This window comes from Terrabacter sp. 05T424, assembly GCF_056396225.1.
This window is the reverse complement of sequence record NZ_JBFTLB010000001.1, coordinates 792,450-906,719: the sequence shown is the minus strand read 5'-3', so window position 1 is coordinate 906,719 and position 114,270 is coordinate 792,450. Positions and strand designations below refer to the sequence as shown.

106 protein-coding genes, 2 tRNA genes and 2 pseudogenes (2 of these 110 running past the window's edge) are annotated in these 114,270 nt (G+C 71.5%); 29 read left to right on the top strand and 81 right to left on the bottom strand.

All coding sequences use genetic code 11. The features are described from left to right. A protein-coding gene (locus tag AC1DE0_RS04220; RefSeq protein ID WP_478097419.1) for an MFS transporter crosses the window boundary here: on the bottom strand, nt 1-666 show its 5' portion. The gene continues 672 nt to the left of window position 1, outside the view; only the first 666 of its 1,338 coding nucleotides appear in the window; it begins with the start codon at nt 664-666; the stop codon falls past the left edge of the window. A 71-nt stretch (nt 667-737) separates the two neighbouring features. On the opposite strand from AC1DE0_RS04220, the gene AC1DE0_RS04215 reads away from it, so the two are divergent. Then, complete coding sequence (locus AC1DE0_RS04215; protein ID WP_478097417.1) at nt 738-1,745, top strand: GlxA family transcriptional regulator; 1,008 nt, start codon at nt 738-740, stop codon at nt 1,743-1,745. An 18-nt stretch (nt 1,746-1,763) separates the two neighbouring features. On the opposite strand, the gene AC1DE0_RS04210 is transcribed toward AC1DE0_RS04215, so the two are convergent. The 12 genes from AC1DE0_RS04210 to rpsB form a co-directional block, all read right to left on the bottom strand. After that, nucleotides 1,764-2,909, bottom strand: coding sequence for a N(5)-(carboxyethyl)ornithine synthase (locus tag AC1DE0_RS04210; RefSeq protein WP_478097415.1), 1,146 nt, complete (start codon nt 2,907-2,909; stop codon nt 1,764-1,766). 184 nt (nt 2,910-3,093) lie between these two features. Next, entirely contained in the window at nt 3,094-4,293 is a 1,200-nt protein-coding gene (gene rlmN, locus AC1DE0_RS04205; RefSeq protein ID WP_478097413.1) for a dual-specificity RNA methyltransferase RlmN, read from the bottom strand. A gap of 100 nt (nt 4,294-4,393) precedes the next feature. After that, nucleotides 4,394-5,338: a phosphatidate cytidylyltransferase gene (locus AC1DE0_RS04200; RefSeq protein ID WP_478097411.1), complete on the bottom strand. Its 945-nt coding sequence runs from the start codon at nt 5,336-5,338 to the stop codon at nt 4,394-4,396. A 98-nt stretch (nt 5,339-5,436) separates the two neighbouring features. Further along, nucleotides 5,437-5,994 (bottom strand): ribosome recycling factor, encoded by a 558-nt coding sequence (frr, locus tag AC1DE0_RS04195; protein WP_478097409.1) that lies wholly within the window; start codon nt 5,992-5,994, stop codon nt 5,437-5,439. A 112-nt stretch (nt 5,995-6,106) separates the two neighbouring features. Further along, nucleotides 6,107-6,835, bottom strand: coding sequence for a UMP kinase (gene pyrH, locus AC1DE0_RS04190; RefSeq protein WP_478097407.1), 729 nt, complete (start codon nt 6,833-6,835; stop codon nt 6,107-6,109). 91 nt (nt 6,836-6,926) lie between these two features. Next, nucleotides 6,927-8,066, bottom strand: a complete 1,140-nt coding sequence (locus AC1DE0_RS04185) for an aminotransferase class V-fold PLP-dependent enzyme (protein ID WP_478097405.1) — start codon at nt 8,064-8,066, stop codon at nt 6,927-6,929. A 36-nt stretch (nt 8,067-8,102) separates the two neighbouring features. Further along, a complete protein-coding gene (locus AC1DE0_RS04180) occupies nt 8,103-10,787 on the bottom strand; it encodes a DUF4153 domain-containing protein (protein WP_478097403.1) in 2,685 nt (894 codons plus the stop codon). Next, on the bottom strand, nt 10,784-11,542 hold the full coding sequence (locus AC1DE0_RS04175) for a response regulator transcription factor (protein ID WP_478097401.1): 759 nt from the start codon (nt 11,540-11,542) through the stop codon (nt 10,784-10,786). Before AC1DE0_RS04175 ends, AC1DE0_RS04180 begins: the two co-directional genes overlap by 4 nt. A gap of 90 nt (nt 11,543-11,632) precedes the next feature. Further along, nucleotides 11,633-12,118 carry a DsrE/DsrF/DrsH-like family protein gene (locus AC1DE0_RS04170; RefSeq protein ID WP_478097399.1) on the bottom strand — a complete coding sequence of 162 codons (486 nt, stop codon included), beginning with the start codon at nt 12,116-12,118 and terminating at the stop codon, nt 11,633-11,635. 113 nt (nt 12,119-12,231) lie between these two features. After that, a complete protein-coding gene (locus tag AC1DE0_RS04165; protein ID WP_478097397.1) occupies nt 12,232-12,816 on the bottom strand; it encodes an antibiotic biosynthesis monooxygenase in 585 nt (194 codons plus the stop codon). A gap of 151 nt (nt 12,817-12,967) precedes the next feature. Continuing rightward, complete coding sequence (gene tsf, locus AC1DE0_RS04160) at nt 12,968-13,798, bottom strand: translation elongation factor Ts (protein ID WP_442291635.1); 831 nt, start codon at nt 13,796-13,798, stop codon at nt 12,968-12,970. A gap of 59 nt (nt 13,799-13,857) precedes the next feature. Continuing rightward, complete coding sequence (rpsB, locus tag AC1DE0_RS04155) at nt 13,858-14,781, bottom strand: 30S ribosomal protein S2 (protein ID WP_478097391.1); 924 nt, start codon at nt 14,779-14,781, stop codon at nt 13,858-13,860. A gap of 282 nt (nt 14,782-15,063) precedes the next feature. Here rpsB and AC1DE0_RS04150 point away from each other — a divergent pair, with 282 nt between their 5' ends. From AC1DE0_RS04150 to AC1DE0_RS04140, 3 genes are all read left to right on the top strand, one after another. Continuing rightward, nucleotides 15,064-16,992, top strand: coding sequence for a DUF6541 family protein (locus tag AC1DE0_RS04150; protein ID WP_478097389.1), 1,929 nt, complete (start codon nt 15,064-15,066; stop codon nt 16,990-16,992). A 265-nt stretch (nt 16,993-17,257) separates the two neighbouring features. After that, a complete protein-coding gene (locus AC1DE0_RS04145; protein WP_478097387.1) occupies nt 17,258-18,421 on the top strand; it encodes a pyridoxal phosphate-dependent aminotransferase in 1,164 nt (387 codons plus the stop codon). Nucleotides 18,422-18,533: 112 nt separating this feature from the next. Continuing rightward, entirely contained in the window at nt 18,534-19,091 is a 558-nt protein-coding gene (locus AC1DE0_RS04140) for a murein hydrolase activator EnvC family protein (protein ID WP_478097384.1), read from the top strand. 34 nt (nt 19,092-19,125) lie between these two features. On the opposite strand, the gene AC1DE0_RS04135 is transcribed toward AC1DE0_RS04140, so the two are convergent. From AC1DE0_RS04135 to rplS, 9 genes are all read right to left on the bottom strand, one after another. Then, the gene (locus AC1DE0_RS04135; protein ID WP_478097762.1) at nt 19,126-20,067 is read right to left on the bottom strand and encodes a tyrosine recombinase XerC; all 942 of its coding nucleotides are present in this window, start codon (nt 20,065-20,067) and stop codon (nt 19,126-19,128) included. Between the two features lie 187 nt (nt 20,068-20,254). Continuing rightward, complete coding sequence (dprA, locus tag AC1DE0_RS04130) at nt 20,255-21,358, bottom strand: DNA-processing protein DprA (protein WP_478097383.1); 1,104 nt, start codon at nt 21,356-21,358, stop codon at nt 20,255-20,257. Between the two features lie 27 nt (nt 21,359-21,385). Next, entirely contained in the window at nt 21,386-22,948 is a 1,563-nt protein-coding gene (locus AC1DE0_RS04125; RefSeq protein WP_478097382.1) for a YifB family Mg chelatase-like AAA ATPase, read from the bottom strand. Beyond that, entirely contained in the window at nt 22,948-23,313 is a 366-nt protein-coding gene (locus AC1DE0_RS04120) for a YraN family protein (protein WP_478097381.1), read from the bottom strand. Before AC1DE0_RS04120 ends, AC1DE0_RS04125 begins: the two co-directional genes overlap by 1 nt. A gap of 114 nt (nt 23,314-23,427) precedes the next feature. Beyond that, nucleotides 23,428-23,748, bottom strand: a complete 321-nt coding sequence (locus AC1DE0_RS04115; RefSeq protein ID WP_028785386.1) for a DUF2469 domain-containing protein — start codon at nt 23,746-23,748, stop codon at nt 23,428-23,430. After that, the gene (locus AC1DE0_RS04110; RefSeq protein ID WP_478097379.1) at nt 23,745-24,515 is read right to left on the bottom strand and encodes a ribonuclease HII; all 771 of its coding nucleotides are present in this window, start codon (nt 24,513-24,515) and stop codon (nt 23,745-23,747) included. The genes AC1DE0_RS04115 and AC1DE0_RS04110 overlap by 4 nt, the downstream gene beginning before the upstream one ends. A gap of 17 nt (nt 24,516-24,532) precedes the next feature. Beyond that, nucleotides 24,533-25,450 (bottom strand): signal peptidase I, encoded by a 918-nt coding sequence (gene lepB, locus AC1DE0_RS04105; protein ID WP_478097377.1) that lies wholly within the window; start codon nt 25,448-25,450, stop codon nt 24,533-24,535. Then, nucleotides 25,450-26,193, bottom strand: a complete 744-nt coding sequence (lepB, locus tag AC1DE0_RS04100) for a signal peptidase I (RefSeq protein ID WP_478097374.1) — start codon at nt 26,191-26,193, stop codon at nt 25,450-25,452. The genes lepB (AC1DE0_RS04105) and lepB (AC1DE0_RS04100) overlap by 1 nt, the downstream gene beginning before the upstream one ends. Nucleotides 26,194-26,235: 42 nt before the next feature. Next, nucleotides 26,236-26,610 carry a 50S ribosomal protein L19 gene (gene rplS, locus AC1DE0_RS04095; RefSeq protein WP_478097371.1) on the bottom strand — a complete coding sequence of 125 codons (375 nt, stop codon included), beginning with the start codon at nt 26,608-26,610 and terminating at the stop codon, nt 26,236-26,238. A 215-nt stretch (nt 26,611-26,825) separates the two neighbouring features. On the opposite strand from rplS, the gene AC1DE0_RS04090 reads away from it, so the two are divergent. Further along, nucleotides 26,826-27,584, top strand: a complete 759-nt coding sequence (locus tag AC1DE0_RS04090) for an ABC transporter permease (RefSeq protein ID WP_478097369.1) — start codon at nt 26,826-26,828, stop codon at nt 27,582-27,584. Nucleotides 27,585-27,597: 13 nt separating this feature from the next. Here the strand turns inward: AC1DE0_RS04090 and trmD are convergent, their stop codons facing one another. From trmD to ffh, 10 genes and pseudogenes are all read right to left on the bottom strand, one after another. Next, the gene (gene trmD, locus AC1DE0_RS04085) at nt 27,598-28,785 is read right to left on the bottom strand and encodes a tRNA (guanosine(37)-N1)-methyltransferase TrmD (RefSeq protein WP_478097367.1); all 1,188 of its coding nucleotides are present in this window, start codon (nt 28,783-28,785) and stop codon (nt 27,598-27,600) included. 50 nt (nt 28,786-28,835) lie between these two features. Beyond that, the gene (gene rimM, locus AC1DE0_RS04080; protein WP_478097365.1) at nt 28,836-29,366 is read right to left on the bottom strand and encodes a ribosome maturation factor RimM; all 531 of its coding nucleotides are present in this window, start codon (nt 29,364-29,366) and stop codon (nt 28,836-28,838) included. A 141-nt stretch (nt 29,367-29,507) separates the two neighbouring features. Further along, nucleotides 29,508-29,750 carry an RNA-binding protein gene (locus tag AC1DE0_RS04075; protein WP_442291651.1) on the bottom strand — a complete coding sequence of 81 codons (243 nt, stop codon included), beginning with the start codon at nt 29,748-29,750 and terminating at the stop codon, nt 29,508-29,510. Between the two features lie 2 nt (nt 29,751-29,752). Beyond that, nucleotides 29,753-29,872 (bottom strand): annotated as a pseudogene (locus tag AC1DE0_RS04070) (sunset domain-containing protein); the annotation flags it as partial. A gap of 78 nt (nt 29,873-29,950) precedes the next feature. After that, a pseudogene (gene rpsP, locus AC1DE0_RS04065) lies at nt 29,951-30,418 on the bottom strand (30S ribosomal protein S16); the annotation flags it as partial. Between the two features lie 186 nt (nt 30,419-30,604). After that, nucleotides 30,605-31,534, bottom strand: coding sequence for a GNAT family N-acetyltransferase (locus tag AC1DE0_RS04060; protein WP_478097362.1), 930 nt, complete (start codon nt 31,532-31,534; stop codon nt 30,605-30,607). Further along, nucleotides 31,524-32,612, bottom strand: coding sequence for an amidohydrolase family protein (locus AC1DE0_RS04055; RefSeq protein ID WP_478097360.1), 1,089 nt, complete (start codon nt 32,610-32,612; stop codon nt 31,524-31,526). Before AC1DE0_RS04055 ends, AC1DE0_RS04060 begins: the two co-directional genes overlap by 11 nt. A 9-nt stretch (nt 32,613-32,621) precedes the next feature. Continuing rightward, nucleotides 32,622-33,479, bottom strand: coding sequence for an alpha/beta fold hydrolase (locus AC1DE0_RS04050; protein WP_478097358.1), 858 nt, complete (start codon nt 33,477-33,479; stop codon nt 32,622-32,624). A 64-nt stretch (nt 33,480-33,543) separates the two neighbouring features. Next, nucleotides 33,544-34,518: a S1C family serine protease gene (locus tag AC1DE0_RS04045; protein WP_478097356.1), complete on the bottom strand. Its 975-nt coding sequence runs from the start codon at nt 34,516-34,518 to the stop codon at nt 33,544-33,546. Nucleotides 34,519-34,653: 135 nt separating this feature from the next. After that, nucleotides 34,654-36,288 (bottom strand): signal recognition particle protein, encoded by a 1,635-nt coding sequence (ffh, locus tag AC1DE0_RS04040; RefSeq protein ID WP_478097353.1) that lies wholly within the window; start codon nt 36,286-36,288, stop codon nt 34,654-34,656. Nucleotides 36,289-36,520: 232 nt separating this feature from the next. Here ffh and AC1DE0_RS04035 point away from each other — a divergent pair, with 232 nt between their 5' ends. After that, the gene (locus AC1DE0_RS04035) at nt 36,521-36,922 is read left to right on the top strand and encodes an NUDIX hydrolase (RefSeq protein ID WP_478097351.1); all 402 of its coding nucleotides are present in this window, start codon (nt 36,521-36,523) and stop codon (nt 36,920-36,922) included. A 74-nt stretch (nt 36,923-36,996) separates the two neighbouring features. Here the strand turns inward: AC1DE0_RS04035 and AC1DE0_RS04030 are convergent, their stop codons facing one another. The 7 genes from AC1DE0_RS04030 to smc form a co-directional block, all read right to left on the bottom strand. Beyond that, entirely contained in the window at nt 36,997-39,360 is a 2,364-nt protein-coding gene (locus AC1DE0_RS04030; RefSeq protein WP_478097348.1) for a [protein-PII] uridylyltransferase, read from the bottom strand. Nucleotides 39,361-39,454: 94 nt separating this feature from the next. Beyond that, entirely contained in the window at nt 39,455-39,793 is a 339-nt protein-coding gene (locus AC1DE0_RS04025; protein ID WP_386050044.1) for a P-II family nitrogen regulator, read from the bottom strand. Beyond that, the gene (locus AC1DE0_RS04020; RefSeq protein WP_478097345.1) at nt 39,790-41,208 is read right to left on the bottom strand and encodes an ammonium transporter; all 1,419 of its coding nucleotides are present in this window, start codon (nt 41,206-41,208) and stop codon (nt 39,790-39,792) included. The genes AC1DE0_RS04025 and AC1DE0_RS04020 overlap by 4 nt, the downstream gene beginning before the upstream one ends. Nucleotides 41,209-41,409: 201 nt before the next feature. After that, nucleotides 41,410-42,630: a signal recognition particle-docking protein FtsY gene (gene ftsY / locus AC1DE0_RS04015; protein ID WP_478097343.1), complete on the bottom strand. Its 1,221-nt coding sequence runs from the start codon at nt 42,628-42,630 to the stop codon at nt 41,410-41,412. Between the two features lie 7 nt (nt 42,631-42,637). Then, on the bottom strand, nt 42,638-44,215 hold the full coding sequence (locus AC1DE0_RS04010; protein ID WP_478097341.1) for a glycosyltransferase family 39 protein: 1,578 nt from the start codon (nt 44,213-44,215) through the stop codon (nt 42,638-42,640). A 119-nt stretch (nt 44,216-44,334) separates the two neighbouring features. Beyond that, entirely contained in the window at nt 44,335-44,520 is a 186-nt protein-coding gene (locus AC1DE0_RS04005) for a hypothetical protein (protein WP_478097339.1), read from the bottom strand. A 161-nt stretch (nt 44,521-44,681) separates the two neighbouring features. After that, entirely contained in the window at nt 44,682-48,260 is a 3,579-nt protein-coding gene (gene smc / locus AC1DE0_RS04000; RefSeq protein WP_478097337.1) for a chromosome segregation protein SMC, read from the bottom strand. Between the two features lie 244 nt (nt 48,261-48,504). On the opposite strand from smc, the gene AC1DE0_RS03995 reads away from it, so the two are divergent. Together AC1DE0_RS03995 and AC1DE0_RS03990 are read left to right on the top strand one after the other, a co-directional pair. Further along, the gene (locus AC1DE0_RS03995) at nt 48,505-49,734 is read left to right on the top strand and encodes a hypothetical protein (protein WP_478097335.1); all 1,230 of its coding nucleotides are present in this window, start codon (nt 48,505-48,507) and stop codon (nt 49,732-49,734) included. Nucleotides 49,735-49,806: 72 nt separating this feature from the next. Beyond that, nucleotides 49,807-50,454, top strand: coding sequence for an MSMEG_1061 family FMN-dependent PPOX-type flavoprotein (locus tag AC1DE0_RS03990; RefSeq protein WP_478097333.1), 648 nt, complete (start codon nt 49,807-49,809; stop codon nt 50,452-50,454). Nucleotides 50,455-50,499: 45 nt separating this feature from the next. Here AC1DE0_RS03990 and AC1DE0_RS03985 read toward each other — a convergent pair whose 3' ends face one another. After that, nucleotides 50,500-50,802, bottom strand: coding sequence for a chorismate mutase (locus tag AC1DE0_RS03985; protein ID WP_478097330.1), 303 nt, complete (start codon nt 50,800-50,802; stop codon nt 50,500-50,502). A 19-nt stretch (nt 50,803-50,821) separates the two neighbouring features. Continuing rightward, the gene (locus AC1DE0_RS03980) at nt 50,822-51,088 is read right to left on the bottom strand and encodes an acylphosphatase (protein WP_478097760.1); all 267 of its coding nucleotides are present in this window, start codon (nt 51,086-51,088) and stop codon (nt 50,822-50,824) included. A gap of 196 nt (nt 51,089-51,284) precedes the next feature. Here AC1DE0_RS03980 and AC1DE0_RS03975 point away from each other — a divergent pair, with 196 nt between their 5' ends. Beyond that, on the top strand, nt 51,285-53,276 hold the full coding sequence (locus AC1DE0_RS03975) for an acyltransferase family protein (RefSeq protein WP_478097328.1): 1,992 nt from the start codon (nt 51,285-51,287) through the stop codon (nt 53,274-53,276). Continuing rightward, nucleotides 53,273-54,190, top strand: coding sequence for an NAD(P)-dependent oxidoreductase (locus AC1DE0_RS03970; protein ID WP_478097326.1), 918 nt, complete (start codon nt 53,273-53,275; stop codon nt 54,188-54,190). Before AC1DE0_RS03975 ends, AC1DE0_RS03970 begins: the two co-directional genes overlap by 4 nt. A gap of 25 nt (nt 54,191-54,215) precedes the next feature. Here AC1DE0_RS03970 and AC1DE0_RS03965 read toward each other — a convergent pair whose 3' ends face one another. The 3 genes from AC1DE0_RS03965 to AC1DE0_RS03955 are packed head-to-tail and all read right to left on the bottom strand — an operon-like array spanning nt 54,216 to nt 58,323. Further along, entirely contained in the window at nt 54,216-55,046 is an 831-nt protein-coding gene (locus AC1DE0_RS03965; protein WP_478097324.1) for an MOSC domain-containing protein, read from the bottom strand. A 4-nt stretch (nt 55,047-55,050) separates the two neighbouring features. Beyond that, nucleotides 55,051-56,976, bottom strand: coding sequence for a M3 family metallopeptidase (locus AC1DE0_RS03960; RefSeq protein ID WP_478097322.1), 1,926 nt, complete (start codon nt 56,974-56,976; stop codon nt 55,051-55,053). Nucleotides 56,977-57,018: 42 nt separating this feature from the next. After that, nucleotides 57,019-58,323, bottom strand: a complete 1,305-nt coding sequence (locus tag AC1DE0_RS03955) for a hydroxyacid-oxoacid transhydrogenase (RefSeq protein WP_478097319.1) — start codon at nt 58,321-58,323, stop codon at nt 57,019-57,021. Between the two features lie 24 nt (nt 58,324-58,347). Between AC1DE0_RS03955 and AC1DE0_RS03950 the strand changes: the two genes are divergently transcribed. From AC1DE0_RS03950 to AC1DE0_RS03940, 3 genes are all read left to right on the top strand, one after another. After that, entirely contained in the window at nt 58,348-59,604 is a 1,257-nt protein-coding gene (locus AC1DE0_RS03950; protein ID WP_478097317.1) for an NAD(P)/FAD-dependent oxidoreductase, read from the top strand. Between the two features lie 69 nt (nt 59,605-59,673). Then, nucleotides 59,674-61,434: a sodium:solute symporter family protein gene (locus AC1DE0_RS03945; RefSeq protein WP_478097315.1), complete on the top strand. Its 1,761-nt coding sequence runs from the start codon at nt 59,674-59,676 to the stop codon at nt 61,432-61,434. 13 nt (nt 61,435-61,447) lie between these two features. Then, a complete protein-coding gene (locus AC1DE0_RS03940) occupies nt 61,448-61,777 on the top strand; it encodes a hypothetical protein (RefSeq protein WP_478097313.1) in 330 nt (109 codons plus the stop codon). 42 nt (nt 61,778-61,819) lie between these two features. Here AC1DE0_RS03940 and mutM read toward each other — a convergent pair whose 3' ends face one another. The 8 genes from mutM to AC1DE0_RS03900 all read right to left on the bottom strand — a co-directional run bounded on the left by mutM (nt 61,820) and on the right by AC1DE0_RS03900 (nt 69,510). Next, nucleotides 61,820-62,680 (bottom strand): bifunctional DNA-formamidopyrimidine glycosylase/DNA-(apurinic or apyrimidinic site) lyase, encoded by an 861-nt coding sequence (gene mutM / locus AC1DE0_RS03935; protein ID WP_478097311.1) that lies wholly within the window; start codon nt 62,678-62,680, stop codon nt 61,820-61,822. 7 nt (nt 62,681-62,687) lie between these two features. Beyond that, nucleotides 62,688-63,449: a ribonuclease III gene (gene rnc, locus AC1DE0_RS03930; RefSeq protein ID WP_478097309.1), complete on the bottom strand. Its 762-nt coding sequence runs from the start codon at nt 63,447-63,449 to the stop codon at nt 62,688-62,690. A 49-nt stretch (nt 63,450-63,498) separates the two neighbouring features. Then, nucleotides 63,499-63,693, bottom strand: coding sequence for a 50S ribosomal protein L32 (gene rpmF / locus AC1DE0_RS03925; RefSeq protein WP_045191645.1), 195 nt, complete (start codon nt 63,691-63,693; stop codon nt 63,499-63,501). Nucleotide 63,694: 1 nt separating this feature from the next. Beyond that, a complete protein-coding gene (locus AC1DE0_RS03920) occupies nt 63,695-64,270 on the bottom strand; it encodes a YceD family protein (RefSeq protein ID WP_478097306.1) in 576 nt (191 codons plus the stop codon). 89 nt (nt 64,271-64,359) lie between these two features. Further along, nucleotides 64,360-64,848 (bottom strand): pantetheine-phosphate adenylyltransferase, encoded by a 489-nt coding sequence (coaD, locus tag AC1DE0_RS03915; protein ID WP_478097304.1) that lies wholly within the window; start codon nt 64,846-64,848, stop codon nt 64,360-64,362. A gap of 37 nt (nt 64,849-64,885) precedes the next feature. Further along, nucleotides 64,886-65,467 carry a 16S rRNA (guanine(966)-N(2))-methyltransferase RsmD gene (gene rsmD, locus AC1DE0_RS03910; protein WP_478097302.1) on the bottom strand — a complete coding sequence of 194 codons (582 nt, stop codon included), beginning with the start codon at nt 65,465-65,467 and terminating at the stop codon, nt 64,886-64,888. A 1-nt stretch (nt 65,468) separates the two neighbouring features. Beyond that, complete coding sequence (locus tag AC1DE0_RS03905) at nt 65,469-67,724, bottom strand: ATP-dependent DNA helicase RecG (RefSeq protein ID WP_478097300.1); 2,256 nt, start codon at nt 67,722-67,724, stop codon at nt 65,469-65,471. Nucleotides 67,725-67,728: 4 nt separating this feature from the next. Then, nucleotides 67,729-69,510 (bottom strand): DAK2 domain-containing protein, encoded by a 1,782-nt coding sequence (locus tag AC1DE0_RS03900; protein ID WP_478097298.1) that lies wholly within the window; start codon nt 69,508-69,510, stop codon nt 67,729-67,731. A gap of 89 nt (nt 69,511-69,599) precedes the next feature. Between AC1DE0_RS03900 and AC1DE0_RS03895 the strand changes: the two genes are divergently transcribed. Then, nucleotides 69,600-70,385, top strand: a complete 786-nt coding sequence (locus tag AC1DE0_RS03895) for a fructosamine kinase family protein (RefSeq protein WP_478097296.1) — start codon at nt 69,600-69,602, stop codon at nt 70,383-70,385. A 218-nt stretch (nt 70,386-70,603) separates the two neighbouring features. Beyond that, nucleotides 70,604-70,792, top strand: a complete 189-nt coding sequence (gene rpmB, locus AC1DE0_RS03890; protein WP_020142801.1) for a 50S ribosomal protein L28 — start codon at nt 70,604-70,606, stop codon at nt 70,790-70,792. 123 nt (nt 70,793-70,915) lie between these two features. Here the strand turns inward: rpmB and thiL are convergent, their stop codons facing one another. Next, nucleotides 70,916-71,884: a thiamine-phosphate kinase gene (gene thiL / locus AC1DE0_RS03885; protein ID WP_478097758.1), complete on the bottom strand. Its 969-nt coding sequence runs from the start codon at nt 71,882-71,884 to the stop codon at nt 70,916-70,918. A gap of 214 nt (nt 71,885-72,098) precedes the next feature. On the opposite strand from thiL, the gene AC1DE0_RS03880 reads away from it, so the two are divergent. Further along, nucleotides 72,099-72,332: an Lrp/AsnC family transcriptional regulator gene (locus tag AC1DE0_RS03880; protein ID WP_030146698.1), complete on the top strand. Its 234-nt coding sequence runs from the start codon at nt 72,099-72,101 to the stop codon at nt 72,330-72,332. Nucleotides 72,333-72,394: 62 nt separating this feature from the next. Continuing rightward, nucleotides 72,395-72,790: a hypothetical protein gene (locus tag AC1DE0_RS03875; protein ID WP_478097294.1), complete on the top strand. Its 396-nt coding sequence runs from the start codon at nt 72,395-72,397 to the stop codon at nt 72,788-72,790. A gap of 142 nt (nt 72,791-72,932) precedes the next feature. Here AC1DE0_RS03875 and AC1DE0_RS03870 read toward each other — a convergent pair whose 3' ends face one another. After that, nucleotides 72,933-74,069, bottom strand: a complete 1,137-nt coding sequence (locus AC1DE0_RS03870; RefSeq protein ID WP_478097292.1) for a D-alanine--D-alanine ligase family protein — start codon at nt 74,067-74,069, stop codon at nt 72,933-72,935. 49 nt (nt 74,070-74,118) lie between these two features. On the opposite strand from AC1DE0_RS03870, the gene AC1DE0_RS03865 reads away from it, so the two are divergent. Next, nucleotides 74,119-75,204, top strand: coding sequence for a trans-sulfuration enzyme family protein (locus AC1DE0_RS03865; RefSeq protein ID WP_478097290.1), 1,086 nt, complete (start codon nt 74,119-74,121; stop codon nt 75,202-75,204). A gap of 30 nt (nt 75,205-75,234) precedes the next feature. Further along, nucleotides 75,235-75,588, top strand: coding sequence for a VOC family protein (locus AC1DE0_RS03860; RefSeq protein WP_478097288.1), 354 nt, complete (start codon nt 75,235-75,237; stop codon nt 75,586-75,588). 36 nt (nt 75,589-75,624) lie between these two features. On the opposite strand, the gene AC1DE0_RS03855 is transcribed toward AC1DE0_RS03860, so the two are convergent. The 3 genes from AC1DE0_RS03855 to AC1DE0_RS03845 all read right to left on the bottom strand — a co-directional run bounded on the left by AC1DE0_RS03855 (nt 75,625) and on the right by AC1DE0_RS03845 (nt 78,191). After that, complete coding sequence (locus AC1DE0_RS03855) at nt 75,625-76,197, bottom strand: DinB family protein (protein WP_478097286.1); 573 nt, start codon at nt 76,195-76,197, stop codon at nt 75,625-75,627. Between the two features lie 174 nt (nt 76,198-76,371). Next, entirely contained in the window at nt 76,372-77,376 is a 1,005-nt protein-coding gene (locus AC1DE0_RS03850) for an NAD(P)H-dependent glycerol-3-phosphate dehydrogenase (protein ID WP_478097284.1), read from the bottom strand. After that, nucleotides 77,373-78,191, bottom strand: a complete 819-nt coding sequence (locus AC1DE0_RS03845; protein ID WP_478097281.1) for a lysophospholipid acyltransferase family protein — start codon at nt 78,189-78,191, stop codon at nt 77,373-77,375. The genes AC1DE0_RS03850 and AC1DE0_RS03845 overlap by 4 nt, the downstream gene beginning before the upstream one ends. Nucleotides 78,192-78,305: 114 nt before the next feature. On the opposite strand from AC1DE0_RS03845, the gene cofC reads away from it, so the two are divergent. After that, nucleotides 78,306-79,187 carry a 2-phospho-L-lactate guanylyltransferase gene (gene cofC, locus AC1DE0_RS03840; protein ID WP_478097279.1) on the top strand — a complete coding sequence of 294 codons (882 nt, stop codon included), beginning with the start codon at nt 78,306-78,308 and terminating at the stop codon, nt 79,185-79,187. A 195-nt stretch (nt 79,188-79,382) separates the two neighbouring features. On the opposite strand, the gene AC1DE0_RS03835 is transcribed toward cofC, so the two are convergent. The 3 genes from AC1DE0_RS03835 to leuC all read right to left on the bottom strand — a co-directional run bounded on the left by AC1DE0_RS03835 (nt 79,383) and on the right by leuC (nt 82,501). Next, nucleotides 79,383-80,171 carry an HU family DNA-binding protein gene (locus AC1DE0_RS03835; protein ID WP_478097277.1) on the bottom strand — a complete coding sequence of 263 codons (789 nt, stop codon included), beginning with the start codon at nt 80,169-80,171 and terminating at the stop codon, nt 79,383-79,385. Nucleotides 80,172-80,458: 287 nt separating this feature from the next. Further along, complete coding sequence (leuD, locus tag AC1DE0_RS03830) at nt 80,459-81,052, bottom strand: 3-isopropylmalate dehydratase small subunit (RefSeq protein WP_478097275.1); 594 nt, start codon at nt 81,050-81,052, stop codon at nt 80,459-80,461. 3 nt (nt 81,053-81,055) lie between these two features. After that, nucleotides 81,056-82,501 (bottom strand): 3-isopropylmalate dehydratase large subunit, encoded by a 1,446-nt coding sequence (gene leuC, locus AC1DE0_RS03825; RefSeq protein WP_478097273.1) that lies wholly within the window; start codon nt 82,499-82,501, stop codon nt 81,056-81,058. 152 nt (nt 82,502-82,653) lie between these two features. Here leuC and AC1DE0_RS03820 point away from each other — a divergent pair, with 152 nt between their 5' ends. The 4 genes from AC1DE0_RS03820 to AC1DE0_RS03805 all read left to right on the top strand — a co-directional run bounded on the left by AC1DE0_RS03820 (nt 82,654) and on the right by AC1DE0_RS03805 (nt 86,567). After that, entirely contained in the window at nt 82,654-83,406 is a 753-nt protein-coding gene (locus AC1DE0_RS03820) for an IclR family transcriptional regulator (protein WP_045191628.1), read from the top strand. Nucleotides 83,407-83,596: 190 nt separating this feature from the next. After that, nucleotides 83,597-84,586: a L,D-transpeptidase family protein gene (locus AC1DE0_RS03815; RefSeq protein WP_478097270.1), complete on the top strand. Its 990-nt coding sequence runs from the start codon at nt 83,597-83,599 to the stop codon at nt 84,584-84,586. A gap of 97 nt (nt 84,587-84,683) precedes the next feature. Then, nucleotides 84,684-85,691: a glucose-6-phosphate dehydrogenase (coenzyme-F420) gene (gene fgd / locus AC1DE0_RS03810; RefSeq protein WP_478097268.1), complete on the top strand. Its 1,008-nt coding sequence runs from the start codon at nt 84,684-84,686 to the stop codon at nt 85,689-85,691. Nucleotides 85,692-85,940: 249 nt separating this feature from the next. Continuing rightward, entirely contained in the window at nt 85,941-86,567 is a 627-nt protein-coding gene (locus AC1DE0_RS03805; RefSeq protein ID WP_478097266.1) for a MerR family transcriptional regulator, read from the top strand. Between the two features lie 61 nt (nt 86,568-86,628). On the opposite strand, the gene AC1DE0_RS03800 is transcribed toward AC1DE0_RS03805, so the two are convergent. From AC1DE0_RS03800 to AC1DE0_RS03760, 9 genes are all read right to left on the bottom strand, one after another. After that, nucleotides 86,629-86,701 (bottom strand) — tRNA-Glu (locus AC1DE0_RS03800). 91 nt (nt 86,702-86,792) lie between these two features. Further along, a tRNA-Gln gene (locus tag AC1DE0_RS03795) sits at nt 86,793-86,864 on the bottom strand. Between the two features lie 57 nt (nt 86,865-86,921). Then, nucleotides 86,922-87,674 (bottom strand): HAD family hydrolase, encoded by a 753-nt coding sequence (locus AC1DE0_RS03790; protein WP_478097264.1) that lies wholly within the window; start codon nt 87,672-87,674, stop codon nt 86,922-86,924. Beyond that, complete coding sequence (locus AC1DE0_RS03785; protein ID WP_478097262.1) at nt 87,671-88,345, bottom strand: GNAT family N-acetyltransferase; 675 nt, start codon at nt 88,343-88,345, stop codon at nt 87,671-87,673. Before AC1DE0_RS03785 ends, AC1DE0_RS03790 begins: the two co-directional genes overlap by 4 nt. 4 nt (nt 88,346-88,349) lie before the next feature. Next, on the bottom strand, nt 88,350-89,789 hold the full coding sequence (gene gltX / locus AC1DE0_RS03780; RefSeq protein WP_478097756.1) for a glutamate--tRNA ligase: 1,440 nt from the start codon (nt 89,787-89,789) through the stop codon (nt 88,350-88,352). A gap of 268 nt (nt 89,790-90,057) precedes the next feature. Next, nucleotides 90,058-90,225, bottom strand: a complete 168-nt coding sequence (locus AC1DE0_RS03775) for a hypothetical protein (RefSeq protein WP_478097259.1) — start codon at nt 90,223-90,225, stop codon at nt 90,058-90,060. A 27-nt stretch (nt 90,226-90,252) separates the two neighbouring features. Further along, entirely contained in the window at nt 90,253-91,032 is a 780-nt protein-coding gene (locus AC1DE0_RS03770; RefSeq protein ID WP_478097257.1) for a fumarylacetoacetate hydrolase family protein, read from the bottom strand. A 74-nt stretch (nt 91,033-91,106) separates the two neighbouring features. Next, nucleotides 91,107-92,651: a phospholipase D family protein gene (locus AC1DE0_RS03765; RefSeq protein ID WP_478097255.1), complete on the bottom strand. Its 1,545-nt coding sequence runs from the start codon at nt 92,649-92,651 to the stop codon at nt 91,107-91,109. A gap of 36 nt (nt 92,652-92,687) precedes the next feature. Beyond that, nucleotides 92,688-94,163 (bottom strand): SagB/ThcOx family dehydrogenase, encoded by a 1,476-nt coding sequence (locus AC1DE0_RS03760; RefSeq protein ID WP_478097253.1) that lies wholly within the window; start codon nt 94,161-94,163, stop codon nt 92,688-92,690. A gap of 67 nt (nt 94,164-94,230) precedes the next feature. Between AC1DE0_RS03760 and AC1DE0_RS03755 the strand changes: the two genes are divergently transcribed. Next, the gene (locus tag AC1DE0_RS03755; RefSeq protein WP_478097251.1) at nt 94,231-95,109 is read left to right on the top strand and encodes a 3-methyladenine DNA glycosylase; all 879 of its coding nucleotides are present in this window, start codon (nt 94,231-94,233) and stop codon (nt 95,107-95,109) included. A 248-nt stretch (nt 95,110-95,357) separates the two neighbouring features. Here AC1DE0_RS03755 and AC1DE0_RS03750 read toward each other — a convergent pair whose 3' ends face one another. Further along, entirely contained in the window at nt 95,358-95,915 is a 558-nt protein-coding gene (locus AC1DE0_RS03750) for a TetR family transcriptional regulator (RefSeq protein WP_478097249.1), read from the bottom strand. Between the two features lie 126 nt (nt 95,916-96,041). Between AC1DE0_RS03750 and bioB the strand changes: the two genes are divergently transcribed. From bioB to bioD, 4 genes are read left to right on the top strand one after another with little or no spacing between them, the layout of a single operon-like run. Then, the gene (bioB, locus tag AC1DE0_RS03745) at nt 96,042-97,112 is read left to right on the top strand and encodes a biotin synthase BioB (protein WP_478097247.1); all 1,071 of its coding nucleotides are present in this window, start codon (nt 96,042-96,044) and stop codon (nt 97,110-97,112) included. Next, entirely contained in the window at nt 97,105-98,445 is a 1,341-nt protein-coding gene (bioA, locus tag AC1DE0_RS03740) for an adenosylmethionine--8-amino-7-oxononanoate transaminase (RefSeq protein WP_478097245.1), read from the top strand. The genes bioB and bioA overlap by 8 nt, the downstream gene beginning before the upstream one ends. Beyond that, nucleotides 98,442-99,746, top strand: coding sequence for an 8-amino-7-oxononanoate synthase (locus tag AC1DE0_RS03735; protein WP_478097243.1), 1,305 nt, complete (start codon nt 98,442-98,444; stop codon nt 99,744-99,746). Before bioA ends, AC1DE0_RS03735 begins: the two co-directional genes overlap by 4 nt. Next, nucleotides 99,739-100,488, top strand: a complete 750-nt coding sequence (gene bioD / locus AC1DE0_RS03730) for a dethiobiotin synthase (protein ID WP_478097241.1) — start codon at nt 99,739-99,741, stop codon at nt 100,486-100,488. The genes AC1DE0_RS03735 and bioD overlap by 8 nt, the downstream gene beginning before the upstream one ends. On the opposite strand, the gene cimA is transcribed toward bioD, so the two are convergent. From cimA to AC1DE0_RS03675, 11 genes are all read right to left on the bottom strand, one after another. Next, entirely contained in the window at nt 100,467-102,047 is a 1,581-nt protein-coding gene (gene cimA / locus AC1DE0_RS03725; protein ID WP_478097239.1) for a citramalate synthase, read from the bottom strand. The genes bioD and cimA overlap by 22 nt on opposite strands. Nucleotides 102,048-102,360: 313 nt before the next feature. Continuing rightward, complete coding sequence (locus AC1DE0_RS03720) at nt 102,361-103,104, bottom strand: gamma-glutamyl-gamma-aminobutyrate hydrolase family protein (protein ID WP_478097237.1); 744 nt, start codon at nt 103,102-103,104, stop codon at nt 102,361-102,363. Nucleotides 103,105-103,114: 10 nt separating this feature from the next. Then, entirely contained in the window at nt 103,115-103,882 is a 768-nt protein-coding gene (locus AC1DE0_RS03715) for a 3-oxoacyl-ACP reductase (RefSeq protein WP_478097235.1), read from the bottom strand. Between the two features lie 60 nt (nt 103,883-103,942). Next, a complete protein-coding gene (locus tag AC1DE0_RS03710) occupies nt 103,943-105,316 on the bottom strand; it encodes an aldehyde dehydrogenase family protein (protein WP_478097233.1) in 1,374 nt (457 codons plus the stop codon). A gap of 92 nt (nt 105,317-105,408) precedes the next feature. Further along, entirely contained in the window at nt 105,409-106,776 is a 1,368-nt protein-coding gene (locus tag AC1DE0_RS03705; protein WP_478097231.1) for a glutamine synthetase family protein, read from the bottom strand. Nucleotides 106,777-106,793: 17 nt separating this feature from the next. Beyond that, on the bottom strand, nt 106,794-107,522 hold the full coding sequence (locus AC1DE0_RS03700) for a FadR/GntR family transcriptional regulator (RefSeq protein WP_478097229.1): 729 nt from the start codon (nt 107,520-107,522) through the stop codon (nt 106,794-106,796). A 53-nt stretch (nt 107,523-107,575) separates the two neighbouring features. Next, on the bottom strand, nt 107,576-110,047 hold the full coding sequence (locus AC1DE0_RS03695) for a GcvT family protein (RefSeq protein ID WP_478097227.1): 2,472 nt from the start codon (nt 110,045-110,047) through the stop codon (nt 107,576-107,578). Then, entirely contained in the window at nt 110,047-111,009 is a 963-nt protein-coding gene (locus AC1DE0_RS03690; protein WP_478097225.1) for a phosphotransferase, read from the bottom strand. The genes AC1DE0_RS03695 and AC1DE0_RS03690 overlap by 1 nt, the downstream gene beginning before the upstream one ends. Continuing rightward, nucleotides 111,006-112,595 carry an amino acid permease gene (locus tag AC1DE0_RS03685; RefSeq protein WP_478097223.1) on the bottom strand — a complete coding sequence of 530 codons (1,590 nt, stop codon included), beginning with the start codon at nt 112,593-112,595 and terminating at the stop codon, nt 111,006-111,008. Before AC1DE0_RS03685 ends, AC1DE0_RS03690 begins: the two co-directional genes overlap by 4 nt. A 165-nt stretch (nt 112,596-112,760) precedes the next feature. Next, nucleotides 112,761-113,585: a Cof-type HAD-IIB family hydrolase gene (locus AC1DE0_RS03680; protein ID WP_478097221.1), complete on the bottom strand. Its 825-nt coding sequence runs from the start codon at nt 113,583-113,585 to the stop codon at nt 112,761-112,763. 4 nt (nt 113,586-113,589) lie between these two features. Beyond that, nucleotides 113,590-114,270, bottom strand: partial view of a branched-chain amino acid aminotransferase gene (locus AC1DE0_RS03675; RefSeq protein WP_478097219.1) — the 3' portion only. 417 nt of this gene lie beyond the right edge of the window; the window shows 681 of its 1,098 coding nt (coding positions 418-1,098); the start codon falls outside the window, past its right edge; the stop codon is at nt 113,590-113,592.

Genomic DNA, 114,270 nt, shown 5'->3' with positions numbered 1-114,270 from the left:
GGCCGGACGGGCCACGGGGGTTCCGTCGGGGGCGCCGTATGCCGTCAGGCCGAGCACGCTCGGGTGGTCGTGCAACTTCCAGAGCACGAGCGGCACGACCGTCAGGGCCGCCGCAGCCGTCGCGAGCGCGGCCGACCGCCAGCCGTGGTGCTCGGCCAGCCAGGCGAGCACCGGCAGGAAGATGAGCTGTCCGGTGGCGCCGGCCGCCGTGAGGATGCCGGTCACCAGGCCGCGGCGGCCCACGAACCACCGGCCCGTGACCGTCGCGACGAGTCCCATCGACATGGCCCCGGTGCCCATCCCCACGACGATCCCCCAGCAGAGCACGAGCTGCCACGACTGGGTCATCCAGATCGGCAGGAGCGAGCCGACGCTGACGAGCACGAGCGCCACAGCGATGACCCGCTGGATGCCGAGACGCTCCATCAGGGCTGCCGAGAACGGGGCCGCGAGGCCGAAGAGCACGAGGTTGACCGAGACCGCTCCACCGATGACGCCCATCGGCCAGCCGAACTCGTCGTGGAGCGGCGTCATGAGCACCCCGGGTGTCGACCGGAAGCCAGCGGCGCCGATGATCGTCAGGAAGGTGACGACGGCGACCCACCAGGCAGGGTGGATGCGGCGGGTCTGCGAAGGCGCGTCGACGGTGCGGTCGGTGAGAGTCACGGGGCAACTCTGCGGCATACGGGATCCGCTACGCGAGTGGCCGGACGGACATCATGTGAAAGAATCCGGCCATGACACGGACGTCGTCCTCCCGACCCCACCTCGTCGTCGTGCTCGCGCTCGACACCGTCATCGCGTTCGAGCTGGGGCTCGCCCACCGCTTCCTCGCCTCCTCTGCCCTCGACCCCGGCTGGCCGGGTGAGCCGACCGGGTCTGCGCCGCCCTACGACGTGCGCATGGTGACGGTCGACGATGGCCCCGTGCGCACCTCCGCCGGCTACCAGGCGCTACCCACCGACCCGAACACCCTTGTCGCACAGGCCGACACGATCGTCGTCCCCGGCATCAACGGCGCGATCATCCGCGACGGCGTCCTGCCCCACGCCCTCGTCCGGCTGGCCGGGACCGCGCGACCCGAGGCCCGCTGGGTCTCCATCTGCACCGGCGCCTTCGTGCTGGCCGCCCTGGGCAAGCTCGACGGCCGTGAGGCAACGACCCACTGGTGCCACGTCGACGCCTTCCGCCGGCTCTTCCCGCACGTCGAGCTGACTCCTGACGTGCTCTACGTCGACCACGGCGACGTGCTCACCTCGGCCGGCAACGCCGCCGGCATCGACCTGCTGCTGCACGTGCTGCGCTCCGACCACGGCACCGAGGCCGCCAACCGGGTGGCCCGCGGCGCCGTCGTGGCCCCGTGGCGGGCCGGCGGCCAGGCCCAGTTCATCGACCGGCCCGTGCCCGACGAGTCCGACGCCGGCACCGGGCCGACCCGGGCCTGGGCCCTCGAGCGCCTCGCGGAGCCGATCTCGCTGGCCGACCTGGCCCGGCACGCCGGGATGAGCGTGCGTACCTTCACCCGCCGCTTCCGTGACGAGACCGGTGAGACGGCCGTGACGTGGCTGACCCGGGCCCGTGTCGACCGGGCGCGCCACCTGCTCGAGACGACCGACCTGGCCGTGGATCGCGTCGCGGCCGACGCCGGCTTCGGCACGACGGCCTCGCTGCGCCAACAGCTGTCGGCGGCGGTCGGGCTCTCGCCGCTCGCCTACCGCCGCACCTACCGCGCAGAGCCAGCCTGATGCGCCGCTGCGGGTCGGTCAGGTGGCGAGTGGCAGGTGCGGGTGGGCGGACGAGCGACCTTGGAACGACAGGATCGCCGGGTTCTGGACCACGCCGTCGCGGATCTCGATGGCGCGGCGGACCGTCGGGGAGGTCTCCCAGGCCTCCGGGCCACTCATGACGGTCCCGAGGAACGGGAGGAGCGCCTCGCTGATCTCCCACGTGGCGGCGTCCCACAGGTAGCTCGGGCTGTGGTCGACGGCGTAGTAGAGCACGTGGTCGCCGACCATGAACGTGGGCTCCGTGAAGGTCGTCGGCTTTGCCCAGGAGAAGGCCATGCCCTCGTCGCACGAGACGTCGATGACGATGCTGCCCGGCACCATCCGCTTGAGGTCGTCCTCGCCCATGAAGGTGAGCGGGGCGTCGGTGTCCTGGAGCACGCAGTTGACGACGATGTCGTGACCGGCGAGGAACTCTCCCAGGGCCACCGGGCCGTCGTCGGTCACGGCGTGGCTCACCCTCGCCGTGTCGTCGGTGTCGAAGTGCACGATGTGCGCGGAGTGGATGGGCGAGGCAACGGCGGCCTTCGCACGGTGCGTGAGCACGTCGACGTCGCCGACCCCCAGCGCGTTGAGCGCGGTCACGGCCCCACGAGCGGTCGCGCCGAAACCGATGACGACCGCGCGACGGTGCGGGCCGTAGTCGCCCGTGATGCCTGCGATCTGAAATGCGTGGAGCACCGAGCAGTAGCCCGCGAGCTCGTTGTTCTTGTGGAAGACGTGGAGGCTGAAGGAGCCGTCCTTGTTCCAGTGGTTCATCGCCTCGAACGCGATCAGGGTCAGCTGCCGGTCGATGGCGACCTGGGTGAGGTCGGTGTCCTGAACGCAGTGGGGCCAGCCCCAGAGCGTCTGGCCGACCCGAAGTGACGCGATGTCGCTGAGCAGCGGTTTCGGCGCCAGGATGACGTCGCACTCGGCGACCAGGCCCTCGCGGCTGCGGAAGCCGCCGACGTAGCGTTCGAGCTGGTCGTCGGAGACGCCGTGACGCTCGCCGTAGCCGGTCTCGAGGAAGATGCGCGCACGCAGCTCGTCGGGAATGCGGTCGAAGTGCCGGGGGTGGAGCGGCAGGCGGTGCTCGTTCTCCTTGAGCGAGCGGGCCATGACTCCGAGGCTGAGCTGGTCCATGCGGCGACCTCCTGGTGGGCCGCCCCGTCCCCCGAGGTGGCTGACGCAGCCACCGGGCCCGGGTCGGGCACGACCTCGTCAGCCTACGCTCGGGCCACGGGACCGGGCGAGCGCCGCGACGAGGTGGAACCCCCCGCCACGAACCGAGGAGCAGCTCGGCCGGACGGACTGCTCTTTCGATCGGTCAGGCGGTCGACGCGGCGAGCTGGCCGCACGCTCCGTCGATGTCCTGGCCGCGCGTGTCGCGGATCGTCGTCGGGATGCCGTGGGCGCGCAGGCGCTCGACGAAGTTCTGCTCGACACCGTGCCGCGAGGCGGTCCACTTCGAGCCCGGGGTCGGGTTGAGCGGGATCGGGTTGACGTGCACCCAGCCCTGCCCGCGGGCGGCGAGCTTCTCACCGAGCAGGTCGGCGCGCCACCCGTGGTCGTTGATGTCGCGGATCAGGGCGTACTCGATCGACACGCGCCGGCCGGTCGCCTCGTAGTAGCGGTGGGCGGCGTCGAGGGCCTCGTCGACCGACCACCTGGTGTTGATCGGCACGAGCTCGTTGCGCAGCTCGTCGTCGGGCGCGTGCAGCGACAGGGCGAGCGTGACGGGGATGCCCTCGGTCGTCAGCTTGTCGATGCCCGGGACGAGGCCGACCGTCGACATCGTGATGCCACGGGCCGACATGCCCAGGCCGTCGGGCGCGGGGTCGGTGAGGCGGCGGATCGCGCCGATCGCTGCCTTGTAGTTGGCGAGCGCCTCGCCCATGCCCATGAAGACGACGTTGCTGACGCGCAGCGGGTGCTCGCGGTCCTCGTCGCCACCGCCGGCCAGCTCGCCACGGCGCAGAGCGCGGGCGGCCCAGACGACCTGCTCGACGATCTCGGCGGCCGACATGTTGCGGGTCAGTCCTGCCTGGCCGGTCGCGCAGAACGGGCAGTTCATGCCGCAGCCGGCCTGGCTCGAGATGCAGATGGTGACGCGCCTGGGATAGCGCATGAGCACCGACTCGACGATGGCGCCGTCGTGCAGCCGCCACGCGTACTTCATCGTCTGGCCGTCGTCGGCGACGCGCTGGACGATCGGGGTCAGCAGGGTCGGCAGCAGGTCGGCGGCGAGCTCGGCACGCACGCCCTTGGGCAGGTCGGTCATCTGCTCGGGGTCGTCGACGAGCCGCTCGAAGTAGTGGGTGGACAGCTGCTTGGCCCGGAAGCCCTTGTGCCCCAGCGCCTCGACGGCTTCCTTGCGCTCGGCCGGGCTGAAGTCGGCGAGGTGCCGCGGGGGCTTGCCACGGCGGGGCGCCGTGAAGGTCAGCTGCCCCGGCTCGGGTCGGGTGGTCGTCGGCTCGGGTAGCGCGGTCGGCGCGGGTGCGGACGTGGCGGCGGGGGTCTCAGTCATGGCTCCCCCATTCTCTCAGGTGGAGTCAAAACCAGCCGTATGCCGTCACGCCGGGTCGCGTCGCGCACGGCGTAGGTGGTCGGGGTGGGCTCAGGTCGGCTCAGGTGGGCTTTGCCGCGAGCAGCGTGAGAACGGCCCAGACGATGGGCGCGACGACGACCAGCGAGTCGAGCCGGTCCATGACGCCGCCGTGCCCGGGGAGGATGTTGGACATGTCCTTGATGCCGAGGTCGCGCTTGATGAGCGACTCCATGAGGTCGCCGACCGTCGCCGCGACGCCCACGCCGATGCCGAGCGCGATGCCGATCCACCAGGCGTGGCCGAGGAAGAAGTGCACCGTGAGCGAGCCGCCCACGATGCACAAGAGCACAGAACCGGCGAAGCCCTCCCACGACTTCTTCGGGCTGATCGACGGGGCCATCGGGTGCTTGCCGAAGAGGACGCCGGAGGCATAGCCGCCGACGTCGCTGCAGACGGTGGTGATGAGGAAGACGAACACTCGGCCGACGCCGTCCTCGGGCGCGAGGAGCAGCACCGCGAAGCCCACGAGGAAGCTCGGGTAGGTCGCGACGAAGATGCCACCCAGGACGTCTCGTCCGGCGCCGTCGAGGTGGCCCGTGCCGCGCCAGAGCACGACCGCGAGGCACGTGAGCGCCCACGCCACGACGAGGCCGCTCGGGCCGTGCTCGTAGGCCGCCCACAGCATGGCGGCCATGCCGAGGACCGGCGGCACGAGGGGCGCCTGCACGGCAGCGTGGCGAAGCGCGGCCCGCAGCTCCCAGATGCCCACGGCCACGGCGAGCGCGACGAGGACGACGAACGACTCCTTGCGGATGAGCAGGGTCGAGACGATGAGCACGCCGAGCCCGAGCCCGACGCCGATGGCCGCGGGCAGGTTGCGCCCGGCGCGGCTCTGCTTCTTCTCGATGACGGCCTGCGCGGGCAGCCCGGCGAACTCGTCGAGCATGGGGTCGTACGGCACCGGGTCGAGGGGCCCGTGGCCCTCGTCGACGGCCGCCTCCCCGCGGTGGGGGTCCGCGGACACCTGGTCCGCGGGCACCTGGTCCGCGGGCGCGCGGTCCACCGGGTCCGACGGGGATCCAGACGGGGAGTCAGTCGTCATCATCGGGTCGAACGTCGAGGTCACACCTCGAGCAGCTCGGTCTCCTTGGCCTTGACGAGCGCGTCGACGAGGTCGGTGTGCTTCTTCGTGAGGCCGTCGAGCTCCTTCTCGGCGCGCGAGCCGTCGTCCTCGCCGACCTCGCCGTCCTTGACGAGCTTGTCGAGGTCGGTCTTGGCCTTGCGGCGGATGTTGCGCACCGAGACCCGGGCCTCTTCGGCCTTGTGGTTGGCGAGCTTGATGTACTCGCGGCGACGCTCCTCGGTCAGCTCGGGCATGACGCAGCGGATCTGGTGGCCGTCGCTGCTCGGGTTGACGCCGAGGTCGGAGTCGCGGATGGCCTTCTCGATCTCGTGCATCGCCGACTTGTCGAACGGGATCACGAGGATCGTGCGGGGCTCGGGGTTCTGGAAGGACGCGAGCTGCTGCAGGGGCGTCGGGGCGCCGTAGTACTCGACCGTCAGCTTGTTGAACAGGCCCGGGTTGGCACGGCCGGTGCGGATGCCCGCGAAGTCCTCCTTGAGGACCTCGACGGCCTTGTCCATCTTCTCCTCGGCCTCGAACATCGTCTCTTCGATCATGGCTCTCTGGCTTCCTCGTCCCTCGGTGGCGGGGTGTACAGGGTGGTTCGTGGTGGCCGGCGGTCGTGCCGGGCGGTGCGTGGGTCTGGTGGGTCGCTGGCGGCCGTTGCGGTCAGGCGTTGGTGACCAGCGTGCCGATCCTCTCACCGAGGAGCGCGCGCGTGATGTTTCCCGCCCCCTCCATGCCGAACACGACCATGGGCAGCTTGTTCTCCATGCAGAGGCTGAACGCGGCGGCGTCGACGACCTTGAGCCCCTCGACGATCGCGTCGTTGAAGGTGACCGTGTCGAGCTTCTTCGCGTCGGGGTTGCTGCGCGGGTCGGAGTCGTAGACGCCGTCGACGCCGTTCTTGGCGATGAGCACGGCGTCGCACTTGATCTCGAGGGCCCGCTGGGCGCTCACCGTGTCGGTGGAGAAGAACGGCATACCGGCGCCGGCGCCGAAGATGACGACGCGGCCCTTCTCGAGGTGGCGGATGGCGCGGCGCGGGATGTACGGCTCGGCGACCTGCTGCATCGCGATGGCGGACTGCACGCGCGTCTCGACGCCCTCCTTCTCGAGGAAGTCCTGCAGGGCGAGGCAGTTCATGACGGTGCCGAGCATGCCCATGTAGTCGGCGCGAGTGCGGTCCATGCCGCGCTGCTGCAGCTCGGCGCCGCGGAAGAAGTTGCCGCCGCCGATGACGACGGACACCTGCACGCCGCCTCGGACGGCGTCGGCGATCTGCTTGGCGATGCCGGCGACGACGGCCGGGTCGAGGCCGATGCTGCCGCCTCCGAAGACCTCCCCCGAGAGCTTGAGCAGAACCCGGTGGAAGGGGGTCGTCTGGGCGTCGGTCATGGCTCAGGGCCTCCTCGTGGGCAGCATTCAGGCGGTCGGTCGATCTTTCCACATCCCGTCGGCATCGTCCGCATCGAGGGGCCGAAAGGACTCAGGCCGGAGCCGGCTGGCCCAGGATCCCGGGCAGTGCCGCCGCCAGCCGCCTGTAGTCGTCCTCGTCGTTGTACGGCGCTGCGGCGAGCCGCAGGTAGCCGCGGCCGTCGAAGGCGACGGGCGGCACGACGAAGCCGGCAGCGTGCAGGCGCTGCCAGAGGGCCTCGGCCGACTCGGTCGTCGTGGCCACGCCCTCGGGCAGCGCGACGAGCCGAAGGCAGGGGGCAGAAGGTATGCCGCCGAGCGGGCTCTCGGTGCCCAGCGCAGAGCGTACGTGCTCGGCACCTCGCAGCAGCAGCTCGGCGTTGCGGTCCACCTGCTCCCAGCCACCGAGCTCGACCCAGGCGGCGAGCCCGTCGGGGACGACGGCCCAGGCGGAGTGGTCGACCGTGCCCTGCAGGTCGAACCGCTCGGGAAAGGGCAGCCCGTGGCTCCACGACGTGACGAGCGGACGCATGCCCTCGCGCTGCTCCGGTGCCACCCACAGCGTGGCGGCCGCTCGGGGCGTGTAGGCCCACTTGTGCAGGTTGCCCGCCCAGAACGCCACCCCGAGCGCCTCCACGTCGAGTCCCGGAAGGGCGCCGGGCACGTGCGCCGCGTCGACGAGGACGGGCACGGGCGCGACAGCCGCTGCGACCTCGGCGACCGGGAGCAGCAGGGCGGTCGGAGAGGTGATCTGGTCGACGACCACGAGCCGGGTCCGTTCGGTCACCGACGCCGCGAACGCCGCGACGACCTTGCCCGGGTCGGCGTCGACCGGGAAGTCCGCGGCGCGCAGCGTCGCGCCACGCGCCTCGGCGGACCAGCCGGCGGTGAGGTAGCCGTGGTTGCTCACGACGACGTCGTCGCCGGGCCCGATGCCGAGTCCCTGGAGCACCACCCCGACCGCCTCGGTGACGTTGCGCACGAGGGCGGTCGAGCCGGACGGGAGACCGAGGAACGACGTTGCCTGCGCCCGCGCCTCCGCGAGCACCGTCGGCAGCTCGTCACGGAAGGCCCGCATCGGCGCTCGCTCGATGCAGGCGCGGGCCCGGTCCTGGGCCTCGCGCACCGATCGGGGCACCGCGCCGAAGGCGCCGTGGTTGAGGTGGGTCAGGTCCGGGTCGAGCTCGAACAGCTCGGCGATGTCACGACGCACCAGCCCATCCTGCCTGACCCGTCGGTGCTCGGCGCGTCAGGTCGGCGGCGCCGAGAAGAGGTCGGCGCAGGTCGTGGAGTCCTGCGGCGCCTTCCAGCCCGGCAGCGCGGCGGCCCGCTGGCGACCGAGGTTCCACGAGAGGGCGTCCTCGACCCGCGGACGCCACATCTTGCCGACGATGCAGTCCGCGACCGACGTCGGCAGCGCCCCGTTGCTGATGGTCGGGGCCGCATCCGATCCCAGCGTGCTCAGGTACGAGGCGTCGAGCTTGCCGGTCGCCACGAAGCGGTCGATGTTGTGCTGGGCCACCCACGCCTCAGGGTTGACGAGGCCGCCGACGAGGACGAAGGCCGCTGCCGCCATCAGCGCCGCCCGGGGCAGCCACCAGCCGCGGAGCCGGATGCCGGCCACGAAGACCATGACGACGAGGAGACCGAGCCAGAGCTCGAACGCGTCGACCAGCACGCGCAGGACCGTGAAGCCGTATGCCTGCTGGTAGAGGTCCATGCGGTGCAGCGCGGATCCGACGACGACGAGGGTCAGGGCGCACAGCGCACCGAGCACGCCGCGGAGCACGAGGCGCTCGCGAGCGGTCTCCCGGGGCGCCTTGCGGGCGGCGATGGCAATGGTCACGAGGGTGAGCAGCGTCGCGAACGTCAGCTGCCCGAAGCCCTGGTGCACGTAGTCGGCGTACGTGAGGCCTGTCGTGCGCTGGATGTAGTCGTGCCCGCCGAAGAGCGCTGCGGCCTGGGCCACGACGAAGGCGACGAACAGGGCGACCACGAGCCCGACAGGCACGACCCACTCGAACGTGCGCGCGACCGGACGGCCGGCGGGCAGGGCCACGCGCTGGACCCTCGGCGGGTTGAGCGCGACGTAGGCGGCGGCGAGCAGTGCCCCACCCATGACGAAGCCGACGAAGAAGCGGAAGGTCAGGCTGTCCCACGCGAGCTGGGGCACGAGAGCACTGGTCCACGACCCGAAAATCGCGTCGCCCGAGGCGAAGAGGCCGCCGAACACGACGAGGGCGACGAGCGAGATCGCGGCGGTGCGCACGATCGGCCAGACGATGCCGACCCGGCTCGTCGCGCTGATGCTCCGGCCGAGCAACGGGAGCCCACGCAAGGCGGCGAGGGGCCACGAGGCGGCTCCGGCGACCATCGAGAGCAGTCCCCTCGCGTCGGTGAGGGCCGTCGTCACGAGGAGGAGCCCGAGCAGGACCGCCAGCACCATGAGCCACTCGGTCGACCGCAGGACCGCCAGGGAGGCAAGACCGGTGCACACCACGGCCGTGGCGATGGTCCATGGCCGCAGTCTTCGCTGCGACGTGCGCCAGAGGACGGTCCCGCCCACCACGAGCACGAGGAACAGCGCAACACCCATGTCGCGGTAGGGCAGCAGCACAGCAGCCAGGACCCCCACCCCGACACAGGTGAGGAGCAGCCTCACCTGCGGGCCGACACCCTGCTCGGGCCACAGGTCGCCGAAGAGCGAGTCGAGCAGCGGCTTCGGTGGCCCGATGGGAACCCCGCCGTATGCCGTGGGTGTGGCAGGCGCGGGAACGGCGCCTCGGGGCCCGGCGGGAGATGCGCCGGCAGCAGCGGGAGTCGGGACGGGCACGGCGGCCTCCTTGGTCGTGGGCATGGTGTCGGCTGGGCTGACAGCGGTGCTGTCGGTGGCGGCATACGTGGTCGGGGCTGTCGGTTGTGGCACCGAGGGCCTTGGGGTCCTGGGAAGGACGGCGCGGATGCGGGCGCCGCGCTCCCCCGGCGGTGTCGGCAGGGCGGCGATCGAACCGCCGTGGAGATCGCACACCCAGCTCGCGATGGCGAGGCCGATGCCGGTGCCGCCCCCGGCGTCGTCGCCCGAGCCGAACCGGTCGAAGACCCGCTGCGCGTGCTCGGGAGCGATGCCAGCGCCCTCGTCGGACACGAGCAGCCACCAGCGGTCGGCGCCCTCCGGGCCGGCGCTCACGGTGACCGTGCCGCCCGAAGGGCTGTGGCGATCGGCGTTGTCGAGCAGGTTGGCGAGCACCTGGTGCAGGCGGGCGGCGTCCGCGGTGACCGTGAGCCCCTCGGGCACGTCGACGACGTGCACGGTGCCTCGGCGCGAGACCCCCGCCTCGGCGACGGCCGAGTCGACGAGCTCGCGGACGTCCACCGTCGCAAGGGCGAGCGGGACCCGTCCGCCATCGACGCGGCTGAGGTCCAGCAGGTCACCCACGAGGGCGCCCAGCCGCTCCGCCTGTGCGAGTGCGGTTCGCAGCACCGCGTCGTCGGGCCGGACCACGCCGTCGACGAGGTTCTCGAGCAGGGCCTGCTGCGCCGCGAGCGGCGTCCGCAGCTCGTGCGAGACGGTGGCGACGAGCTGGCGACGCTGCCGGTCTGCGTCGGCGAGGTCGGCAGCCATGGTGTTGAAGGCCGCCGAGAGCGTGCCCACCTCGTCGGTGGCCGTGGTCGTGACCCGCTGCGAGTAGTCGCCGGTCGCCATGCGGGACGCGGCTGCAGTCATGTCGCGCAGCGGCGAGGTCATGCCGCGGGCCAGCCACTGGGTGACGCCGAGTGCGGCGACGACGGTCACCGGGACCGTGAGCCAGACGGGCACCTCGGCGCGGTCGCCGATCTGCGAGACGAGGATCGCCGCGACGATGCTGACCGCCACGAGCAGGCCGAGCTTGACCTTGATCGAGCGGATGGCGTCGAGGGGGCGGTCGGTGTTCACGGGCCCTCGCTCGGTGTGGAGGCGTCGGCGACGGAGGGGTCGGACTCCAGGGCGTAGCCGACGCCGTGGACGGTGCGCACGCGGCCGGCGCCGATCTTGGCCCGCAAGGACTTCACGTGGCTGTCGAGGGTGCGCGTGCCACCCGCGTCGGCCCACCCCCACACCTCGCGCATGAGCTCGTCGCGACCGCGGACGGCACCGGGCTCTGCGGCGAGGGCGAGCAGCAGGTCGAACTCGAGGGGCGTCAGGTGCACGTCGCTCCCCTGCACGGTGACGCGGCGGGAACCCCGGTCGACGCCGAGGTCGCCGACCGTCAGCACGGGCGGCTGCTCGGCAGCGAGCTCGCGGGCGCGCTCGACGCGGCGCAGCAGGGCACGGATGCGCGCGACGACCTCGCGCATGCGGAACGGCTTGGTGACGTAGTCGTCGGCCCCCACGCCGAGACCGACGAGCAGGTCTGTCTCGTCGGCGCGTGCCGTGAGCATGAGCACCGGGACCGGCCGGTCGGCCTGGATGCGGCGGCAGACCTCGAGCCCGTCGAAGCCGGGCAGCATGAGGTCGAGCACCACGAGGTCGGGCGAGTGCTGGCCGTGGGCCTCGACGGCGGCGGGGCCGTCGAACGCCTGGATGACCCGAAAGCCTTCTGCGACAAGGCGATCCGTGACCGCCTGATTGATGGTCGGGTCGTCCTCGACGACCAGCAGTGTCGTCGCTGCGGGCGCGCTCGACGGGCGTGCCGTGTTCCCCTGGCTCATGCCACCGACTCTAGGAGGGTGCGCCCGGGGGGCGCGGGTGCGACGTGTGGAGATCGTGTGAAGGTCGCTCCGGCCGCTCCGCAGCCTCGCTCAGATGAAGAGCAGCTGGGCCCCCTCCGTGAGCTCGATGAAGTCCGATGCGGAGATGATGCCCTCGACGTCGTCTCGCAGGTCCGCCTCGGTCAGGTGCTGCATGTCTGCCGACATCCGGCAGGCCCACAGGTGGCCACCCGAGGCGACGATCTGGTCGAGGAACTCCGGCACCTCGGGGACGTCGAGGTCGGCGATCGCCTTCTTCATCTGCGAGGCGGCCAGGTGCGTCATCCCGGGGATGCCTCCGAGGCCCTGCGGCGAGTGCGTGGCGGTGTTGCCGAGCATCGTGAACTTCAGGTCGGCCGAGGTCTTCCGGTTGATCATGTCAAAGCCCCAGAAGGTGAAGAAGAGGTGGGTCTCGACCCCCTCACCCAACGCGGCGTTGGCGAGGATGAGTCCGGGGTAGGCCATGTCGAGGTTGCCCTTGCTGCAGATGATCGCGAGCTTGCGGCCCTGCGACTCCGGCGCGTCGAACGACGGCACCAACGGTGCGGTCTACCCCCGCGGGTATTCGCGACGCTGTGAGCGAGCAGACAACCTGCCTGTGACGTGCGAGACAAACCGCTGTCACACAAAGGAATCGGCCGTGAGACGACTCAGCCGGTCCGGAGCCAGCGAGCAAACAGCCGTGTCACGAACGGCAGGAGCACGTACGTCATCCACGGCGTGGCCACGAGCGTGGTCACGAGCACCCGCACCACCGGCGACCAGTCCCCGCTGAAGGGCATGAGCAGGAAGGTCAGGGCGAGGCTCGTCGGGAAGAAGGCGAGCCAGATGACGCTCGCCTGCTTCCACCGCGGCGGGGCGGTCGGACCCGGCGCACCGGGTTCCTCGACCGAGCGCGACGCCGGCTCGTCGAACCAGCCCTCGATGCCGGTGCGGTACTCCGTCCGGCGGTGCTCGACGAGGTCGGCGGCGGAGCGCAGCCACCGGATGCGCTCCGGCGAGCGCTCCCAGGCATCGAGGTGCGTGCGTGAGGCGAACCGGTAGAGCATGTGCCAGTCCTCGGCGCCCGAGCGCACCCAGCCCGCCCCGAGGAAGCCCTCGAAGCGCTCGGCCATCGACGTGCCGGCGTGCACCCACGCCTGCATGAGCAGCTCGTCCTGGGGGGCCACCCGTCGGGTGATGGCGACGGTCAGTGGCCCGTGGGTCACCGAGACGTCCTCGGGGGTGGTGACCATGGGCTCTCCTCTGGCTGAAGGTGTTCGCGGGCGCGGCTGTCAACCGGCCCGGACGCGACGATGCCGGCCGCCCCGACTGGGGCGACCGGCATACGTCGTCGTGCTGCGCGGTCTGCGCTGCGCCAAGGCGCGGTGGCGTGAGGTCAGTGGCTCACTGGCCGACGCGGAAGCGCGCGAAGGACTTCGCCGAGGCGCCGCCCTCCTCGAGCACCTTGGCGACCGTCTTCTTCGGCTCCTTGGCGAACGGCTGCTCGAGCAGGACGTTCTCCTTGAAGAAGCCGTTGACGCGACCCTCGATGATCTTCGGCAGGGCGGCCTCGGGCTTGCCCTCCTCCTTGGCGGTGGCCTCGGCGACGCGACGCTCGTTCTCGACCGTCTCGGCCGGGACGTCGTCACGCGTGAGGACGGTCGGGCTGAACGCCGCGATGTGCATCGCGACGTCGCGGCCCACGGCCTCGTCGCCACCCTCGAGCGCAACGAGGACACCGATCTGCGCGGGCAGGTCGGGGCTCGTCTTGTGGAGGTAGGAGACGACCTTGTCGCCCTCGAGGCGCGCCACGCGGCGGACCTCGATCTTCTCGCCGATGGTCGCGTTGGCCTCGTCGAGCAGCTCCTGGACGGTCTTGCCGTCGTCGAGCGTGCTCTTGAGGAGCGAGTCGGCGTCCGTGGCGCCGGCCGAGACGGCCTGCGCGAGGACCTGGTCGGCCAGGGCGATGAACTTCTCGCCCTTGGCCACGAAGTCGGTCTCGCAGTTGACCTCGACCAGGGTGCCGACGCCGTCGGTGGCCGACGCGGCCACGAGGCCGTTGGAGGCCGAGCGGCCCTCACGCTTCGTGACGCCCTTGAGGCCCTTGACGCGCAGGATCTCGACAGCCTTGGCGCGGTCGCCGTCGGCCTCGTCGAGCGCCTTCTTGACGTCCATCATGCCGGCGCCGGTCTGCTCGCGCAGCGCCTTGATGTCAGCGGCGGTGTAGTTCGCCATGCTCTGTATCGCTCTTTTCGTCAGATGTGGATGACTCGAAGTGGCTGGGAGAGAAGGACTCAGGCCTTCTCGGCAGCAACCTCGGCAGGGGCGTCGACGGCGATCTCGGCGGCGACCTCGGGGGCCGGCGTCTCGACCGGGGTCTCGACCCGGGCCTCGGCTGCGGCCTCGGCGGCGTCGATCTCGGCGGCACCGGCCGGAGCCTCCGTCGCGGCAGCGGCGTCGGCGTAGAGCTCGCGCTCCCACTCGGCCAGGGGCTCCTCGGCCTGCGCGTCGCCACCGGACTTGCCGGAGGAGCGCTGCACGAGACCGTCGGCGACGGCGTCGGCGATGACCCGCGTCAGCAGCGTGACGGAGCGGATCGCGTCGTCGTTGCCGGGGATCTTGTAGTCGACCTCGTCGGGGTCGCAGTTCGTGTCGAGGATCGCGATGACCGGCAGGCCGAGCTTGCGGGCCTCGTCGACCGCGAGGTGCTCCTTCTTCGTGTCGACGATCCAGACGGCCGAGGGGACCTTGGCCATCGTGCGGATGCCGCCGAGGGTCTTCTCGAGCTTGATCATCTCGCGCTTGAGGATGAGCAGCTCCTTCTTCGTGTAGCCCGAGCCGGCCACGTCGTCGAAGTTCAGCTCCTCGAGCTCCTTGAGGCGCGTGAGCCGCTTGGAGATCGTCTGGAAGTTGGTGAGCATGCCACCGAGCCAGCGGTGGTTGACGTACGGCATGCCGACGCGCGTCGCCTGCTCGGCGATGGGCTCCTGGGCCTGCTTCTTCGTGCCGACGAAGAGGATGCTGCCGCCGTGCGCGACGGTCTCCTTGACGAACTCGTAGGCGTTGTTGATGTACGTCAGCGACTGCTGCAGGTCGATGATGTAGATGCCGTTGCGCTCGGTCATGATGAAGCGCTTCATCTTGGGGTTCCAGCGACGGGTCTGGTGCCCGAAGTGGACGCCGCTCTCGAGGAGCTGGCGCATGGTGACGACGGCCATGCCGTGTTCTCCCTTGTGTCGTGTTGTCAGTTTGTGCGTGGACCGGGCCGCGGTCGGTCACGTGCGTGCACGTGCCCGCCGTACGGCATACGGCCTCACTCCTGGCGCCTGACGCACCCCGCCCCGCCGAAGGCGGGGACTGCCGTGGTGCGACCCGGTCCGGTGGACCGGCAGAAGACGCGCGAATTACGGACGCGCGTGACGAGCACACGTGACCGCCGACCATCGTACGTCCTGACCCGGGTGGTGGAGAAATCGGAGCGACAGGACACAATGGCCCGCATGGTGGACTGGCTGGTGATGATCCCGGCCTTCGTCGTCCTCTCGGCCGTGCTGCTGCTTCCGGGCTGGCTCATCGTGCGCGCCCTGGGCGCCCGCGGGCTCGAGGCGCTGGCCGTCTCACCTGCCGTGTCGACCGCCCTCATCGCCGCCTTCGCCACCGTGGCCCAGCGCGCCGGGGTCCGCTGGGGGCTGCTGCCCCTGGCGGTGGTCACCCTCGCGTCCGTGGGCGTCGCGATGCTCGGCATGCGCCTGTTCGGCCGGCACGACCCCGACCTCGGCACGGCACGACGCTTCCTCGGTCGGCCCCGACCCGATGCCGTGGTCGCCATCGCGATCGGCGTCGGGCTCGCCCTCGCGACGATCCTGCCGGCGATCGGCCGGCCCGACGAGCTCGTCGACAGCCCGGACGCCGTCTACCACCTCGACCGCATCCGCACCTTCCTCGAGACCGGCAACTTCTCGATCGTCAACCCGACCTTCTACCCCAACGGTTTCCACGCCTGGATCGCCACGAGCCTGCTGCCCGGTGTCGCCGACGTGCTGCCCGGCACCAACGTCGCCACCGTGGTGCTCGCCGCCGTCGTCTGGCCCGTCGGCTGCGTCGCCATCGTGCGCCACGCTCTCGGGACCTCCCGTCTCGTCACGTATGCCGCCGGGTTCGCCTCCGCAGCGTTCATCGCCTTTCCGACGACCCTCCTCGGGTGGGGCGTGCTCTGGCCCAACCTGATGGCGACCGCGCTGACCCCGGGCGCCCTGGCGCTCATGCTGCAGGCCGCCCGGTCGAAGCGCATCGGTCAGTGGCTCGGCTTCGCCGCCGCCCTTCCCGGCCTGGCGCTCATCCAGCCGAACGCCCTCGTGGCCCTCGTGCTCTTCGCCCTGGTCTGGTTCGTCGCCGCGCGCCTGCGGGCCGGGCTGCTGCACCACCTGTCGTGGCCGGTCGTGGCCCGCGACCTCGCCGTCGTGGCCGTCGTCGGCGTCGGCGGCCTCCTCGCGGCGCCGGTCGTCTCCGCGCGCCTCGCCTCCACCCAGTCGTACGAGTGGAACGGCCGGGTCTCCATCTGGACCGCTGTCGTCGAGGTCGTGGGCGGCCGGCTGCAGATCGCGAGCGCGCTCTGGGGCCTCGTCGTCCTGCTCGCCCTCGGCATCGGCTGGATCGTCCTTCGGGCCCGCGCCGCGATCCCCGTGGTCGCCATGTGGGTCGCGTGCGTCGCGCTCTACGTCATGGCTGCCTCGTCGACGGCCTCGTGGACGGCCCTCATCACCGGCTACTGGTACAACGACAAGGTCCGCCTGGCCGCCCTGGCCGCGGTGCCGGGAGTCGTGCTCGTCGCGGCGGCCGCGCCTGCCCTGCGCGACCTGCTGCGCCGCACACCGCGGGTGGGGGCGAGGTTCGAGGCCCGGCCCGTCGCCGCAGCAGTCGCGGCGCTGCTGGTCCTGCCGGCCCTCACCCTGGGACTCAACGCGACCACCCGCCACCGCATGCTCACCAGCTTCTTCCAGCCGGGGACGCCCGAGCGTGTCATCCTCGGCTTCGAGGGGCAGGATTCGCTGCGGCGGCTGAACGCCCTGATCCCGGCCGGACAAGGCGTCGTCGGCCGACCCGAGAACGGCTCGCCCCTCATGTGGGCCCTCTTCGGCACCAACACGCTGTACCGCTCGATCCCCATCCCGACGACGGGCGACGAGATCATCATCGGCACCGGCTTCGACAACCTAGCCAACCGCCCCGACGTGTGCGAGGCGCTGGCCCGCCACGACATCCGCTGGGCGATCGACTCGAGCCACGTCTACTGGCTCGACCGTCCAGAACGCAGCTCGGGCCTGAAGAACCTCGCCGCCAACGACGGCGTCGAGGCGGTCAAGACCGATGGCGACTACACCCTCTACCGCATCACGGCCTGCGGTCTGGGCGACCGCCCGGCTGCGTGAGCGCTCGGTTCCGAGCACACCCCACGGCATACGTGAGCCGGCGGTTTTCACCCAATTGCGGACAAGGCGTAACACTTCGCCGTCCCGAGCGATGGTGGGGGTGCAGACCCCACCGAGACCCCTGACCGGGTGGGTGCTGCCGGTTCGCGGCACGGCCCCCTCCACAGCACCCGCGAACCCACGAGTGCCCCTGCCCCTTCGGGCGGGGGCTCTCGTGTCCCCGCGGCGTCGGGCCGCCCTGCCCCGCCGTGGATACGCTCGGGCCATGGCAACGCCGCTCATCGCACGCATGCAGCCCTTCGGCACGACGATCTTCGCCGAGATGTCGGCGCTCGCGACGCAGACGGGCAGCATCAACCTCGGGCAGGGTTTCCCCGACACCGACGGACCGGCCGAGATGCTCGAGGCGGCGAAGGCAGCCATCGACGGCGGGCGCAACCAGTACCCACCAGGGCCCGGCGTGCCCGAGCTGCTCGACGCGGTGGCGGCGCACCAGCAGCGCTTCTACGGCATCTCGCTCGACCCGCGCTCGCAGGTGCTCGTGACCGCCGGCGCGACCGAGGCGATCGCCGCGGCGGTGCTGGCGCTGTGCGAGCCGGGCGACGAGGTCGTCACCTTCGAGCCGTACTACGACTCGTATGCCGCCACCATCGCCCTCGCTGGAGCGACCCGACGCACGTCCGTGCTCCGCTTCCCCGACTTCTCCGTCGACGAGGCGTCGCTGCGGACTGCCTTCTCGTCGCGCACCCGGCTCGTCCTCCTCAACACCCCACACAACCCGACCGGAAAGGTGTTCACCCGCGCGGAGCTCGAGCTGGTCGCGTCGCTGGCGCGCGAGCACGACGCGTGGGTCGTCACCGACGAGGTCTACGAGCACCTGGTCTTCGACGGCGCCGAGCACGTGCCGATGGGCACCCTGCCCGGGATGTTCGACCGCACCATCACCATCTCGTCGGGCGGCAAGACCTTCTCCGCGACGGGTTGGAAGGTCGGCTGGCTGTCGGGACCCGCGGAGGCGGTGGCCGCGGCACGCACGGTCAAGCAGTTCCTCACCTACGTCGCGTCCGGGCCCTTCCAACCGGCGGTTGCTCTGGCCCTCGGACTCGGCGACCCGGTGTATGCCGGGTTGCGCGACTCGCTCCAGGCGAAGCGCGACCTGCTGTGCTCGGCGCTCGAGGCGTCCGGTCTGAAGGTGTCTCGACCGTCCGGCACCTACTTCGTCATCGCGGACGCCGCGCCGCTCGGGGCGGTCGACGGGCTGGAGTTCGCCCGGCGCCTGCCCGAGATCGCCGGCGTGGTGGGCGTTCCGGTCTCGGTCTTCCATGACGATCAGGACGCCGCACGCACCCTGGTGCGGTTCGCGTTCTGCAAGAAGGACGACGTGCTGCTCGAGGCGAGTCGCCGTCTGGCCGCTGCCGGGAGGTCCTGACCAGCCTCCCGTCCCCGGAGCGCTGTCCACACCTGCCTGCCGGCAGAGCGGCCCGTCCACAGGCGTGGATGGCGTCGACCGATGAGCCGCGAATGCGCCCCAGCATGGGTTCATGTCGATCGGATCAGCACTGCTGGCAGCAGTGGTCGCCGCGGCGACGGTGACGGGCTCAACAGCGGCGCCGACATTGTCCGCGGCTCCCGCGCTGGCCCCCGCGTCATCTGCCCCACCTGCAGGTGCGGCGAACCTGTCACAGCCGACGGCACGGTGGGCCTGGCCCCTCGACCCGCAGCCGGCCGTCGAGCGCCGGTTCGACCCACCCGACCAGCCGTGGCTGCCCGGCCACCGTGGGGTCGACCTGGCCGCCGGCACGGGGCAGGCCGTTCACTCACCGACCGCCGGCACGGTCACGTATGCGGGGAGGCTCGCAGGCCGCGGCGTGGTCGTGGTCGCTCACGCCGGTGGTCTGCGGAGCACGTTCGAACCGGTGGACGGCTCCGTGCCCGTCGGCACATCGGTCGCTCGCGGCGACGTCGTCGGGGCCGTCACCTCCACCGCTGGTCACTGCGCGCCGGCCGTCTGCCTCCACTGGGGCGTGCTGCGCGGCGAGACGTACCTCGACCCTCTCGGCTTCATCGGCCGGGCGCGAATCGTCCTGCTGCCGCTCTGAGGCAGGTCGGCGCCTGCACGACCACACCGTCGGCTCAGGCGCGAGGGTGCGCCTGCTCGTAGCTTCGGCGCAACCGGTCGACCGACACGTGCGTGTAGATCTGCGTCGTGGCGAGGCTTGCGTGGCCGAGGATCTCCTGGACCATCCGCAGGTCGGCCCCGCCCTCGAGCAGGTGGGTGGCGGCGCTGTGCCTCAGGCCGTGCGGCCCGAGGTCGGGCGCGTCGGGCAGGTGTGAGAGCACCTCGTGGACGGCTGAGCGCACCTGGCGGGCGTCGACCCGGCGTCCCCGGCGACCGAGGAAGAGGGCCGGTCCGGAGTGCTCCCCCACCAGTCTGGAGCGGACCGCGAGCCAGGCCTCGATCGCACGACCGGCCGGGGCGCCAAACGGCACGATGCGTTCCTTGGCGCCCTTGCCCATCACGCGCACGACTCCCTGGGACAGGTCGAGGTCGTCGATGTCGAGGCCTGCGAGCTCGCCCACTCGAATGCCGCTGGCGTAGAGGAGCTCGAGGACGGCACGGTCGCGGACGTGGATCGGGTCGTCGTCGTCGGCGCGGGTCGCGGCGACGTCGAGGAGCTCGGTGGCCTCCGCCTGCCGCAGCACTCCGGGAAGGGTGGCGTGGCGCTTCGGGGCGACGAGGCGCAGTGAGGGGTCGGCGGGGATGCGTCCGGTGTGCTCCGCCCACCTGAGGAAGGTGCGCGCCGAAGCGGCGCGCCGGGCGATGGTGGCCCGGGCAGCCCCGGCATCGGCCTGGATCCCGAGCCAGGAACGCAGGTCGCCGATGCGGAGGTCGCCGATCTCGTCGATGCCCCTCCCGGCCGCGAACGTCAGCAGGTGGCGCACGTCGCCGAGGTAGGCGCGGCGCGTGTGCACGGAGCGGCCACGCTCTGCGCCGAGGTGGCGTGAGTAGGCGTGCAACAGCTCGGCGTGGCGCTCGAGCACGTCGGGCCCGGCGCCGGCCTCCCCGTTCGCCACATCGGTCACTCCCGCACCATGACAAAACCCAGCCCCCAAAGCAAGCCTCGAAGAAGCGCCCGAGCGAAAGAACGCTCCGTTCGCCATCACGCAGACGGAGCGTTCTCTCGCTCAGCAAGAGACGCAATCGAATGACACTCCGTTGCCCACCACCCGTGACGGAGCGTTCTCTCGATCCGGAAGGGTGTCAGCCGGCTTTGGGCTTGCGCTGGGGACGCTTACGCCAGGTGCCGCCGGACTGTGTCACCAGTCCGAGGTGTTCGAGCCGGCCCAGTGCTGCCCGGACGGTGAGCGATGCGTGGGCTGCCGACCTGACGATGTCGTCGAGCGGGACGGCCGAACGGTAGGGGACGGCTTCGAGCACCGCCGCGTCGACCGGTGACAGATCGTCGTCGGGGCGGACCGGCCCCCGTGCCTGCTCGGCGGCGTCGCTGCCGAGGTCGCCGACCAGGTCGATCACCTCGTCGACCGAGGTGACGAGGACCGCCCGCCCGTTGCGCAGCTCCTCATGACACCCCGCCGACATCATCGACGTGACCGGCCCGGGCACAGCTCCGACAGGACGACAGGCCGTGACCGCGTGCGTGACCGTGTTGCGCGACCCGGACCTGAGGTCTGCCTCGACGACGATGGTGCCGCGGGTGAGACCGGCGATGAGCCGGTTGCGGGCCAGGAACCTCGACTTCATGGGTGCCGAGCCGGGCGCCACCTCGGCGATGACGAGCCCGTCAGCGGCGATGCGGGAGATCAGTGCCGCGTGGCCTGAGGGGTAGGGCCGTTCGACGCCGCCCGCGAGCACCGCGATGGTCGCGCCGTCGACGGCGAGGGCCCCGCGGTGCGCGGCCCCGTCGATGCCGAAGGCCGCGCCGCTGACGACCGTCCACCCTCGACGCGCGAGCCCGCTGGCGAACTCGGTGGCGACCTGTTCGCCGTAGGTCGTCGCAGTGCGCGACCCCACCACCGCGACCGATCGCTCGACCGTCTCGGCCAGGTCGAGGCGGCCTCGCACCCAGAGGCACCAGGGCGGCACCAGGATCGTGTCGAGCCGCTCGGGCCACTCGGGGTCGCCCGGCACCACCAGGCGCGCCCCCACCTTTGCCGCGATGTCGAGGTCGCGCTCGATGTCGAGCACCGCCACCCTCGAGCGGAACCGCGCGAAGGTGCCTGCGCCTGCGCGGACCCGCTCGAACGCCTCGACGGCGCCGACCTCGGTCACCAKGGCATGGACCTCGCCGTCGGCGGGCTCGACGACCCGTGACAACGCGGCTCGCGCGTGACGGTCAGGCTCCATGACGCGTCTCCTTCGCCGAGGCTGCCTTCATGCCGCGACACCCGCTCGGTGACGCAGGGACAGTGCGACGTCGACCTCGTCGCGTCCGGGACGCTGGAGGCCCATGAGGTCGGCAACGGTCCAGGCGCAGCGGAGGGTGCGGTCGTAGCCCCGCAGGCTGAGCGCCCCGACCTCGAGCAGGTGGTCGAGGGTGTGCGTGGCCGCCCCGGGCAGCCTCCACGGGCGGGCCCGGAGCTCGGACCCGGGCACGTCGGAGTTGACCCCGCGGCTACGTTCGAGCACGTCGCGCCAGCGCTCACCCTGTGCGGCACGGGCCGACGCCACGCGCGCCGCAACGACCGCGGTCGGCTCGCCGGGGGTCCCGCCGGCCATCGTCAGGCCGGGCGGCTGGACGTGCACCTGCAGGTCGACCCGGTCGAGAAGAGGACCGCTGAGCTTGCCGAAGTAGGTTCGGCGCATCAGCGGGGTGCACGTGCAGTCGAGGCCCTTGCCCCAGGCCTTGCCGCACGGGCACGGGTTGGCGGCCAGGACGAGCTGGAACCGGGCCGGGAACGTGACCGACTCCTGCGCCCGAGCGATCGACACGAGACCGCGCTCGAGCGGCGTGCGAAGGGACTGGAGGACGCCCTTGTCGAACTCGGGTGTCTCGTCGAGGAACAGCACCCCGCGATGGGCCTGGGTGATCGCGCCCGGTCGGATGCGGCCGCTGCCGCCCCCGATCACGGCCGCCTGGGAGGCGCCGTGGTGAGGTGCGACGAACGGCGGGTGGGTGATGAGCCGGGCGTCGTGGCCGGCGCCGAGCGCGCCGAGGACGGAGTGGATCGCGGTGACCTCCATCGACTCGCCCTCGTCGAGCGCCGGCAGGAGGCCCGGCAGCCGCTCGGCCAGCATCGTCTTGCCGGCCCCCGGAGGACCGGCGAGGAGCAGGTGGTGTGCACCGGCGGCGGCGATCTCCAGGGCCAGCTTGGCCTCGGCCTGGCCGACGACCTCGCTGAGGTCACGCACCTGCTCGGGCTCGGGCGCCGCGACGAGCGGGACCGGGACCTCGTGCACCGGGCGGCCCTTGCCGAGGTTGCCGTAGCGCCGCACCAGCTCGGTGACCTCGGCCACCGGGTGCACCCGGACGCCGGTCACCAGCCGTGCCTCCCCCGCGTTGGCCACGGGAACGACCACGTGTCGTACACCTGCCAGCGCCGCCGCGTGGACGAGGGGCAACACGCCGGGAACGGGACGCACCGTGCCGTCGAGCCCGACCTCCCCGATGTGGACGACGTCGTGCGCCACCCGGGCCGGCAGCAGGTCCATCGCCGCCGCGACCGCGACGAAGATGCCGAGGTCGAAGCCGGTGCCGACCTTGCGCTCCCCCGCCGGCGACAGGTTGACGGTGACCCTGCGCTGGCTCACGGCCATCTTGTCGATGAGCGCCGCGGCGGCCTTGATGCGGTCGGAGGACTGCTTGACGGCGGAGTCGCCGAGGCCGCTGATCGCGAAGCCGGGAAGCCCGGTCGTGACGTGCGCCTCGACGTCGACGACGAAGCCGGCCACCCCGCGCAGCCCGACCGACAGGGTGCGTCCGAGCCCGGCGCCCATCAGCACACCCCACGCAGGTGCTCGAGCCTGGCAGGCCCGGCCGGAGGTCGCATGATCGAGATGACGTCGATGCGGAGGTCGAGCCCGCGCACCGTGTCGGCGTGGTCGTCACGCCACAGCCCGGCGAGCCGACGCAGCCGCCGCTGCTTGCGCCACGTCACCGCCTCGAACGGCGCGCCGAACGCCTCGCTCGTGCGCGTCTTCACCTCGCACACGACGAGGTCGCTGCCCTCGCGGGCGACGACGTCGATCTCGCCACGGACGCACCGCCAGTTGCGGTCGAGGATGGTCAGCCCGTGGGCGAGCAGGTAGCGGCAGGCAAGGCGTTCGCCGTAGTCGCCGAGAGCGCGGGTGGAGAGGTCCATGCGGACCACCCTGTCGGCGGCAGGTCGAGCGGGACAGGCGTCAGTGCGAGGCTGTGGACGACATACGTGGTCGGCGAGGGGGTGTGGACAGCGCGCGCCCGACGGCCGAGCGACTCAGCTGAAGTCGCCGTTCTCGGGCAGCTTGATGTCGGGCTTGGGCAGCTCCTCGACGTTGACGTCCTTGAACGTCACGACGCGCACGTTCTTGACGAAGCGCGCCGGCCGGTAGATGTCCCACACCCAGGCGTCGGCCATCGTGACGTCGAAGAAGACCTCGCCGCCGTCGCTGCGCACCTTCACGTCGACGGAGTTGGCGAGGTAGAACCGACGCTCGGTCTCGACGACATGGGTGAAGAGGCCGACGACGTCGCGGTACTCCTTGTAGAGCTGGAGCTCCATCTCGGTCTCGTACTTCTCGAGATCTTCCGAACTCACCTGATTGCCGTCCCTGTCTGCTCTGCCGTCATGGCCACCGGAGCGAACGTCTCCGTGACCTCATTCAACACCTCGACGTGCGTCTCGGCGTAGACGCCGGGCAGGCGCCACGAGCGCCGGTGCAGCTCGCACGGGCCGAGCCGCGCGAGCGCGTCCATGTGCTCGGGCGCGGAGTAGCCCTTGTTGAGCCCCCACCCGTATGCCGTGTGCTGCTCCCCCAGCGCCACCATGAGGGTGTCGCGCTCCACCTTGGCGAGCACGCTCGCGGCGGCGACCGACGAGCACTTCATGTCGGCCTTGACCATCGTCGTCACGGGAGGCGTGGCCGGGCCGGCCTCGTCGGCGAAGGCGAGCAGGCCCACCTCGGTGGGGGCCGTCAGCCAGTCGTGGTTGCCGTCGAGGATGACGAGGTCGGGCACGACCCCGAGCCCGTCGAGCGCCCGCAGGCCGGCCAGCCGCAGGGCCGCCATGATGCCGATCTCGTCGATCTCGTCGTTGCTCGCGTGCCCGACGGAGTGGGCCACCGCCCACCGCTGGATGCGGGGCACGAGACCATGCCGCGCCTTCTCCGTGAGCAGCTTGGAGTCCTTGACCCCGACCGGCGCCGACCGGACCGTCTCGTCGATGACGACGACCCCGACGCTGACGGGCCCGGCGAGCGCGCCGCGGCCCACCTCGTCCATGCCGGCGAGCAATCGGTGGCCTGAGCGCTGCAGGGCGCGCTCCACCCTGAGGGACGGCTTCTTCGAGGGAGCTGGAGGTGCCATGGTGGTGCCCGCGGTCGTCAGCCGGCCGCGACCTTCGTGGCCGACACGGTCGGCTTGCCGCCGGGCTTCGGGTTGATCGTCGCCTTGGTCGTGGGCTTGTTGAGAGGCCCCTTGGCAGGCTTGGCCGCCGGGACCTGGGCGAAGGTGCGCTCGGGCACCCCGAGCCAGGTGACGTGGTCGATCGGCCACACGACGAACAGTGCGCGCCCGACGACCTTGTCCATCGGCACCGAGCCAGCGGCACCGGTGCCGTCGTCGTGCCACCGGCTGTCGGAGGAGTCGGAGCGGTGGTCGCCCATGACCCAGATGCGACCTGCCGGCACGGTGATGTCGAACTTCTTGCCCTCGCTGGGGAAGTCGCCAGGCTTGATGTACGGCTCGGTGACCTCGGCGCCGTTGACCTTGAGCTTGCCGGTGTCGCCGTCGGCCTGCACGTGGTCGCCCGGGAGACCGATGACGCGCTTGATGAGGTGGTTCTCGGCGTCCTCGGGCAGCAGGCCGACGAAGACGAGGGCGTCGTGGAAGGGGCCGCCGACGTCGCTGCGCTGCTCGCCGAGGCTGCCGAGCCACGGGGTCGGCGTGCCGGGGTCCTCGAACACGACGACGTCGCCCCGCTTGAGGTCGAAGGGGCCTGGCGTCAGCTTGCTGACGATCACCCGGTCGTCCTTGACGAGGGTGTTCTCCATCGACCCGGAGGGGATGTAGAACGCCTGGAACAGCCAGGTCTTGACGACGAACGAGAGCGCCATCGCGAGGACGACGACGATGAGCAGCTCCTTGAGGCCGGCCAGGACCGACCCCACGAAGCCGCGCGGCTCGTCGTCGAGGTCATCGTCGAGGTCATCGTCGAGGTCGTCGACCTCGTCCCTCTCGTCGATGCCGTCGACAGGTCGCCCGCGCGTGGGGTCCTCGGGGCGTCCGGTGTACTGCGACATCACTCACCATTTCGTGGGACGGAGGCAATTTGTCCTTGGTCGACCGAACCGAGCCGACCGAGCGGCCAGTATCGCACCCAAACCTTGCCGATGATGTCGCTCCCGGGCACCATGCCGCCACCCGGCTCGCCGAGGTGCGCGCGGGAGTCCGCAGAGGCTCCACGGTTGTCGCCCATCATCCAGAAACGGTCAGGCGGGACGGTCACGTCGAAGGGGATGGCGCTCGGTCGAGCACCGGCCGCGAGGTAGGGCTCGGCGACGGCGACACCGTTGATCTCGAGTCGACCGTCGGTGGCGCAGCAGCGCACGTGGTCGCCCGGCAGGCCGATGATCCGCTTGACGTAGTCGGCGGGCTGGCCCTTGCCGGCCAGGCTCTCCACCGCCTCGACGAGCCTCTGGAACACGCCCCGCTGCGGGACGTCGAGGTTGAACGCCTCGGAGGCGTCGAAGACGACGATGTCGCCACGCTGAAGCTGGTCGGGAGGTGTCGTGCGGGACACCAGGAGGCGGTCGCCGACGACCAGGGTGTCCTGCATCGACTCGCTGGGGATGCCGAACGGCGTCACGAAGAACGCCCGGACGACGACGACCGCGAGGAGCAGGACCGCAGGGCCGAGCATCCAGCGGTGCCGGCGGGCAGCGGCATACGCCCTCGCCCCGCCGTTGCGCGACGAAGGCGCGGTGGCCCCCGTGTCGGGGAGCGTCCCGGAACTCGTGTCAGGGACGGCCCGCTCGGGGTCCACCGCGCCTCGCGTGGTCAGACGGACGACTGCGTCAGCAGCTCGTCAGCTCTTCGCGCCGGCCTTGGTCGGGATGCTGTCGCGCTTCTCGCGGATCTTGGCGGCCTTGCCGCGCAGACCACGCAGGTAGTACAGCTTCGCGCGACGCACGTCACCGCGGGTCATGACCTCGATCTTGTCGATGATCGGGGTGTGCAGCGGGAAGGTGCGCTCGACACCGACTCCGAAGGAGATCTTGCGGACCGTGAAGGTCTCGCCGATGCCGCCGCCGTGGCGACGGATGACGACGCCCTGGAACACCTGGACGCGCGAGCGCGTGCCCTCGATGACCTTGACGTGCACCTTGAGGGTGTCACCGGCGCGGAACTCGGGGATGTCCGAGCGCAGCGACGCGGCGTTGATCTCGTCGAACGTGTGCATGATGCTTCGCTTTCTCAGGCGCCACAGGCCACCTCGTCACAATGTGGGTGTCGCATCCGTCGGGCCGCGTGGCCGACCGTGTGGTGCTGGTGGGCCAACTCCCCCTGTGGCAGGGGCCGTCGTGTGCCGGACGCAATGAGCAAGTCTGCCAGAGCGGACGGCATACCTGAAATCGGTGAGGCGAGCGTATGCCGGCCGTGCCCTAGCGTGAGCCTGTGAGCGTCTCCCCCGGCTGGCCCGTGTACGTATGCCTCGTCGTCCTCATGCTCGTGACCGTCGTCGCCAACCGGGTCAGCGGCGTCGGCCTCGGTCGCCAGTCGGCGGTCGCCGGCGCCCGGGCCGTCGTGCAGCTCGGCCTCGTGGCGCTCGTCATCACCGCGGTCGTCGGCTCCCTCTGGTGGTCGTTCGTCGCCGTGGGCGCGATGTTCGCGACGGCGGTCGCCACGACGTCCAAGCGCGTCGGCGCGCCGGGCACGTGGCCCTGGGCGGCCGCCGCGATGGCGTGCGGCATCGTCCCGGTCGTCGGCATCGTGCTGGCCACGGGCTCGGTGCCGCTGACGGGGATCGCCGTCATCCCGGTCGCAGGCATCGTCATCGGCAACACGATGACGGTGCACACGCTCGTCGGACGCCGCTCCTTCGCGGCGCTGCGGGAGGAGCACGGGCAGTACGAGGCGTCGCTCTCGCTCGGGCTCACCTCGAGCCAGGCCATCGACGAGATCATCGCCCGTCGCGTCCCGGAGGGCATCGTGCCGAGCCTCGACCAGGTGCGCACCTCGGGCATCGTCACGCTGCCGGGCGCCTTCATCGGCGTCATGCTCGGTGGCGGCAGCGCGGTCCAGGCCGCGACGGCCCAGGTGCTCGTGCTCTTCGCGATCATGGCGACGCAGTCGATCACGGCCGGCGTCCAGGCCGCCCTGATCCGCCGGCGGCTGCTGCTGCCGGACGACCTCGGCCTCGCGCTCGTGTCGTGACGGGCCGCGTGGGTCAGCGGCGACGGCGCTTGACGAGCGTGACCGCCCCGGGGATCGACGCGGGCTGCTCGACGAGGCGGTAGCCGGCCTTCTTGTACATCCGCAGGTTGTCCGTGCTGCGCGCCCCCGTGTGGAGGGTGAACGTGCGTATGCCGTCAGGCGCGGTCGACTCGGCGTGCTCCAGCAGGCGTCGGCCGAGTCCACGGCCCTGCAGGTCGGGGACGACGCAGAGGCGACCGATGAACCAGTCGTCGGCGTCGGGTCCGGTGCGCGACGTGCGCACCGCGCCGACGAGACGGCCGCCGCTGCGGGCCACCCACGTCTGCGTGCGCTCGAGGCTCGCGCGGACGTCGTCGAGGCTCTCGTGCAGGGCCGGGATCTGGAGGGTGTCGTTGGCGACGGCCTCCTGCACCCAGCAGGCCCGCATCAGCACGGCGAGCTCGGGCACGTCGCCCGGGGTGGCGGCGATGATCTCGACGTCGCCGGCGTCGGTGCCGTGGGAGGCGTGCAGCAGGTCGGGCCGGCGTGCAGCAGTGCGGGCCAGCCGCTGTTCGTGGCGCCACGCGGCGATGGCGCCGTGGTTGCCCGACAGGAGCACCTCGGGCACCTCTCGCCCGTTCCAGGTGCGCGGCTTCGTGTAGATGGGGTACTCGAGCAGGCCGTCCTCGTGCGACTCCTCGACGAGGGACTCGGCGTTGCCGATGACACCGGGAACGAGTCGGCCGACGGCCTCGACCATGGCGAGCACGGCGACCTCGCCCCCGTTGAGCACGTAGTCCCCGAGGCTCACGACCGAGACCTCGAGGCCAAGGTCCTCGCGGGCGTAGTCGTAGACCCGCTCGTCGATGCCCTCGTAACGTCCGCAGGCGAAGGCCAGCCACGGCTCCTGGGCCAGCTCGCGCGCAAGCGCCTGGGTGAACGGTTGACCGCCCGGACCGGGGACGACGAGCCGTGGCCTGGTCGACGGGTTCCCTTGCGCGACAACGTCGTCGAGGGCCTCAGCCCAGGGCTGCGGTTTCATGACCATGCCCGCTCCCCCGCCGTAGGGGGTGTCGTCGACGGTGCGGTGCCGGTCGTGGGTGTAGGTGCGCAGGTCGTGCACACGGACGTCGAGCAGCCCGTCCTGGCGCGCCTTGCCGATGAGCGAGAGGTCGAGCGCCGCGAGGTAGTCGGGGAAGATCGAGACGACGTCGATGCGCATGGCCGGGCGCGAGAATGCCTCTGGCGCAGGTGAGTCCGGGAGCGGGCCGGTCACTCGGTGCCCTCGCGGTAGAGGTCGAAGAGCCCGGGAGGGGCGTCGACGACGACGTGGTCGTCGGCCACCGTCGGCACGATGCGCTTGACGAAGGGCACGTATGCCGTGACGCCGTCGGTGAGCGTGATGACGAGACGGTCCTGCGCCGCGCCGAGCTCGAGCCCGCTGACGGTGCCGACCTGCTCGCCCGCCGGGTCACGCACCTCGAGGCCGACGAGGTCCTCCTCGTAGTAGCCCTCGTCGTCGTCCGCCTTCGTGGCGAGCTCGGGCATCACGAGCCTGGTGCCGCGCAGCCCCTCCGCGCCCGTGCGGTCGGGGATCTCCTCGAACGTGAGGAGCCAGATGCCGCGGTGCACGCGGGTCGAGGCGATGGTGAGGGCGGTCGGCACGCCGGAGCCGGGCTCGGCCTCCGTCGCGACGACCGTGCCTGGTGCGAATCGCGTCTCGGGGTCGTCGGTGTGCAGCTGCACGGTGACCTCGCCCCGCAGTCCGTGGGGCTTGCCGATGCGGGCGAGGACGACGTTCATGGCCCGAATCCTCTCAGGTTTGGGGGTGGTCCGGGCGCGCGCCCGGGAGTCCACCGACGCATACGGGATCGGTGGAAGACGACAGTGGGGCACCCCGGTCACCCGGGATGCCCCACTGGTCTGGCGTTCTGGGGTGGTCGCTCAGCGGACGCGGTCGGTGTCGACGATGTCGACACGGACGTTGCCGTTGCCCGCGAGGGCGCCGACGACGGTGCGCAGGGCGCTCGCCGTGCGGCCGGAGCGGCCGATGACGCGGCCGAGGTCGTCGGGGTGCACCCGGACCTCGAGCAGCTCACCGCGGCGAAGCTCCTTGCGGCGCACGACGACGTCCTCGTCGTGGTCGACGATGCCCTTGACGAGGTGCTCGAGCGCCTCCTCGAGCATGCTCAGGAACCGGCCTTGACGAAGCCGGCGGCCTCGGCGTCAGCGGCGTTCTTGAACCACACCTCGGCAACGGTCTGCTCGAACCACTGGCCGTCGGGCTCGTGGAACTTCATCGAGTCCTTGTTGCCCTTGATGGTGTAGCCCTCGGGCGCGGAGCCGTCCTCGTTGGCCGGAGCGGAGTTCGCGAACTCGGCGACGGCGGCAGGCGCCTCGGCCTTGTCGGCGGCCTTGTCGGCAGCCTTGTCGGACTTGTCGTCGGCCTTGTCGTCGGCCTTCTTCTCGTCAGCCTTGGGCTCGGCCTTCTTGGCGGCCTTCTTCTTCTGCGTGGTCGCACCCTCGGAGCCGGCCTCGACCTTGCCGCCAGCGGCGGAGATGGCGGCCTCGTAGAGGTCGCGCTTCGGGGTCTTCGGGGCCTTGGTCTCGACCTTGCCCTCGTCGACGAGCTTGATGAGCGCCGCGACGGCCTCGGTGGGCTGGGCGCCCTGGCTCAGCCAGTAGTGCGCGCGCTCGATGTCGATGTCGATGAGCGACGGCTGCTCGGTGGGGTGGTACTTGCCGATCTCCTCGATGGCCCGGCCATCGCGCTTGGTGCGCGAGTCCATGACGACGACGCGGTAGAACGGTGCACGGATCTTGCCCATGCGCTTCAGACGGATCTTGACGGCCATGCTGGCGGTCTCCTCAATCAGGTAGTGAGCGCGGCGAGACCGGCTGGGATCAGACGGGGTGCCGACGCTCGGTGTGTAGGCGTCCGGTCCAGCCGAGAGGGGGCCGGACGGGTACAGCCCTCCATTCTGCCAGACGCGAGGGGGTGGTCCGCACGCGGGCGTCGGCGCCGAACTCAGGCGTGAGTGTCAGGCGTACGCGGCACGCACCGCAAGGGCGTGCCGCACGACCTCGCTGCGCGGCAGGTCGAACGCCGCCTCGAGGTGCGGGACGACGGAGGGGTCGAACCCTGCTCGGGCGAGACCCATCCGAAGCTCGGGTGCGCTCGCGCGCACCTCGACCACGCCGCCCACGGGCGACGCACGGAGGAGCTCGAACAGGACGGCCGGGCTCTCGACCATGGCCGCCGAGAACAGCGGGATGCCGAGCTCGGCGGCGACGGCGGCCCCGACGCTCGTACCGCGCGACGCGGCGTCGTAGCCGTGCGCGCTGGTGACGACGCACGCGATCCGCCGGTGCCCGTGGGTGCGGTACGGCACGGCCGGCCAGTCGGACGAGAGCATCGTGAAGCGCTCGTGGTCGCGCCAGTCGCGCCGGCCGTCGGGACCGGGCAGGTGCAGGAAGGCCCGCGAGAAGCCCTCGTGCACGAACCCCAGCGACCGCGCGAGCCCGGCCGACCGGTGGTTGGCCGGCTGGATGTTGGCCTCGATGCGGTGCAGGCCCATCCCGTGCGGCTGGTCGTCGAAGGCGATGTCGACCGTGAGCCGGAGGCCCTCGGCGAAGAGGCCGCGGCCGGCATACGGGTCGTAGGAGTCGTAGCCGATCGACGCGCTGCGGAACGAGCCGCCGACGACGTTCGCGATGTTGATGCGTCCGACGAGGCCGTGCGAGCCCTCTGGGTCGAGGGCGAGGACCATGAAGGTGCGGTAGGTCGGCGACTGGTTCTCGAGGACGACGGGGAGGTTGTTCGGGTCGGGGATCGCGAAGTCGGCGAGCCGACGCTCGGACCGTGTCACGGCATCGGCGTATGCCGCCGCGTCGGCTGGCGTGGGCGGTCGCACCTCGACGCGCTCCCCCACCGCGGTCAAGGGCGCGACGGCGTCGGGGTCAGCCGACAACGCGACCTCGCAGGACCACACCGAGCGGGTCGGCGACGGTGGTGACGTCGGCACGAGGATCGGCCGCGTACACCACGAGGTCGGCGTCCTCACCCTCGACGAGGCCCGGCCGACCCAGCCACTCGCGCGCCCCCCACGTGGCAGCGGACACGACCTCGAGGTTGCTCAGACCGGCCTTCGTCAGCTCGACCATCTCCTGGGCGACCAGGCCGTGGGGCAGGCTCCCCCCGGCGTCGGTGCCGACGTAGATGGGCACACCCGCCTCGTGCGCGGCCCCGACCGTCGCGTAGCGCCGCTCGTGGAGGTCGAGCATGTGGCGGTGGTAGCCGGGGAACTTCGCCTTCGCCGGCTCGGCGAGCGCGGGGAACTGGGCGATGTTGACGAGCGTCGGCACGATGGCGATGCCCTGCGCGGCGAAGGTGTCGATGGAGTCCTCGCGCAGGCCGGTCGCGTGCTCGATGCAGTCGATCCCGGCCGCGGCCAGGTCTCGCAGCGACTCCTCACCGAAGCAGTGGGCCGTGACGCGTACGCCTTCCTCGTGGGCGGCCGCGATGGCGTCGGCGACAGCCTGCCGCGACCAGCTGGGTGCGAGGTCACCGACGTCCCGGTCGATCCAGTCGCCGACGAGCTTGACCCAGCCGTCGCCACGGTGCGCCTCGTGGCGGATGTGGCGCACGAGCTCGTCCTCCTCGACCTCGTGGGCGAAGTTGCGGATGTAGCGCCGGGTGCGAGCGATGTGCCGACCGGCCCGGATGATCTTCGGGAGGTCGTCGCGCTCGTCGACCCAGCGGGTGTCGCCCGGTTGCCCGGCGTCGCGGATGAGCAGCGTGCCGTTGTCGCGGTCGGTGAGTGCCTGCTGCTCCGCCTCGTCGCGGGGCACCTCGCCGTGGGGACCGAGACCGACGTGGCAGTGCGCGTCGACGAGACCCGGGAGCACCCACCCGTCGAGGGTCTGCTCGTGGGTGCGGTCGCTGGGCGGTGTGAAGGTCACCCTGCCGCCGACGACCCACAGCTCGTCGACCACCTCGTCCGGCCCGACGAGCACCCGACCGCGGACGTGGAGCACCGGTGCACTCATGGCCCGACCCTAACCGGCGGGACGGGTGAGGTCCGTGAGGATGTCCGCCCAGTGCGCCATGAGCGTCGCGTGGTGGCCGGCTCCCTCGTGGACGACCAGGCGAGATGTCGGCAGGTGCGCGTGCAGCCACTGGCCGTGCTCGAGGCCGACGACCCGGTCGTGGTCGCCATACCAGAGCGTCACGGGTGCGCGCACGTCCGAGGTCTCGACGTCCCAGCCGGCGGTGAACGCGAGCGCGTCACGCGATGCCCCGCGGTAGGACGGGACGCCGGGGCGACCGGTCGCCGTCCAGGGCTCCAGCACCTCGGGCGAGACGAACCCGCCGAAGCGCTGACCGTGTCGGTCGTCTGACGGCGTGCCGGGCGCCTCCACGGAGCGGGTCGCGGCCGCGTCCTGCAGCGCCACAGCCCGCTCCAGGTCGCCGGCGAGCGCCGTGCGGACGGCCGGCTCGTCGGCGACCCCGGGGTCGAGCGCGAGCACGGGACCGATGCCGGCGACGATGCCGACCGCGCTCACGAGGTGGGGGTGCGTCGCTGCCGTCGCGATGGCGTACGGCCCTCCCCCGGACACCCCGAGCACCGCGAACGCCGCGCCGCCGAGGTCAGCCATGAGGTGGCCGGCGTCGCGGGCCACGGACGTGAGGGTCGTGGGTGCGTCGGTGGTGCCGCCGTAGCCGGGCCGGGAGAACGCGACGAGCCGCACCCTCGCGCGTCGGGCGGCACCGTCGCCGAGGGCGGCCTGGAGGCGTCCGCCGGGCGTGCCGTGGAAGAAGAGGACCGGGTGGCCGGCCGGATCACCGCCCTGCCACACATCGAGCCGGCGGCCGTCGGGCAGCCGCACCCGAGACCGGCCGTCAGTCGTGACCACGCCCCGAGCGTATGCCGTCACGCGCGTCCCGGCACCGCCGTCAGGACGCGCCGTCGCTCGGACCTCAGCCGCGCAGCAGGCGGGGAACCGCCACGACGTCCACCAGGGCGAGGCCCCGCAGCACGGTGATCTCCATCGAGCGGTCGATGGCCTCGTCGAGCAGGATGCGCTGCAGCGACTGCGCGTCGAAGGGAGGTCTGCCGTCCGCGGCCACCACGACATCACCACGCATGAGACCGGCCCGGTCTGCGGGGCTGTCCGGTACGACGTGGGCGATCCGCAGTGCGGTGCGCCGCCCCAGGCGAGCAGCGAGCTCGTCTGACACGGGCACCGGAGCGGTGACGAGTCCCAGGTAGGCGCGGCGGACGTGCCCGTCCTCGACGAGCGCCTCGATGATCCGCCGGGTCGTGGTGTTGACCGGCACCGCGAGCCCGAGCCCGACCCCGGCGACCGCCGTGTTGATCCCGACGACCCTGGCACGGGAGTCGGCGAGCGCACCACCGGAGTTGCCCGGGTTTAATGCGGCGTCGGTCTGGATGACGTCCTCCACGAGACGCGACGCCACTCCCGACCTCGTCGGCAGCGACCGCCCGAGGGCGCTGACGACCCCTGCCGTCACGCTGCCCTCGAGCCCGAGCGGGTTGCCGATGGCGACGACGACGTGCCCGACAGCCAGACGGTCGGCGTCGCCGTACTCCGGCGGGGGCGGGAGCGTGCTCTCGGCGCGGACGACGGCGAGGTCCGACAGCGGGTCTGCACCGACGACGTGCACGCGCACAGAGGTGCCGTCCGCGAAGTGCGCCGTGCCGCGTCCGACACCTTCCACGACGTGGGCGTTCGTCAGCAGCAGGCCCTCCTCGGTCAGCACCACGGCGGAACCGCCGCCCTCGACCGTGCCGCTGCGGGCCGGCCTGCTGACGCGCAGGCTGGCCACGACGGGTGCCAGCCGGCTCGCCACCGTGCTCACGGTGCGCGAGTAGGCGTCGAGAACCTCGTCGTCGCCCGGCTCCGGGGCCGGTGGCATCTCGAACGGAGGCATTGCTCCTCCCCGCGTCAACGGCTACGCGACCTGCGCGGTCGTGTTCCTGTCAGCGAGAGCGGCGGCCACGGCATTCCCTCGGACCACGGGGTTCGCCGGAGGCGAACAGCCGGTGCTCTGACATCAGGTCCGACGTCAGCCCTTGCCGAGGAACTTCTCGAAGCCCTTGGGCAGGTTGGCGGGGTCGAAGCCGGCCATCGGGTCCGCGTCGTCGGAGCCGGCGCCCTGCCCGTTCGCGCCGGGAGCGCCGAATGCACTCGCCGCGGACGACACACGGCCGGCGGCGGCCTTCTCGGCTGCCGCGCGCTCCTCGGCCGCCCGCTTGGCCGGGTTGCCGCTCTTGCTCTTCTTGCGCTGCGGCGCCTGCTTGCCGCGCTTGCCCGTGCCGGGGATCCCCGGCATGCCCGGGAGGCCGCCACCGCCGCCACGCGCCATCGACTTCATCATCTTCTGGGCCTGGCCGAAGCGCTCGAGCAGCTGGTTGACCTCGGTGACCGTGACCCCGGAACCCTTGGCGATGCGCGATCGGCGCGAGCCGTTGATCTGCTTGGGGTGGGTGCGCTCGAACGGCGTCATCGAGCGGACCATCGCCTCGACGCGGTCGAACTCGCGGTCGTCGAAGGCGTCGAGCTGGTCGCGCATGCCCTGCATGCCCGGCATCATCTTGAGCATCGACTTGAGCGAGCCCATCTTCTTGATGGCGTTCATCTGCGAGAGGAAGTCCTCGAAGGTGAAGTCCTCCTCGGCGAGGAACTTGCGGGCCATCTCGTCGGCCTCGCGCTTGTCGAACGCCTTCTCGGCCTGCTCGATGAGCGTGAGCACGTCGCCCATGTCGAGGATCCGGCTGGCCATGCGGTCGGGGTGGAAGACCTCGAAGTCGGTGACCTTCTCACCGACCGACGCGAACATGATCGGCTCGCCCGTGATCTCGGTGACCGACAGGGCCGCACCACCGCGCGCGTCGCCGTCGAGCTTGGACAGCACGACACCGGTGAAGGCGACGCCGTCGTGGAACGCCTGGGCCGTCTCGACGGCGGCCTGGCCGATCATCGCGTCGATGACGAAGAGCACCTCGTCGGGCGAGATCGCCGTGCGGATGTCGGCGGCCTGCTGCATGAGGTTCGCGTCGACGGCGAGGCGGCCGGCCGTGTCGACGATGACGACGTCGTACTGCTTGGCGCGGGCCTGCTCGATGCCCATCCGCGAGACCGACACCGGGTCACCGAAGGAGCGCGTGCCCTCGCCCGAGTCGAGCACGGCGTCGTGGCCGCCCATGTTGCCGCGCTCGGGCGCGAAGACCGGGATGCCAGCGCGCTCGCCGACGACCTCGAGCTGGGTCACGGCGTTGGGGCGCTGGAGGTCGGCCGCGACGAGGAGCGGCGTGTGGCCCTGGTCCTTGAGCCACTTGCCGAGCTTGCCGGCGAAGGTCGTCTTTCCGGAGCCCTGCAGACCGGCCAGCATGATGACGGTCGGGGGCTGCTTCGCGAAGCGGATCGTGCGCGTCTGCCCGCCGAGGATCCCGACGAGCTCGTCCTGCACGATCTTGACGACCTGCTGGGCCGGGTTGAGCGCCTGGCTGACCTCGGCGCCGAGCGCACGCTCGCGCACGCTGCCGGTGAACCGCTTGACGACGGGCAGGGCCACGTCGGCGTCGAGCAGGGCGAGGCGGATGTCGCGGATCGTCGAGTTGACGTCGGACTCCGAGAGCCGGCCCTTGCCGCGGAGGTTCTTGAACGTCGCGGTCAGGCGGTCAGACAGGGATGCAAACACCCGGCAAGGCTATCCGCTCCCGCGCACAGGTCCGAGCCGACGCCCTCCCAGACCGCGTACGTCACTGTTGCGCCCCGTGGAACAGTGACGTAGCCGCCGGAAGGCATCGCTCGCCAGGTGACTACACCGACCGCGTACGTCACTGTTGCCCCCCGTGGAACAGTGACGCACGCCGTGCCCGAGGAGCTATGCCGCCCGCCGCGGTCGCGCACCGCGGCGTTACCTTGGGCAGGTGGCAGACCTCATCGACAAGATCGCCTGGATCCACCTCGAGCAGCGGCGCCTGCTCGTGGCCCGCAACGCCGGCCGTGAACGGTTCTACCTGCCCGGCGGCAAGCGCGAGCCCGGCGAGAGCGACCTCGAGACGCTGGTGCGCGAGCTCGACGAGGAGCTCACGGTGGCCCTCGACCCGGGCACGGCGGCATACGTCGGCACCTTCGAGGCCCTTGCCGACGCCCGCACCGACGGCCTCGTGGTGCGCCTGACCTGCTACACGGCGACTCACGCCGGCGCTTTCGCCCCCTCCCGCGAGATCGACGAGATCACCTGGGTGGGCTCGACCGACGGAGACCGCGTCTCCGCCGTCGACCGGCTCGTCCTCGACCACCTGCGCGACGCCGACCTCATCGACTGACCCGCCTCTTCCCGCTCCGTTCGATGTATCTCGCGGTCGCCGGCGACCGCGAGATACATCGACCCGAGGTCGGGTCAGGTGGCGTCGCAGGTGTCGATGATCATCGCCACGGCCTGTGCAGCGCGTGCCGGCGCGAGCTGCCCACCGCCGAACTCGGTCACGTAGAACGTGTCGAGCGTCTGGCCGGCATACGTGGCGATGTGCGCGGAACGCACCGACAGCGAGGCCCGGGCCAGCGTGATGCCGATGTCCTGGAGCAGGCCGGTGCGGTCGGTCGCCCGCACCTCGATGACGGTCGCGGTGTCGGAGGCGCTGCTGATGACCATGGCGCGCGTGGAGTCGACCGACCCCGAGCCGGGACTGCGCAGCACGGCCGACCGACGCCGCTGGAGCTTGCCGAGCGGTGACCGGTCACCGCTCGCGACGCGGGTCAGGTCGCGAGAGATGACGGCCGGCAGCGGGGTCTCGCTGCCCGGGGAGTCCACCCACCACTCGTTGACCGCCAGGCCGTCGACGGTGCGCACGATGGCCGATCGCACCACGAACCCCTGGGCGGCGAGCAGCCCCGCGGTGTCGGCGAAGAGGCCGGCGCGGTCGCGGTCGATGATGTCGATGCGGTGTGCCCCGCCGAGCGAGGTCACTGTCACGTAGGGCTCCCCGGACGCGATGCGGTCGAGCGCGTCGTCGGAGAGCGCCAGGGTCTCGATCGGTTCCACGACGAGAGGTCCCTCCGTCTCTGGCTGGGCGGTGAGAGCCGTCCGGCAGGCCGCGTAGAGCCGCTGGACGAGCCCGGCTCGCCAGTCGCTCCAGGCCTTCGGTCCGGCTGCTGACGCGTCCGCCTCGGTGAGGGCGCGAAGGAGGTCGAGCGTGCTGGCGGACCCGTCGACGGCGTCCGAGAGCGCGGCGATGGTCGCCGGGTCCTCGGGGTCGCGGCGGGTCGCCAGGTCGACGAGGGTCAGGTGCTCGCGAACCAGGCGCACGACGGTGTGGCGGTCCGCCTCGCCGACGCCGATCCGCTGCAGCACCGTGTCGGCCAGCTCGGCCCCGGTCGCGGAGTGGTCCTGCGAGCCGGGCACCTTGCCGATGTCGTGGAGCACCGCGGCGAGCATGAGCAGGTCCGGGCGGGAGACGTCGCGCACCATGCCGCTCGCCGCGACGACCGTCTCGATGAGGTGCCGGTCGACCGTGTGACGGTGCACCGCGTTGCGCTGGGGCCGGCTGCGGACCGCCTTCCACTCGGGGATCCAGCGCTCGACGACACCGGCGAGGTCGAGCCCCTCCCACACCGTGACGAGCCCCGGGCCGGCGGCGAGGAGGTCGGCGAAGAGGTTGCGGGCCACCTCCGGCCACGGCTCTGGCATCGAGGGCGCTTGTGCCGCAAGGTTCTTCAGCGTGGTCGGTGACAACGGGATGCCGCTCCGGGCCGCGACCACAGCGGCACGCAGCGGGATGATCGGGTCGGACGCCAGGTCGGCGGACGGCCCGAGCACCGCCTCGCCGTCGTGCCGGTAGAGGCCGTAGCCGAGCGGCGCCAGCTGCGGCCGGCGTGGCCCGACGCGCAGCGTCCTGGCGCGCTGGGACTGCATGGCTCGGCGCAGGGTGCCGTCGACGGCATACGCGATGGTGCGCGCGGACGTCGACAGGTCGGTGAGCAGGTCGTCGGCGTCGGTGTAGCCGAGCAGGGCGGCACACGCGTCCTGGTCGTCGCGGGTCAGTCGGTCTCGTCCGCGTCCGGTGACGACGTGGATCGCGTCGCGCACGTCGAGGATGCGCTCGTACGCCTCGTCGACCTCGCCGTGCGGCCGGTCGGTGAGCCAGGCGGCCGTCAGCGCACGCAGCACCGACATGTCGCGCAGGCCACCGTGGGCCTCCTTGAGGTCGGGCTCGATGAGGTGGGCGAGGTCGCCCTGGCGGGCGTGCCGCTGGATGACCGACTCCTGCATCTCGCCGAGCCGGGTGCGGGCGTTGGCGCGCCAGTCGTGGGCGACCGTCGATCGGGCGGCGTTGACGACGTCGGCGTCGCCGGCGACGTGGGTCAGGTCGAGCAGCCCGACCGCCGCGGAGAGGTCCTCCGAGGCGACGGCTCGGCAGTCGGCCACCGTGCGGACGCTGTGGTCGAGGCGGACCCCGGCGTCCCAGATCGGGTACCAGAGCTTGTCGGCGAAGGCGCCGACCTCCTTGCCCGAGAGCCCCCGCGGGTGGTGCACGAGGACGAGGTCGTAGTCGCTGAGCGGCCCACCGTCGCCGCGGGCGAGCGAGCCGACGGCGGCGAGGGCCACGCCCTCGTGCCGCCGGCCGGCACACGCCTCACGCCACAGCTCCTGGAGCCAGCCGAGGCCGAACTCGGCGAGCGCCCGGCGCCGGGTCTGGCCGGCGCCGGGCGTCGCGAAGGTGCGGGTGCCGGCGAGGTCCAGACGTCGGGTGGTCACATCCGTCATGTCAGGTCTCGCCGTCCCTCGAGTTGCGCGTGTACGTGTCGTTTCGTGCTGGTGCCACTGCGGCTCGCCCGCGGGCGGCGGCGGCCCCGACGCCTCAGAGGGCGTCGACGCCACGCTCGCCGGTGCGGACCCGGACCACCTCGTCGACCGGGACGGACCAGATCTTGCCGTCACCGATGCGACCGGTCTGGGCCGCCTTGAGGATGACCTCGAGGACGTCGGCCGAGTCGACGTCGTCGACCAGGACCTCGAGGCGCACCTTCGGCACGAAGTCGACGGTGTACTCGGCGCCGCGGTAGACCTCGCTGTGGCCGCGCTGGCGGCCGTAGCCGCTGGCCTCGCTGATGGTCATGCCGGCCACCCCGAAGGCCTCGAGGGCCTCCTTCACCTCGTCGAGCTGGTGGGGCTTGATGATGGCGGTGATGAGCTTCATGCGTTGGCTCCTTCGACCTGCGAAGCGGTGCTGATGGCCGGACGGGTGGTGCGGCCGCCTGAGGCGGGGAAGCCACCGATCTCGTACCCGGACTCGGCGTGGACTGCCTGGTCGATGCCCTCCGACTCGGCGTCGTCGCTGATCCTCCAGCCAATGGTGACCTTGAGGGCGATCGCGATGACGTAGGTCAGGGCGAACGAGAGGACGAGCGAGATGAGCGCGATGAGGATCTGCAGGACGGTCTGCTGCCAGCCGCCACCGTAGAACAGGCCGGTCGAGGTGGCGAGCAGGCCGGCACCCACGGTGCCCCAGAGGCCGGCGACGAGGTGGACCCCGACGACGTCGAGCGAGTCGTCGTAGCCGAGCTTGTACTTGAGGCCGACGGCGAGGGCCGAGAGGCCACCGGCGACGACACCGAGGATGATCGAGCCGACGGGCGACAGGGCGCCACAGGCGGGGGTGATCGCGACGAGGCCGGCGACGACACCGGACGCGGCGCCGAGCGAGGTCGCGTGGCCGTCACGGAACTTCTCCACGACGAGCCAGCCGATGGCGGCGGCGCAGGTGGCGACGGTCGTGTTGAGCCACACGGAGGAGGCGAGACCGTCGGCGGCGAGCTCCGAGCCGGCGTTGAAGCCGAACCAGCCGAACCACAGCAGACCGGCGCCGATCATGACGAGCGGGAGGTTGTGCGGACGCATCGCGACCTTGCCGAAGCCGAGTCGCTTGCCGACGACGAGCGCGAGGGCCAGGCCGGCGGCACCGGCGTTGATGTGCACGACCGTGCCACCGGCGAAGTCGATCGGAAGGAAGTTCGCGAGCCCCTTGTCGGTGACGCCGAAGAGCTTGGCCGAGAGGCCGCCCGAAGCACCGGAGAGCAGGCCGCCGCCCCACACCATGTGGGCGATCGGGAAGTAGACGACGGTGACCCAGATGACGGCGAAGGTGATCCAGGTGCCGAACTTGACGCGGTCGGCGATGGCGCCGCTGATGAGCGCGACGGTGATGACCGCGAAGGTCAGCTGGAAGCCCGCGTAGATGTACTCGGGGATGAACACCCCGACCCCGAACGGGTCGATGAGTCGCGCCGCCCCGTCCTCGCCGGTCAGCTGGCTGAGGCCGAACAGGTGGAACGGGTTCGCGAAGATGCCGGCGATGTCGGTGCCGCCGTCCTGGAGGTTGCCGAACGACATCGAGTAGCCCCACAGCACGTAGACGATGCCGACGACGGCCAGGGCGCCGAACGACATCATCATCATGTTGAGGACGGACTTGCTCCGGGTCATGCCGCCGTAGAAGAGGGCGAGCCCGGGCGTCATCAGGAGGACCATCGAGGACGCGATGAGCATGAATGCGGTCGCGGCCTCGTTGATCACTGGTGGTTCTGCCGCGAAGGGCATCAGTGCTGGTGTCATGCGGAGAGTCTGGGGACGGGCCGTTTCACCGGCGCGCTCCGTTTGTTACAGCCGTGTCAACAAGAACGGAGCGGTGTTAGCGGCTGGTTTCCCCCCACAGCGGCGTCCACATCGTGGAACGCGCCTCCCAGGTGGTGGAGCACCCGAGCACGTATGCCGCCCGGCCGGGCCGGCGGCACAAGGGGGTGAAGGACGCCGCGGTCACATGACGATGGCGTCGACGAAGGCCTCGGGGTCGAAGGGTGCGAGGTCGTCGGGCCCCTCGCCCAGGCCGACGAGCTTGACCGGGACCCCGAGCTGGCGCTGGACGGCGACGACGATGCCGCCCTTGGCGGTGCCGTCGAGCTTGGTGAGCACGATGCCGGTGACGTCGACGGCCTCGGAGAAGACCTTGGCCTGCTGAAGTCCGTTCTGGCCCGTGGTCGCGTCGAGGACGAGGAGCACCTCGTCGATCTCGCTCTGCTTCTCGATGACGCGCTTGACCTTGCCGAGCTCGTCCATGAGGCCGACCTTGTTGTGGAGGCGTCCGGCCGTGTCGATGATGACGACGTCGACCTCCTCCTCGATGCCGGCCTTGACGGCGTCGAAGGCGACGGCGGCGGGGTCGGCGCCGTCCTTGTCGGACCGCACGGTGGCGACCCCGACTCGGGCGCCCCACGTCTCGAGCTGGTCGGCAGCTGCGGCACGGAAGGTGTCGGCGGCCCCGAGCAGCACCTCACGGTCCTCGGCGACGAGCACGCGCGCGAGCTTGCCCACGGTCGTCGTCTTGCCGGTGCCGTTGACGCCGACGACGAGGATCACGGCGGGTCGGTCACCGACGCGGCTGCTGGCGATGCGGCGGTCCATGTCGGGCTGGACGAGCGCGAGCAGGTCGTCGCGGAGCCAGCCGCGAACGGTGGCCTCGTCGGTGGTGCCGTCGACCTTGACCTTGGTGCGCAGCGAGTCGACGAGCTGTGTCGTCGCCTCGACACCGAGGTCGGAGCCGATGAGGGTGTCCTCGACCTCCTCCCAGGTCTCCTCGTCGAGCTTGCCGCGCGAGAGCAGGGCCAGCAGGCCCTGTCCGATGGAGGAGTTGGACCGGGCGAGACGGGCGCGGAGGCGCTGGAGACGTCCGCGCGCCGACTCGGGGCGCTCGATGGTCGGCTCGGGAGGTGCGGTCGGTGTGGGCGGGGCCTCCGGCGCAGGCGCCTCGGGGGCCGGGGCCGGCGCACCTGCCGCCTCGGGTGGCGCGACGGTGTCGGTCGCGTCGGTGGGTGGCCTGCGGTCGAGGTCCTCGGCAGGCAGCCCCGGCGCCGACGGGGGCGCCTCGCGCTCGACGGGGCGGCCGCGGCCCCGCACGAGGTTGACGCCGTAGGCGATCGCACCCGCGAGGATGACGACGCCGATGATGACGAAGATCAAGACAGTGTCCACGTCAGCCATCCAACCATCAGCCGACGGGAGGGTGCTCCGGCGTACGCGAACGCCCCGCTCCCCCGGCCGGCCTGACGAGCCCGCCGTGCTGCGACCAGAAGTCCCTCCACCACCACGTGGCTGCCACGACCACCAGGGGCAGGTAGGCGATCAGGTAGCGAGAGCGGCCCTGGAAGAGCAGCGTGAAGGCGGCGACGCCGACGAGCGAGGCCAGCAGGAGCAGCGAGTGCGCCGTGACCCGGCCACGTAGCCATCCCACGCCGACGAGCGTCAGCACCAGCCACCAGAGGCCCTGGGTCAGGGCGACCCGCGCGCCGAGGAGCTGTCCGTCGGGCGAGTTCCAGGACTGCACGAGCTCGAAGGGCTGGCCGTCGTGGATCGGCCGTCGCGAGAGGTCCGTGCCCTCTCCGTAGGCCCAGAACATCCCGTCACCCCAGGTGAAGTCGAGCTTGTTCACCTCGAAGAGCAGGGAACCGCCCACGCCGCGCCTCTGCAGGTCGTCGCGGATGAACCTCTGCGAGATGCGCGTCTGGACGTCGGTGGGTCGGCCGAAGGTCGCGGAGTTGACGGGCCGGTCATAGCCGCCGAAGACGAGGTTGCCGTTGGGGCCGACCTGCGTGCGCAGGCCCGACGCGACGTAGTGCCAGGACGACGCGGCCACCCCGGGCGTGCTCGGCGGAGGCTCGGCGAGCCCTTTCACGACAGGACCCGACACGAGCTGGAATGCGAGGAGCCCGACGGCGATGCCGACGAGCTGCAGTCCGGATCTACGCCCCGAGCCGCGCATGCTGCGGACGGCAGGCAGCGCCACGAACCACAGGGCGCCGGCGACCAGGACGGCCACCGGCGTGACCTTGAGGGCATAGCCCAGTGCCAGGACGGCTCCCCCGGCCGCAGCCCACGCCGCAGACGGGGCCCGCCGGTCCGACCCGTGGGACCTCACGAAGCAGTACACCGCCCACACCGTCGTCCACATGGACGGTATGTCGGTGTAGGGGACGGCCATCCAGGGGCTCAGGCCGACCAGCGCCGTGAGGAGCACGATGGCCATGAGGCCCGCCACGCGGTCGGCCATGAGCACCGTCAGCCGGTAGACGCCCAGCAGCGCGATCGCAAAGCAGACGACCTGGATGACGAGGAACGCCGTGCCGTACCCGATGCCGAGGGCCTCACCGAGCCGCTGCGCCTGGCGCGCGAGAGCGAGCAGCACGTCATTGTTGGGGTAACGCGACAGGTAGGCGACCTGTGCGGACGTGATGGCGTCGCGGGGTTGGGTCACGACGTTCTGGATGAGCTTCGAGTCCCACGTCGTGACGTAGTAGCTGGCGTAGCCGACGAAGGCTGCCACCGCTGTGCACGCTGCCGCGACGGGAAGGGCCAGGCGTCGGGCCAGCGCGTCGGAGAGGGTGGGCCCCCGGCGTCCGACCACGAGGGCCAGGACGAGCAGGCCGACGAAGGACCCGATGGCACCGAGCCGGTCGTAGGGGATCGCGGTGAACCTCGGCACCGTGATGGTCAGCAGGACCAGCCCGAGCAGCGCCCCTCCCGTCACCCGACTGGCCAGGATCCCCATCCGGGCGCTCCGCGTCGTCACCGCGGCTCTCATCGTCCCTCCAGCACTGCGTCCCACCGTTCGTACGGGCGCAGGCTAACTCCCCGAGCAGGGCGGGGCCTGGGCTTCCCGCTGGACGGACATGCGGACGCGACCCGCTGCTACGGCATACGGGCGTCGGTGCGGCGAACCACCCCAGTGGCTCGCCGACGCGCGTCGTCGGCGATCGCCTCGCCCTTGGCGGTGAGCACGTCCCGACCACCGCGGTGCGCCGGCACGGCGACGATCCCGACGACGGCCACGGCGAGCACGGTGACGACGAGCATCGAGATGACCAGGAAGAGCATGTGACAAGAGTGACGCATGAGACGCGTGTGACGCAAATAGCACAGTGTGAAGATTTGGCAACCCCAAGGAGCGGTCGCCCAGGAGCGGCACCTCACTCCGTTGCTAGGGTGCCGTGCCGTATGCCGCCGGGCTAAGCCGGGCGTGCCACGCTCAGCCGGGCTCAGGCGGGCTGGTCGGCGACGTCGCGCAGCCGCTGTGAGACGACCGTCGTCACACCGTCGCCGCGCATGCTGACCCCGTAGAGGGCGTCGGCGATCTCCATCGTCTTCTTCTGGTGCGTGATGACGATGAGCTGGGAGCTGTCGCGCAGCTCCTCGAAGAGCGTGATGAGGCGCCCGAGGTTGGCGTCGTCGAGCGCGGCCTCGACCTCGTCCATGATGTAGAAGGGCGAGGGGCGCGCCTTGAAGATCGACACGAGCAGCGCCACGGCCACGAGCGACCGCTCGCCGCCCGAGAGCAGCGAGAGCCGCTTGATCTTCTTGCCCGGCGGCCGAGCCTCGACCTCGAGGCCGGTCGTGAGCATGTTGGACGGGTCGGTGAGGACGAGGCGCCCCTCACCACCGGGGAAGAGCCGCTGGAAGACGCGTTCGAACTGCACGGCGGTGTCCTCGAACGCCTCGGCGAACACCCGCTCGACGCGCTCGTCGACCTCCTTGACGATGTCGAGCAGGTCGCGCTTGGAGCTCTTGAGGTCCTCGAGCTGCTCGGTGAGGAACTTGTGGCGCTCCTCGAGGGCCGAGAACTCCTCCAGCGCAAGGGGATTGATGCGACCGAGGGCGTTCAGCTTGCGCTCGGCCTGTCGCAGACGCTTCTCCTGCGCCTCACGCACGAACGGGATGGGCTCGGGCTGTGCCGCGTCGGGGTCTGCGTCAGGGTCGGGCACGAACGGCACGAGCTGGTGCGGCCCGAACTCCTCGACGAGGTCGGACGGCGCGATGCCGAGCTCCTCGATCGCCTTGGTCTCGAGCTGCTCGATGCGCAGGCGCTGCTGCGTGCGGGCCACCTCGTCGCGGTGCACGGTGTCGGTGAGCTCGCGCAGCTCGGCCTGCAGCACGCCGATGTCGCGCCGGACCACCGCGAGCTCGGCGTCGCGTTCGGTGCGCTCGGCCTCGCCCGCGGCGCGGGCGCGGCCGGACTCGTCGGCCGACTCGGCGAGCAGTCCGTGGGCCCAATCGGCGGCCGTGCGCACGGCGCCGGCGATGGCCGCCTCACGCTGGCGGCGGGCGCGCTTCTCGGCCAGGCGCTCGCGGGCCTGCTCCTCGTGCAGGGCGCCGCGCTCGAGCGCGTCGGCGCGGTCCTTGAGGGCGCGGGCGCGCTCCTCGCGGGTGCGCAGGGCGAGCCGCAGCTCCGTCTCGGCCGCACGCGACTCGCGGGCCACGGTCTCGAGACGGTCGCGTTCCTCGGTTGAGGGCTCGTCGGCGAAGTCGCCCTCGCCGCTCGCCGCCTCGAGCCGCTCGGTGAGCTCGGCGTGCTCGGACTGGTCGGCCTCGAGCGCCGCGGTGGCGTCGGCGATCGCCTTCTCGGTGCGCTCGACCTCGGCACGAGCCGCACGCAGCGTCTGCCCCAGGGAGCCCAGCTTCTCGGCGATCGCCGCCATGCGGGCGTCGCTCTCGTTGAGCCGCTCCAGCGCGCCTTCGACGGCGTCGGCCAGCTCGGCCCGGCTCGCCTCGGCGCCGGCCACGCGGAAGCGCGCCTCCTCGCCCTCGCGCGTGGCGCGTGCCATGGCATCCTGGGCGTCGTCGAGCGCGGCCTGCAGCTCGATGAGGCTCGGTGCGGTGTTGCTCCCGCCGCGGACGGCGCCCGGCGCGTAGACGTCGCCCACCCGGGTCACCGCGGTGACCCCCGTGTGCGTGCGGACGAGCGCGCGAGCAGTGGCGCCGTCGGGCACGAGAGCGACCCGCTCGAGCACCTGGTCCAGGGCCGGTCGCACCGAGGCTGGGCACTCCACGACGTCGCGGGCCCAACGGCAACCGCCGGGGAGGGTCGGCCAACCCGTGTGGTCGAGCGCATCGGCGGACTCGGCGACGAGCAGGCTGGCACGGCCGTGGTCGCCGTCGCGGAGAGCCTCGATCGCGGCAGCGGCAGCGTCCAGTGAGCCGACCGCGAGCGCCTCGGCAGCCCAGCCGAGGGCCGCGGCGACGGCGTTCTCGAGGCCTGCCTCGACGGTGACGAGAGAGGCGACGGAGCCGAGGATCTCGTGACCGTCGTCGGCGGCGGCGAGCAGGGCGGCCGCGCCGTCCTTGCGGCTGAGGCTGAGCCCGAGTGCCTCGACGCGAGCGGCGGCGGTGGTGCGCGCCCGCTCGGCGGCGGCCTCGGATTCCTTCCAGCGGGCCAGCTCGGCCTCGGCAGCCTCGAGGCGCGCCGCGGCCTCCTCGTAGGCGGTGTCGAGGTCTTCCTCGCCCTCTTCGTCCTGGGCCACGCCGGCCTCGAGACGCGAGAACTCGCGCTCGGCCTCGGCCGCGCGGGCCTGGGCAGCCTCGATGGTGCCGCGCAGGCGGCCCAGCTCGGCCTCGCGGGCCTCGATGCGCGACGCCTTGGCGCCGACCTGGCCACCGAGCTTGGCGAGCCCCTCACGGCGGTCGGCGGCAGCGCGAGCCTCGCGCTGTAGCCGGGTGGTCTCCTCCGCGTGTCCTCGTTCGGCGTCGGCACGTTTGGCGACGGCGTCCTCGAGGGCCGCCTGCGCCTCGGCGATCTCCTCGAGCAGGTAGAGCTCCTGCTCACGCACCTCGGCCGCCTGGGCGCGAAGCTGCTCGGGGTCGCGGCTCTGGCCCGACTCCTCGGGCTCGTCGTCCTCGCTGAGCAGGCGTACGCGCTCGGCTGCGAGGGAGCGGGTCGAGGCCATCCGCTCGACGAGGCGGCCGAGGGCGACGTACTCGTCCTGGGCCTGCACGAGCGCGGGCCGGGCCGCCTCGGCGGCCTCCTCGAGGGAGCCCAGGCGCGTGCCGAGCTCAGCGATGGCCTCCTCGACCTCGGCGCGACGCTCGATGAGGGCCGACTCGTCGGCGACCTCCTGCTCGAGCGTCGACGTGAGCTGGACGAGGTCGTCGGCGAGCAGCCGTAGCCGGGCGTCACGGGCGTCGGTCTGGATCACGGCAGCCTTGCGGGCGGTCTCGGCCTGGCGCCCGAGCGGGCCGAGCTGACGACGGATCTCACCGGTCAGGTCGTGCACGCGGGTGAGGTTGGCCTCCATCGACTCGAGCTTGCGGAGGGCGCGCTCCTTGCGCTTGCGGTGCTTGAGCACACCCGCGGCCTCCTCGATGAAGCCACGGCGCTCCTCAGGGGTCGCGCGCAGCACCGTGTCGAGCTGGCCCTGGCCGACGATGACGTGCATCTCGCGGCCGATGCCGCTGTCGGAGAGCAGCTCCTGCACGTCGAGCAGCCGGCAGGGAGTGCCGTTGATGGCGTACTCGGACCCGCCGTTGCGGAACATCGTGCGGGAGATCGTCACCTCGGTGTAGTCGATCGGCAGCGCACCGTCGGTGTTGTCGATGGTGAGCGCGACCTCGGCGCGGCCCAGCGGGGCCCGACCGGAGGTGCCGGCGAAGATGACGTCCTCCATCTTGCCGCCGCGCAGCGACTTGGCGCCCTGCTCCCCCATCACCCAGGCGAGCGCGTCGACGACGTTGCTCTTGCCGGAGCCGTTGGGGCCGACGATGCACGTGATGCCGGGCTCGAGGCGCATGTGGGTCGCCGAGGCGAAGGACTTGAAGCCCTTCAGGGTGAGGCTCTTGACGTACACGGACGTGGGGTTCCTTCGGTGTCCTTCGGCGACGATCCCGGTCAGCGTACTAGTCGCCGAGCCCGACGCCGGGGAGGCGAGCAGCGCGGTAGACGCGGCGGGTTGGTCTCGGCTCGCCATCCCGTGTCGCTGGAGGCGGACGTCCGGGCAGCGGAACTCGCCCTCCTCTCCGATACCTCGCGCGGCGGAGCGGCGATTTCGCGCACAGGGGACGAGCGATGACAATGCACGGGTGTCCAGGCACTTGATCGTCGACAGGCGCAGCGCGCAAACCCGATCCGTGCCCTGGCCCAACGCAGCGGATCTGCGCATGGTCCTGCTGGTCGTCGTGATCACCGCCGTGGTCACCTATGTCGCGTCACACGTCGTTTTCGTTCAGCTGAACGACATGGAACGCGGGGACATCCATCTGCACAACCAGGTGGTCACCGGCGAGAGTCATCGTGCCGCCGGCTACACGATCTACTACAACCTTCTGTCCTGGGTGGCAGGTGGGTCCACCAGTCCCGGGGCGGTCCGGGTCGCATCCGAGACCATCCTGGCAAGCGCGATGGCGGCAAAGGCGGCCATCACGTTGACCATCACCTGGTGGATGACCAGGTCGCTGTGGCCAAGCCTTGCGGTGACTGCATTCCTCATGGTGAGCGTTCCCGTCAACCTCACGCTGTCGCCGCAGCTCTATCTCGGTCGGCTCACCGGAACGATCTGGCACAACTCGACGACCATCGTCCTCATCCCCGTGAGCGTGCTCCTCTTCTTCTTCGCGGTCGCATTCCTGACAGCGGAAGCCCCGCGACGGGCCTACTGGGTGCTCGGGCCGTCGTTGATCGTGGTCGACGGCCTCCTCAAACCCAACTTCCTGTTGGCGCTCCTGCCCGGCCTGGCCCTGTTCACTGCCGTGCTGGTCCTCCGCCTCCGGCGAAGGACCGGCGTCTGGGCCGCGGCGCTCCCCATCCTGGGGAGGTTCCTGGTCCTGGCTCTTCCCGCTGCCGTCCTGCTGGCCGGGCAGTACGTCCTCGCCTACCAGGACGGCGGCGTCCCCTACACCAACGGCGTCAGGCCTCTGGCCACGTGGTCGCTCCTGACTGCCTCCGTGCCCGGGGGGATACCGGTCGTTCTGCTCGAGTCCTTTCTGCTGCCCGCCCTGGTGACCCTGCTGCTCTGGGGACCATCCCGCCGCTACCCCTTCCTGTTGACGGCCTGGCTCGTCACGGGTGTGGCAGCGGCCCAGTTCGCCGTCCTTGCCGAGTACACGGCGACGGGCGAGCTGCTGACCCACGGCAACTGGAGCTGGGGCGGCCACGTGGCCGCCTACGTGCTCTACATCTCGGCCGCGATCCTGTGGATCCGCCACCACACGCTGCTGCCTGGATGGGCGAAGGCGCTCGTCTACGTCGTAGCCGCAACGTATGTGGCCACGGGCGTCGTCTACCTCATGCATGTCATGCAGCCGGGCGATCCCGGCTACTACTAGGCTCGTCGGCCGCCGAGTCCGACGCCAGGGAGGCGAGCAGCATCGGACGGCGCGACCGCATACGGTTGGCGGGTGACCGAGCACACCCGTCAGGGCGACCCTCACACCGTGACCACGATCGAGCGGCTGCTCGAGGTCTACCCCGGCACCCCGGCGGCGAACTCCATCGCCAAGGAGTCGGCGACCCTGACTCCCAGCCATGTCCGCATCATTGCGGCGTCGCCCTTCGTCGTCGTCTCGACGGTCGGCGTCGGCGGCCTCGACCAGTCACCCCGGGGCGACCATCCCGGTTTCGTCGTCGTGCGCGACGAGCACACGCTCGTGGTCCCCGACCGCCGCGGCAACAACCGGCTCGACACCCTGCGCAACGTCGTCGCCGACCCGCGCGTGGGACTGCTGTTCCTCGTTCCCGGCCTCGGTGAGGAGCTGCGCGTGCGCGGCACCGCCGTCGTCTCGACCGACCCCGCCGAGCTGGGCAGGCACGAGGTCAGAGGCGCCGTCCCGGCCTCAGTTCTCGTCGTGACGGTGGAGCGCGCCTACTTCCAGTGCGCCCGCGCGATCAAGCGAAGCCGCTTGTGGGACAGCGATTCCCACGTCGATCCAAAGTCCCTGCCGACGGCGGGCGCCATGACCCGGGAGGCGGGCGGCTTCACCTCCGACGCCGAGGCTGCGGCATACGACGCGGCCCTCGACGCCCGACAGGACGCGACGCTCTACTGACGCTCGCCGGGCTGGCCGACGGGTGGACCAGCGGCGCCCGCCAGCTCACTCGTCGCCGTTGGCGATCCGCTCGTGGTGGTGGATGACCTCGGCGATGATGAAGTTCAGGAACGACTCGGCGAAGACCGGGTCGAGCCCGGCGTCCTTCGCGAGCGCCCGGAGCCGCGCGATCTGCCGCTCCTCACGCGCCGGGTCGGCCGCGGGCAGCTGGTGCTCGGCCTTGAGCTGACCGACCTGCTGGGTGCACTTGAACCGCTCGGCGAGCAGGTGCACGAGCGCAGCGTCGATGTTGTCGATGCTGCTGCGCAGCCGGGCGAGATCGGCTGGGACCTCTGGCACGTCGCTCACGCCGGCCAGCCTAGGCGGGTCACCGCTCGACGAAGCCGGAGGTTCCGTCCTTCGGAACGCCCTGCTGCACGACGACGGTCTCGACGCGGCCGGGCCGGCGCGTCGTGGACGGGTCTTCACGCAGCAGCGCCTCGAGCCGCTCGACCGCGGCGATGCTTCCCTGGGCGACGACCTCGACCCGCCCGTCCGCGGTGTTGCGGGCATGACCGACGAGCCCCAGCTCGAGTGCGCGGGCTCGCGTCCACCAGCGAAAGCCCACGCCCTGCACGCTGCCCCGCACGAACATCGTCACCCGCACCGTCTCGCCCACGCAGACACCGTATGCCGCACGGTCGGCCGCGGGGAGCCAGTGAAGGGGCGGGGCCGACCCACCGACGCGTGCAACACCCGCCGCGTGGCGCCGCAACGTCGGCCCCGTGCGTAACTATGCTCACGGCAGGCACAAAGGTGAGTCAGCTCACTGGGCCCACGGAAGGAGCGACGTGACGGCGTCGGCGAATTCTCGGGCGGCTGGCACGGGTCAGACCGCCGACACGGCCAAGGGGGCGACCCCTTCCTCAGGGCGTGCTCGACCCACCCGCATCGAGGGTCTCGACGGTCTCCGGGCCCTCGCCATCGCGGGAGTGCTCGTCTACCACCTCAACGCCTCGTGGCTGCCCGGCGGCTTCCTCGGTGTCGACGTCTTCTTCGTCGTGTCAGGCTTCCTCATCACGACGCTGCTCGTCCGCGAGCACCACCGCACCGGCCGCATCGCCCTGGGCCAGTTCTGGGTGCGGCGAGCCCGCCGGCTGCTTCCCGCGCTGCTCCTGTGCGTCCTGACGAGCGTGCTCATCGCACGCCTCGTCAGCCAGGACCTCCTCGTCGACGTGGGCCGCCAGATGGTCGGGGCGCTCACCTTCTCGACGAACTGGATCGAGGTCACGGCCGGCACCAGCTACTTCGACCAGACCGCCCCACAGCTGTTCATGAACTTCTGGTCCCTCGCCGTCGAGGAGCAGTTCTACCTCGCCTGGCCGCTCGTGACCCTGGCCCTGCTCGCGGTGTCGAGCCGCATCCGCGTCGGTGCGGCCCTCGCCATCGGCGCAGCCTCGACCGTGCTCATGGGCGTGCTCTTCACGCCGGGCACCGACGCGACGCGCGTCTACTACGGCACCGACACCCACGTCATGGGCCTGATGGCCGGAGCAGCTCTCGCCTTCGCGTGGGCCAGCCCGCAGCTGGCGATGTGGGTGGCCCCGTCCCGTTGGGGTCGCCCCGGCCGGTATGCCGTCCCGCTGGCCGGCGTCGTGCTGCTCGCCGAGATGGCCCTCCTGGACGAGCAGTCGTCCCTCACCTTCCGCGGTGGCATCGCCGTCGCGACGGTCGCCACCGCGGTGCTCGTCATGGGCGTCATCGAGAAGCGCCCCGACGGGGTCACAGCGCTGCAGCGCGTCGTGCGCCATCCCGCTGCCTCCTGGGTGGGGGCAAGGTCGTACTCAATCTACCTCTGGCACTGGCCGGTGCTCCTGCTCGTCGCCCTCGACAACCCGTCGGCGCCGGGCACCATGTCGCACCTGCTCACGCGCGTCTGGTGCGTGCTCGTCACCCTGGCGCTCGCCGACCTGACCTACCGCTTCGTCGAGGCGCCGTTCCGTTCGCTCGGCTTCCGTGGTGTCGCAAGCAGACTGCGCGAGGGGGCGACCTCCTTGACGCGGCGCGGCAAGCAGGTCGTGGCCGGCGTCGTGGCCGGCGTCGCCGTGGTCACCGCGGTCATCGTGCTCACCGCCCCCGACATGAGCGAGACCGCACGCATGCTCGCGGCCAACGAGGCCGCCGCCGACTCGGAAGAGCCCGTCGGCGCGCCGACGCCCGGCGCGACCGCGCAGCCGAGCCCGAAACCTGCCTCGGCGCCCGCGTCCACGCCGGCCCAACCTGCCGCGGGTGGGGCCACGGCCACCAACGCCTCCTTCACGATGCCTGCCGGGCCCGAGATCGACGCGTACGGCGACTCGATCATGGTGGGCAGCCTGCAGGCCCTGCGCTACTACTTCCCCGGCATCCGCATCGACGCGAAGTCCAACCGTCGGTGGTCCGACGGCCTCACCGAGGTCACCGCGCGGGGCGAGGCCAACCGGCGCGCGGTGGTGCTCGCGTTCGGCACCAACGCCGGCGTCGACGAGGACGCCGTCAACAAGGTGCTCGACGCACTCGGCCCGAAACGCATGGTCGTCCTCGTCAACGTCATGGGCCCCTTCGCCCGCATCGACACCGACAACGCGACGCTCGAGCTCGTGGCCCGGGGCCGCCCGAACGTCGTCGTCGCCGACTGGGCCGACGCGATCCGGGCCCACCCGGAACAGGTGCAGTCCGACCGGGTGCACCCGACCATCAAGGGCGCCCACCTGTTCTCGAAGACCGTGCGCCAGGCCATGGCCGACCTCTCGCAGCGCAGCACGGGCAAGAAGGTCGTGCTCGAGGAGCTCCCCATCCCGTGACCGACCGCCCGACAGCCGCGACGGCGAGCGACAGCCCCGGTGCCACCCGAGCGGGTGGCACGGCGACCGTCGGCATCGTGTCCCCCGGCGCCATGGGCAGCGCGCTCGGCCGAGCCTGGGCCGCCGCCGGCAACAGGGTCGTGGCCACCGTCAAGGGCCGCAGCGAGCGCACCCGCGGACTGGCCCACGGCCTCGAGCTGCTGGCCGACCTCGATGCAGTGGTGTCATCGAGTGACGTCGTGGTGAGCATCTGTCCGCCATCGGCGGCCGACCACGTGCTCGCGGCCGTCCTCGCCTCCACGGGACGCACCGGCTCCTCCCCTGTGATCCTGGAGGCCAACGCCCTGGCTCCCGACCTCGTCGAGACCCTCGCGTCACGGTCCACCGCCGCCGGCCTGACCCTCGTCGACGGGTCCGTCAGCGGCGGTCCCCCGTCACCCGACGGCGACACGATGCTCTACCTCTCCGGGCCGCGAGCCGACGTCGTCGCGTCGCTGCCCGCGCGCGGCCTCCGCCGGCGTGTGGTCGGGCCGGGCGTGGGCCAGGCGTCGGCGGTGAAGATGTGCACCGCCTCGGTCTACAAGGGGACGACGGCGATCTGGGCGCAGGCGCTGCAGTCGGCCGACGCACTCGGCGTGCTCGACGTCGTGCTCGACGACCTCCGTGAGGAGTTCCCGCAGCAGGTCGAGGGGGCCGGCCGTCGCATCGCGGTCGCCACGGCGAAGAGCGCCCGCTTCGTCGCCGAGATGGAGCACATCGCCCGCACCCAGGGCCGCGCCGGCACCTCGGTCGAGCTCTTCGAGGGCATGGCCGCCGTCTACCGGCGACTCGCCGGCACGTCCCTCGCAGCGCTGAGCCCGGAGGAGGCAGCCGCCGTCGCGGACCTGCGCGAGGTGCTGTCCCGCCTCACCTGACACCCGCGGCAGGGCCCACGAAGGGTCAGCCGACGACGATGGGGTCGCCGATGCGGATGGTGGCGTCGCCCGCGAGCGGCAGGACCGGCGTCAGCCGGATGCCGAACCACGTCGCGCCGTCCCACCTGCGGTGGCGGGCCAGGGTGCGGATCGGCTCCTTGGCGCTGCGCAGGTCGGTGCGGTCGATCGTCGTCATGACGCACCGGTCGCAGATCATCGTGGCCCGGAACGGCACCTCCCCGATGCGCACCGAGCGCCAGGTGTCCTCGGCGAACGGCTCGCCGCCCGACACGACGACGTTCGGCCGCCACCGGTCGTGACCCAGCGACGGAGCCGGCTGCTCGCCGCGCTCGATCGCCGTCTCCAGCAGCCAGTCGTTGAGGTGGGCCAGCGACGACTCCGACGTGACGTGCAACGGGGCGGCGTCGGACAGCGAGTTCCGGTCACCGTCCCGGCCGCCCATCTCGGGCCGCACCGGACGATGCGTCTCGTCGTCCTGCCACACGAGCCGCAGCGGGCGGCCGATCCGGTCGGACAACCACGTGTCGGCCTCGGCGCCCGCGGGGCGTGCGCGGTCCTGACCCGAGAACGACACGGCGACCGCCGTCGCGTCGCGGGGAGCCTCGACCTCGAGCGGCGGCGCGCCCGGGACAACCAGCCGTATGCCGTCGCCCGCAGGCTCGGCGCGCAGCGCGAGCAGCGCGTGCTCCTCGCGCGCCGTCACCTGGTTGCCGTCGAGGTCGACCACGGCCCAGCGCCGGTCGCCCTGCAGCCCCACCGCCTCGACGCGTGCCTCGTCGACGTCGACGCCGGCGAGCGACTTCACGGGGTAGGTCGTCAGCGCCGCGACGACCACGCGGTCACTCGGCGAGCCAGGCGGCATACGCGTCGAAGGTGTAAGGCCGACCGAGGAAGTCCTCGACGAGGTCGGCGGCGTCGCGCCGCCCACCCTGGGCGAGCACCTTGTCGCGGTAGGCGCCGGCGACCTCGGGGTCGAAGAGGTCACCGCGGTCGAACGCCGAGAACATGTCCTTGGCGATGACCAGCGACCACATGTACGTGTAGTACGCCGAGCTGTAGCCGTCGAGGTGCCCGAAGTGGCACTGCATGTGGGTGCCCGACAGGTACGGGAACACGGAGTATCGCGCCATCAGCTCGCGCAGCCGTGCCGTCAGGTCGTCGGTCTGGTTGACGTGGAAGTCGTAGGACAGCGCAGCGTAGAACATCTGCGTGCGCGCGTCGTAGCCCTTGCCGAAGTCATCTGCCCGGCGCATCGCCTCGACGAGGTCGGCAGGGATCGTCTCGCCCTGGGGGTTGCGCGCGAACGTCGAGAGCACGTCGGCGTCCCACGCCCACTCCTCGAGCATCTGGCTCGGTGCCTCGACGAAGTCCCACTCCGTCGCAACCCCGGAGAACCGCACCCAGTCCGTGCGTCCGGCCAGGACGTGGTGCACGAGGTGGCCGAACTCATGGAAGAGGGTGACGACCTCGTCGTGCTCCATCAGGCCGCGGTTGAAGTTGCACACCAGGACGCCCTCGGCGAGCTGGGTGCCGTTGACGCCGCGGGCGAGGTCGAACTGCGCCGCGTGCTTGTACTTGCCGTCGCGCGGGTGCAGGTCGAGGTGGATGCGGCCGAGGCGCTCGCCCTGGAAGGACACGTCGTAGGTCGCCACCTCCTCGTGCCAGGTGCGGGCGTCCTCGCGCGGCACGGGGGTCCAGTCGAGGCCGAAGAGGCGCCCCGTCACGTCGAGCAGCCCCTGGCGCACGGCCTCGAACGAGAAGTAGGTGCGAACGCGTTGGGCGTCGACGGCCAGCTGCTCCTTGCGGACGAGCTCCGCGTAGTAGCTGGTGTCGGCGCCGTCGATGTCGGTCGCGTCGGGCCGGTCCTGGCGCAGGCGCTCGAGGAGCACGGCCTTGTCGCGCTCGGCGCTCGCGGCCGACAGCTCGGTGATGCGGTCGATGAACTCGCCGATCGCCTTGCCGTTGCCGATCATCTTGACCTCGGCGTCGTAGTCGGCCCACGACTCGTAGCCGAGCAGCGAGGCGTGCTCGCGGCGCACCGCGAAGATGTCCTGGAGCACCCGGTCGTTGTCGGGCCAGGCGATCGTCAGGAACTCGGTGACGAGCTCGCGGCGGGCCTCGGCGTCGTGGGCGAAGGTGCGGAACGGCACGACGTCGGGATAGTCGGTCGTGACCGTGACGAGGCCGTCGTCGCCGACAGGGTGCGCCTCGACCCAGTCGGCGGGCATGCCGGCGAGCCGGTCGGGCGTGACCTTGATGCTGCGGACGTCCTCGCGGATGTTCTTGCTGAACTCCTGGCTCAGCAGGGTCGCGCGCTCGCTCAGCTCGCGCAGGCGGTCGCGGGTGGACTCGTCGCGGTCGACGCCCGACCGTCGGAAGTCGCGCAGGGTGCGCTCGAGCACCCGCGCGGCATCGGCGTCGAGTCCGCTGCCGTCGAGGCCCGCGAGCACGGCGTACAGCTCGGTGTCGAGCCCGAGGTCGGTGTCGAGCTTCTGCACCTCCTGCGCCACGGACTCGGCGCGGTCGCGCACCTGCTTGTCGGGGTGCACCTCGGAGAAGAGCGACCCGACCGAACCTGCGTTGGAGAGCGCCGTCTGCGCGTCGTTCCAGACGCGGAGCACCTCCAGGGGCTCCTTCGGCGGGGCCGCACGCAGGCCGTCGACAAGCGATCGGGCCAGCGCGAGCTGCTGCTCGCCGCGGGCGCCGACCCAGTCGAGCCAGTCGGACTCGAGGGGGAGGGGCAGGTGCGTGGGCTCGGTCGTCACAGACGGCACTGTATGCCGCCGGGAGCCGCTCGCGCCGGAAGGTCAGTCCCAGAGCTGCATGGACCGGCTGATGATGCCCGCGAGAGCGTCGGGATCGACCTCCCGAGGCGCCGTGGCGAGCAGGCGTTGCTGACGCAGCGAGCCCTCGACCAGGTCGGAGACGTCGCCCGGGCCGTAGCCGACGGCGGACAGGCCGTTCGGCATGCCGATGTCGCGCATGAGCTCGACGAGCACGCCGGGAAGCACGTCACGTGGTTCGACCGACCGGCCCGACCCGCCGACAGCAACGTCAGGGTCGAGCAGCCGCGCGGCGGCGAGGTGCCGCTCGGGGTCGGCCTCGAAGGTCCAGCGGAACGCCTCCGGCGCGGTGAGTGCGACGGCCATCCCGTGCGGCACCATCGGCTCGTCGGCCGGGTAGCCGTCAGGATGGAAGTCGCGTACGCGGCCGGCGACGGGGTACGCGTTGGCGTGCGGCACGTGGACGCCGGCGTTGCCGAACCCCAGCCCGGCGAAGGTCGCGGCGAGAGCCATGTCCCCGCGGGCTGACTCGTCGGACCCGTCACGCACAGCCCGACGGAACGCCTTGGCCAACAAGGCCATCGACCGTTCGGCCCAGAGGTCGGAGATGGGGTTGCTGCCGCAGTAGGGCACCCGCTCCGCGGGCTGCTTGCGGTCGTAGCTGGAGAAGGGTCGCGCCGTCCAGCTCTCGAGGGCGTGGCACAGGATGTCCATCCCCGCGCTCGCCGTGACGCCGGCGGGCTGGCTCGCCGTGAGCCTCGGGTCGACGACGGCGAGCGTCGGGCGCAGGCGCACGTGGCTGATGCCGGTCTTGACCTTGAGGTCGAGCACGTCGAGGACGCAGATCGTGGTGCTCTCGGCGCCTGTGCCGGTGGTCGTCGGCACGGCGACGAGCGGCGCGAGAGGACGGCTCGGCGCCCGACCCCCACCGACCGGCACGTTGACGTAGTCCATGAGCTCGCCGCCGTTGGTGAGGAGCAGGTCGACGGCCTTGGCGGTGTCGATGGCCGACCCGCCGCCGACGGCGACGAACCCGTCGAAGGGGCCGTCTGCGTGGGCCCGCTCGATCGCCGCGGCAAGGCTCGCATCGGTCGGTTCGACGTGCGCGGAGTCGTGCACCACGGCCTCGAGCCCGCTCGCGCGGATGGCGTCGGCCACGCGGTCGGGCCATCCCGTCGCGAGCACTCCCGCATCGGTGACCACGAGCACGCGGGTCGCGCCGAGCACTCCGAGGTCATGCCCGATCTCGTCGGCGGCACCGGTTCCGAACTTCAGCTGCGGGGCGCCGTAGGTGAAGACGGTCTCGGGGTGCACGGGCGACCAGGTCATGCGGCCCACCCTAGGGTGGAGCCCATGGCAGCGAGCCCCGTCCTCGTCGTCGGAGCTGGTCAGGCCGGCATCTCCCTCGTCACGGCCCTGCGCGAGCTCGGCGACGACTCCCCCGTCGTCCTCGTGGGCGACGAGCCGGAGTCCCCGTACGAGCGGCCTCCGCTGTCGAAGGGCTACCTGCGCGGCGAGCACGACCGGGCCTCGCTGCACTTCCACGACCCTGCCTGGTTCGCCGAGCTCGGTGTCGAGCTCGTGACGGGAGACGGGGTCGTCACCATCGAGCGCGACGCCTCCGGTGGCCGCGCCGTCACCGCCTCCGGCCGTCGTCTCGACTTCGCCCGGCTGGCGCTGACGACCGGGGCGACCAACCGCTCGCTCCGCATCGAGGGCGCCGACCTCGACGGAGTGCACTCGGTGCGCAGGCTGGCCGACGCCGACCGCCTTGCCGCGGAGCTCCGCAGCCACAACCGGCTCGTCGTGGTGGGTGGCGGCTTCATCGGGCTCGAGGTGGCGGCCGGGGCTCGCGCACGCGGCGCCGACGTCACCGTCGTCGAGACCGCCGACCGGCTGCTCGGGCGCGCCGCCACGACGACGCTGTCGGACTTCGTGCGCGAGGCCCATGGGCGCCGCGGAACGCGAATCCTGCTCAATGCCAATGCGATCCGACTCCTCGGCCGAAACGGCCGAATCAGTGGCGTCGCGCTGGCCGACGGGTCGACGCTCCCGGCCGACGTCGTCGTCGTCGGCATCGGCGCCGTGCCTCGCACCGACCTGGCCGACCAGCTCGGCCTCGCCGTCGACCCGTCGGGCATCGTCGTCGACGAGCACGCTCGCGCCTCCGACGGGCTCACCGTTGCTGCAGGCGACTGCGCCGTGGGCCCGAACCCCTTCAGCAGGGGGCTTTCCGGACCGACCCGGCTCGAGAGCGTGCCGCACGCGACCGACCAGGCGCGCGCGGCTGCCGCGACGCTGGCAGGCCGCCCGACGGCATACGCGACGGTGCCGTGGTTCTGGAGCGACCAGGGCGACCTGAGACTGCAGATGGCCGGGCTGCCCCACGGCGCCGACCAGGAGGTCGTGCGCGGCGACGTTGCGGCAGAACGGTTCTCGGTGCTCAGCTACCGGGACGGCCTGCTGCTGGCCGTCGAGTCGGTCGGGAGCAGCGCCGACTACCTCGCCGTGAAGAGGGCGCTCGAGAAGGGTATGACGATCGGAGCAGCCGCTGTCACGGATCTCGCTGTGCCGCTCAAGCGGCTGATCACGCCCGCGCACGACACCTGACCGCGGTGACGGGCGGGGCCAGACGGCCTGCGATAGCGTGAAATATCGCCCAACGAAGGGACTGATCGCATGCATGCAATGGCCGGAGTGCCCGCCGCGGACACCCTCATCAGCGCCAACGCCGTCGACTACCTGATCATCGCGCTCTACTTCGTCTTCGTCCTGGGCATCGGGGTGATGGCCAGACGGGCGGTCTCCGACTCGATCGACTTCTTCCTCTCGGGCCGCTCGCTGCCGGCCTGGGTCACCGGCCTCGCCTTCATCTCGGCGAACCTCGGCGCCGTCGAGATCATGGGGATGTCGGCCAACGGAGCCGAGCTCGGGATCTCGACGGTGCACTACTTCTGGGTCGGCGCCATCCCCGCCATGCTCTTCCTCGGCGTGGTGATGATGCCCTTCTACTACGGCTCGAAGGTGCGCTCGGTCCCCGAGTTCATGTTCCGGCGCTTCGGCACCGGGGCCCATCTCGTCAACGCGCTCAGCTTCGCCCTCGCGCAGCTGCTCATCGCGGGCGTCAACCTCTACCTGCTGGGCTCGATCGTGCACGCCCTGCTCGGCTGGCCACTCTGGGTGGCGCTGCTCGTCGCCGCCGCCATCGTGCTGTCCTACATCACCCTCGGCGGGCTCTCGGCGGCGATCTACAACGAAGTGCTCCAGTTCTTCGTCATCGTCGCCGCACTGCTGCCGCTCACGCTCATCGGCCTGCACCGCGTCGGCGGCTACCAGGGCCTCAAGGACAAGATCACCGAGTTCGCCTCCTCGCCCGCCGCGGCGGCGGCGAAGGTGCCGTCGGCCGAGCAGCAGCTGAACTCGTGGCCCGGCGAGGCCCTTTCGGGCTTCACCTCACCGTTCTGGTCGGTCGTCGGCATCGTCTTCGGCCTCGGCTTCGTGCTCTCGTTCGGCTACTGGACGACGAACTTCGTCGAGGTCCAGCGCGCCATGGCCTCGAACTCGATCTCGGCCGCACGCAAGACGCCGATCATCGGCTCGTTCCCGAAGATGTTCGTGCCCTTCATCGTGATCCTCCCGGGCATGATCGCCGCGGTGCTCGTCAAGGAGATCGGTGAGCTCAAGGCAGGCGGCACGCCACCGGGCGGAGCGTCCGGCGAGGGCGTGAAGTACAACGACTCGCTGCTGCTGCTGATGCGCGACGTGCTGCCCAACGGCCTGCTCGGCGTCGCCATCGCCGGCCTGCTGGCGGCGTTCATGGCCGGCATGGCGGCCAACATCTCGGCGTTCAACACCGTCTTCAGCTACGACCTGTGGCAGCGCTACATCCGCAAGGACCACAGCGACGACTACTACCTGCGCATCGGCCGCCTGGCCACCGTCCTGGCGACCGTCATCGCCATCTTCACGGCCATCGTGGCGAGCTCGTTCAGCAACGTCATGGACTACCTCCAGACGCTCTTCGGCTTCTTCAACGCACCGCTGTTCGCCACGTTCATCCTCGGCATGTTCTGGAAGCGGATGACACCGACCGCCGGCTGGGTCGGCCTCTCGGCCGGCACCCTGTCGGCCGTCCTGGTCGCCTTCCTCACGAAGGACGCCTTCGGCAGCGTCAGCCGAGGCGTCATCCCGCTCGAGGGCCAAGGGGCCGCGTTCGTGGCGGCCTCCGCCGCCTTCGTCGTCGACATCCTGCTCAGCGTCGTCGTGTCACTCGTGACCCAGCCCAAGCCGGCGTCCGAGCTGCGCGGCCTCGTCTACAGCGAGACACCCAGGAAGGACCTGGTCGACCCGATGGAGCACCGCCTGCCGTGGTTCCGGCGCACGCTCCCACTGGCTGGCATCTCGCTGGTCCTCGTCACCATCCTCAACTTCTTGTTCTGACAGGAGCAGCGACATGAGCCAGCACGAGATCGACGCCCCTGCCCCCGACGGCGCACCGAAGGGGCGGCACACCGCCGGCGCCTTCGACATCCGCAACTTCATCGGCGCCCTGCTCGGCCTCTACGGGGTGATCCTCACCCTGATGGGGCTGATCGGCGACAAAGGGCTGGACAAGACGGGCGGCATCAACGCCAACCTCTATGCCGGCATCGCCTTGCTCGTCGTCAGCGCCGCGTTCATCGCGTGGGCGCGCCTCAAGCCCATCGTCGTCCCCGACGACGTCGAGCCCGTGCAGGACGACCCGACCCGTCCTGCCCCGAAGCGCCGCCCCGGCGGTCACTGACCGTTCCACCCACCACCTCGAGGCCCGTCCCCCGCCCAGCGGTCAGGACGGGCTTCGGCGTCGAGGGCGTGGCTGGCAGACGGGGCAGGAGAAGGACGAGCGGTTCATGAAGTGCTCGCGGCGCATGGTCGTGCCGCAGCGGTCGCACGGAGTTCCCGCCCGGCCGTACGCGTGCAGTGAGCGGTCGAAGTAGCCGCTCGCCCCGTTGACGTTGACGTAGAGGGAGTCGAAGCTCGTGCCGCCCTGGCCGAGCGCCTCCGTCATGACGTCGCGCGCGTGGTCGAGCAGACGCGAGAGCGTCGGCTTCGAAAGCGTCGAGCAGATCCGCTCGCCGTGCAGCTTCGCGCGCCACAGCGCCTCGTCGGCGTAGATGTTGCCGATGCCGGAGACGAGTGACTGGTCGAGCAGCGCCCGTTTGACGGCGCTGTCGCGCTGCTTCATCCGGCGCACGACGGCGGGCTGGTCGTAGACAGCCTCGAAGGGGTCGGGAGCGATGTGCGCCACGGACTCGGGGATGCCGTCGGTCCGCAACGGCGAGAGCGCCAGCCCCCCGAACGTGCGCTGGTCGACGAAGCGCAGCTGCGGCCCGTCGTCGGCGAAGTCGAGCTGGGCATGACAGTGCTTCTCCAGGGGCGCCTCGGCCGGCTCGACGAGCATCTGGCCGCTCATGCCGAGGTGCACGATCAGCGCGTCCTCACCGTCGAGCGCGAGCCAGAGGTACTTGCCGCGCCGCGCGGCGGCAGTGACCGTCACGTCGTGCAGGCGGGCCGCGAGATCCTCGGGCCCGGCGTCGTGGCGCCGCGCCACCCGCACCCCGGTGATCCGGGCACGCATGACGTGACGTCCGACGACGTGGTCCTCGAGGCCGCGCCGCACGACCTCGACCTCGGGGAGCTCGGGCACCGGCGGCTCAGGACCCGGTCGGGCCTGCGGCCTGTGCGGCGGCCGGTGCGGTCGCCTCGGGTGACGTGCGGCGTCCGTCGAGCGTGTGCCAGGCCTGCTTGGCGGCCTTCTGCTCGGCTTCCTTCTTGGAGCGTCCGCGGCCCTCGCCCAGGACCTCCTCGCCCACGACGACGCGGGCGTGGAACTCCTTCTCGTGGTCGGGCCCCTGCTCGCCGACGCGGTACTCGGGTGACCCGAGCGCCGAACCGGCAGCCATCTCCTGCAGGCTCGTCTTCCAGTCGAGGCCGGCGCCGAGAGTGGCGGCCTCCTCGATGAGCGGGTCGAAGTGGTGGTGCACGAACCGCGCCGCGTCGTCGATGTCGGTCGAGAGGAAGACCGTCCCGATGAGGGCCTCGAGCGTGTCGGCCAGGATCGAGGCCTTGTCACGCCCGCCGGTCGCCTCCTCGCCCTTGCCCAGCATGACGTACTCGCCGAGGTGGAAGGTGCGCGCGACCTCTGCGAGGGCCCGCATGTTGACGACGGCGGCCCGCAGCTTGGCGAGCTGGCCCTCGGCGAGGTCGGGGTGCTCGCGGTAGAGCGTCTCGGTGACGACGACACCCAGCACCGAGTCGCCGAGGAACTCCAGGCGCTCGTTGTTGGGCAGCCCGCCGTTCTCGTAGGCGTACGACCGGTGCGTCAGGGCACGCAGGAGCAGCGGCTCGTCGATGTCCTGGCCGACCACCTCGTGGAGGTGGGCGATCAGAGCATCGACGGGCCGCTGCGGCGCCATCGGAACACCCCCAGACCCAAGGCCGTTCACGGGGCTGCTCACGGGGTGCTCAGGCCTGGTGCTCGGTGCGCTCGGCGACGGCGTAGTGACGGCCCTTGTACGTGCCGCACGAGGGGCACGCGATGTGCGGCTGGGCAGCCGCACCGCACTGGGGGCACGTGGTCAGCGTGGTCGGCGTTGCCTTCCAGTTCGCACGACGCGAACGGGTGTTGGAGCGCGACATCTTCCGCTTCGGGACAGCCACGTCAGTTCCTCTTCTCTTGCGGGTCGTCCGCCAGCAGTCCGCTGAGGGACGACCACCTCGGGTCGATCAGTTCATGATGATGGTCCGGGTCCTCCGCGAGGTGCATCCCACACTCGGAACACAACCCCGGGCAGTCCTGCCGGCACACCGGTTGGAACGGCAGCGTCGGCACGACAGCGTCCCGGAGCACGGGCTCGAGGTCGATGAGGTCACCGACGAGCTCGTGCACCTCGTCCTCGTCCGAGTCGGCTCCCACCTCGTGGTGGTGCGCCGCCCGGTCGGCGTAGGCGAACAGCTCCTGGAAGGCCCCGTCGACATCGAGCTCGACAGGATCCAGGCACCGCACGCAGGCGCCGGTCGCCTTGGCATCGACCGAACCCGTGACGAGAACTCCTTCGACCACGGACTCGAGTCGCACCTCGACCTGGACCGGCTGACCGGCCTTGATCGAGATGACGTCGGTTCCGAGGTCGCCGGGCAACGTCACCGAGCGCGAGAGCTCCAACATCGTGCCCGGTCGCCTGTTGAGCTCCCTGGTGTCGAGCACCAGAGGAGAACGGGGATCGGGACGGGTCATGGCTCCTGCGCACAGTAGAGGGTTCGGCCCGCGCCAAGACGGACGTGGACCGACCTCCAAGGCTACTAGAGGGGCGCCGTGCGCCCAAATCAGCCGAGTTTGTCGCGGAGGGCGGCCAGCACCACGTCTGGCACCATCCCGCTGACGTCGCCGCCGAAGCGTACGACCTCCTTGATCAGCGAGCTGGAGACGTGCTGGAGCGTGGGGTCGGCGGCGATGAAGAGCGTCTCGACCCCGGTGAGGTGGTGGTTCATGTGGGCCATGGGCAGCTCATAGGCGAAGTCGGTGCCGCCGCGGAGCCCCTTGACCATGCTGGTGGCCCCCACCTCGCGACAGACGTCGACGACGAGGGTGCCGGCCCAGGCGCTCACCCGCACGTTGGGCAGGTGGCCGAGGCTCTCTTCGATGAGCTCGGTGCGCTCCTCGACCCTGAACGTGCCCTGCTTGCCGGGGTTGTGCAGGATCGCGACGACGACCTCGTCGAAGAGCCGGCTCGCTCGCGTCACCACGTCGACGTGGCCGTTCGTGATGGGGTCGTAGGACCCGGGGCAGACACAGCGGCGCACTTCGCTCGTCACGCGCCCAACCTACCGTCGGCGTACGTCGTCGGTGACCTCACGCCACGACATCCGTGGGAGGCGGTTCGGCGAACCACACGGCCGTCTCGCCGTAGCGTTTCTCCCCCGACAGCTCCAGGCCGTCGGGCCAGGTCGGCTGCGGCGACCTCGACGAGCGCTCGACGACGACGAAGGCGTCGGGGGCGAGCCAGTGCCGCTCGACGAGGGCCTCGAGCACGGCGGCCAGGGACTCCTCCGTGACGTCGTAGGGCGGATCGAGCAGGACGAGGTCCATGCGGACGCCGCCGGGCGGACCGGCCGCCAGCGCTCTCTCGACCGTGTCGGCGAGGAGGCGCACGCCCTCGTGGCCCACGACGGCGATGTTGGCACGGATGACCTTGGCGGCTGCCTTGTGCGACTCGACGAGCAGCACGAGCCCCGCGCCACGACTGGCGGCCTCGAGTCCCAGCGCCCCGGACCCGGCGTAGAGGTCGAGCACGTTCGTGCCCTCGAGCAGGCCCCGGTGCTCGAGCCGGCTGAAGAGCGCCTCACGGACGCGGTCGGAGGTGGGCCGCGTCGAGGAGCCCGGCGGGGTCTGCAGGCGTCGGCCGCCGGCGGCGCCGCTGATGATGCGCGTCACGTCAGCCCCGCTCGAGCCATGCAGCCTGCTCGTCGTCGAGCCGCATGGCGACGGCGGCCGCCAGGGCCGGGTGGGTGCGCAGGGACGGGTCGTCGGCCACCAGCGCGAAGGCGTCCTCACGCGCGTCGGCGATGATCTGCTCGTCCTCGAGCCGGCCGAGGCGCAGGTGGCGCACGGAGCTGGCTCGTCCGCTCTGACGGGCACCGAGCACGTCGCCCTCGCGCCGCAGCAGCAGGTCGGCCCGGGCCAGCTCGAAGCCGTCGGTGGTCGCGGCGACCTGGTCGAGACGTTCCGCGGCCCGCTCGCCCGGGTCGCGTGTCATCAGCAGGCAGAGGCCCGGCACCGAGCCACGGCCGACGCGGCCGCGCAGCTGGTGCAGCTGGGAGATGCCGAAGCGGTCGGCGTCGACGACGACCATGACGGAGGCGTTGGGCACGTCGACCCCGACCTCGATGACGGTCGTCGCGACGAGGACGTCGATCTCGCCGGCCGCGAAGGCGCGCATCGTCGCGTCCTTGGCGTCGGGGTCGAGGCGCCCGTGCAGCACCCCGAGCCGCACGCCGTCGAGGGCCGAGGTGGCCTGGAGCGTGCTGAGCATCGCGTAGACGCCGGTGAGCTCGCGCTCGGGCCCGGCGGCGGGGTCACGGCCGGCGCCCTCGTCGTCGTCCCAGTCGTCCCAGCCGGCGTCCTCGTCAGAGGTGTCGGCAGCGCCACCCGCGTCGGTGGCGCCGTCGTCGTCGACGTCGCCGATGCGCGGACAGACGACGTACGCCTGGTGGCCCTTGGCGACCTCCTCGGCCACCCGCTGCCAGGTGCGGTCGACCCAGCCCGGCTTGTCGGCGTCGACGACGTGGGTCGTGATCGGCGACCGGCCCTTCGGCAGCTCGCGCAGGGTGGAGGTCTCCATGTCGCCGAAGACGGTCATCGCGACGGTGCGTGGGATCGGCGTGGCCGTCATGACGAGCACGTGCGGTGGACGCAGGCCCTTCTCGCGAAGGGCATCGCGCTGCTCGACACCGAAGCGGTGCTGCTCGTCGACGACGACGAGAGCGAGGTCGGCGAACTGGACGTGCTTCTGGATGAGGGCGTGGGTGCCGACGACGATGCCGGCCTCGCCCGACGCCGCGGCGAGCAGGGCCTTGCGACGGGCGGCGGCGCCCTGGCTGCCGGTGAGCAGCGCCACCGTCGTGCCGTGGTCGGCGCCCCCGAGCATGCCGCCGAGGGCGAGCTCGCCGAGCATCGCCGAGATCGACCGGTGGTGCTGCGCGGCGAGCACCTCGGTGGGGGCGAGCAGGGCCGCCTGGCCACCGGCGTCGATCGCCGCGAGCATCGCGCGCAGCGCCACGACCGTCTTGCCCGAGCCGACCTCACCCTGCAGGAGACGATGCATCGGCCGCTCCGACGCGAGCTCGGTGGCGAGCACCTTGCCGACCTCCTGCTGCCCGGCCGTGAGCTCGAACGGCAACCGCGCGTCGAAGGCGGCGAGCAGGCCACCCGGCCGGGGCAGGCGCGGCGTCGCGAGCTCGGCCTCTGCCGCCTTGCGCCGCTGGGCGAGGATCGTCTGCAGGACGAACGCCTCGTCGTACTTGAGGCGGTCGAGCCCCCGAGACGGTGTGTCGTCGAGCGACGGTCGGTGGACGAGCTCGAGCGCGGCGGCACGGTCGAGCAGACCGCGCGAACGGCGTACGTCCTCGGGGACGGGCTCGCGGACGCGGTCGACGGAGTCGAGCGCCTGGTGCATCAGGCGCCGCAGCTTGAGGGAGTTGAGCTTGCCGGTGGTCGAGTAGACAGGCACTCGGTGGGTCCGGTACCACTCGACGGTCGCCTCGCCCTGCTCGTCGTCGTCGAAGAGCTCGTACTCCGGGTGGGTCAGCTGGAGCCGCCGGCCGTAGGCCCCGATCTGGCCCACKAAGAGTCCGCGCACCCCCGGCAGCAGCTTCTTCTCGTGGCCGTAGGCGCTGAAGAACGTCACGTCCAGCTCGTTGCCGTGGTCGTCGCCGATGACGACGGTGAGCATCTTGCCGCGACGGTTGCGCATCGGGCGGGTCGTGGCCGTGCGGACCTCGGCGACCACGAGGACGTCCTCGCCGACGTGCAGCGACGACAGGTCGGTGAGCTGGCCCGGCCGCACGTAGCGGCGCGGTGCGAACTCGAACAGGTCGCCGACGCTCTGCAGACCCTTCGTCTTCGCGAGCTGGGCGGCGTCGGGTTTGGTGAGCAGCTTGGTGAGCGGCGAGTCCTCGGTGAGCGCGGGCACGGCCTCACTCCACCCCGAGCAGCACGGAGTAGACCGCCTGCCCGCCGTCGATGAGGGACACCTCGATGCCGTGGTGGGCCGAACGCGCCTCGCGCGTGACCGCGTCGAGCAGGCCGCCGGGGGCGTCGACGCCGGCGACCACGGTGACGAGCTCTCCCCCGCTCGCGAGCAGCCGGTGCACGACCTCGCGCGCGACGACCAGCTCGTCCGAGCCGACGATGACGACGTCGCCGTCGACGACGCCGAGCACGTCGCCCGGCTCGCACGGACCTCCGCTCGTGAGGGCCGCCCGGTTGGCCACCGTGACCGCCCCGTGGCGGGTCGCGGACGCCGCCGCCTGCATCGCCAGCACGTTGGCTGCCGCGGCCGCCGTCGGCTCGAAGACCGCGAGCGCAGCGATGCCCTGGACGGCGGTGCGCACGTGGACCAGGTGGGCCTCGAGGCCCTCGTCGGCGACTGCTCGGACCGCGGCTGCGGCGGCCAGCAGCGTGTCGCCGTCGTTGGGCAGCACGACGACGCCAGAGGCCCCCCGCACGTGCTGCTCGCGGATCGCGTCGATGAGGCCGCCCGTCGAAGCGCGACGACCGGGGCCTGAGCGCACCACGACGGCTCCGGCCTCCTCGAAGAGCCCCTCGAGCCCCTCGCCGGCGGCGCAGGCCACGATGGCGGTGCCGGTGCCCCGGCTCGTCGCGGCCTGCTCGGCGCGGGCGTGGCGAGCAGCCCGCGCCCCGAGGCCGTGGTCGTCGGTGAGGGCCGTGATGCGGACGCGGTGCGGGCGGCCGGCCTCGATGCCGGCCTCGACGGCCGCCCCGGCATCGTCGACGTGCGCGTGGACGTTCCACTCGCCGTCGCCACCCACGACGAGCACCGAGTCGCCGAGCTCGACGAGGCGGGCGCGCAGCACGTCGACGGCGGCGTCGTCGGAGTCGCGCAAGAGATACATGACCTCGAAATCCGGGACGTCGTGCGACGCGGCCTCCTCGGACGGTCGCGCCGCGCTCAGCGCCGCGCTCGGGGCATCGGGCCGTAGCCGCGTACGCCGTTCTCCGTCGCCCTCGCCGTGGGCGCGCTGACCGGCGCAGACCCGTTCGAGGCACTCGAGCAGCACGACGAGCCCGGCCCCGCCCGCGTCGACGACGCCGGCCCGGGCCAGCACCTCCAGCTGCTCGGGCGTGCGCTCCAGCGCCTCGCGCGCGGCCTCGACGGCCGCGAGGGCCACGACATGCACGCCGACGTCGCCGACGGACTGCGCCTGCGAGGTGTGCGTCGGGGCGGCCGGTCGGGTGCCCGCTCGCGATCCCGAGGTCGAGGAGGTCGAGGAGGTCGCCGCCTCGGCCATGGCTCGGGCCACCGTCAGGATCGTGCCCTCCTTCGGGTCGGTGACGGCCTGCCGGGCTCGCGCCTCGGCGTGCCGCAGCCCCTCGGCGAGCGACGCGCCGTCGATCTCGGCCGACCCCGAGCAGCCCTCGGCGAGGCCGCGTGCGAGCTGGCTGAGGATGACGCCAGAGTTGCCCCGGGCCGTCCACAGCAGGTGCTTCGCGAAGACAGCGAGCAGCTCGTCGGCCGACGACACCTCTGCGGTGGCGAGGGTGCGCTCGACCGCGCCGTCGAACGTGAGGTAGAGGTTGGTGCCGGTGTCGCCGTCGGGCACGGGGAACACGTTGAGGGCGTCGATCTCGGCGCGTCGGGCGGCGAAGAGCGAGCGGGTCAGGACGGCCCATCGACGAACGGCCACGAGGTCGAGCACGGTGAGCGGCCCGTCGGGCGGCGGCGCGTCGCCGGGCATCGGACCTCCTGCTCGTCGTGCTGGGGAATCGGGCTCGCCGATGCTCGGCAGGCTAGCGCCTCGCCCGGACGGTCGCATGCACGGCTACGTTGGGCGCTGTGTCGAGCGCGTCCAACGCCCACCACCGCAAGTCGTGGCCCGCTGCCCCGGCCGGCTTCTACGAGGTCGAGGCGGCCGGTCTTCGCTGGCTCGCGGAGGCGGAGCCCCTCGGCGGCGCCCGCGTCGTTCCCGTGAGGGGGGTAGGTGCCGACCACATCGACCTCGCCCGGCTGCACCCCGCCCGGCCCACCCTCGAGGTCGCCGAGGCGCTCGGCCGGGGCCTGGCGGTGACGCACCGGACGGGCGCGCCCGCCTTCGGGTCCCCTCCAGCCGGTTGGACCGGTGACGCGTGGATCGGGCGGCAGGCGCAGCCGAACGAGCCGACGCCGACGTGGGGGCTGTTCTACGCGGAGCAGCGGGTGCGGCCCTTCGTGCGCCGGGCGGTGGACCGTGGGCACCTCGACCCGTCAGGCGCACGTGTGGTCGAGCGGGTCTGCGACCGTCTGGCGTCCGGCCACTTCGACGACGACCGACCACCTGCACGCATCCACGGTGACCTCTGGTCCGGCAACGTCGTCTTCACGGCCGACGCGGCGGTCCTCATCGACCCGGCCGCGCACGGCGGGCACGGCCTGACCGACCTGGCGATGCTGGCCCTCTTCGGCTGCCCCGGGCTGCACCGGATCGGGGCCGCCTACGAGGAGGCGGCCGGCCTTGCGCCGGGCTGGCGCGAGCTCATCGAGCTGCACCAGCTCCACCCCCTCGCGACGCACGCGTCGTCCCACGGCTCCGCGTATGCCGTCCAGCTCGTCGACACCGCACGGACGTTCGCGTGAGGGTGAGCCGCGAACCGTCCCCTTTCTCCGGTCGCGGGCCGTCCGAAGCCCGGGTCCGTTCCGGGCGTCGCAGCCGTTTTGTCGTCCGGGCGAGTCGTCGGCTACTCTTTACCGGTTCCCCCCGTGCACTTCGGGGTGACGCGCGCCCTCGTGTGCGTCGGCCTCGATTCAGCGGTGGAGCTCAGCACTTCGTCAACATCGAATTTCAGGAGATACCCGTGGCTGCCAACTGCGACGTCTGCGGCAAGGGACCGAGCTTCGGTCACAACATCTCGCACTCGCACCGCCGCACCAAGCGCCGCTGGAACCCCAACATCCAGCGCGTTCGGACGCTGGTGGACGGTGTGACGCCGAAGCGACTCAACGTCTGCACCTCCTGCCTCAAGGCAGGCAAGGTCGTTCGCTGAACGTCCCTCACCAAACGCTGAAGGCCGGTCCCCTCGGGGGCCGGTCTTTTTCGTGCCCTCGCAACCCCGCTGGGTGGAGGTGACTTCTCGCGACCCGACGCGACGGCATACCTCGACCGCTGCTCAGGCGTCGCGGAAGTGGTCCCACCCCGTGTGGCTGACCGCCCGGCCGTCGACGAGGATCGCCGGTCGCTCGCTCTCCCCCGGCGCCCGCACGACCCCGATGGTGCGCCAACCGTCCGGCAGCACGCCGGCCGGGAACGTGGCGATCAGGGAGTGCTCCTCACCGCCCGCCAGGACGCAGTCGAGCGCCACCTCCGCACCGAGGACATCGGCCAGGGCGGCCACGTCTGTGGCGAGGGCAGCGGCGGCGACGTCGATGACGACGCCGCTCGCGCGAGCGATGCGGCCGCCGTCACGCAGCAACCCGTCGCTGAGGTCGAGCATCGAGGTCGCACCCGCAGCAGCGGCCTCGGGACCGGCCGCGAGCGGCGGCTCGGGACGCCTCTGGTGGGCGACCGCCCGGGGCATTCGGTCGGCTGCATCGGCGCGGAGCAGCCGCAGGCCGGCGTCGGCCAGGCCGAGCGACCCGCAGACAGCCAGGACGTCGCCGTCACGGGCCCCCGACCGCAGCACCGGCTCGCCGTCGAGACGGCCGAGGGCCGTGACCGAGACCATCACGACACCGGCCGGCGCCGAGGACAGGTCTCCTCCGAGCACGGCCACCCCGGCGTCCGCGCACGCCGCGGCGAGACCCGCCACGTGGTCGAGCACCCACTCGAGCGACAGCTCCGGATCGGCGACGAGGGTCACGAGGACGCCGGTCGGGTGTCCGCCCATCGCGGCGACGTCGGCGAGGTTCTGGGCGATGACCTTGTGGCCGACGTCGGCCCCCGACGACCACGCGTCGAGCCAGTCGCGCCCGAGCACGACCGTGTCGGTGGTCGCGATGGTGCGCTCCGACGTGCGCAGCACGGCAGCGTCGTCACCCGGCGCGACGAGCAGCTCGTCGGTCGCCCGGAAGTTCGGCAGGATCCTCCCGAGCAGCTCGTCCTCGTCGAGAGATCGCAGCGGCGTGCCGCCCGTCATCATCGGCCCGCGCTCTGACCGCTGCCCGTTCGGCACGGATCACACAACCTTTCGGTGGACGGCCGTTCGAGGGCCCGGTTTCCATGGGACGCGAGGCCCCATGGCAAGGTAGCGTCAGGGCACGGTCGCAGTCACACTGAGGCCTGCCGTTCAGCTCGGCCGTTCCGGCGTCGCGCCGTCGCGGCCGTCCATCGATCGACACACAGTGAGGTGACACGTGGTCCAGGCGTACATCCTGATTCAGACCGAGGTCGGCAAGGCCGCGAGCGTGGCGGAGCAGATCGCCGGCATCTCGGGCGTGACCCTCGCCGAGGACGTCACCGGCCCCTACGACGTCATCGCCCGGGTCGAGGCGTCCAACGTCGACGACCTCGGCCGGCTCGTCATCGCCAAGCTCCAGGACGTCCCGGGCATCACGCGCACGCTCACCTGCACCGTCGTGCACGTCTGAGGCTCGACCCTCTGACCAGACACCGGTTCGCGACGACGGCGGCGCTCCTGGGCGCCGCCGTCGTGCTGTCCGCCTGCACCCGCGCACCCGAGGTGGCTCTCGCCCCGCAGGGGTCCGCGCCGGTCTGCGCCTCGGCGAAGTGGCCGAGCGACGTCAGTGGACACTCCCGTGTCGCCACCCAGCCAAACGACGGCTCGGTGGCCGCATGGGGCGACCCCGCGGTCATCGCCCGCTGTGGGCTGGACCCGCTCGGCCCCACGACCGATGACTGCGTGACGGTCGACGGCGTCGACTGGGTGGTGCGCCCGCTCAGTGACGGGTCCGCGGCCACGACGTACGGGCGCGACCCCTCGATAGAGGTGCTCGCCCCCCGGGCCTACGGCGCGGTGCCACTCCTGCTCCCCGCGTTCACCGCGGTCGCCAAGACCCTCCCCGAGACCGGGCGTCACTGCAGCTGAGGGCGTATGCCGTCGGAAAGTGGGCACTCGACCTGAGCCGCCCGGCCCGCCACGAGCAGACGAGTGCTCACTTCCCGACGCGTCGGAAAGTGGGCACTCGACCAGAACGGGCCATCGAGTGCCAAGTTCCCGACGGGCTGGCTCAGCGCAGGCCGGTGCGCCGCTCGAGGGCGAGCGAGAGCAGCTCGTCGATGAGGTCGGGGTAGGCGAGACCGGAGGCCGCCCACATCCGCGGGTACATCGACGTCGGGGTGAACCCGGGCATCGTGTTGATCTCGTTGATGAGGAGGCGGCCGTCGTCGGTGTAGAAGCAGTCGACGCGCGCGAGCCCCTCGCAGCCGAGCGACTCGAAGGCCTCGGCGGCGAGGCGCTGCACCTCCTTGGAGATCTCCTCGGGCACGCCGGCGGGGCAGCTGAGGTCGACGTCGGCCTCGGCGAGGTACTTGGCCTCGAAGTCGTAGAAGGCGTGGTTGTCGTGGACCTGGATCTCGCCGACCTCCGACGTGCGCGGACCAGAGGTGCCATGGCCCTCGAGCACGGCGCACTCGATCTCGCGACCGGCGATGCCGGCCTCGACGATCACCTTGGGGTCGTGCGCACGGGCGACCTCGATGGCCGCCTCGAGGTCGGCGGGGTCGTCGACGCGGGTGATGCCCATCGACGAGCCGGCGCGTGCGGGCTTGACGAACAGCGGGTAGGCCAGACCGGCGCAGGCGTCCATCGCGGCCGCCTTGTCGGAGCGCCAGGCGCGGTCGGTGACGACGGCATACGGGCCGACCGGGAGGCCGTGGCCGGCGAAGACCACCTTCATGTAGTGCTTGTCCATGCCTGCGGCCGAGGCGAAGACGCCGGAGCCGACGTAGCGCACGTCGGAGAGGTCGAGGAAGCCCTGCAGCGTTCCGTCCTCGCCGAACGGGCCGTGCAGCAGCGGGAAGACGACGTCGACCTGGCCGAGCTCGCGCGGCGGCTGGCCCGACTCGAGCACCGTGAGCGACGTCTCGCGCGTCGACAGCGGCAGCACGACGTGGGCGGGGCTCGCCTCGACCTCGGGTGTGCGGCCCGCGGTCAGCTCGAACCGGCTGGGGTCGTCGGCCGCGAGGACCCACTGGCCGTCGCGTGAGATGCCGATCGGCACGACGTCGTACTTGCTGCGGTCGATGGCGCGCAGCACGCCGGCCGCGGTCGCGCAGGAGACGGCGTGCTCGGAGGAGCGACCCCCGAAGACGATGGCGACGCGGGGGCGGCTCTGCTGCTCGGGCTGGGGCTGGTCCGTGGTCATCAGTCGAGACTCTATCCCGACCTCCGAGGGCCGCTCGTACGCTGAACGGGTGGCCACCGAAGCGGATTCGCAGCACCTGCACGTCGACACCTTCGTCGTGGCGGCCGGACGACCCGAGCGCTCCCCCGGGTCGTCGGCGAACGTCCCGGTGGAGCTGACGTCGACGTATGCCGCTGACGGTGACGTCAACTACGCCCGCTCCGGCAACCCCACGTGGAACGCCTTCGAGGAGGCCCTCGGCGGCCTCGAGGGCGGACGCGCGCTCGTGCACGCGTCCGGAATGGGCGCCATCTCGGCTGCGCTCTCGCTGCTGCCCCACGGCGGCACCGTCGTGGCACCTGACACCACCTACAACGGCACCGGTGACCTTCTCGTCGCCCACGAGAAGAGCGGCGGAACGGTCGTCCGCGTGCACGCCACCGACACCGCCGGCTTCCTTGCCGCGCTGGAGTCGGCCGACCTGCTCTGGGTCGAGTCGCCGACGAACCCCCTCATGGACGTCACGGAGCTCGACGTCGTGCTCGGACGGGCGCGCGAGCTCGGCGTGACCAGCGTCGTCGACAACACCTTGTCGACCCCCTTGCTGTGCCGGCCGCTCTCGCTCGGTGCCGACGTCGTCGTGCACTCGGTGACGAAGTACCTCTCGGGCCACAGCGACGTCGTGCTGGGCGCCACGGTGGTGGCCGACACCGCGCGTGGGCGCTCCATCGGCGAGCGCCTGCAGCGGCACCGCACGCTGCACGGCGCGATCGCCGGTCCGCTCGAGGTGTTTCTCGCCCTGCGCGGGCTGCGCACGCTGTCGGTCCGCTTCGAGCGGGCGAGCGCCTCTGCGGCCCAGCTCGCCCGTCGTCTCGCCGACCACCCGGGCGTCGACCGCGTGCGATACCCCGGGGTCGGCGCGATCCTGTCGATCGACGTGGCCGGCGACGCCGAGGCCGCCGAGCGGGTGTGCAGCGCCACGCGGCTGTGGCTTCACTCGACGAGCCTCGGCGGCGTCGAGTCCCAGGTCGAGCGGCGGCGTCGCCACCCTTCGGAGTCCGAGCAGGTGCCGACCAACCTGCTTCGCCTCTCGGTCGGCATCGAGCACGTCGACGACCTGTGGGCCGACCTCGACCAGGCGCTGCGAACCGTCTGACTCCTGTCGCGGGCCTGCGAGGATGAGGGCATGGAACGTGTGCTCGGCATCGGCGGCCACTTCGTGCGAGCCGAGGACCCCACTGCACTGCGCGACTGGTACCGCGACTGCCTCGGGCTGGAGACCGACCCGCACGGTCTGTGGCAGCAGGATGCCGGCCCGACGGTCTTCGCGGCGTTCGAGGCCGACACCGACTACTTCGGGTCCCGTCAGCAGCAGACCATGCTGAACTTCCGCGTGCGCGACCTCGACGCGATGCTCGCCCAGCTGCGGGCCAGGGGCGCTGCGGTGGACGACGAGACGCAGGAGATGGACGGCGTGGGCCGGTTCGGCTGGGTCACCGACCCCGAGGGCACCCGCATCGAGCTCTGGCAGCCGAGCTGACGGTCGCTGGGGGTGGCCGAGGGTTGCTGCTGAGGGTTACTGCCCGACGCGTCCGTCGATGCACTCGCGCAGCAGGTCGGCGTGGCCGCAGTGCCTCGCGTACTCCTCGATCCGGTGCACCATGAGCTCACGCACGGCGATCTGGTTCCGACCGAGGCGCTCGCCGAGATCGGGGTGGGCCGCGAGCGCGGCGTCCGTCTCGGCCTGCTCTCGCGCCAGGTCGGCGTAGGCCCCGTCGACGACCGCCTGCTCGGCGACGGCGCCGTCGAAGTCGCGGTCAGTGCTGCTGTCGGTGTCGGGGTACAGCTTCGGCAGCGGTGCGTCGAGGCTGGTCCAGCCGCGCCAGTCGCGCTCGACCTCCGCGAGGTGCCGAACCAGGCCGAGCAGCGACATCGACGACGGCGGCACGGACCGTGTGGCCAGCTGTTCCGCGTCGAGCCCCTCGCACTTCATCAGGAGGGTGAGGCGGTAGTCCCTGAGGTAGTCCTGCAGGGTCGCGAGCTCGCCGTCGGGACTCGACCCGTCGCTGTTGCGGGGGTCGTCGTCGGGGTCGGTCCACATGTCGGGGTAGACGGTGGCGCTGGTCCATCGGGTGGGAGGCTCGCTCATCCCGCCATGCTGGCGCGCCCGGCTCGTCGAGGCCACCGGGTTTCCGACCGGGCGGAGTCAGGTGAGTTCGGTCCGTGCCGACACACGAAGTGCGCCGCGACGGAGCGCCTCGCGCTCACAGAGGGGCTGACGAGCGACCTTGCTGTGTCGCTCGGGACGCGGCCCACGCCCCTGTCAGTGCTTCTCGGCCTTGAGGTCGCGCGACATGAGGCGGGGCCCGACCTCGCTCGCCGAGTGACCGTCGCGGATGACGGCGACGACCTGCTCGCAGATCGGCATGACGACGTCGTGCTGCTCGGCGAGCGTCAGGATCGACTGGCAGGACTTGACGCCCTCGGTGGTCGTGCGCAGCTCGGCGGTCGCCTCGTCGACGGTCATGCCGCGTCCGAGCCGCACGCCGAAGGAGTGGTTGCGCGACAGCGGCGACATGCACGTGGCGATGAGGTCGCCGACGCCGGCGAGCCCCATGAACGTCTGCGGGTGGGCACCGAGTGCGAGCCCGAGGCGGGTCGTCTCGGCGAGTCCGCGCGTGATGATCGTGGCCTTGGTGTTGTCGCCGAAACCCATCCCCTCGGCCATCCCGGAGGCGAGGGCGACGACGTTCTTCGTCGCCCCGCAGACCTCGGCACCGACGACGTCGGTGTCGGTGTAGGGCCGGAAGTAGGGCGTCGCGCAAGCGCTCGCCACGCGCTCTGCGGCCTCCATGTCGGTGCAGGCGACGACGCCGGCCGCAGGCTGACGCCTGGCGATCTCGGGCGCGAGGTTGGGGCCTGACACGACGACGATGCGGCTCGGATCGACCTCGGCGGCCTCGGCGATGACCTGGCTCATCCGCATCGTCGTGCCGAGCTCGACGCCCTTCATGAGCGAGACCACCGGCGCCGTCGACGGGATGGCCGTGCCCCAGTCGGAGAGGTTGGAGCGCAGCGTCTGCGACGGGACTGCGAGCACGACGATGTCGGCCTGGTCGAGCGCCTTGCCGGGGTCGGTGGTGGCCCGAACGGAGGACGGCAGCGCGAGCTCGGGCAGGTAGGCCTCGTTGCGACCGCCGTTGATGGCGTCGGCCACCTCGGCACGACGCGCCCACATGTTCACGTCGCAGCCGGCGTCCGCGAGGATCGCCCCGAAGGCGGTGCCCCAGTTGCCGCTGCCCATGACGGCGACGCGGGTCGCCGTCACGGTGTCTCCTCGTCGCCGTCGCGGCCGCGCTTGTCGGTGTGGTGCTTCTTGTGGCGGCCGATCTCGTGGTGCTTCATCGGGTCGCCGATCTCGGGCACCCCGTGCTGGCGCGGGTCGAAGGGATGCTGCGGGCGCTGCTCCCCCCGGATCTCCTCGAGCAGCCCGGTGATGCGGTCCATGAGGCGGTCGGTGGCCTCGCGCAGCACCTTGGTGTCGATGGGGCGGTCGTAGAGGTCCGACAGGTCGACGGCCGGACCGGCATACATGTGCATCGTCTTGCGCGGGAACAGGGAGGGGCGGTGGCCGTAGGGCGACAGGATCTCCTGGGCGCCCCACTGCGCCACGGGAATCAGGGGGCAGCGCGTCTCCAGTGCCACCCTGGCGGCGCCCGTCTTGCCGCGCATCGGCCAGAGGTCGGGGTCGCGCGTGATGGTGCCCTCGGGGAAGATGCCGAGCGGCTTGCCCGCACGCACGCCCTCGACCGCGGCCCGGTAGGCGCCGGCTGCCGCGACAGAGTTGCGGTAGACGGGGATCTGGCCGCTCTTCTTGATCAGCCAACCGACGACGGGGATGGTGAAGAGGCTGTCCTTGCCGAGGAAGTACGCCTCTCGACCACTGTCGTACATGAAGTGCGCGAAGACGAGCGGGTCGGCGTACGAGATGTGGTTGGGCGAGACGACGAATCCGCCTTCGGCAGGAAGGTTCTCGAGGCCCTTCCAGTCGCGCTTCGTCAGGCCCATCAGGAGCGGCCGGAGCAGGAGTGCCACGAGGCGGTAGGCCCAGGGCAGCCGCCTCTTGCGTGCACCGGCAGTCACGTTGTCACGTCCTCCTCGTCGTGCGCACGCCGGTCGACGTGGCAGGGCTTCATCTTGTCCACCTCACGGCGCGGTGTCGAGCAGCGCGACGGCGAGTGGGACGATACCGCCAGCATGTCGACCTCCCCGAACGCGCACCCCGAGCCCGCCTTGCCCTCCGTGTCGCACGGCGACTGGGTGGTGGTCGTCCCCGTCAAGGACACCCGCCACGGCAAGTCCCGCCTCGCACGCGCGGTGGGCTCCGACCGGGCAGCCCTGAGCGGCGCGATCGCCCACGACACCCTTTCGGCCATCGTCGAGGCGGTGGGCGCACGACAGGTGGTGCTCGTCACCGGCGACGAGCCGTTGGCCCTTGTGTGGCAGGCGAAAGGGGTCGCCGTCGTCGACGACCCCGGCCGCGGCCTCAACGACGCCATCTCCGCAGGTATGCGGCAGGCCGGCACGGCGTCTCGGGTGGCGGTCCTGCTCGGTGACCTCCCGGCCCTCGACGCAGCGTCACTGCGCATCGCCCTCGAACGCGCCGCGCACGAGGGCGAGTCGTTCGTCCCGGACGGCGAAGGCTCCGGCACGGTCCTGCGCTGCGGCCGTGCCTTCACACCGCGTTTCGGAGCCGACAGCGCTTCCCGTCACGCCGCCGACGGCGCCGTTCGCCTCGACCTACCACTCCCCCGGCTGCGCACCGACGTCGACGACGCACGCAGCCTGGCGCAGGCACGCCGCCTCGGCCTCGGGCCCGCGACGCGGGCAGTCCTGGAGGACCGTGCTTCTGGTTGGATCAGGAGCATGCAGGCGACCGTCCACCGCTTCGACCCCGACACCCACACCGGCAGCGTGCTGCGCGACGACGGCGTGGAGCTGTCGTTCGAGGCGCCGGCGTTCGAGGCGAGCGGGCTGCGGCTGCTGCGCACCGGCCAGCGCCTCACGGTCGACGTGGTCGACGACGTCGTCGTCGCGATGCGCATCGTCGGCGTCGGAGCCGGGCAGCCCATCCGCTGACCCGCACCCTCCGGGACGGGACCCGCCGTGACGCGGTCCCGCTGGCACGCGGTCCGGCTGAGATCCGGGCCCCGGTGGGGCGCGGTCCCGCTGGGGCGCGGTCCCGCTGAGACGCGACGTGGGCCCGACCGGTGACCGGTCGGGCCCGCGTCGTCGCCTCGGGCGGCCGTCAGGGCGTGTCGACGGCCGAAGCGATCACCTGGAGGCGGTCTTGCGAGCCGTCGTCTTGCGGGCGGGCGCGGCCTTCGTCGTCGTCTTCTTGGCGGCGGCCTTGGCGGGAACCGCCTTGGTCGCGGCCTTGCGCGTGGTCGTCTTCGCGGCCGCCTTGGTGGCCGCGGCCTTCGTCGTGGCGGTCTTCGTAGCCGTGGCGCGCTTGGCGGGAGCGGCCTTCGTCGCGGCGGCCTTCGTCGTCGTCGTCCTGGCAGCAGCCTTGGCCGGTGCGGCCTTCGTGGCCGTCTTGCGGGTGGTCGTCTTCGCGGTGGCCGCCTTCGTGGCAGTGGTGGCCTTGCTGGCGGTGGCGCGCTTCGCCGGGGCCGCCTTGGTCGCGGCAGCCTTCGTCGTCGTCCGCTTCGCGGCCGCCTTGGCCGGTGCCGCCTTGGTCGCAGCCTTCTTCGTCGTCGTCTTCTTGGCCGCGGTCTTCGCCGGCGCAGCGGCCACCGACGAGCCTGCGGAGGCACGCGTGGCCGCCGACTCGGTCTTCGAGAGCTTCTTGCTGCCCGACACGACCTCCTTGAAGTTGGTGCCCGAACGGAACTTGGGGACGCGGGTCTTCTTGATGCGCACCGTCGCCCCGGTCTTGGGGTTGCGGCCGGTGCGGGCGGCCCGGTCGGCCCGCTCGAAGGTGCCGAAGCCGGTGATGCCGACCTTGCCACCCTTGGCCACCTCGCGGATGACGACGTCGAGGAAGGCCTCCAGGGCGTCGGAGGCGACCTTCTTGCTGCCGAGCTTCGTCTCGAGCGCGTCGATCAGTTCTGCCTTGTTCACGTCTTCCCCTCCAGAGGACTGTCGGTGTCAGGCGACCCGACGATGTGCGTCCGGAACAGGTCCGGCTACCTCCTGACGTTAGGACGACTCGACGTGCCGCGTCCATCACCAAATGGTGGGTTTTTCGTTGTGTCGCAAGGAGTTTGACGCCTTCTGCGGCTTCCTGGGAGCCTAGTCGCCCCATTCCGGAGAGCCATCCAGGGATCGCACAAGAAGACGGATCCCGTTGCATTGCAACGGGATCCGTCTGTCTAGCCGCCTTGGGCGACAGCCCTTCCGAGGTCGATTCACGCCGGAGTGGTCACCGGCTTGTGGCTGGGCCGTCGTGACTCGAAATCGGTGACGAGATCCTCGTGTCGCAGGGTCAGCCCGATGTCGTCGAGCCCCTCGAGGAGCCGCCAGCGGGTGTAGTCGTCGATCTCGAAGGGGGCGACGATCTCCCCGGCGCGGACGGTGCGACCCACGAGGTCGACGGTGATCTCGGCACCGGGGTTGTTCTCGAGGTACTTCCAGATGAGCTCGACGTCGTCCTGCGCGACGATGGCCGTGAGCAGCCCCTGCTTGCCGCTGTTGCCGCGGAAGATGTCGGCGAACCGCGAGCTGATGACGACGCGGAAGCCGTAGTTCATCAGCGCCCAGACCGCGTGCTCGCGGCTCGACCCCGTGCCGAAGTCGGGGCCGGCGACGAGCACCGAACCGCCGGCATACACGGGGTTGTTGAGGACGAACGACTCGTCCTTGCGCCAGGCGGCGAAGAGGCCGTCCTCGAAACCGGTGCGCGTCACGCGCTTGAGGTACTCGGCCGGGATGATCTGGTCGGTGTCGACGTTGCTGCGGCGCAGCGGCACACCGATGCCCGTGTGGGTCTCGAACTTCTCCATGGCTCAGGCCTCTCCGGTCGTCGCGGACGCGAAGGGGGCGTTCTCGCCACCCGTGGTCTGCAGGTCGGCGGGGCTCGAGAGCGTGCCGAGCACCGCAGTCGCTGCCGCCACGAGGGGGCTCACGAGGTGCGTGCGGCCACCCTTGCCCTGGCGGCCCTCGAAGTTGCGGTTGGAGGTCGAGGCGCTGCGCTCGCCGGGGGCGAGGGTGTCGGGGTTCATGCCGAGGCACATCGAGCATCCCGGCAGGCGCCACTCGGCTCCTGCGGCGGTGAAGACCTTGTCGAGGCCCTCGGACTCGGCCTGCAGGCGCACCTTGGCCGAGCCGGGCACGACGAGCATGCGGACCCCGTCGGCGACGCGGTGGCCCTGGACCACGGCCGCGGCGGCGCGGAGGTCCTCGATGCGGCCGTTCGTGCACGAGCCGACGAAGACCGTGTCGACCTTGATGTCGCGCAGCGGCGTGCCGGGCTCGAGGCCCATGTAGGCCAGCGCGTTCGCCGCGGCGACGCGGTCGCTCTCGTCGGCGAAGGACTCGGGGTCGGGCACCGACTCGGAGAGGGGCAGGCCCTGGCCCGGGTTGGTGCCCCACGTGACGAAGGGGGTCAGCTGGGCCGCGTCGAGGTCGACCTCGGCGTCGAAGACGGCGTCATCGTCGGTGCGAAGGGCCGTCCACTCAGCGACCGCGGCATCCCAGTCGGCGCCGGTGGGAGCGTGCGGGCGACCCTGGAGGTAGTCGAACGTCGTCTGGTCGGGGGCGATCATGCCGGCCCGCGCCCCTGCCTCGATCGACATGTTGCACACCGTCATCCGGGCCTCCATCGACAGGGTCTCGATGGCCTCGCCGCGGTACTCGATGACGTAGCCCTGGCCACCGCCCGTGCCGATCTTCGCGATGACGGCGAGGACGACATCCTTGGCCGTGACGCCGTCGGGCAGCGCACCGCGCACGTTGACTGCGAGAGTCTTGAACGGCTTGAGGGGCAGCGTCTGGGTGGCGAGCACGTGCTCGACCTCGGACGTGCCGATGCCGAACGCGAGCGCCCCGAAGGCTCCGTGGGTCGAGGTGTGGCTGTCGCCGCAGACGACCGTCATGCCGGGCTGCGTCAGCCCCAGCTGGGGGCCGACGACGTGGACGATGCCCTGGTCGGCGTCGCCCATGGGATAGAGGCGAACCCCGAACTCTTCGCAGTTGCGGCGCAGGGTCTCGACCTGGACCTTCGAGACGGGGTCGGTGATCGGGCCCGGCGTCGTCGGGACGTTGTGGTCCTCGGTGGCGAGCGTGAGATCCGGCTTGCGCACGGAGCGGCCGGCGAGTCGAAGGCCGTCGAAGGCCTGGGGGCTCGTGACCTCGTGGAGCAGGTGGAGGTCGATGTAGAGGAGGTCGGGCTCCCCCTCGGCGCGACGGACGACGTGTGCGTCCCAGACCTTCTCGGCCAGTGTGCCTGCCATGACTGCCTCTGACTCCCTCCGCGACGACGACTGGTGGTGCCGAGCGCGCGCGCCATCGAGGACCTGGTCGCGACATCGCTCTTCGGCAAGACTGAACCTTTTATGGGCCCAACGGATTGACGTCTCAGTGCCTGAGACGTCAATATCAGTGCATGGACAACTCTTCAGGGGTCGGTGTTCTCGACAAGGCCGCCACGGTGCTCGGCGCCCTCGAGGCGGGCCCAGCCACCCTCGCCCAGCTGGTCGGAGCCACCGGACTCGCACGTCCCACGGCGCACCGTCTGGCCGTGGCGCTCGAGCACCACCGTCTCGTCTCGCGCGACATGCAGGGTCGCTTCGTGCTCGGCCCGCGCCTCGGCGAGCTCGCCTCGGCAGCAGGCGAGGACCGCCTCCTCGCCGCGGCGGGCCCGGTGCTCGGCGCGCTGCGCGACCACACGAACGAGAGCGCGCAGCTCTTCCGCCGCCAGGGCGACCAGCGCATCTGCGTGGCCGCCGCTGAGCGGCCCGTCGGCCTGCGCGACTCGATCCCCGTCGGGGCGACGCTCTCCATGCTCGCCGGCTCGGCGGCCCAGGTGCTGCTGGCCTGGGAGGAGCCCGACCGGCTCCACCGTGGGCTGCAGGGTGCCGCCTTCACGGCCACGGCGCTGTCGGGGGTGCGCCGCCGTGGCTGGGCGCAGAGCGTTGCCGAGCGCGAGGCGGGCGTCGCCTCGGTGTCCGCCCCCGTACGCGGGCCGTCGGGTCGCGTCGTCGCCGCGGTCTCGATCTCCGGCCCGATCGAACGGCTGTCGCGCCAGCCCGGTCGGCTGCACGCGGCGACCGTGGTTGCCGGGGCGAACAAGCTGACCGAGGTGCTCCGCCGCCACCACGCGATGCAACAGCAGCAACAGCAGCAACAGAACGCCTGAGCCGGCAGACGGGCGCCACATCCTCGGCTCCATGGACGGGAGCCAGACGGGCATTGCACAACAGATCGGTCACGATCTGTCGCCCGGCCCCTTGTCGGACAACCTTTCAGGGGGTGGTCGCGTCACCCTCAGTGCAGTGCAACGACGCACGGCACGTCGCATGTCGAACCATGCTGAACAAGGGGTCACGATGCAGGCAGCCAGCTCCACGGTCCGTTCCGCAGGCGTTCTGCGCCGCGCCCTGGTGCTGACCGGCGCCCTCGCGCTCATGGCCGGCACCGCGGCCTGCACGCCGACCGCGACACCCGAGGCCGCAGCGACGAACGTCGGCCAGAGCGTGGGCTCGACACCGACCACACCCGCGCAGACGCCCGCGTCGACACCGGCCGACACGGCGACGCAGACGCCGGCTGCCACCCCCAGCTCCACGCCCTCGGCCGCACCGACCACCAAGGCGCCGAAGCCGGCACCGCAACCGGCACCGAAGCCGGCACCCTCACCGGCACCGAAGCCCGAGCCGGCCCCCGTCGTCATCCTCAAGGCGGGCGACAGCGGAACGACGGTGCGCTCACTCCAGGCCCGGCTGCGCCAGGTCGGCTGGTTCTCCGGCGATGTCAGCGACCGCTACGGCCAGAAGACCACGGAGGCCGTGCGCGGCTTCCAGGCCAAGCGCGGCTACGACGCGACCGGCGACCTCGACGAGCGCACCTGGGACAAGCTCGTGTCGATGACCCACCGGCCGACCACCGACGAGCTGGCGAACGTCAAGCCGAAGCCGGCCGAGCCGAAGGCCGGACCCAGCCCGTCCGATCTCGACGAGCGGTGCATGACCGGACGGGTCATGTGCGTCAGCAAGACCACGCGGCGCCTGACCTGGGTGATCGACGGCGTGCCGCAGTACGGCTTCGACGTGCGCTTCGGCAGCGACGAGCTGCCCACCCGCGAGGGCGTCTTCTCGGTCTACAAGAAGAAGGTCGACGTCATCTCGAACCTTTACCACACGCCGATGCCCTACTCGATGTTCTTCTCCGGGGGCCAGGCCGTGCACTACTCGTCGAACTTCGCGCGCCTCGGCTACGCGGGTGCCTCCCACGGCTGCGTCAACGTGCGCAACAAGCCGCTGCTCGTCCGGCTGTACAACGAGGTGCGGATCGGCGACAAGGTCGTCGTGCACTGGTGACCGCACCTGTCACGACCGGTGACGCACTGGTCACCGACGCGTGAGCACGCAGCCGTAGGCTGGCGAGGTCCACTCCCCCGGGCCCAGAGGAGTCAGCGTGCTCAAGGTTGGTTGGAAGGCGTCAGCGGAGCAGTTCGGGCCGCGTGACCTCGTTGCGTATGCCGCCCGGGCCGAGGAGGTCGGGCTCGACTCGGTCTTCATCTCCGACCACTTCCAGCCCTGGCGCCACCAGGGAGGGCACGCGCCGTTCGCGATGTCGTGGCTCGCGGCCGCCGGTGAGCGCACCGAGCGCATCCAGCTCGGCACATCGGTGATGACCCCGACGTTCCGCTACAACCCGGCGGTCGTGGCCCAGGCGTTCGGCACGCTCGGCGCGCTCAACCCGGGGCGCATCGTCCTCGGGATCGGCACCGGCGAGGCCCTCAACGAGGTCGCGGTCGGCGCGGCCGGCTCTCCGTGGCCCGAGTTCAAGGAACGCTTCGCCCGCCTGCGCGAGGCCGTGACCCTGATGCGCCGGCTCTGGACCGAGGAGCGGGTCGAGTTCGAGGGCGACTACTACCGCACCCACGCGGCGACGGTCTACGACCGCCCCGACCAGCCGATTCCCGTCTACGTGGCCGCGGGTGGCCCCCTCGTCGCGAGGTATGCCGGCCGGTCCGGCGACGGGTTCATCTGCACGTCCGGCAAGGGTCGTGAGCTCTACGAGGACAAGCTCCTCCCGGCTGTCGACGAGGGGCTCGCGAAGTCGGGCCGCACGCGCGACGACATCGACAAGATGATCGAGATCAAGCTGTCCTACGACCGCGACCCCGACCAGGCGCTGCACAACGTCCGGTTCTGGGCGCCGTTGTCGCTCAGCGCCGAGCAGAAGCACGGCGTCGACGACCCTGTCGAGATGGAGCGTCTAGCCGACGAGCTGTCCGACGAGCAGATCGCCAAGCGATGGATCGTCACGAGCGACCCGCAGGAGGCCGTCGACGCCGTGCGGCAGTACGTCGACTGGGGCTTCGACCACGTCGTCTTCCATGCCCCGGGCCACGACCAGGGCCGCTTCCTAGAGCAGTTCTCGGCAGACGTGCTGCCCGGGCTGCGCGAGCTCGGCTGACCTGGACCGCCGCCGCCCCACGGCGAGCCTGGCGTGCCGGCGCCGGGACCTCTCCCCGGTCGTCCCGAACGCCCTGCCCAGGCCGGTGACGACGGTCGGGGTCGCTCGCGTAGCGGTAGATCGAGTGTGCGTCGCGCCAGTACTGCACGACGGTGGGCCCTCGCGCCCCGAGGAGGGTGCGGGCCTTTCGGACAGTGAGACTACCCAAACTTGGAGAGTCATACTATCCAAAGTCAAGGAGGTTCTTCCGTGCGCATCTCGGAGTTGTCGGAACGCAGTGGCGTCACCATCCCCACCCTGAAGTACTACCTGCGCGAGGGGCTGCTGCATGCCGGCGAGCTGCACGGCGCCACGCGGGCGGAATACGACGACTCCCACCTCGAACGCGTCCGCCTCGTGCGCACGCTCGTCGACGTCGGCCGGCTCTCGATCGAGCGGGTGCGTGAGGTGGTCCGAGCCATCGACGCCCCTCCGACCGGCCGGCACGAGCTGCTGGGTGCGGCCCACGAAGCGCTGCGGCCGCACCCGCCGACGTCCACGCCGACCCCCGACGCCCTGGCTCAGGTGGCGGCCCTGGGGCTGCCCGAGTGCGAGCACTCCCCGGCGAGCCTGCAGCTCGCACACGCGCTGACCTCCGCGGCGGCCGGAGGCTGGACCATCGAACCGACGACCCTCGCGGTGTGGCTGGGCGCGATGCGCGAGGTGGCCCAGACCGACGTCGTCGCCGAGCTCGGCCAGGTGTCGGCCGGCGAGGCGCTGCGCTACGCGATCGTCGGGAACGTGCTCACCGACCCGGTGCTGCTGGCCCTGCGTCGGGTCGCGCAGGAGGACGTGAGCACAGAGCGCTTCGGCACAGGCCCGATCGGCCGGGCCTGAGATGAGGAAGACCCCGGTCCGTGCGGACCGGGGTCTTCCTCACGCTCTCTCGAGCATCACGTAGCCCCGACGGGATTCGAACCCGCGCTACCGCCTTGAGAGGGCGGCGTGCTAGGCCGCTACACAACGGGGCCGTGAGCGGTGCCGAGCGGACTCGGCACGAGAAGAAACCTTACCGTGAGGTTTGGATTTCTCCGAATCGGCTCACGTTGCCGTGAGCCGGAGCTGGGGTACCAGGACTCGAACCTAGAATGACGGAACCAGAAACCGTAGTGTTGCCAATTACACCATACCCCAAGGGGTTTCACTCCGAGCCTGCCTCGCGGCCGGTACGGGGTGAACCGAATGGGAATACTACCGGTCCGTGAGCGGTGGCCCAAATCGGCGGTCGAGGGCGGCCGTGAGGTCGTCCAGACGCACCACCGAGGCGACCTCCTCGCTGGTGCCGAGGCCCGCCCGGTCGAGCCAGACCCCACGCAGCCCGGCCGCTTGGGCTCCGAGGACGTCCCACTCGAGGCTGTCGCCCACGCAGACGACACGGGCGGGGTCGACGTCCATCAGACGGCACGCCTCCACGTAGACGCGCGGGTCTGGTTTGCCGAAGCCGAGGGTGTCGGTCGTGACGACCACGTCGAACCGGTGCGCCAGGTCGAGCACCTCCAGCTTGACCTGGGTCGGCGCGAGGGCGGAGTTGGTGAGCAGTGCGACGGGCAGGCGGAGACGGTGGGTCGCGTCGAGCAGCCCGGGCACGTCGGGGAAGAGCCGCTGTGCACCACGAAAGGCAGGGGCGTACGCGTCCTCGAACGAGCGGTGAGCGTCGGGCGGGACGTCGAGACCGAAGGCCACGGCGACCTCGGCGAGCCGCCCGGCGCGCATGGCGTCGAACGCCACGTCACCGGAGGCGTAGCGCGGGAACCACCGCTCGGGGTCGTCGTAGTAGCGCTGGGCCATGGCCCGGTGGTCGTCGACGCGGTGCGGCCAGATCGCGGCCGCGGCCTCGGTGCCAGCGACGACCATGGCTGCACGGGTGTCGACGATGGTGTCGTCGACGTCGAGCAGCACCCCCCTGACACCGTCGAGGGCGACGTCCAGCTTCGAGGCGCTCACGAGGCCCCCTCCCCCAGCCCGAACAGGGGCAGCGCCGGCGCGACGCCGTGGACGACGACGTCGTGAGGGAGCCCAGAGGCGGACCACGTCGCCGCCTCGAGCCGGAGGTGCTGGAGGGTCTCGCCCGAGTGCTCGAGGACCGAACGGTGCGTGTCGCGGTAGCCGAGGGCCCGGGACACTCCGAGCGAGCCACCGTTGCCGACAACGGCTGAGCTGATCGCGGCGAGCGCGTCGAGGTGGCCGAACGCGAGGGCCAGCACGGCGGCCCGCATCTGCTTGCCGAGCCCCCTGCCCCGCGCAGGGACGACGAGCCACGACGACGAGTCGACGGTGCGCTCGGACGTCCAGTCGGGGCCTTCCAGCCATTGCACGCCCACGACGTCGGCGCCGCGGCGCGCCACGAACGGCAGCGCCCAGTCGTCAGGCGACCACATGCCGAGCGCCCGCCAGTAGCCCTGCGCCAGGACGGCACGTCGGTTGGCCGGGCCGTCGAGGCCGGCATACCGGGTGGCGTGCGGGTTGAGCTCGACGTCTGCCGGCATGACCTGCGCCAGCACGGGCAGGTCGGCCTCGGTCATGACCCGCAGGTCGAGCTCGGCGTTGCGCAGGCGTATGCCGTGCAGCGGCCACACGCTTCCGGTGCCGTGGTCGTCCACGACGGTCTCGGCCACGCCGTCAGAGGGAGTCGCGCAGCGACCGCAGGCGGTTCAGCGTCGACGTCTTGCCGAGGATCTCCATGGATTCGAAGAGCGGCGGCGAGATGCGCTGTCCCGACACGGCGGTGCGCAACGGGCCGAACGCGAACCGCGGCTTGATGCCGAGGCCCTCGACGATCGCCGTGCGCAGCGCCTCCTCGATGGTGACGGCGTTCCAGGGGCTGCCCGTGCCGAGGACGCCCTCGCCGTGGTCGTCGATGTCACCGAGCACACGGAGAGCGGCGTCGAGCACGTTGCCGGCGTCGTCCTTGAGCTGCGCTCGGGCGTCGTCGTGGATCTCGAGCTGGTCGTCGGCGACGAAGAACGGGCCCACGAGAGCCGGCGCCTCGGTGAGCAGCGCCATGCGGGTCTGGATGAGCTCGGCGACGGCCTTGAGCCGCGCGAGCTCGCCGAGCGACTGGGTCTCACCGAGGATGCCGGCATCGACGAGGTGGGGCAGCAGCCGGCTGGCGAACTCGCCGACCTCGAGCGCACGGATGTGGACGCCGTTGAGCCACTCCAGCTTCTTGAGGTCGAAGATGGGGCCGATGGGGTTGACCTTGGCCCAGTCGAACGTGCGGCTGAAGTCATCGAACGTGAAGACTTCGACGTCGGCGCCCTCAGCGTCCTGCTGCGGCGGATAGGCAAGCAACGCAAGGAAGTTCACGAGCGCCTCGGGCAGGTAGCCCTGCTCGCGGAACCACGTGAGCCGTGCCGCGGGGTTCTTGCGCTTGGAGATCTTGGACTTGTCGGTGTTGCGCAGCAGTGGCATGTGCGCGAACTTCGGCGGCTCGAGACCCAGCCAGCGGTAGAGCAGGATGTGCTTGGGCGTCGAGCTGATCCACTCCTCGCCGCGCACGACGTGGGTGATGCCCATCTCGTGGTCGTCGACGACGACGGCCAGGTGGTAGGTGGGGAACCCGTCGGCCTTCAGGATGACCTGGTCGTCGGGGCGCGGCGCCGACACCTTGCCGCGGATGACGTCGTCGAAGACGAGCGGCACGTCGTCGGGGACGAGCATGCGCACGACGGGCGTCTCGGTGAAGCCGGGAAGGGCGGCGCGCTCGTCGCGGGTCTTGCCGACACAGAGGCGGTCGTAGCCCGTGGGCTGCTTGGTCTTCTGCTGGATCTCGCGCATCTGGTCGAGGCGCTCCTTGGAGCACCAGCAGTGGTAGGCGTGCCCGTCGGCGACGAGGCGGTCGACGTACGGGCGGTAGGTGTCGAGTCGCTCGCTCTGGCGGTAGGGCGCGAACGGGCCACCGATGTCGGGGCCCTCGTCCCAGTGGAGCCCGAGCCACGCGAGCGTGTCGTAGAGCTGGGCCTCGGAGTCCTCACGGAACCGGGCGCGGTCGGTGTCCTCGACGCGGAGGACGAACTGGCCGCCCTGCTGCCGCGTGAACGCGAGGTTGAAGAGCGACATGTATGCGGTGCCCACGTGCGGGTCGCCCGTGGGGCTCGGCGCGACTCGCGTGCGCACCGGTCCGCTGCCGTCGGACGTGCTGCGCCGGGCGTGCTCGGCCTGGCGCACCTCGACCTGCGCGTCGCCCGAGACGGACCCGGACGGGGACCCCGGGAGGGAACTGGACGGCATACCTGGTGTGTTCTCGCTCATGGTGCGAACAGCCTAGTGGCCGCCGCGAGCCGACCGGCGTGCGGCGTCGGGCGACCCGGGTCGGGGTCGCCGGCCCTCAGTGCCCGACAGCGCCGGGAGGGCCATCGACGTCGTCGTGCTTCGCGTCGTAGGTCGCGTCCTCGTCGGGCCCCTGGTCGGGCTCGCCTGCGCCGGCATGACGTCCGGCGTAGTCGCCCTGCGGCTCGTCGGTCGGGTCGGAGGCCGTCGTCTCGTCGTTGCTCATGGGCTCGACCCTAGGTGCCGCCGGCGGTCAGCGCCTGACGAAGGTGTTGGTGAGCGAGCCGATCCCGGCGATCTCGACAGTCACCTGCTGACCGGCCTCGACGAGACCGACCCCGGCCGGCGTACCGGTGAGGATGACGTCGCCGGGCAGCAGCGTGAAGGCGGCAGAGGCGTACTCGATGATCTTCGAGATGCCGTGGATCATGTCGGCGGTGGTGCCGTCCTGCTTCACGTCACCGTCGAGCGTGGTCACGATGGACAGGTCGGCCGGGTCGAGCTCGGTCTCGACCCACGGCCCGAGCGGGCAGCTCGTGTCGAAACCCTTGGCCCTGGCCCACTGTCCGTCGGTGCGCTGCCAGTCACGTGCCGTGACGTCGTTGGCGATGGTGTAGCCGTAGATGCAGTCGGCGGCGTTCTCGGCCTTGACGCCCTTGGTGATCGTCTTGATGACGACGGCGAGCTCACCCTCGTAGGAGATCTCACCGCTGCCGGCCGGCAGCACGACGGGGTCGAAGGGGCCGACGACGGAGGTGTTCGGCTTGAAGAACATCATCGGCTCGGCGGGCGCCTCGCCGCCCATCTCCTTGGCGTGGTCGGCGTAGTTCTTGCCGATGGCCACCACCTTGGAGCGCGGGATGACGGGGGCGAGGAGACGGACCTCCTCGAGCATCACCGGCGGCTGCCCGCTGGGCTGGAGCCCCACGTAGAGAGGGTCGCCCGCGAGCGGGGTGATGATCTCGCTGCCGGGGTCGCCCTGGACGATGCCGTATGCCGGGTCGTCCCCGGTCGTGAACCTCGCGATGCGCACGCACCCACCCTAGCCACAGGGCGCTCCGCGCCCGGCCGGCGTCCGGTGTCATGCGCGTTCGGTCCGGGTCAGGGTCAGAACGTGCGCCGCAGTCGCAGGTCGAGCGGCCGGCCGTCCGGGTCGTAGACGAGCCGGTAGAGCGGGTCGGCCCACAGTCGGGTGAGCCGGCTCTGGTCCGGGTCGTCGAGCGGACGCAGGCGGCCGGGTGGCCGGGCACCGCGATCGCCGGCAGCTGGCCCCTGCCGCCAGCGCTCCAGTTCATCGGCGCTCGCGGCGTACGCGTCGAAGTGGTCTTCGAGGGCCAGCTCGCCCTGGGCGCCGAGGTGCTCGCGGGCGAGCGCCTGGCGCAGGTCGCGGGCAAAGCCGTGGTGCACCACGGCTGCGGACAGCTCGGAGTCGTGCGTCCACGAGCGCCGGTTGAAGTTGTCCGAGCCGACCGTGACCCACTCGTCGTCGACGACGCAGACCTTGGCGTGCACGTACACCGGTGTGCCGGCAGGGTTCTCGATGCCGTAGACGGCGACGCGGCCGGGCGCTGCCGCCCTCAGGTCGTCGAGCAGCCGGGCGCGGCTCACGAGGTTGGGGGCGCGGCTCACGGCCCCGTCCTGGTCGGGCTGGTGCGGGAGCACGGCGACCAGCCGCAGGTCGGGCGCCCGGCGCAGGGTGTGCACGAGCAGCGCGCACACCTCGCTCGACCACAGGTACTGGTCCTCGAGGTAGATCAGGTGCCGGGCGTGGGCGAACGCCTTGGCGTAGCCACGGGCGACGCTCCTCTCCCCACGGGGCGCGAACGGGTAGCCACCCAGGCGACGGCCGTAGGTGCGCAGCAGCTGGACCGGGTGGTCGCCCGTGGGAGCCGGGTCGGGTGCCTGCTGCGGCAGGGGGCGGCGGCGCGGACGGTCACCCCGCCTGGCGTCGAGTGCGAGTCGGACGGGCGAGCGGGTCAGCGCCTGCGGGTCGTCCCAGCGCTCGCGGAAGACCGTCTCGACATCGCCCACGACCGGACCGGTCAGGGCCAGCTGGACGTCGTGCCACGGGGGCCTGGCCCCGTAGACGCGGGCCATGGACTGCGGCTGCGGGTCGCCGGCGTGGTCTGCGTCGTCGCGGCGGCTGTGGCACAGGTCGATCCCGCCGAGGAACGCGACGTCGAGCTCGGGCCGGTCGGGGTGTCGCAGGACGACGAACTTCTGGTGGTGCGAGCCGCCGAGCCGCACGCGCATGTCGAGGTGGCACTCGCCGCCGGCCGCGTTGACGTCCTCCTCGAGGTGGCGGTTCTCGTCCGCCGAGAACGCGAGCCGGTCCCAGTGGGAGCGCCAGACCAGTCCGCGCACGTCGACCCCGCGCCGCGCGGCGTCGGCGAAGACCCGGGCGACCTCGCTGCCGGGCTCACCCGTCAGCCGCTCGTCCGGGTCACCGCGCCAGTCGACGAAGAGCAGCAGGTCCCCGGCAATCATCGACGCCACGCGTCGGGTGAGTTCCGCGAAGTAGGCCTTCCCGTGGATGAGCGGGGTGACCGTGTTGCCCTCGCTCCAGGCGCGCCCGTCGGGGTGGCGCGTGTCGAGGCGCGTCCACGGGTTGCCCCGTTCGGAGGCGCTGAGATACCAGTCGGCGGCGAACACGGACCGAGCGTATGCCGCCACGCACAGCCTCGTGGGTCAGCGCGGCCAGACGATCGTGACGTCGGCCGGCGAGCCGGGCGCGCCACTGCGGCGCGTGCGGTACTCCGGCACACCGACGCACGTCCACAGCAGACCGGCGACGTCCTCGCCGAGCAGGCTCACGAGGTCGGAGTCACGGAAGGTCATCCCTGACGCGGCCGCGCCCAACGCGTACGCCATCAGGTGCAGTCGGCCCTCCACGAGTCCGGCGAGCAGCTGGGCGTCGCGGTAGTCGTGGTCGTCGAGGTCAGCCAACCGCGTGCCGCTCATGGCCACGAAGGCGGCGTCGTGTGCGAGCCCCTGCTCGAGGGCCGCACCGAAGAGCTCGTCGCGCACCACCTGCTCGTCGAGCGCCCGCACCGGGGCGTCGACCTCGGGCCATCGGGCCACACCGGTCGGCACGCCCTCGACGCCGCTCACCCCGACCCAGTGCGGGACGGCGATGCCACGCAAGGCGGCGTTCATCGCATCGTCGAGCACGTCGCGTGACAGGCTCCGGTCGGCATGGAGTCGACGGATCGAGCCCTTGCTGGCGACGACGGCGTCGATGGCCGGCCCCGGGCCTGTTGCTGCGAGGGAGACGGCGGCCCCACGCGAGATCTCCACCCCGAGCCCGGTGCGCTCCCCCGCCCGCTGGGCCGCGGTCACGAGCGGGAACTCGAGGCCGTCGGCGTCGTGGTGACCGCCGAGCGCGTCGCCGGTCGGATGGACAGCCGGCGTGCCGGGGCCGAGGGCGACGAGCGCGACCGGGAACTCCCTGGCACCGTCGGCCCCGACCAGGGCCGCGACCTCCCGGTCGGCGAACGTCGTGAAGAGGCGGGCCGGCACGCCGGCGCCGTCGGCCAGGGCGAGCAGCTGGGCCAGCATCGTGCCGGCGTCCCAGTAGATGTGACGGAAGCCCCGCTCGCGATAGCGCCATCCGGTGCGCCATGGGATGCCGGTGACGACGACCGTCGGGGCATCGCCGGCGGGGGGCGGCCCCACCGCCACGAGCGCGTGCGCCTCGGGGTCGTACCAGTAGACCCCGGGCGCCACCTCTGCGGAGAGGACGCCCGGGTCGACGCCGCGAGGCACGGCCACGTAGAGCTCCAGCGGGAAGCGCGCACCGGCCGACCCTGCCGCCCGGAAGAGCATCACGCCGCCGTCAGGCCGCTTCGTCCGACGGGTGACGCCCGACGACAGGTAGAGGAGGCGTGCCAGGCCGGCCAGGTCGAGGCGGCCCGTGGGCACGTCGGCCGTGCCGGCGAGCAGCGCGGCCGCAGGAGCGGTGGCGGCGGGCAGCTCCTGCGGAAGGAGGGTGCGCCTCAGGTCGTCGCCGTAGCCCTTGTACCAGGCGGGGCGGCGGGTGACGTCGTTCGGCACCAGGTCCTGGACGAGGCGATCGTCGTCGGGCACCTCGGTCCACTCCCGTTCGTGGGAGTAGCTCGTGAGGCGGTGGAGCAGGTGGGTGGGCCGTTCGGTGTCCGCAGCCATTGCCCCATCCTGCTCCGGACGGCTCGCGCGTGGCGGGATGTCGGGGGCGATCGCCTACCCTCGTGGGGTGCAGGTGCTGGGCGAGCAGGAATGGCGGGAGCGCACCGCGGCCCACGAGGGGCGCGTCGACGCCGCGACCGCGGCGCACCTCGAGCGCCGTCGCGACCACCAGACGCACCCCGTCGAGGACTTCCTCTTCACCTACTACTCCTACAAGCCCGCCCAGCTGCGGCGGTGGCACCCGGGCGCCGGGGTCGCCCTCGCCGGGGGCACGCGCGCGCCGCACCCCGAGTGGCGGTTCTACGTCGTCGACGGCGATCATGCGCGCGTCGACGACGACGCGTTCGTGGCCGCGCGCGGTGACACCCTGCGCTTCGTCCGCGAGCTGCTCGTGCGGACCGCGGACCGGCCGGCACGATTCGGCTGCTTCGGACTGCACGAGTGGGCCATGGTCTACCGACAGGGCCACTCCGACGTGCGGCACACGGGCTGGCCGCTGCGACTCGGCACGGAGGGCACCGACGCCGTCGTCGAGAGCCACCAGATCGCCTGCTCCCACTTCGACGCCTACCGCTTCTTCACCCCTGAAGCCGTGCCGCGCAACGCCCTGAGACCGACCCGCGCGAGCCAGACGGATCTCGAGCAGCCGGGCTGCCTGCACGCCGGCATGGACCTCTACAAGTGGGCGCACAAGCTGGTGCCGGCCGTGTCGAGCGAGCTCGTCATGGACTGCTTCGAGCTGGCCCGTGACATCAGGTCGCTGGACATGCGCGCCGCACCGTACGACCTCCGCGAGCTCGGCTACGAGCCGGTGCGCATCGAGACGTCCGAAGGCAAGGCGCAGTACGCCGCCGAGCAGCGGGCCTTCTCGGTGCGCGGGCAGGCGCTCCGGCAACGCCTCGTCGAGGCCATCGACCGGGTCATGGCCCTCGAACCGTCAGCCTGACCCACCGCCCCCCGCTCGAGTGCTCACTTCTCGACGGAGCCCACGTCGGGAACTGGGCACTCGACGGTGACCGGGTCGTGAGAGGCGCGTCCCAAGTTTTTTGGTTTCCCCACGTATCACCGCCGGGATGCGCCACTCTGATGGGTGTCGGCGAAGGTTCCACGGCACGCGCGCCGGCGATATCCACCCCACGGGGGTGGTGCTGGGCGGGGCCTGGGCCGCCCAGCACTTTCAGGTCTGTCCCCACGTCAGGGGACGGAGCCGAGGCCGCGCACGATGACGGCGAGCCCGATCTCGAACGCCTTGGCCTCCGACGTCGCGTCGGGCACCGGAAGCTCGGACTCGACCTGCGCCGCCAGCGCCCGGTTCTGTTGCGCCGCAACGGAACCCAGGATGTGGTTGACCACCAGCGCGGCGACGTCGTCGCGTTCTGAGGCGGTCGCCCCCGCCTCGTAAACCAGTCGGGCGAGGTCGCGCAGCGCTTGGGCGGCACCCGGCTCGACGGCATACGCCAGCCCGACGACGTCGGCCGCATCGGGCACCTGCACCAGCGCCTCCCGGATGGCCACCGCCAGTCCGGTCAGGGCCTCGGCGGCCGGCGGGCCGGTCGGCGGCCGCGGGATCTCGGCGAGCAGGACGTCGGCCACCTCGACGAGCAGCTCCTGCTTGTTGGCGACGTGCCAGTACAGGGCGCCGGGCGCCACTCCGAGCTCGCGCGCCAGGCGCCGCATGGACAGGTCGCCGAGGCCGTAGCGGCGGAGCAGGTTGACGGCGGCGTCGACGACCTGCTGCCTGCTGAGTGGCACGCGCTCCCCCGGTCCTCGGCGAGCGGGCCCGGCCACGGACCCGCGTTGACAACCGAGCCTAGCGACTCGGCATACTGAACACCGTTCAAGTTGAACACCGTTCAACGTCGTATGCAAGGAGCCAGCATGACCAGCCGTTTCGACGATCTCGCCGACGCCGTGCTGGCCGGCACGCCCGCCACCGCGGAGGACGCCCTCGATGCCCTGCGGGCCGGAGACGACGAGCTCCTCGATCTCGTGGCAGCGGCGGCACGCCTGCGGCGCAAGCACTTCGGCAACACGGTGAAGGTCAACTACCTCGTCAACCTCAAGTCGGGACTGTGCCCCGAGGACTGCCACTACTGTTCCCAGCGCCTCGGCTCGCAGGCCGACATCCTGAAGTACACCTGGCTCAAGGCCGACGAGGCCATCGAGCAGGCGGCCGCGGGGCTGCGCGGCGGAGCGACCCGCATCTGCATGGTCTCGAGCGGGCGGGGCCCGACCGACCGCGACGTCGACCGGGTCGCCGGCATGGTCGGCGCGCTCAAGCAGGAGCACCCCGACGTCGAGGTCTGCGCGTGCCTCGGCCTGCTCAAGGACGGCCAGGCCGAACGCCTGCGCGACGCCGGCGTCGACGCGTACAACCACAACCTCAACACGGCCGAGTCCCACCACGACGACATCGTCACGACTCACACCTACGCCGACCGCGTCGACACGGTGACCAAGGCGAAGGGTGCCGGCCTGTCGCCCTGCTCGGGCCTCATCGCCGGTCTGGGTGAGAGCGACGAGCAGCTCGTCGAGGCCCTCTTCGCCCTCCGCGCCCTCGGCTCCGACTCCATTCCGGTCAACTTCCTGATGCCGTTCGACGGGACGCCGCTCGAGGGCACGTGGGAGCTCACCCCCGGACGCTGCCTGCGCATCCTGGCGATGGCCCGCTTCGTCTGCCCCGACAAGGAGATTCGCGTCGCAGGCGGCCGCGAGATGCACCTGCGGTCGCTCCAGGGTCTCGCCCTCCACGTCGCCAACTCGATCTTCCTCGGCGACTACCTCACGTCCGAGGGGCAGGCCGCCGAGGCCGACCTCGAGCTCATCCGCGACCACGGGTTCGTCGTCCTCGGGGCCGGTGCCGACGACGAGGCGAGGCCCGCTCTCGACACACATGACCCCGCCAAGCGCCGGCGCGGTGCCGGCACCGACGTTCCCGCCAATGCCTGAGACGCTCGGCACGTCTGTTGCGGCCCGCGACCGCGGGCTCGTCTGGCACCCCTACGCCCCCCTCGACGGGCCCGAGCCGTATGCCGTGGAGCGGACCCACGGCGTGCGGCTGTCCCTCACCGCTCCCGACGGCGAGACCTTCGAGGCCATCGACGCGATGGCCTCGTGGTGGTGCACCGTGCACGGCTACCGGCACCCGGCGCTCGACGCCGCGGCCCGTGACCAGCTCGACCGCTTCAGCCACGTCATGTTCGGCGGCCTGACCCACGAGCCCGCCGTGACCCTCGCCGAGCGGCTGACCGCCGTCGCCCCCGGCCAGATGGCTCACGTCTTCTACGCCGACTCCGGCTCGGTGTCGGTCGAGGTGGCCCTCAAGCTGTCACTCCAGTACCAGGCGGCCAGGGGCAGACCCGGCCGGCAGCGCTTCCTCACGGTTCGCGGCGGCTACCACGGCGACACCTTCGCCGCCATGAGCGTGTGCGACCCGGTCGACGGCATGCATTCGGCCTTTCCCGGCGCCCTGGCCCGCCAGCTCTTCGCTCCACGGCCTCCCGCGGCTCGGCTGCTCGTGAGCGCTGACGGCGAGGAACGTTGGGAGACCGATCAGTCCGCGGTCGAGGCATGGGTCGCCGAGGTCCGGTCGCTGGCAGCCACGCATTCCGACGAGCTGGCAGCGATCATCGTCGAACCGGTGCTGCAGGGTGCAGGTGGCATGCACGTCTACCACCCGGACTGCCTGCGAGAGCTGCGCCGTGTGGCCGACGAGCACGGGCTGCTCCTCGTCGTCGACGAGATCGCCACAGGGTTCGGGCGCACCGGCCGGCTCTTCGCGTCCGAGTGGGCTGACGTCTCCCCCGACGTCATCTGCGTCGGCAAGGCACTCACCGGCGGATACCTCACTCTCGCGGCGGTGCTCACCACTCGCCACGTCGGCGAGGCGATCACTCGCTCCGACTTCAGGGCACTGCTCCACGGCCCCACCTTCATGGCCAACCCGCTGGCCTGCGCCGTGGCCAACGCGTCCCTCTCCCTCGTCGAGAACGGCTGGAAGGACGACGTCCCCCGCGTGGGACGCCTGCTGCAGGAGCACCTCCTGCCGGCTGCCGACCTGCCCGAGGTCGCCGACGTGCGCACCCTCGGTGCCGTCGGGGTCGTCCAGCTGCGCTCGCCGGTGGACGTGACGGCGGTGACCCGGGCCGCCCTGCGACGCGGCGTGTGGGTGCGGCCCTTCCGCGACCTCGTCTACACGATGCCTCCCTACGTCTGCACCGACGACGACGTCCGTGCCATCGCCGATGCCGTCGTGGGCGCGGTCTGGGAGGTCCACGGGTGAGCGACGTCTGGGAGTCGTGGCTGCGCGAGCGTGCAGCGCTGCGCGCCGAACGCGGAGTCGAGCGGTTCGACCCCGTGCTGCGGGTCGGCGGCCGCCGACCCGGCACGCACGAGGCGCTCGACCTCGCGTCCAACGACTACCTCGGTCTGGCACGCGACGACAGGGTCGTCGCCGCCGCGCACGACGCACTCGACCGTTACGGGGCGTCGGCCACGGCGAGTCGCCTCGTGACCGGCACCCTGCCCGTGCACCGCGACCTCGAGGCGGCGCTGTGCCGCCTCACCGGGCAGCCCAGCGCGCTCGCGTTCTCGACCGGGTATGCCGCCAACCTCGGCGTGCTGACCGCGATGACCGGGCGCGGGGCCGAGATCCTGCTCGATGCGCACGCGCACGCGTCGCTCCATGACGCCGCCCGGATGTCACGCGTCCCCCACGAGACGTTTGCCCACAACGACCCAGCCGACCTCGACCGCGAGCTCGCGAAGCGTCCGGGCCGCCGCGTGGTCGTCGCCGTGGAGTCGATCTACTCCGTGCTCGGCGACGCCGCGCCGCTCACCTCCATCGTCGAGGTTTGCCGGCGCCACGACGCCCTCCTGGTGGTCGACGAGGCCCATGGCATCGGCGTCGCCGGCGAGGGACGGGGGCTGGTCCACGAGCTCGGCCTCGTCGGCACCCGGGACCTCGTCGTCACGATGACGCTCTCGAAGGCCCTCGGTTCGCAGGGCGGCGCGGTGCTCGGCTCCACGACCCTGCGCAACCACCTGGTCAACACCGCGCGTCCCTTCATCTTCGACACCGGTCTCGCCCCGGCAGCCGCAGCCGCGGCCGCGGCAGCCGCCGACCTCGTCATGGAGGACCCCTCCCTCGCGGCTGCAGTGCGCGACAACGCGCGGGTCATCGCGACCGTGTGCGGCATCGACCAGGCGGCCGGCGCCGTGCAGTCGCTCCCGATGCCCTCACCGGAGGCTGCGGTGGCAGCCTGCCTCGACCTGCGAGCCCAAGGCGTGCTCGTCGGCTGCTTCCGACCGCCGAGCGTGCCGGACGGCGTGTCGCGACTCCGGGTGACCGCGAGGGCCGACCTCGCGGGTGACGACCTCCTGCAGGCCGCTCGGCTCGTCGCTCGGGTTGCGCGGCACCACGCACCGCGACCCTGGGGTGGCGGGGCCGTCGAGGGGCCACGGGCGGTGGACGCTCCCTCCACCGTCCGTGGCCTCCCGACGGTCGCGGCGGTCGAGGGCGCGCAGGACCCGGCGTCGACGTCCCCGCTCGCCCAGATCCCACCCCACGACACCGATGGCTGACCTCACGCTGCCGAGGGTCGTGGTCGTCACCGGCACCGACACCGACGTGGGCAAGACCGTCGTCACGGCCGCGGTCGTCGCCGTGCTCGTCGAGGCCGGGCTGACCGTCGCGGCCTACAAGCCCACGCAGACCGGGGTGGCGCCCGGTGGGTCCGGTGGGTCCGGTGAGCCCGGTGGGCCCGGTGACATGGGCGAGGTCGAACGGCTGACCGGCGCCCCCACCGTGGAGGGGACGAGGCTCCGAGCACCCATGGCGCCCCGCCCGGCGGCAGCCCTGGAGGGTGCTTCGCTCCCGAACCTCGCCGACCACGTCTCCACGATCAACGATCTGTCCACACGTCACGACGTGGTCGTCGTCGAGGGCGCCGGCGGCCTCCTCGTCGAGCTCACCGACGCGGGGGAGACTCTTGCCGACCTCGCCGCTGCGCTCCCCGAGTGCGCCACGGTGCTCGTGGTCCGGAGCGCGCTCGGAACCCTCAACCACACGATGCTCACCCGAGAGGCGCTGTCGCACCGGCAGATCCGGGTGCTCGGCCTCGTCATCGGCGCGTGGCCGAGCGCCCCCGACGTGATCGAGACGACGAATCGCGACTACCTCTCAGCGCTGCCCGAGGGCCTGCTCGGCGCAGTGCCGCAGGGCGCCCCGGCGCTCGCGCCGGACGTCTTCCGGGGAGAGGCCGCGACGTGGCTGCCCGGCCTGGCAGCACTGACCGCCGCGCCTCAGCGGCGCGGCACGCCCTGACGCAGCAGTCCGTGGACGATGCCGTCGGTGAGCGCGCGCCACGACGCGGCGAGGATCGAGCCGGCGACGCCGATGGTGTCCCAGGACGTCTCGCCGTCGGAGGTCTCGATGAGCACGCGGGTCACGGCGTCGGTGCCGTGCGACGCGTCGAGGATGCGCACCTTGAAGTCGATGAGCTCGATCTTCTCGATCTCGGGGTAGGCGCGGCTGAGGGCCTCACGCAGGGCGTGGTCGAGGGCGTTGACGGGTCCGTTGCCCTCGCCGGTGGCGATGAGCCGCGAGCCGTCGGCGCGGAGCTTGACGGTCGCCTCGGACGTCGCGTCGCCGTCACCTGAGGAGTCGGTGATGACGCGCCACGACTCGACCTCGAAGTAGTCGGTGCAGCCGGGGTCGAGCGCCTCGCGAAGCATCCGCTCGACCGTGGCGTCGGCGGCGTCGAAGGTCCACCCGCGCAGCTCGAGGTCCTTGACCTCGGCGAGCACCCGGGCCACGACGTCGGGCCGCTCGGACAGGTCGAGCCCGGCCTCGCGTGCCTTGAGCTCGATGCTCGCCCGGCCGGCCATGTCGGAGACGAGCGTGCGCATGCCGTTGCCGACGAGCGCCGGGTCCATGTGCTGGTAGAGGTCAGGGTCGACCTTGAGCGCGCTCGCGTGCAGGCCGGCCTTGTGCGCGAAGGCGCTCGCACCCACGTAGGGCTGCCGGCTGTAGGCGGGGACGTTGGTGACCTCGCTGATCGCGTGGGCGATGTGCATGGCACGTCGGAACGAGTCGACCTCCATGGCCTCGAGCCCGAGCTTGAACTGGAGGTTGGCGGCGACGGTCACGAGGTCGGCGTTGCCGGTGCGCTCGCCGTAGCCGTTGACGGTGCCCTGCACGTGGGTCGCGCCGGCTCGCACCGCGGCGACGGAGTTGGCGGCGGCGCAGCCGGTGTCGTTGTGGCAGTGGGCACCGATGCGGGCACCGGTGGCGCCGATGACGTCGGCCACGACCTGCTCGACCTGGTGGGGCAGCATGCCGCCGTTGGTGTCGCAGAGCACGACGACCTCGGCGCCTGCGTCGTGCGCCGTGCGCACGACCGAGAGCGCGTAGTCGCGGTCGAGGTGCCAGCCGTCGAAGAAGTGCTCGCAGTCGAGGAAGACGCGCCGACCCTGCCCGACGAGGTAGGACACGGTGTCGCGCACCATTTCGAGGTTCTCCTCGAGAGTGGTCTTCAGGGCGCGCTCGACGTGACCGGTGTGCGACTTGGCGACGAGGCACACGACCGAGGCGCCCGAGTCGACGAGGGCCTGGACGAGCGGGTCCTGCGCCGCGGCCCCGCCGGCCTTCCGGGTGGCCCCGAAGGCGGCGAGGGTCGCGCGGCGGAGATGGAGCTCCTGGCGGGCCCGGTCGAAGAACTCGGTGTCCTTCGGGTTGGCACCCGGCCAGCCACCCTCGATGAAGTCCACCCCGAGGTCGTCGAGCAGTCCGGCAATGGCCAGCTTGTCCGACACCGAGAGGTTGAGACCTTCCTGCTGGGCGCCGTCGCGCAGGGTGGTGTCGTAAACGTGCAGGGCATCCATGACCTTCATTGTCCTTGATCCAGGGGGCGGGTCGACGTGGCCGCTCGGTCCTCGGTCCCATTCAGCTCGTGCCGCTCGGCCCGGTGTGGCTCTGCAGCGGTCTCCGTGGCTCGTGGCCGGGAAACAAAAAGACCCCCCGGGGACGGGAGGTCTGCGCGACGAGAGGTGTTCTCGTCGCGCTAGCTGATAATGAGCGTGCTCGTGGCAAGCCGGGAAGCGGTCACGGGATCAGGGTGGCAGGGCCGCTCGCCCAGCGAAACCGCGGGTCCGCCATGTGGGACCACGTATGCCGTCCCGCGCGCCGGGGCGACCGTCAGCCGCGAGCGCCCTCACGCCCGGCGGCATACGTCCTCGCTGCTGCGACGAGCGCGTGGAAGAGGCGCGGGTCGTCGCCGACCTCCGGGTGCCACTGGACGGCGATCCGGAAGGCCGCGCGGGGGTCCTCCATCGCCTCGAGGGTGCCGTCGTCGGCCCAGGCCGACGGCTCGTAGCCGGGGTGGGTCAGCACCGACTGGTGGTGGTAGCTCGGCACGTCGGCGCCGTCGCCGAGGATGCCGGCCAGCCTCGTGCCCCCGACGGTGCGCACGTGGTGGTTGCCGTAGGTCGCCGGTGCCGGTGAGTGCAGGTCGTGGCCGACCCGGTCGGGCAGGTGCTGCTCGAGCACTCCCCCGGCCGCGACCGCCATCACCTGCATGCCCCGGCAGATGCCGAGCAGTGGCACGTCGAGGGCGGCGGTGGCGTGCGCAAGGGCGAGCTCGGTGGTGTCGCGGTCGGGCCGCGACGCCTGCACCGACGCATGACGCTCGTCGGCGTAGAGCTCCGGTGCCACGTCGACGCCGCCGGCGAGGATCACCCCGTCGAGCCGCGAGAGCAGCTCGTGGGCGACCCCGTCGTCGGCGTCGGGTCGCGGCGGGACGACGACCGCGATGCCGCCGGCGTCCTCGACGTGGCCGACGTAGCGGTAGGGCACCAGCGCTCCCGGCACGTCGACCCACCGGCCCCACGAGGCCCGTTCGACGTAGGCCGTGATGCCGATGACCGGCCGCGCGTCCACCACGACAGTCCCCTCAGAGCGGCGTGACGTAGGCGCCGGAGATGCCGCCGTCGACGAGGAAGGTCGAGGCCGTGATGAAGCTCGACTCGTCGGACGCGAGGAAGAGCACGGCGTTGGCCATCTCCTCGGGCTCGCCGAACCGGCCCATGGGCACGTGGACGAGCCGGCGCGCGGCGCGCTCCTCGTCCTTGGCGAAGAGCTCCTGGAGCAGCGGGGTGTTGACCGGGCCCGGGCAGAGCGCGTTGACGCGCACCCCCTCACGAGCGAACTGGACGCCGAGCTCGCGGCTCATCGACAGCACGCCGCCCTTGCTCGCGCTGTACGAGATCTGCGACGTGGCGGCGCCCATGACGGCGACGAAGGACGCCGTGTTGATGATCGAGCCCTTGCCCTGCTCGAGCATGTAGGGCAGGGCGGCCTTGCAGCACAGGTAGACCGAGGTGAGGTTGACCTCCTGCACCTTGCGCCAGGCGTCGAGGTCGGTGTCGAGGATCGAGTCGTCCTCGGGCGGGCTGATGCCGGCGTTGTTGAAGGCGATGTCGACCGAACCGTAGGTCTCCTTGGCCGTGCGGAAGAGGGCGTCGACATCCTCCTTGCTCACGACGTCGACGCGCGCGAACGTGCCGCCGACCTCGTCGGCGATGCGGGGCCCGTTGGCCTCGTCGAGGTCCCCGATGACGACCTTGGCGCCCTCCTCGGCGAACCGTCGCGCCGTGGCGAGACCGATGCCGGAGCAGCCGCCCGTGATGACCGCGACCTTGCCGTCGAGCCTGCCTGCCATGAGTCCTCTTTCCTTGCCGTTCAGCCGATTTCGGTGGTTCGAGATCGTGGTGAGCGGTCGTCAGTCGGTCGAGATGAAGACGTTCTTCACCTCGGTGAAGGCCTCGAGCGCGTCGGGTCCGAGCTCGCGGCCGATGCCGCTCTGCTTGAAGCCCCCGAACGGCGTCGAGTAGCGCACGCTGCTGTGCGAGTTGACCGAGAGGTTGCCGGCCTCGACGCCGCGCGCGACGCGCAGGCCGCGCCCGAGGTCGCGGGTCCAGATGGACCCCGAGAGGCCGTATGCCGTGTCGTTGGCCTTGGCGACCGCGTCGGCCTCGTCGTCGAACGGGAGGACGGCGACGACCGGCCCGAAGACCTCCTCCTGCCAGACGGCGTCGGTCGTCGAGCGCGGCAGGACGACGGTGGGGGCGTACCAGTGGCCGGCCCCCTCCGGCGCGGTGCCACGGAACGCGACGTCGACGTCGTCGGCCGCTCCCTCGACGTAGGCACTGACCCGGTCGTGCTGCTCGGCGCTGATGAGCGGACCCATCTCGGCGGCCTCGTCGTGGGGGTCGGTGACGACGACGCCACGCACGGCCGTCTCGAAGTGCTCCATGAACGTCTCGAAGGCGCTGCGCTCGACGAGGATGCGACTGCGCGCGCAGCAGTCCTGCCCCGCGTTGTCGAAGACGGCATACGGCGCCCGGGCGGCGGCCAGCTCGAGGTCGGAGTCGGCGAAGACGATGTTGGCGCTCTTGCCACCCAGCTCGAGGGTGACCCGCTTGACCTGGTCGGCGGCGCCTCGCATGATCCGCTGGCCGACCGCAGTCGACCCGGTGAAGCAGATCTTGCGGACGTCGGGGTGGGTGACGAAGCGCTCCCCCACGACAGATCCCTTGCCCGGGATGACCGTGAAGACACCCTCGGGGATGCCTGCCTCGAGGGCCAGCTCACCGAGGCGCATGGCCGTGAGTGGGGTGAGCTCGGCCGGCTTGAGCACGACGGCGTTGCCGGCTGCGAGGGCCGGCGCGAAGCCCCAACCGGCGATCGGCATCGGGAAGTTCCACGGCACGATGATGCCAACGACCCCGAGCGGCTCACGGAAGGTGACGTCGATGCCGCCGGCCACCGGGATCTGCCGGCCGAAGTTCCGCTCGGGCGCACCGGAGTAGTAGGCCAGCACGTCGCGCACGTTGCCCGCCTCCCACCGTGCGTTGCCGATCGTGTGCCCGGCGTTCTCGACCTCGAGCAGCGCAAGCTCCTCCTGGTGCTCGCCCACGAGGTCGGAGAAACGGCGCAGCAGCAGCGCGCGGTCGGCGGGGGCGACGGTGCGCCAGGACGGGCTTGCCGCGGAGGCGCGAGCGATCGCGGCGTCGGTCTCGTCCACGGTGGCGAGCTCGACGCTGCGGACGAGCTGCTCGGTGGCGGGGTTGATGACGTCGTGCGTCGTGGTCATCTCTCTCGTCTCCTCCTCGTCCGATGTGTTCCACGGTCACGGATGACCGTGGAACACATCGAACCGGGTCGTGGTGGGGCGGGCAATGTGGGTCAGAGGCGTTCGAAGCCGCGGCGTCGCTCCCAGTCGGTGACCGCGGCGTTGAAGGCAGTGATCTCGACGTCGGCCGCGTTGACGTAGTGGTCGACGACCTCGTCGCCGAAGGCGGCTCGTGCAACGGCCGAGCCGGCGAGCAGGTCGCGCGCCTCCTGCAGGGTCGAGGGCACGTGCGGCTTGTCCGAGGTGTAGGCGTTGCCCTCGAGGGCAGGCTCCAGCTCGAGCTGCTGCTCGATGCCGTGCAGGCCGCCGGCCAGCATGGCGGCCACCGCGAGGTAGGGGTTGAGGTCGCCTCCTCCCACCCTGTTCTCCACGCGCAGGGCCGGGCCGTGGCCGACGACGCGCAGAGCGCAGGTGCGGTTGTCACGTCCCCATGCCACGGCGGTCGGCGCAAAGCTGGCCGAGGCAAAACGCTTGTAGGAGTTGATGTTCGGTGCGTAGAAGTACGTCAGCTCACGCTGGGTCGCGAGGATTCCGGCGAGGAAGTGCTCGAACATCTCGCTGTGCCCGTGCTCGCGCTCGTCGTCGACGAAGACCGTCTCGCCGTCCTCCCCGCGCAAGGAGAGGTGGATGTGGCACGAGCTGCCCTCGCGCTGGTCGAACTTGGCCATGAAGGTGAGCGACTGCCCGTGGTGGGCCGCGATCTCCTTGGCCGCGTTGCGGTAGACCACATGGTTGTCGCACGTGCGCACGGCCGTGTCGAAGAGGAAGCCGATCTCGTGCTGGCCGTAGTTGCACTCCCCCTTGGCGCTCTCGACGACGGCGCCGGCGGCGTACATCTCGTTGCGGATCTCGCGCAGCAGCGGCTCGACGCGGTCTCCGCCGAGGATGGAGTAGTCGACGTTGTAGCGGTTCGCGGGCGTGAGGCCCGTGTAGCCGGCATCCCAGGCCTGCTCGTAGGACTCCTGGAAGACGATGAACTCGAGCTCGGTGCCGCAGTGGGCAGTCATGCCGAGGGCTGCGGCCCGGTCGACCTGGGCCTTGAGCACCGAGCGGGGCGACTGCACCACGGGACCGCTGCCGTCGAGCCAGGTGAGGTCGCACTGCACCGTCGCCGAGTGCGGCGTGCCGGGGGTGCGCCGAAGGGTGTCGAGGTCGAGGTCGAAGAACATGTCGCCGTAGCCGCGCTCCCACGAGGAGATCGCATAGCCGTCGACGGTGTTCATGTCGACGTCGACCGCCAGCAGGTAGTTGCAGCCCTCCGTGCCGTCCTCGAGCACATGGTCGAGGAAGTAGTGCCCGTGCAGGCGTTTGCCCTGCAACCGGCCCTGCATGTCCGTGAAGGCCACGATGACCGTGTCGATCGTGCCTTCCTCGATGTCGGCCCGCAGCTGGTCGAGGGTCAGGGTGGGCGCAGGCGCCATGTCGTGCCTTCCTGTCGCTATCCGATGAGGCCGCGCAGCAGCGCGGAGGTGGCGTCGCAGTGCTCTTCCATGACTGCTCGGGCTCGTTCCGCCTTGCCGCCGAGGATGGCCCCGACGATCTGGTGGTGCTGGGCGTTCGAGTGCTCGATGTTGCGTCTGAGCACCGGGATCGCCATGAGCATGTCGTGCAGCGCCGACTGGGAGCGGGTGACGGCATCGATCAGCATGGGCGACCCGGACAGGGTCGCGATGGCGAGGTGGAGCCGCGAGTCGGCCACCCGGTGGGCCGCCGAGTCTGCCGCCTCGTCCACCTCGACGAGGCAGTCCATGAGCCAGGCACGCTGGTCGCCGGCGAGCGCCTGGGTGGCCGCGAGCCAGGCCGCACCCGGTTCGACCACGCGGCGGAAGGTGAGGGCGTCGAGCATCGCGGCGCCACTGCGCACGAATGCACCGGGGGCCGGGGGTGGCAGCTCCACCGACTCGGTGACCCACGTGCCGCCGCCCCGCCCGCGGCGGGTCGTCACCAGCCCCGAGTCGCGCAGCGCCGCGATGGCCTCACGGAGGGTGTTGCGGCTGACCCCGAGACGCTCGGCGAGCTCGCGCTCCGGCGGCAGCTGCTCACCGCGCGCGAAGACGCCGAGACGGATGGCCGTCGCGAGCTGTTCGACGGTGCCCTCGAAGACGTTGCCGGTCGCGGGGCGCAGCACGACGTCCGGCAGGGACGGCTGTCGTACCGTTGCGCTCACGTGTCGATCCAATACCGTCACCTCCTCCGCGTCAATGGTCTGAGAAAGAACCATTAGGCTGTGTCATTCCCGTCGCGCCGCAGTCGGCGCCCGTCCGGGTCCAGCGGCGGGCGCATCCCGATTGTCACCGGATGGCGGCGCCCTGCGACGTCAATCTCCCAGTCCCCAGACCGGATCCACGCTCCCGTGGCCGTGCCCGACTCGCGCTCGCCGACCAGCGCGAGGCCGACGCCGGCGCCGACCGTCGCGCCCCAGGCCGCGCTCGTCACCTGCCCGACCGGACGGCCGTCGCGCAGCACGAGCTCACCGCCCCACGCGTATGCCGTCGGGTCCCCGGCGACGAACGACACGACCCTGCGTGGCGAGGTGGCCGCTCGTGCTGCCTCGACGGCTTCTCGGCCGAGGAAGTCGTGGTCGGAACCGAGCTTGCACGCGAAGCTCAGCCCCGCCGTCACCGGGCCGGTCTCGGTCGTCAGCTCACGACCGAAGGCCCGATAGCCCTTCTCGAGCCGCATCGCCTCGATGGCGTAGTAGCCGGCCGGGCGCACTCCCAGGTCGGCGCCGCTACGGAACAGGTCGTCGTACACGCCGACAGCCAGATCGGTCGGGACGTAGAGCTCCCAACCCAGCTCACCCACGTAGGTGATGCGCGTGGCGCGGGCGCGGGCGGCGCCGACCCTCACCTCGCGGCTCGTGGCGAAGGGAAAGGCGTCGTCGCCGAAGTCGTCGTCGGAGAGCGCGGCCAGCAGCTCGGCCGATCGTGGCCCCATGACGCCCAGGACGGCATACGCACTCGTCACGTCGACGACGCTCGCGTCCGCCCCCTCGGGCACGTGGCGGGCTATCCAGTCGAGGTCGCGCACCGTCGTGGCCGCGCTGCTCACCACGAGGTACTCGTGCTCACCCGTGCGCGTGACCGTCACGTCGGACTCGTAGGTTCCGCCGGCGTTGAGCAGCCCGGTGTAGACGGTGCGCCCGACGGGGACGGCGACGTCGGCGGCGCAGATCCACTGGAGCGCGCGCTCGGCGTCCCGACCGACGACGAGGTACTTGGAGAACGACGTCTGATCGAAGACGGCCACGGCCTCGCGCGTGGCCCGCTGCTCGTCGACGCACCAGTCGACCCAGGTCGGACGATCCCACGAGTAGTCCAGCACCGGCGGGCTGCCCTGTGGTGCAAAGACGTTCGCGCGTTCCCAGTGGTTGCGGGTGCCGAGGACGGCACCCTGGCGGACGATGCGGTCATGGACGGGCGAGAGCCGCTGCGGTCGACCGGTCTCGAGCTCCCGGTTGGGCCACGGCACCGCGTAGTGCAGGCCCAGCACCTCGACGACGCGGTCGCGCAGCCAGGCGTTGTTGTCCGCGAGCGGCGAGAAGCGCCGGATGTCGGCGCTGATGAGGTCGATGGTGGGCCTCCCCTCGACGACCCACTCGGCCAGCGCGCGCCCCGCCCCACCGGCACTGGCGATACCCACGGAGTTGAAGCCGGCCGCGACGAAGAAGCCTGGCAGCTCGGGGGCCTCACCGACGACGAACTGGTTGTCGGGGGTGAAGCTCTCGGGACCGTTGTAGAACTTGCGGATGCCCGTCTCGGCCAGCACCGGGAGCCGGTGGACCGCGCTGTCCATGAGGACCTCGAAGTGCTCCCAGTCCTCGTCGAGCAACGCGAACTCGAAGGGGTGGGGGATGCGGTCGGGTGACACCCACGGCTTGGCCTCGGGCTCGAAGCCGCCGACGAGCAGGCCGCCGACCTCCTCCTTGACGTAGGTGTAGCCGTCCGGGTCGCGGAGCACGGGCAGGTCGCGGTGGACGCCGTCGATCGGCTCGGTCACGACGTAGAAGTGCTCTGCCGAGTGCAGCGGCACGTTGACGCCGGCCATCGCCCCCACGGCTCGGGCCCACTGCCCTGCGCAGTTGACGACGACCTCCGCCTCGACGTCGCCGTGCTCGGTGCGCACCCCGGCGGCCCGGCCGCCCCGCGTGAGCACGCCGGTGACGCGCACCCGCTCCGCGACGCGGACACCGAGCTGGCGCGCGCCCTTCGCGAGCGCCTGGGTGAGGTCGGTCGGGTTCGCCTTGCCGTCGCCCGGCAGCCAGATCGCCCCGAGGAGGTCGTCGGCCCGGATGAGCGGGTAGCGTTCCTGCGCCTGCTCGGTCGTGAGCAGCTCGCACTCGAGGTCGTAGGCCGCGGCGCTGGCCGCGGTGCGACGCAGCGCAACCATCCGCTCGGGCGTGCGGGCGACCGTCAGGCCTCCGCACACGCGGTAGCCCGTGCCCAGGCCGGTCTCGGCCTCCAGCCGGGAGTAGAGGTCGGTGGAGTACTGGACGAGGCGCGTGCCGGCCTCTGTCGCGCGCAGCTGCCCGACGAGCCCGGCCGCGTGCCACGTCGTGCCGCACGACAGGCTGCCCTGCTCCAGCAGCAGCACGTCCGTGCGCCCGAGGTGGGCCAGGTGGTAGGCGACACTCGCGCCGATGACTCCCCCACCGATGACGACGATCTCTGCGCGAGAAGGGATCTCGACCATCAGCTCCCCCTCGCATCCGCTGAGTCCTCCCCGACGGCGGCGTCGATCAGCGTGTCGAGCCGGGCACTCGTCAGCAGCCGGGCCGCCGGCTCGAAGCGCTCCATCGCGAAGGACCAGAAGTCTGCGTCGAGATCGGAGACGCCGTGCTGGATCGCGCCCCACAGGGTCCAGGCGTGCTGTCCGGCAAGACCCCACAGCTCGGCGCGCGCCAGGAGCCGGTCGCTCAGCCGCCCGTGGTACGCCTCCACGACCTCGGCGAGCCCGTCGGGCCCGAGCCGCGACTCGTTGACGAGGTTGCCGAGCTCGAACGACGCCTCGTTCGTGCCGGAATACTCGTAGTCGATGATTCGGACGTCGCCGCCATCGTCGAGGAAGTTCGCCGCGAGCAGGTCGTTGTGGCAGGGCACCAGGGGGTCACGGTGCACTCGAAGCGCCAGCTCGACGCGGGCGATCGCGTCGTCGAGCTCCCAGTAGCCGTCGGGCACTGCGAGTCCCCTCTGGTGGACGAGAGCGGCATACGTTCGCTGGATCGCGAACATGTCGAAGCGCGAGGCGAACTCGGGCCCGGCGTGCAGCCGTCGCAGCGAAGCGGCGATCCGGCCGAGGTTCGCGCCGACGTCTGCCGCGGCATACGTGCGCCCCGGGAGGAACTCGACGACGAGGATGCCCTCTCCGGGCACGTAGTCGACGACCGGCGCCCCGACGCCGGCGACGGCCGCGGCACGCGAGTTGTGCCACTCGTGCTCACGGTCGACGGCGAGCATCGCGCTGGAGGGCGACGAGATGCGTACGACCACGTCCGTCCCGTCGGCCCGCACCCGGTAGTTGTGGTTGGTCAGGCCGCCCGGCAACGCCGTCACCTCGCTCGGCCGTCCCGAGAGGGAGAGCCGAGCGAGGGCGGTGGCGAGCTGGTCGGCCGTCCCGGGAGCGTGGGCCGGCCGGGCCCGCGGCTCGTTGGTCACTCGCCGTAGACGGCCGCGACCTCGGGGTCGACGTTCTGCTTGGGACCGGCGAACCAGTGCCGCGCCGAGGCCTGCCACCAGATGGTCAGGGCCAGCAGGGCGCCGACCGTGACAAGCGGCGCGTAGTTGACGAACTTCCACTCGAACACGTCGCTGAACGGCACCGCGCCAGGCACGAACGGCATCATCAGGTAGATGGAGACGATCACGATCTCGGCCACCGCGATGGGGTTCATCCAGCGGTACTTCGCCCCGTTGTTCCACGAGCCCGCCTGGAAGCTGTCGCCGGCGCGCCAGCGCAGCCAGATCGGGATCGCGAACGAGAGGTAGAGACCGATCACGGCGATCGACGTCACCGCGTAGAAGGCGACCGGGACAACGAGCGGAGCCTGTTCGGTGCCGAGGTTGACGCGGATCAGCGCGGGCAGCGTGACGATGGCACTGACCACCGCCACGATGAGCACGGCGTTGGCGGGGACGCGTTTGGGCGAGAGGGTCGACCACAGCCGCGAGAAGGGCACGGCCCCGTCCCGGCTGAAGGCGAAGAGCATCCGCGAGGCCGACGTCATGCACGAGGTGGCGCAGAAGACCTGGGCCGCTGCCGAGATGAAGAGGACGAGGCCGCCCCAGCTCGTGCCCAGCGCCGTCGCGAAGATGTAGCCGACGCCGCCCGCGCCCACGCCGGCGTCATCGGGTGCGCCGCCCTTGTTCGGCACGGCGAAGACGACGCAGAGCAGCAGGAGGTAGCCGCCGAGGGCGGAGTAGGCGATCGAGCGCCACATCCCCTTGGCGGCAGCCTTCGACGCCGACTGGGTCTCCTCCGACAGGTGGGCAGAGGCGTCGAAGCCGGTGATCGTGTACTGCGTGAGCAGGAAACCGAAGGGCACGATGGCGAACCAGTAGCCGATCCCGCCCGTGTCGGCGTTGAAGAAGCCGGAGTTGTTGAAGCGGTGCGTGAAGACGTAGCTGAAGGACTGGTGCTGGTCCGGGACGAGCAGCAGGATCACGATGATCGCGGCCGCACCGAAGACGTGCCACCACACGGACACGTTGTTGAGGACCGCCATGAGGTGGCCGCTGAAGATGTTGAGGACGGCCACGAGGGCGAGCACCGCGACGAAGATGAGGAAGACGCGCGTCAGCGAGTAGCTCTGGGCGTAGCCGGACGACCATGTCGAGATGGTCAGGTCGATGAAGGTCGCACAGCCGTAGGCCACACCAGCCGTGACGGCGATGAGACCGATGAGGTTGAGCCAACCGGTGTAGAACCCGGCGCGTGGGCCGCCGAGCTTCGATGCCCACCAGTAGATCCCGCCCGATGTCGGGAAGGCCGACACGAGCTCGGACATCGTGAAGCCGATGATGAGGATGAAGACGGACAGGATCGGCCAGGACCAGGAGATCGAGATGGGGCCGCCGTTGTTCCAGCCCGCGCCGAAGTTCGTGAAGCAGCCGGCGAGGATCGAGATGATCGAGAACGAGATGGCGAAGTTGGAGAAGCCCGACCATGATCGGTGGAGCTCCTGCTTGTAGCCGAGTTCCGCGAGCCGGCGTTCGTCGTCGGAGAGTTTGGTCACGTCGGACATGAGTGCACTCCTTGCTTCGGTATGAAGTTGCGCCGATGCTACTGCTGCACGAGTGCGGCGAAAAGACCTCTCTTCCTACGGTTTCCGTAGGGGCAGAGAGGTTTGACCGGCGTGAACGCCGTCGCACTGCCGACAATGGCCCCGTAAGAGACCATTTGTGCCGCGTCAGCTCGAGAGCACCGCTTCGATCGCCCGCGCGACGCCGTCCTCGTCGTTCGCTGCGCACGTGCGGTCTGCCGCGGCCGCGACGTCAGGGTGGGCGTTCGCGACGGCCCACCCGACACCCGCCCACTGGATCATCGGGAGGTCGTTGGGCATGTCGCCGAAGGCCCAGACGTCGGAGGCGTCGATGCCGAGCCGGGCCGCCCACCGTTCGAGCGCAACGGCCTTGGTCACGCCGGGGGCATTGATCTCGGCCAGTCCGAACGCTCCCGAGAAGTGCAGGTGGCCCCTGCCGCCGACGACCTCCTCGACCGTGGCGAGGAACTCCTCGAGCGGCACGCGGTCGGTGACGGCGAGGAGCTTGCCCACCGGCTCGGCCCCGATCCCCTCCACGGGACCGTGCGCGGCGCCCTCGGCGATCGAGTCGACGTGCGGGTCGGGGTAGCCGGGGCCGAGGTAGGGACCGCTGGCGCGCTCGGCGAGAAAGGCCACCTGCGGGAGCGCCGAGGTGAGGTCGGCGACGATCGACTCGACGACGCCGGCCTCGAAGCAGTGCGTTTCGAGCAGCCGCCGCCCGGCCACCTCGTAGACGAATGCCCCGTTGCCGCAGATCGCGATGCCTCGCGGGCCGACGACGTGCTCGAGGTCGTGGAGCCAGCGCGGCGGGCGCGCGGTGACGAGCACCGTCTCGATGCCGGCCTCGTCGGCCGCGGCCCAGGCTGCGCGTGTCCGCTCGGAGACCGAGCCGTCGGAGCGCAGCAGGGTGCCGTCGAGGTCGGTCGCGACGAGGCGCGGCCGCGGCAGCCTCGACTCCCCCGCTGCGGCCACCGGGTCAGACGAGACGGGTCAGCCAGCCGTGAGCGTCCTCGGCGCGGCCGTACTGGATGTCGAGGAGCTTGTTGCGGATCGCCTCGGCGTAGCGGTCCTCGTGGCCCTCGCGTCGGTGGTCGACCGACCCTCCGTCCCAGCGCAGCTCACCCACGGGAGTGACGACGGCGGCGGTGCCGCAGGCGAAGATCTCGACGATGTCGCCGCCGGCCGCGCCCTCTTTCCACTCCTCGATGGGGATGCGGCGCTCCTCGGGCTCGAGGTCGAGCTCCTTGGCGATCTCGAGGATGGAGCTGCGGGTGACCCCCTCGAGGATCGTGCCCGTGAGCTCGGGCGTGATGATGCGCCCGTCCTTCGTCACGAGGAACAGGTTCATGCCGCCGAGCTCCTCGATGTACGTGTGCGTCGAGGAGTCGAGGAAGACGGCCTGGTCACACCCGTGGTCGATGCCCTCGAGCTGGCCGGCGAGCGAGCTCGCGTAGTTGCCGCCACACTTCGCCGAACCCGTCCCGCCCTCGCCCGCGCGGGCGTAGTCGGTGGAGATCCAGAGGGTGACCGGCTTGAGGCCGCCGGAGAAGTAGGCGCCGGCCGGGGAGGCGATCACCGAGTAGGTGACCCGCTGGGCCGGGCGCACGCCGAGGAACGCCTCGGACGCGAACATGAACGGCCGCAGGTAGAGGCTCTT

Excerpts from the sequence above, each read along its gene's own strand:
- cofC (WP_478097279.1), top strand. The coding sequence starts at position 78,306 with ATGTCGACCTCCCCGAACGCGCACCCCGAGCCCGCCTTGCCCTCCGTG.
- AC1DE0_RS03980 (WP_478097760.1), bottom strand. The coding sequence starts at position 51,088 with ATGTTCGTGCGGGGCAGCGTGCAGGGCGTGGGCTTTCGCTGGTGGACG.
- AC1DE0_RS04145 (WP_478097387.1), top strand. The coding sequence starts at position 17,258 with ATGGCAACGCCGCTCATCGCACGCATGCAGCCCTTCGGCACGACGATC.
- AC1DE0_RS04110 (WP_478097379.1), bottom strand. The coding sequence starts at position 24,515 with ATGGCACCTCCAGCTCCCTCGAAGAAGCCGTCCCTCAGGGTGGAGCGC.
- AC1DE0_RS03855 (WP_478097286.1), bottom strand. The coding sequence starts at position 76,197 with ATGAGCGAGCCTCCCACCCGATGGACCAGCGCCACCGTCTACCCCGAC.
- AC1DE0_RS03870 (WP_478097292.1), bottom strand. The coding sequence starts at position 74,069 with ATGACCACGGACCAGCCCCAGCCCGAGCAGCAGAGCCGCCCCCGCGTC.
- AC1DE0_RS03760 (WP_478097253.1), bottom strand. The coding sequence starts at position 94,163 with ATGGCTGCGGACACCGAACGGCCCACCCACCTGCTCCACCGCCTCACG.
- AC1DE0_RS04175 (WP_478097401.1), bottom strand. The coding sequence starts at position 11,542 with ATGAGCCAGGGGAACACGGCACGCCCGTCGAGCGCGCCCGCAGCGACG.
- AC1DE0_RS04020 (WP_478097345.1), bottom strand. The coding sequence starts at position 41,208 with ATGACACCAGCACTGATGCCCTTCGCGGCAGAACCACCAGTGATCAAC.
- AC1DE0_RS03815 (WP_478097270.1), top strand. The coding sequence starts at position 83,597 with ATGCAGGCAGCCAGCTCCACGGTCCGTTCCGCAGGCGTTCTGCGCCGC.
- AC1DE0_RS04025 (WP_386050044.1), bottom strand. The coding sequence starts at position 39,793 with ATGAAGCTCATCACCGCCATCATCAAGCCCCACCAGCTCGACGAGGTG.
- rpsB (WP_478097391.1), bottom strand. The coding sequence starts at position 14,781 with ATGGCCGTCGTCACCATGCGCCAGCTCCTCGAGAGCGGCGTCCACTTC.
- AC1DE0_RS04055 (WP_478097360.1), bottom strand. The coding sequence starts at position 32,612 with ATGAGTGCACCGGTGCTCCACGTCCGCGGTCGGGTGCTCGTCGGGCCG.
- rlmN (WP_478097413.1), bottom strand. The coding sequence starts at position 4,293 with ATGACTGAGACCCCCGCCGCCACGTCCGCACCCGCGCCGACCGCGCTA.
- frr (WP_478097409.1), bottom strand. The coding sequence starts at position 5,994 with ATGATCGAAGAGACGATGTTCGAGGCCGAGGAGAAGATGGACAAGGCC.
- AC1DE0_RS03900 (WP_478097298.1), bottom strand. The coding sequence starts at position 69,510 with ATGCCCGGCGACGCGCCGCCGCCCGACGGGCCGCTCACCGTGCTCGAC.
- pyrH (WP_478097407.1), bottom strand. The coding sequence starts at position 6,835 with ATGACCGACGCCCAGACGACCCCCTTCCACCGGGTTCTGCTCAAGCTC.
- AC1DE0_RS04075 (WP_442291651.1), bottom strand. The coding sequence starts at position 29,750 with ATGCTCGAGGAGGCGCTCGAGCACCTCGTCAAGGGCATCGTCGACCAC.
- AC1DE0_RS03775 (WP_478097259.1), bottom strand. The coding sequence starts at position 90,225 with ATGAGCAACGACGAGACGACGGCCTCCGACCCGACCGACGAGCCGCAG.
- thiL (WP_478097758.1), bottom strand. The coding sequence starts at position 71,884 with ATGATGACGGGCGGCACGCCGCTGCGATCTCTCGACGAGGACGAGCTG.
- rimM (WP_478097365.1), bottom strand. The coding sequence starts at position 29,366 with ATGAACGTCGTCCTCGCCCGCATCGGCAAGCCCCACGGACTGCGGGGC.
- lepB (WP_478097377.1), bottom strand. The coding sequence starts at position 25,450 with ATGTCGCAGTACACCGGACGCCCCGAGGACCCCACGCGCGGGCGACCT.
- AC1DE0_RS04210 (WP_478097415.1), bottom strand. The coding sequence starts at position 2,909 with ATGGACCAGCTCAGCCTCGGAGTCATGGCCCGCTCGCTCAAGGAGAAC.
- leuD (WP_478097275.1), bottom strand. The coding sequence starts at position 81,052 with ATGGAGAAGTTCGAGACCCACACGGGCATCGGTGTGCCGCTGCGCCGC.
- trmD (WP_478097367.1), bottom strand. The coding sequence starts at position 28,785 with ATGCGCATCGACGTCGTCTCGATCTTCCCCGACTACCTCGCGGCGCTC.
- bioA (WP_478097245.1), top strand. The coding sequence starts at position 97,105 with ATGCCTGAGACGCTCGGCACGTCTGTTGCGGCCCGCGACCGCGGGCTC.
- AC1DE0_RS03710 (WP_478097233.1), bottom strand. The coding sequence starts at position 105,316 with ATGACCACGACGCACGACGTCATCAACCCCGCCACCGAGCAGCTCGTC.
- AC1DE0_RS03715 (WP_478097235.1), bottom strand. The coding sequence starts at position 103,882 with ATGGCAGGCAGGCTCGACGGCAAGGTCGCGGTCATCACGGGCGGCTGC.
- AC1DE0_RS03950 (WP_478097317.1), top strand. The coding sequence starts at position 58,348 with ATGGCAGCGAGCCCCGTCCTCGTCGTCGGAGCTGGTCAGGCCGGCATC.
- AC1DE0_RS03940 (WP_478097313.1), top strand. The coding sequence starts at position 61,448 with ATGAGCCAGCACGAGATCGACGCCCCTGCCCCCGACGGCGCACCGAAG.
- AC1DE0_RS04150 (WP_478097389.1), top strand. The coding sequence starts at position 15,064 with ATGGTGGACTGGCTGGTGATGATCCCGGCCTTCGTCGTCCTCTCGGCC.
- rnc (WP_478097309.1), bottom strand. The coding sequence starts at position 63,449 with ATGGCGCCGCAGCGGCCCGTCGATGCTCTGATCGCCCACCTCCACGAG.
- cimA (WP_478097239.1), bottom strand. The coding sequence starts at position 102,047 with ATGGATGCCCTGCACGTTTACGACACCACCCTGCGCGACGGCGCCCAG.
- AC1DE0_RS04045 (WP_478097356.1), bottom strand. The coding sequence starts at position 34,518 with ATGCCTCCGTTCGAGATGCCACCGGCCCCGGAGCCGGGCGACGACGAG.
- AC1DE0_RS04125 (WP_478097382.1), bottom strand. The coding sequence starts at position 22,948 with ATGGGCGCCGGGCTCGGACGCACCCTGTCGGTCGGGCTGCGCGGGGTG.
- leuC (WP_478097273.1), bottom strand. The coding sequence starts at position 82,501 with ATGGCAGGCACACTGGCCGAGAAGGTCTGGGACGCACACGTCGTCCGT.
- AC1DE0_RS04030 (WP_478097348.1), bottom strand. The coding sequence starts at position 39,360 with ATGACGGATGTGACCACCCGACGTCTGGACCTCGCCGGCACCCGCACC.
- AC1DE0_RS04005 (WP_478097339.1), bottom strand. The coding sequence starts at position 44,520 with ATGCTCTTCCTGGTCATCTCGATGCTCGTCGTCACCGTGCTCGCCGTG.
- bioD (WP_478097241.1), top strand. The coding sequence starts at position 99,739 with ATGGCTGACCTCACGCTGCCGAGGGTCGTGGTCGTCACCGGCACCGAC.
- rplS (WP_478097371.1), bottom strand. The coding sequence starts at position 26,610 with ATGCACACGTTCGACGAGATCAACGCCGCGTCGCTGCGCTCGGACATC.
- AC1DE0_RS04215 (WP_478097417.1), top strand. The coding sequence starts at position 738 with ATGACACGGACGTCGTCCTCCCGACCCCACCTCGTCGTCGTGCTCGCG.
- AC1DE0_RS03860 (WP_478097288.1), top strand. The coding sequence starts at position 75,235 with ATGGAACGTGTGCTCGGCATCGGCGGCCACTTCGTGCGAGCCGAGGAC.
- AC1DE0_RS03695 (WP_478097227.1), bottom strand. The coding sequence starts at position 110,047 with ATGGTCGAGATCCCTTCTCGCGCAGAGATCGTCGTCATCGGTGGGGGA.
- AC1DE0_RS04165 (WP_478097397.1), bottom strand. The coding sequence starts at position 12,816 with ATGGTCACCACCCCCGAGGACGTCTCGGTGACCCACGGGCCACTGACC.
- AC1DE0_RS03820 (WP_045191628.1), top strand. The coding sequence starts at position 82,654 with ATGGACAACTCTTCAGGGGTCGGTGTTCTCGACAAGGCCGCCACGGTG.
- AC1DE0_RS04120 (WP_478097381.1), bottom strand. The coding sequence starts at position 23,313 with ATGGACCTCTCCACCCGCGCTCTCGGCGACTACGGCGAACGCCTTGCC.
- AC1DE0_RS03955 (WP_478097319.1), bottom strand. The coding sequence starts at position 58,323 with ATGACCTGGTCGCCCGTGCACCCCGAGACCGTCTTCACCTACGGCGCC.
- tsf (WP_442291635.1), bottom strand. The coding sequence starts at position 13,798 with ATGGCGAACTACACCGCCGCTGACATCAAGGCGCTGCGCGAGCAGACC.
- ftsY (WP_478097343.1), bottom strand. The coding sequence starts at position 42,630 with ATGGCTGACGTGGACACTGTCTTGATCTTCGTCATCATCGGCGTCGTC.
- AC1DE0_RS04140 (WP_478097384.1), top strand. The coding sequence starts at position 18,534 with ATGTCGATCGGATCAGCACTGCTGGCAGCAGTGGTCGCCGCGGCGACG.
- AC1DE0_RS03705 (WP_478097231.1), bottom strand. The coding sequence starts at position 106,776 with ATGGCGCCTGCGCCCACCCTGACCCTCGACCAGCTGCGGGCCGACATC.
- AC1DE0_RS03920 (WP_478097306.1), bottom strand. The coding sequence starts at position 64,270 with ATGACCCGTCCCGATCCCCGTTCTCCTCTGGTGCTCGACACCAGGGAG.
- bioB (WP_478097247.1), top strand. The coding sequence starts at position 96,042 with ATGACCAGCCGTTTCGACGATCTCGCCGACGCCGTGCTGGCCGGCACG.
- AC1DE0_RS03945 (WP_478097315.1), top strand. The coding sequence starts at position 59,674 with ATGCATGCAATGGCCGGAGTGCCCGCCGCGGACACCCTCATCAGCGCC.
- gltX (WP_478097756.1), bottom strand. The coding sequence starts at position 89,789 with ATGTCGCTCTTCAACCTCGCGTTCACGCGGCAGCAGGGCGGCCAGTTC.
- AC1DE0_RS03685 (WP_478097223.1), bottom strand. The coding sequence starts at position 112,595 with ATGTCCGACGTGACCAAACTCTCCGACGACGAACGCCGGCTCGCGGAA.